Genomic DNA, 115343 nt, shown 5'->3' on the forward strand with positions numbered 1-115343 from the left:
CATGCAAGGGGCCCTGAAGCTGATTCGCAAAAACAAGATTTCTGCGAAGATGGCGTTGATCGGGGAGCCCAGTGATCTGCGAGTGATCAATGCGGCGAAAGGTTTTGCCAGTGTTGAAATTCACGTGCCGTTCTCGGATGAAGAGATGCGCTATCGGGAAGAACACAACCTGCGCGAAAGCACCTCGACGCAGTCTAAGATTTTCCGCGGTAAAGCGGCGCACTCTTCCACGCCGCATCTGGGGGAAAGTGCGATAGCCAAGATGTTTGAATATCTCATGATGCTGCCGGATTCGGTGAACGTCATGGAGATGGATGGCGGAATCAATTTCAACACTGTTCCCAGCCATGCATTCTTGGAAATCGATATGGTGAACCAGATCCCTGAGCCCATTTCACGTAAGATTGCCAATATCTATCGTGCGGTGAAAGCTCTGGAGCTGGAGTTTTTGGATCATAAAGATGACGATTTTTATCCGACCACGCCGACATTGAACATTGGACTGATCCGCACCAATGAAGGCGACATTCAGATTTCCGGTTCGTGCCGGATTCCTCCGGTGATCACGCATGAAATCTATGAAGGCTGGATGGATCGTCTGCGCCAGGTGTGCGAAGCCAATGGCGCCACCTTCCGCGTGAATGACTATAAAAAGCCCTTCCGCACCGAAGTGACTTCGATTCTTGCAAAAGGGTGTCTGGATGAATTGCGGGCGATGGGACTTGATGACAAGCCAATCACCCAGGCCTCAACAAATGAAGCCAGCATCTTCACCCGCGTGGGTATTGAGTGTGTGTGTTTTGGTCCCGGTAAAAGGGAAGGAAACGTGCACACCCCTCAGGAGCACGTCTCTATAGAGGATCTGCACAAGGCTATTGAGTTTTATAAAAGGATCATCGAAAGGTTTTGTTTATGAGTTTCATAATACGTCCGGTACATCACGATGATTTGAATCAACTGGTGGACCTTGCCAAGCAGTTCAATCTTTTGAACCTGCCTGGCGATAAAAAAGTGATCGGTGAAAAGATCGATCGCAGCGAACAGTCGTTTGCGGGTAAACTTTCTAAAACCCAGTCCGAATATCTTTTCGTTCTGGAAGACGTTGAGGAAAAATACGTCGTGGGAAGTTCTCTGGTTCTGGCCAAACACGGTAACGACGAAGTTCCCCACAGTTATTTCAAAATTTTTAAACGCGACCATTTTTCCCAGGATCTGGGTGTCGGCTTTATTCATCAAGTTTTGCGCTTTCAGCTGGATTTTGACGGTCCAACAGAAATCGGAGGACTTCTTGTTGATAAATCCTATCGCCGTCGTCCGGAAAAGCTGGGAAAACAAATCAGTCTTTCCCGTTTCCTGTACATGGGTCTTTACCCGGAACGCTTTGAAGACCGTGTGCTGTGTGAACTGACGCCGCCACTGACAGATGAGGGCCGCAGTGAATTCTGGGAGGCGCTGGGCCGCCGATTCACGGGGTTGCCGTATCAGGAAGCCGATCTTCTTTCCCAGTCCCACAAGGAATTTATCGAAAGTCTGTTCCCGCAAGATGATATTTACCTGTGCCTGCTGGACGCCAAAGCGCGTCTGGTTTTGGGACGTGTGGGTGAAGCCACGAAGCCTGCCCAGCATCTTTTGGAAAGCATCGGCTTTAGTTATCTGGATGAAGTCGATCCTTTTGATGGGGGTCCTCACTATGGCGCCAATGTGTCCCAGATTCTGCCGATCACTCAAGGACGTCGTCTGCGTGTGACGGAGTTTAAAGATGCCGCCTACAAAGAGCAGGGCCTTGTGGCCACCACGGGCGAGGATTTCAAAGCGTCTCTGGCGTCTGCAGATGTGCGTGGCAATGATGTGGCCCTGGCGCCGAAGGTGCGTCAGCTTCTAAATATTGAAGTCGGCGAAGAAATTTATATGTCTCCATTTAATTACAATAGAGGAAAATAAGAAATGAGCACCACCATCTTCCCAATCAAATACAAAGGTGACTTTATCAACGGACGTTTTGTTCCGGTCAGCAAAGGGGACGGCGAGTTTAAGGACATCAGCCCGGCCGATTTGTCGGACCTGGTTATGACGGTGCCATTTAAAAACGACCACATCGATGAGGCCTGTGTCGCAGCGAAAAAAGCCTATATGGGCTGGGCGATGCTGTCCGTGGACGAGCGCCGTGGTTATCTGATGCGTTTGAAAGAACTTTTTGATTCCCATGCTGAACAAATGGCGCAGGTGATTTCCCGCGACACTGGAAAACCAACTTGGGAAGCTCTGACCGAAGCCAAAGCTTTGGGCGCAAAGATCGACATCACTTTGAACCAGTCTTTGAATCTGGTGGCGGAAGAAAGAATTCCCAACGCCCTTCCACAAGTGGAGGGTGTGATTCGTTATCGTTCCCGCGGGGTGATGGCCGTGGTGGGTCCGTTCAACTTCCCGGCACATTTGCCAAATGGTCACATCATTCCGGCGTTGATTGCGGGTAACACGGTGGTGTTCAAACCGTCCGAGCAGACTCCGGCGGTGGGGCAGTTCATGGCAGAAATCTATGAAAAAGCCCAGTTCCCTCCAGGCGTCTTCAATCTGGTTCAGGGTGCCGGCGCTGCGGGTGGACGTTTGGTTGCCAATGAACATGTGGACGGGATTCTGTTCACGGGTTCTTACGAAGTCGGTTTGAAAATCAAACAAGAGACTTTGAATCACTACTGGAAAATCCTGGCTCTTGAAATGGGCGGTAAGAATGCCACGGTTGTCTGGGATGATGCGGACATGGATAAGGCGATCTATGAAAGCCTTGTGGGTTCTTATATGACCGCGGGTCAGCGCTGCTCCTGCACCAGTCGTATTATTTTGCACCCGAAAATCGCTGACGAGTTCACGGAAAGATTCTATCAGGCGGCGAAAAAGCTTTCGATCGGTCACTGGACAGAAAACACCTTCATGGGACCATTGATCAACGAGGCGGCGGTGGAAAAGTACATCCGCTTCCAGGAAATCGCCAATCGCGAAAACTGTGAAAGCCTGATGCGCGGCAAAGCTTTGGATTTGAAACACAAAGGTTACTATGTGACGCCGTCGATCCATCTGGTGAACAAGTTTGATCCGAACAGCGTTTATCAGAAAAGCGAAATCTTCGGCCCGAACGTGGCGATCTATCAGTCAGATAACTTCGACGAAGCGATGAACATCGTGAACTCTTCCGGATACGGCCTGGTGATGGCATTGTTCTCCAAGAACAAGGAACTTTACGAGCAGGCTTTGTTGAAGGCGCGCGTGGGTCTTTTGAACTGGAATCGCACGACGAACGGATCCAGCTCCCGTCTGCCGTTTGGTGGCATGGGCAAATCCGGCAATGACCGCCCTTCCGCGCACTTTGCAATTCAGTATTGTACTGTGCCGGTGGCGAGCCTTGAAGATGCGACTCCTTTTGACCCGACAAAAATTCTGCCGGGCATGAACTTGGATATGAAGTAATGAAGAAAACGATTTTGGTTCTGATTCTTGCGGTGGTGATCCTTTTGGCCTCTGTCGGTGGCGGCGTGGCCTATCTGGCGTATCAGTTTACCAACTCCCGCCCCAGCGATGTGGCTCAGGATGTGGTTTACGAAGTCACTCCAGGAAAAGGTTTTGCCACGATTGCCAAAGAGCTTGAAGAAAAGGGTCTGGTGAAAAACGCCACGTTCTTTAATCTTTTTGCCCGCTTTAAAGGGGATCGTTCCAAAATCAAAGTCGGTGAATACCTTCTTCGCACCAATATGATCCCGACTGAAGTTCTTGAGGCCATCACTTCAGGTAAAAGTATTGCCCGAAGTTTTACGGTCAGCGAAGGTCTTAGCACCTACGAAATTGCCGAACTTTATGAAAAGCAGGGCTTCGGCACAGCCGAAAGCTTTATGGCTTTGGTGCGGGATCCAGCGCTGATTCAAAGTCTGCTGGGCGAAAAAGCCGACAGTCTGGAAGGTTATCTGTTTCCGGAAACCTACATGTTGACCAAGTACACGGACACCAAAACGCTGATCTCAAACATGGTGAAGCGTTTTTTGTACGTTTACAACGAAGTGATGGCACAGGCTGAAATCAGATCCATGACCCGCAATCAAGTGGTGACGTTGGCAAGTATCATCGAAAAAGAAACCGGCGCTCCAGAGGAAAGACCGCTGATTTCTTCGGTCTTCCACAATCGCCTGGCGAAGAAAATGCGCCTGCAAACCGATCCAACGGTGATTTACGGAAAAGCCGAAGCCCTGGGTAAGATCGTGATCAATATCACGCGCGCGGATTTGCAAACACCCACTCGTTACAACACCTATGTGATTTACGGATTGCCTCCGGGCCCGATTGCGAACCCAGGTCGTGAAGCGATCTTGGCGGCCGTGAAGCCTCAAGAGTCCCAGTATTTGTTCTTTGTCAGCCAGAATGACGGGACCCATGTGTTTTCTGAAGACTACAAGGGCCATCAGCGTGCGGTTCAAAAATTCCAGTTGGATCGTAAAGCGCGTGAAGGAAAATCCTGGAGAGACCTGCAAAAACGCCCGTCCACTCCGGATAAAAACTAGGGCTCAAAGCCCTCTGGAGCAGTGGCCCGGTCGAAGGATTTCGTATTCGGGTTGTAGCGGAAGATATTCAATCGAGGCACCATCTGCTCATCATAAGTTGGTGCCACAATCTCAAAAGTCCCATCCTTGTCCACATCGGTCAGTGCCAGATTCGTGGCATTTCCCTGAACCAGTACAAACCCGTCGCGGTTTTCATATAATGGTAATCTTGCCAGCAATGTCAGGCCCTCAGCGGAAGCATCATAAACTTCTAAACTCAGGCTGTTGCGACTTTGGATTTTAAGCACCACCACTTTGGGGCCGTCCGGACCCAGTGTGCCGTCCACTTTGGCGACGATCTTGCGCTCTGAACTTAAAAAAGCATCTTTAACTTTCCCGCGCAGGGAAGGGACCACGGCCACCACGGTCAAAGCCATGGCAATCAAGGAAAGGGCTCCCATAAGGATGATTTCTTTTTTCTTGAATGTCGTTTCAGAGGTGGTCGCGTTCATAGGGAAAGTCTGCCATAAAAGTCGTTGAATGAAAAAGCATAACCGCATTAGGATATTCCCTGGCCCAAGGGCCAAGGAGTGCATGTGGCAAAACTGGTAGTTTCTAAATTTGGCGGCACCTCCATGGGAGATGCAGACTGTATGCTTCGCAGTGCGGAAGTCAGCTTCCGCCAGGGTTCGGGTCTGGTGGTTGTTTCTGCCACCTCCGGCACCACCAACGATCTGATTGCTCTTGGCAAAACCGCCGAATCCCAAGCTTGGTCGGAATCTGAAAAAATCCTTTCCAAGATTCAGGACAAACACAATAAGATCGCCCAGGATCTGAAACTGCCAGCCGATGCCAAAGCCAAACTGGAAACTTTGTTTGAAGAAATGAGTTCATTGGCAAAAGGTATGCACCTTCTGAAAGACTGCTCGGTCAAAGCCATGGACACCCTGATGAGTCTGGGGGAAAGAATGTCCTCCGTTCTTTTCACCGAAGCGATGTCTCAGGTTCTAAAAAAGCACGGCTCTGCAAAATCCGCTGAACTTTTGGACGTGCGCACAGTTTTGCGCACGGATGATCAGTTCGGTAAAGCCAAACCACTCACCAATGATGTGGCTAACCTGTGCCAGAAGAACCTGTCTTTCCTGCGTGAGGGAAAGAAAGTCATGTGCACGCAAGGTTACATTGGCATGACTGAAGAAGGCATCACAACCACTTTAGGGCGCGGGGGCAGTGACTATTCCGCCGCGATTTTGGCCGAAGGTGTGTCTGCGGATGTGCTGGAGATCTGGACAGATGTGGCGGGGATTGCAACGACGGATCCGCGTCTGTGCCCGAAGGCACAACCTATCAGCGAAATTTCCTTCAAAGAAGCTTCCGAACTTGCCACTTTTGGTGCGAAAGTTCTGCATCCGGCGACATTGCTTCCAGCCATTCGCAAGAACATTCCTGTCTTTGTGGGTTCCAGTTTTGATGTTGAAGCCCGCGGCACCTGGGTGCGCATGGATGTGGAAGATCATCCGCTGATTCGTGCGATGGCGCTTCGAAAAAAACAGGTGCTTGTGACCCTTTCCACTCCGGAAATGCTTTACGCGCATGGCTTTTTGTTCCAGATCTTCAAAATCTTCAACGATCACAAAGTCAGTATCGACGCGATCACCACCTCTGAAATTTCAGTCAGTGTGACCCTGGATGACTCAACTTTATTGAATAAAAATCTGATCAAGGATCTTTCTCAGATCGCGGATGTGCAGGTGGAAGAAAACCTGGCACTGATTTCTTTGATCGGAAACAACATCAACCACACGCCGGGCTTGGGAAAAAGAATCTTCGAGACCATTCCGGACATCAATGTGCGCATGATCTGTCTGGGTGCCAGCAAACACAACTTCTGTTTCCTGGTGGCCGATGAACAGGGCCCCGAGGTCATCAAACGCCTGCACGCCTGCTTCATCGAAGCCGGCATCGAAGAAATGGCCTAAAAGGTACCTGCTTACTTTTTCCGAAGCGTCGCGTAAGGAGATTTACAAATGGAAAAGAATGAATTTTACAAGTTGCTGGAATCCAGAAAGTCCATTCGTAAGTATAAGGCCGAGCCGGTTCCTAAAGACGTAATTGAGCGAGTATTGTCGGCGGGGATGCAGGCTCCATCCGGAAAGAACCGTCAGAACTGGCGCTTCTTTGTTGTGACGGGAAAAAAGCGCGACGAGTATTTGAAGTATTCGCAAAAATCCTGGCTGGGCATCAAAGACATTTTGTCGCAAAGACTGAAACCGTCGCTTTACGATTTCACCGAAAGATTCTTCTACACACTTGGTGATGCGCCGGTGATTGTGTTTGCGTATTCCCACAATGACTCTGAAGAGCGCTATCACACCAGCATCGGCTCGGTGTACATGGCGGTGGAAAACATGAATCTGGCGTGTCTGGTGGAAGGCCTTGGCAGCTGCACGATGGGGGCTCCACTAGAGATCAAAGAAGAGGTCGATCAGTTCCTGGGTGTGGATAAACTTCCGGAATACCAGCGAGGTGAACTGGAACTTTTGTGTGCGATGGTGATGGGATACCCGGATCACAATCCCCCGAAAGCCCCCCGTCAAATTGAGGGTCGCGTAACTTGGTTTGAATAAAACAAGTTAAGTGCATAAAATCACTTATTTTTGTGTAAACTAAAGGGTCCTTTCGGGCCCTTTTTCTTTGGCTTAAAACCACCTCAATCGAATAGAAGCACGCTTGGAGCGGACTTTTCCCGTAAAGCCTGTGGTCATCCGGCCTGAAAAACCTATAAGCTCTCGATTTCTTTTGTTTATTCGGTGGTTTTCCCTATCCATAGAATGGGGATTTTGATATATCGCTTCCCCTATGAATCCAGTTGAAGCCTTAAAGACAAATCCCTTTGTCCTTGCCCCTATGGCCGGGATCACGGATCACGCTTTTCGCACCTTTATCAAAAAACTAGATGCCAGTGTTGTCGTCACCGAACTTGTCAGTGCCAGCGGTATTGAATACAAGTCCGATCGCACTTTGAAGCTGATGAGCTTTGATGAATCTCAGCGCCCCATCGGCATCCAGCTTTTTGGTGAAGAGCCCGAGATCGTGGCGCGTGCCGCTCAGGTGGCCGAGGCCGATGGCTGTGACTTTGTGGATCTGAACTTTGGTTGTCCTGTTCCGAAAGTCGTGAAGAAGGGGGCGGGTTCCGCCATTCTGAAAGACCCGGCGGCCGTGCAAAAGATGGTTTCCACCGTCAAAGCGGCAATTAAAATTCCTCTGACAATCAAGATCCGCACGGGCTGGGATGCGAATTCCCGCAACGCCACTGAGATTTGTAATATTGCCTACAACGAAGGGGTTTCCTGGGTTGCGATCCATGGTCGTACCCGCGCTCAGTCCTATACCGGACTTGCGGACTGGGACTTCATCGCAGATGTAAAAGCCAATACCAAGATTCCCATTCTTGGAAACGGAGACATCCTCACTCCTCGTCAGGCCAACTTAAGACTGCAGCAGTCCGGTTGTGACGGGGTGATGATCGGCCGGGGATGCCTTAAAAACCCGTTTATCTTCATGGACGCCCTGTCCTTGTGGCGAGGCGAGCCGATTAAGGACGTGAAGAGGGATTATGTGAGTCTGTTCCAGGGTCTGCAAAAAGAGATCGTGGCGCATTGTGATGAGCACATCACCGGGATCCAGCTCAGAAAGTTTGCAGCTTGGTTCTCAACAGGGTATTCTGGAGCGGCTCAATTCCGTAAGAATCTATTCCAGTCCAAAAGCAATGACGAGATCATGGCCTTAGCGAATGAGTTTTTCGCAAGTATTGGAAATGTAGAACAAGAAGATACCAGTCAGGAAGATTTCTTAATGGGCGGTCACGGTTAACAAACCGTGAACTGCGGGGGCCTCTGATGGCGTTTTGACAAGAGCCTGACGAGCATTTGTTTTGATTTTAGTTTAAGTTTTAAGTGTTTTGTTTTTAGAGAGTTTCATAACGAAGGGTAAATATGATTCAAGATCCGAAGAAAATTAGAAATATCGCGATCATCGCGCACGTCGACCACGGTAAGACGACACTGGTTGACCACTTGATTAAACAAGCAGGTACTTTCCGTGACAATGAGCACGTTGAAGAGCGCCTGATGGACTCCATGGATCTTGAGAGAGAGCGTGGGATCACGATCGCGGCAAAGAACGCCTCCTTCATGTACAAAGATATCAAAGTTAACATCGTCGATACACCGGGGCACAGTGACTTCGGCGGCGAGGTTGAGCGTATTTTGAACATGGTTGATGGTTGTATCCTTCTTTGCGATGCTTCCGAAGGTCCATTGCCACAGACTCGTTTCGTTTTGAAAAAAGCTCTTGAGGGCGGCAAAAAAGTTATCGTTTGTATCAACAAAATTGACCGTTCTGATGCTCGTATTCAGGAGGTTCACAATGAGTTGTTCGATTTGTTCATCGATTTGGATGCAACTGAAGAACAATGTGATTTCCACACTGTTTACGCTATCGCGCGTGAAGGTATGGCGACTTTGGATCCAGCGGTTAACACCGGATCCCTGGAAGTTCTTTACGATGCAATCGTAAACCTGGTTCCGCCTCCAACAATTGAAGAAAACGCTCCACTTCAAGTTATGGTTTCCAACATCTCTTACAATGATTACGTAGGTCGTCTGGCGATCGGTCGTATGAGAGCTGGTACCATCAAAGTGGGTGACGAAGTTCTTTGTGTTCAGGCGAACGCTCAGAAGAAAGTTAAAGTATCCGCTTTGTTCCAGTACAAAGTGAACTCCCAGGTTCCTGCCCAGGAAGTTGGCGCGGGTGACATGGTTGTTATCGCGGGTATGGAAGATTTCACTATCGGTGACACCATCACTTCCGTTGTGGATCCTCGTCCACTTCCGCGTATCCGCGTTGAAGAGCCGACAGTGGGCATGGTCTTCTCCGTCAACAACGGTCCTTTCGCCGGTCTTGATGGTAAGAACGTAACTTCCCGTAAAATCATCGACCGTCTGGACAGAGAGTTGTTGTACAACGTGGCTATCCGCGTGGAAAAAACGGACTCTACAGACGCGTTCAAAGTTGTGGGTCGTGGTGAGCTTCAGTTGGGCGTTTTGATCGAACAAATGCGCCGTGAAAACTTCGAGCTTCTGGTTTCCAAACCGACTGTTGTCTTCAAAGAAGAAAACGGCAAGAAAATGGAACCAATGGAGATCGCGGTTATCGATATCGAAGACGCTTACGTTGGTGCCGTAACTGAAAAGTTGGGTAAACGTAAAGGTGTGATGACTAACATGGTTCAAAAAGGTTCCGGACGCACTCGTCTTGAGTTCCGTATTCCTTCCCGTGGTCTGATCGGTTACCGTTCTGAGTTCCTGACGGACACTCGTGGTACCGGTTTGTTGAACACCCAGTTTGACGGTTGGGATGACTACCGTGGTGAAATCGAACACCGTTTGAACGGTGCGATGATCTCTGACCGTAAAGGTACTGCGACATCCTATGCGATCTGGAATCTTCAAGAGCGCGGTGTCATGATGGTTGAACACGGTGATGAAGTGTACGAAGGCATGATCGTTGGTGAACACGCCAAGGAAAATGATCTAGAAGTGAACATCACTCGTGAAAAGAAATTGTCAAACGTACGTGCTTCGGGTTCTGATGAAGCTATCCGTCTGGTTCCGGTGAAAAAATTCACTCTGGAAAGAGCGATGGAATGGATCAAAGAATCTGAGCTGATCGAAGTGACGCCGAAGCACATCCGTCTTCGTTTGCGTGAACTTGATCCGCATAAACGTGCAAAAGCAGCGAAGGAATAATGAGTACGAACGTCGCCATTGAAATCAAGGATCTGACCAAAAAATACGACGATAAGATCGCCGTAGACGGAATCAATCTGGAGATTTACAAAGGCGAGTGTTTCGGGCTTCTTGGTCCAAACGGGGCTGGCAAATCTACAACCATGAAAATGATGTATTGCTCAGCCCTGGTTTCAAGCGGGGAACTTTATGTTCTCGGCCTGAATGTTAAGAAAAATTATCGCGAGATCAAATCTCGCATAGGGGTCGTCCCGCAAGAGGACGGCCTTGATCCTGACTTCACAGTCCTTGAAAACCTTCTCGTCTACGCAAGCTTTCATAATATCCCAGTTGCTGAGGCCGATCTTCGGGCCCAGGCCTTGTTGCGTCTGATGAAGCTGGAAGAATACCAGGACCGCTCGGTGGAAACACTTAGCGGGGGCATGAAGCGCCGTCTGGCGATTGCTCGTGGCCTGATTAATTCTCCGGAAGTGGTTTTCCTGGATGAACCGACCACAGGTCTTGATCCGCAGGCGCGAGTTTGGATCTGGGACTTCTTTAAGCATCTAAAATCTGAGAAAAGCACCTTGGTGCTGACCACCCACTATATGGAAGAAGCCGAGCAAATGTGTGATCGTGTGGCGATCATCGATGGCGGCCGCATTCTGACTGTCGGTAAGCCCCGCGATCTGATTCGCGAGCTGATCGGCAAGGAAGTGGTGGAGTTTGACACCAATCCGGTGGATCTGAATTACTACCTGGGCCGTTTGCGCGCCGAGGGGTTCTCTTATCAGGTGATCAAAGACACGGTGTCTGTTCTGGTGAAAGAAAATCAGGAAGGCCGGCGCGTGGTGGACCTGATTGCCAGTGACAAGATCTTTATCCGCAAGCCGACGTTGAACGACGTCTTTTTGAAGCTTGCGGGTCATCAACTGAGGGACGAATAATGAAGCTGAAAGACTGCTTTACCATTCCCACAGTGAACAGCGGCGCCATGAAAGTATGGTCCCGCAATTTCATGTATTTTAAAAAAACCTGGCTGGTGTCCCTGTTCTGGATTGTTCTGGAGCCAGTGATCTATCTGGGGGCCATTGGTTTTGGTCTTGGCGCCTTTGTGAACAACATGGGTGGCATGTCTTATATTGAATTCTTCTTCCCGGCGTTGTTGTCCACGACAGCGATGATGGTGGCTTTCTTTGAGGGCACGTATGGGAACTACACGAAGCTGACTCATCAGAAAACCTATGCGACGATCATGCTGACTCGTGTGGGGCCAGAGGAAATTGTGGCGGGCGAGCTTTTGTGGGCGACCAGCAAAGGTTTCTTCGGTGTGACGGGTGTCACGATCGTGGCGCTGTTCTTTGGGTTGATTGATTCTTACCGCATTTTGCTGGCGTTGCCGATTCTGTTCCTGATGAGTGCGCTGTTTTCGTGCATTGGAATGATTCTGACTTCTTACGCACGCAACTATGACTCCTTTATCTATTCGACTTCAGGTTTGATTGTTCCAATGAGTCTGCTCAGTGGAACGTACTTCCCGCTGGATCAGTTGCCCGCGGCACTTCGTTATGTGGCGTACTTGTTCCCGCTGACTCACGCGGTGGCAGCCGTGCGCGAAGTGCTTCATCAGGGACCGACATTGTGGGTTTTGATTCACGTGTTAATTCTGCTGGTGGCGACGTGGATCTGCATGAACATCGCCTTCTTCCGCATTCGTAAGAAACTGCTTAAATAATCAATCGACCGGGGTGACCTTGATGCCGTGTTTTTTCAAAAGCTCGGCAAAAACCCCGTCGCCGTCTTTCTGAGCGCCGGTGAAGGTGCCGTCATAGATCTTTCCGCATCCGCACATGGGGGACTTGGATTTCAACAGCGCCTCGGTGGCGCCGACAAGTTTCGCAATTCTCAGAGCTTCTTCCGCACCACGGGTGTATTGCTCGGTCACATCCACACCCTGATTGGTCAGGACTTGGTCGCCGATGCGTTCTGCCGGAGGACGGGGAGTTGAAAGACCACCCAACTGTTCCGGGCAGACGGGAATGGCTTCCCCGTTTTGCACCATCTCTTCAATCGGGGATCTTGTCTGGGCTTTGCAGTCATAGCGGCAGTGAACTCCGGAAAGGCAGGCAGATACGATCTTCATTCAACCTCCTCGCTGCTTTCAAGCTGCTCCTGGGACTCCAGGTTTTCCAGTTCTTCCAGGGTCGGAATTTCTTCGCCAGAAGTCATTTCCTCCGGTGGAGGTTCGGGTTGGAAGAAATAAGCGACTTGGGCACTGGCAATGTCGTATTCTTCCTGCGAAATCCGGTGATACTGAAAAAGATCATCAACAATACGGCCCAGGCGCTTGCGCGCAAAGGGAGTCAGCTCTTTGCGGTAATAGGACTGGGAGTACTTCACCGGATTCGGAAGAACCATCGCCAGGAAGGCTGACTCAACCACCGTCAATTCTGCCGGGGACTTCTTGAAATAGTATTTCGCCGCCGCCTTGACTCCATAGATGTCTTTGCCGAACTCCACCACGTTCAGATATCTTTCCAGGATTTCTTTTTTGGTCAGGGTGTGCTCGATCCGGTCGGTGATGATGGCTTCAAGACCCTTGCGGATGAAGGTGCGGTCCTTGTTCAGGAACATGTTTTTCGCCAGCTGCTGGGTGATGGTGGATCCGCCGCGCTTAAAGACACCGGTTTCCCAGCCCTCTTTGGCGTTCTTTTCAATCGCGTCCCAGTCAAAGCCCTTATGATTATAGAAATTGGAATCTTCAGTCAGAATGATGGTCTTTTGCAGGATGGGGGCGATCTGTTTCAGGGGGACATAGTTCTTGGAGCCAGGACACAGTTCCACCTGATACATCTTTGTGACCATACAGCCGCGAATGTCTTTGTCTGACGGCAGCCAGGCCCACAACGAACCTGCGGCCACACCCATCAAAGTCAGAACACCCAATAAAAAGAAAAATAACTTTTTGATCATGCGGGGACTACTTTGCCACCAGTCCGTGATCTTTCATCCATTGCACAGAATTGTGAATGGCTTCGCGGGCCGGTCTTGGTGTGAAGCCAAGTTCCTTTTGGGCTTTGGAAGAATCAAACCAATGATACATCGTGGCCGTGTAGGCATTCTCGCGGCTCAGTGGTCCTTTCATGCCGATCTTTTCCATGAAGTCACCGACAGCGCCGACGGCATGCAAAAGGCCGTCAGGCAGCTGGTGCTTCGGAGGTTTGACGCCGGCTTCGGCTGCAATCATCGCAAAGAGATCCTTGATCAGAATGTTTTCGCCGGAAAGAATATAGCGTTCGCCTTTGCGTCCGACCTTCCAGGCGCTCAGAATGCCGGCAACGACATCCTCCGCAGCGACTACATTCACGCCGCCAGAGGTGTAGAAATTCAATTTCCCTTGAGCAACTTTGACCTGCATCTTGCGGCTGCCCTTTTTGGCATCTCCTCGGCCATAGATTGTCGAGGGGTTCAGCATCACGGCGTCGATCTCATTTTTGTCGCAGGCGCTTTTTACCAGAGTTTCGGCTTGGTGTTTGGTTTCGAAGTATCCCAGATTCAGATCCGCGATGTTGTAAGGGGATTCTTCATTCAGAATCTGATCGGGGGTGTATCCGGCCCCGATGGCCACCACTGAGGACAAGTAAACCAAACGTCGCACGTTGTGCTCGCGGCAGACAGCAATGACGTTGGCCGTGCCTTCGACATTAACCTTGTCCATCAGGGCGCGTTGGGACTTTTTATAGGCAATCACTCCGGCCAGGTGAAAGACCGTGTCCATGCCTTTGGTGGCTTCCAGCAAGGAATGTACATCAGTGACATCGCCGTGAACGTATTTGCACTTCACGCCTTCCAGTTCAGAAAGGTCACTTTTAGGGCGAACCAGGGCATAGACATCGTGGCCCTCTTCCAGAAGGGCTTTGGTCAGCCAGCTGCCTAAAAAACCGTTTGCTCCGGTGACTAAAACTTTCTTCATGTGGTGACGGTCCCTTCATTTTTGATGCGATCAAGGATGAGCTTGCACAGGCGGGCGAATAAAAGGCCAAAGATCAATCCCAACAAGCCCCCGCAGATGACATCGGCCGGGAAGTGAACCCCGTTATACACACGGCTGTAGGCGACCACTGTCGCCAAAGTATACAGCGGCACCGCTGCCGGCGGGAAAATCGCGGAAGTGAAGCTCGCAAAGCTGAACATATTGGTGGCATGGTTGGAAACAAAACTGTAACCGCCAAAGGGGGCGCGTACTTGCACGTTAAGGCCTTCGGTGTGACCGGGCCTTGGGCGCTGCACGGTTTTTTTCAGAGCCCAGTTGCCAAATCCATCAGAAACAGAAACGGACAGAAGGGCAAAGACAAAGATGATCAGACCTTTTTTCAGCCCACGACGCCAGATAAACAGAGCCAGAATCACCGGGACCAGGACATATTTGAAAAACGGTGTTTTATGCAGATCTGTGATGAATGGGAAAAATTGATCAGCCCAAGCCGCAGTCCAATGTGAATTCACCAATACAAAAAGACTCTTATCCAGAGACAAAATAAAATCGAGCATCAGAGTGACTGTACCTTAATTTTTCGCTCGCAGAAAGTCTAGGTTCTGCACTGGTCCAAGTGTCACCAGCAAGGGCCTATGGCATCATTCTGTTTATGGACAAAGCAACATGGATTGGGATTCTGGTAGGGGTCGGTGGGATTCTGCTTGGCAACCTGCTGGAGGGCGGACACACAAGTTCGCTGATGCAATTGACGGCCTTTATTATCGTTTTAACGGGAACTATCGGAGCCGTGATGGTTTCCAGTTCTGAAAAAGACTTAAAGACCGGTCTGCAGCTGGCTAAAAAGGCCTTTCGTCATGAAGAAAGCCGCAGCAAGGTGCGCCTCAACGAAATCGTCGACTGTGCAAGGCTGGCCAAAAAAGAAAACATCCTGGCTTTAGAGCCGCGTCTAAACCGTATCGAGGATCCCCTGTTAAAAGGAGTTCTCAGAAATGTGGTCGACGGTGTCGACATAACCACAATCCGCGATATCTTCGAAACACAAATCCACACCGAAGAAGAAGAGCTTCTGGGCGGAGCCAAAATTTGGACAGACGCCGGTGGTTTTGCACCCACCATTGGTATTATCGGAGCCGTCCTGGGGCTGATTCATGTCATGGGAAATCTGACTGACACAAGTAAATTGGGCGCGGGGATCGCGGTGGCCTTTGTGGCGACTGTGTACGGAGTCAGCTCGGCCAATTTGTTGTTCCTGCCTCTTGGAAACAAACTGAAACGCCGTGTTCAGGCCTTAACCCGCGAAAAAATGATGGTCCTTGAAGGGGGCCTTCTGATCGCCAGCGGAATGAATCCTGTGGTGCTGGAACAGAAGCTTTACGCCTATCTCGACAGCGATCAAAAATAGGTCGGAAAGAATTCATGGCAAAAAAACACCGCAAACACGAAGAACATGAGAACCATGAGAGATGGCTGGTCTCTTATGCGGATTTCATCACTCTGCTGTTTGCCTTTTTTGTTGTCATGTACGCCACTTCGACTTCCAACGAAGAAAAACAAAAAGAGTTTGAAGACTCCGTGAAGTTGAGCTTGCATCTGGTGGGCCGGGGCGGGTCCGATGCAGATTCCAATTCGATTGGCAGTATTATCGGTGAGTTGGAAATGCCGGTCGGGAATTTCCCTAAAAAGGGCGGTCCCGGCGAGGTCGAAGACTATGTGGAAAGGTCTCTGGATAAGTCCATGGACAGTGCGCAGAAAAAGCTGGCCATTCAGGATGTTTATCATGATGCCGTGGGGGTGAGGATTGCTCTTGCCGCTTCGACATTCTTCCAAGAGGGCTCCGCAAAACTAAAACCTGAAGCCCTTAAGAGCCTTGATAAGGTTGCAGATGTTCTAAAGACCCATAAAAAAAGAATTATTATCGAAGGTCATACCGATGATCTGCCGATTGCGGGCACACTCTTCCCAAGCAACTGGGAGTTGGCCGGGGGGCGTGCTTCCGCGGTCGTGCGCTATCTGGTGAAGGTGCACCAGATGGATCCAAAACGTTTTGTTTCATTATCTTACGGTGATCAGAAGCCGGTGGTGCCCAACGATAGTGATGAGCACCGGGCGATGAACCGCCGGATCGAGATTTTCATCGTCACCGACAGTTCCAAGGTTGAAATTTAGTTACTCTGACAAAAGCCCGTCGGGAATCTGGCCATTGGCGATCGCGGAGGCGATCTTCAGGTGTTCCGGACTGCCGATGATCTTGATTGCTTCTTCCAATGGCAGCGGGTCAGGATTCTGAATCTTTACTTTTTTAAAGTCCATGATGCGATGATAGCTGGCTTCAAGATCCTCTTTCTTCAGGGACCCTTGCGCCAATGCACCCAGAATGGCGTCGTAAGCCTGCGGCGGAACTTCTGGATCGTTACAATAAAGCAGCAGATCCACACCGGCCTTCAGGGCCCGCACGGGAACCTCTTCAATGCCATAGTGTTTGGTCATGGCTTTCATACCCAGATCATCGGTGATGATCAGGCCACGATAGCGCATCTCTTCACGAATCATTTTTCTTACGAATGTCTCGGACAAAGTCACCGGCCATTCAGGATCAATTTTCGGAAACTTGATGTGCGAGGTCATGACCATGTCCACGCGGGATTTGAAGGTCTTTTTAAACGGAATCAGCTCGCAGGACTCCAGGCGCTCCAGATCAGTGTTTTCAACCGGCAGGTCTTCGTGGCTGTCGACGATGGTGTTTCCATGTCCTGGGAAGTGCTTCGCACAAGTGATGACATCGGATTTGATGTATCCGCGAACCAGGGCAGAAGCGTGTTTTGCCACCATCTCGGGATCAGAACTGATGGAACGGTCGCCAATGACGGTGTTGCCGGGATTGGTGAAGATATCCACACAAGGGGCAAAATCCAGATTGATGCCCACGGCTTTCATTTCAAGACCCATGCGGTTGGCAAAGTGGAAGGACACGGTCGGAGCATCCAGGTCGCCCAGTTTTCTGAGAGGTGGCCACACGGTGAACGGGGCCTTCAGGCGGTGAACACGGCCCCCTTCCATGTCGATACCAATAAACAGCGGAGCCTTGTCGACTTGTTTGTGGCGCAGGGACTGGATCTCGGCGCACAGCTCGCGCACTTGTTTGGGTTCAGCGACGTTCCGGCCAAACAGGCACACACCACCAATATTATTTTCTACAATGAACTTCTTTTCGTCAGCGGTGAGGGCGTGACCTGATACGCCGATGAACATGTGCTGACCGATGATATGACTGATACTCATGAACTAGTTCCCTTTTTTCTCTGTTTCCGGTTGAGCTTTGATGATGATTCCCTGTCCCTGTGGGACGCCCATTTGCTTGCTCGGAGCTGGGGCGTTGGCTTCCGCTGCTTTCAGCTTGGCATTGCGGGAGACGACATTGGCGTCGCCGGCAGGAACCTTGCCGAATAAAGTTTTTAGCAGAGAGGCGCTATAAGGGATGTTTCCAATGGCTTCGGACGGATTTGCCACAAGTTCTGTGACGATGCCCTGGCCCATGGCGTTTGTGCCCAGGACTTCGCCACGTTCATTGACGTAGCTTAGGAATTTGATGTCTTTGAAGGTGTTCAGAATCTTGAAGGACTTAAAGCCGTTAAAGATCTCTTCTTTTCCGACCAGGGCTTGACCCTTGTAGATGGCGCCGTCTTCTTCCGCGATGGCCTGATATTCATAGTTGGTTTCTGATTTCAGGCCTTCTTTGGATTTCAACATCAGATACACCAGGAACGTTGAAAGGAAGGTTCCTTTAGGGATCTTCTTTTCGATGCGGGAAACTTTGTTGCCGTTTTTAATCACGCCCGTCAGGGTGCCACCTTTGAACTTGGCGTCGATGATCTTGGATTCTTTGCCGGCCAAAGAGGTGTATTCATAGGAAATCGGTGTCAGGTCGGCATCCGCATAGGCCTTCAGGCTTTCGGTGGTTTCGCTGGGACCTTTTCCGGTTTTCAGGAAGTAGGTGGAGATGAACTGCTTCTTTTTGGCGTCGAATTCATAACGGCTGATCACATATCCAATGTGTTCTTCACCGGAAAGGACCTTGGCGTAGCCTTCAAACAGCACGTCCGCCTGCGCAGGCAGTGTGAAAGCAAGTGACAGCAAAATTGTCAGACAAACTCGTTGGACCATCGTCGAGTTCTCCCTTCCGAGGCATGGATAAAAGTCTGTCATCTCACTATAGAACAAGTCAAAGTTTTAGAGGTCGAGTTGTTGCTTCATGAGACAACCTACGAGACAATGCTGGGATACAGATGTTGAACTCACGAAGCACTTTTATTCAGAATCTTAACAACAAGCGGGGGCAAATCGCCCTGTTCGTGGCGTTGATCTTTCAGATTCTTTTCCTGTTCTTTGCGATGGTCATCAACGTCGGTCTTTTGGTTCACCATAAAATCAATCTGCAAAACTCCGTCGATCTGGCCGCCTATTACGGCGCGATGAAACAGGCCGAGGGCATGAACGTGATTGCGCACACGAACTATCAGATTCGTCAGAGCTGGAAACTGCTTGCCTGGCGGTATCGCATGCTGGGGACTGCCGGGGATTTCGAGGAGCATCCCTTCGATAAGGTGGGTGGTGGACGTATTCGTACAACCGATGACGACAGTATCAATCCTGGAGCACAGAATTTTTACGACTCCCCATCCTTCTGTATCACTTATATTCCATTTAAGCCGATGCCAGATGGAGAAAATACCTGCAAAGCTTTGTCTTCGCATACAGGAATTAATGTATTTAAAATTCCGCCTGTGTTGATCGATTTGCCGAGTGTTTCGGGAAGAACTCGAAGTCTTGCCTTGAATCTTCGTGCTAGTTTGATTGAGCGTTGTAAAGATTTTGGATCTTTTAACTATCTCATGCTGGGTGGATTCGTTGTTGCCTTCAATATCGATCAAGGCAATCGGGCGCTTTTGATTTCCTATCTGTCCAAGGCTATGAGTCCTAGTTCCCCTGATGCGGATTTCTTTGATATTGACGGCAAGAGCGTCAAGTTGGGTATGGAAAATACCCTTAAAAACAATCTGACTGCTGCTAACAATACGTCCGATTTAAAAATGAGTATCTATAATTCATTGGGGCACTCGGCCTGCAATGGGTCTCAAGGTGCCAAGGGCGAGCCTGCTCGCTGGTTAAAGCAAATCAAGACTTATCCTGGATTCAGCTACATTGATACGATCTGTACTGAAACAAGTATTACACCTAAGCCGAAGATGCTTTCAAACGTTGAATCAGATCTTCCAAATGCGACAGTCGCAGATGGAAGATTCAGGACTGAAGTTGATGAACTGAAGAACTATATCGGCATCCGTGAGCCTATCAGCGATATCTATAACTACTCCATTGGGGTGGAAAAGAATCCGTGGTGTATGGCCTATGTAGGAGTTTCTGCATCGGCTCGCCCAAAGATTCCGTTTTCGCCCTTTGGTTCCTTGGAGATTAAAGCTCGAGCATTCTATAAGCCCTTCGGTGGTCGCATTGGTCCGTGGTATTACAACAAGTATCCGTCGGGCTCTGCTTCTTATAACGGATCACAAGGCAGTCCCAATGACAAAACGGATCCGAATCTGCCACCTCGTTTGATGGACCAAGCGCATGTTGGTGTGCCGGGGGATCCGACACGAATTGCAAATTACAGTCGTTATGTCGGCGATAAAGTCGGTTTGAAAAGTCGCCGGGTTCTTTATCATTATGGCAGAGCTATTTATAAGTTAGACCCTAACTGGGTAATTGGCTCGGACGGGAACGTTGAGCCGGGCAGTGCTCCGGTTAACTATGGAGATACGGCGCCTAACTTCGAGCATTGGAAGCACCTGCCATTTAATTTCTATCAACGTGGCGGGAATCAGGATTTGCTCGCTTGGGATCATGCTAATGATCAGCCATCGCGCATGCGTATGCTTGAGCTTTCGGCGATTCTTCCGGATCCATTCGATTTGACCTACTATTCAATTGAACCTGATTTCTATCACAACTATTACACACGCCTGCGTGATGGATTCCTGAAGACTATTGGTTCCGCTTACTATACCGAGAATAAAGAGTTCTTGGGTGATATTGGAACTCACAAAGGTTCCAATAAAGAGGGTATCAACTGGGATAAATTCAGCGTCATCGATCAGTACAAAGCTGTTTCCGGAAATACATTTATGAAGACGTTCGTGGATATCGCAGGGAAACTGACTTATATCTCCACAAAATGGCAGGATGTTCTGACGTCCTGGGCGCCGGTGAGCCTTGTGGATTACAGTTTGGATCCAGCCAAGTTCGGCAAATGCACGATCACACCGAGAGGTGCTGATTCCGGTGAGCCTGAAGTGCCAAACCCAGGAAACTGCGTTTCGGGCGGAACAACGGGCTACTCTGTGAAGATGGTTTCGTCGGACTATCTTCGTCGTACTGATCTTGAGTTGGGCGGCACAGGGGTGCGTGGAGCACTGCTGAATCCTCCTCCTGAAGACAGCGAGTTCTAAACAGATTTCATCTGAGCGTCTCATTCTAATACAAGACCTAAAAACTTAAGAAACTCTGACTTTTGTCCGAAAAGGATATGGTAGGGGAAATTTTATGCGTAGTTTGAAGACAAGTCTTCTTTCAGGCCTAATTGCATTGTCGTTCACTGCTTCGCTCGCTCATGCAGAAGGGGCTGGTGGGAGTACCACTCCCGCTGCCGCCTCTGGGGCGGCAAAAGATGCGCGTACCGAGGTATCCGATGAAGGTTATACTGAAAAGCCTGGTGAGTTTAAGGCCGAAATTACTAAGTTGGAAACGGCATTAAATGCCGCCGAATCATTGGGTGGTGCTCCCGGCGTAGCAGCTTTTAAGGATCTGAGCCAGGCTACGTCATTTTACTCTAATCTGCATGGGACCTGTGTAAAGACTCAATCTACAGCATCTTGGTTGTGTCGAGAAAAGACGAGTCCTGAGCTTCAAAAGACACTAAACAATATTAATACCGTAGCGAGTATGATTACCGGAGTTGCCGTGCAAGATGCTTGTAGCAATCTCGCAAAGATCGCACGCCTAGCTCAAGGTGGTTTGACTGCATATACCGCAGCCTGTTCTTCTGCTCGTGCAGCTTGTGAGGCATCTTGTTCAACGGTTGCAACAAATCTTGAGCGAATTGTGAAGACAGATTTAAATGCCATTGCTTGTAAAACTAGAACCCTGGAAAATACGACTGCTTGTAATAGTCTGGATACTCAGTTGAATGCTGTTTCTGCGAAGATTAAGGATCTCGCGGCTACAGATAACTCAAAAGCAGATAATAAATCCATTGCGAAAAAGAATGTCGCTTGTACTTATGAATACGCGAACATGATCGTATCTGCCGGTGCGGGTATTGCTTCCATGATTTCTTCCTTCAAACAAGGTCAGCAGTGTGACGAGGAGTCTAACGGTACTGGCACTGACACTACGACAACCGCTGCTGTTGACAAGTGTGCTGATGCGACTGTCGCGGCCAATGATCCAGAGTGTATCTGTAAAGCAAATCCAAGAACTCCGGGTTGCTCCAATTCCTATCAAAAAGCCAATGACGGGACGACGTCTCGCCTGGCTTCCCAAGGCGCAGAGCTAGGCACAGCAAATGGCAAAGGTGACGCAAGCACCCTTCCAGGCATTGAAAGTGATCCGTTTGCAGCTTTGCGTGACCTTGCCTCCACCAATGCGGGTGGCGGTGATTCCTCTGGTGCCGGTGCGCCTATGGGCGGTGGCAGTGGCTTGAGTGGCTTTGGTGGTGGCAGCGGCGGTGGAGCCGGCGCCCAGGGCGAAGCTGCGAAAAAAGGTCTGAACACTGATATTCTCGGCGGCGCCGGTGGCGGCGGTGGTGGGGGTGGTTTCGGAGGCTTTAAAGGCTCTGACTCCAAACTGCGCCAGTACCTGCCAGGTGGAGCGAAAGATCCATCTCAAGGATTGGCAGGTCAGCAGGCTTGGAAAAATGAAGTAACCGGCCAGGGTGGTAAATCCAACTGGGAAAAGATCAAAGAACGCTACCGCGACAACAAGAACACTCTTTTGAATAACTAGGGGAAGCTATGACAAATTTAACAATCAGGTTCGTTTGTATATTGTCGTTGATATGGTCTCCAGTTATGGCGGGCGCAGTCACTGTCAGTGGCGGCAGCACTTCCACAACGACACCTAAGACTACGCCTGACAAAGGGGTTGAGTCCACTCCGGGTAAAACCGCTCAGCCATCGGTGAAAGACTCTGCTGATAAGTCTGGAAGTTCAAATAAAGGCGCTCAGGCGACTCAGTTCCTTACTGGGGCATTGATGTTTACTATGGCGGCTGAAAAGTGGGGCGAATGCTCCAGTCAAAACTATGGCGCATGTGCGATGGCTGCGATCTTCACGGGATTTGGCGTTCTCTCCATGGCTCAGGGTAAGGAGCACGGAAAGGCAGCGGGATCTTCAGGACTAACATCCTTTCAATCAGACGGTTTGGGCAATGCATATGATTACGGGAATATCGATCTGACTGATCCAAATAATCCACTATCAAAAGATCCGAATGTGAAGGCTTTGGGAACGAATACCGGAAAGCTGACCACTGGCGGATTGCTTGATCCCAAAACAGGAATCATCAAAACTCCGGACGGCAAAACTTACAAGGCTTCTGACTTTTCATCGGCTGCTTCCATGGCTGCTGCTGGGATCCCTCAAGGTGCGATCCTGGCTGCACAAGATGCCTACGCTCAGGTTTCCAAAAAATCCGCAGATAAAGTTGAGAAGCTAAAACTGGGTTCCATGACAGCAACCAACGGCTTCAGTGAAGGCGGTGGCGGTGGTGGTGGTGGCTGGGGCCCGGCTTCTCCAACTGATGATGGTTCCGGCAGTGACTATGCTGGCACAGGCGGTTCTGGTTCCAGTGGCGTTAGCCTGGAGCGTGACCCTTCAAGTCTTGCAGGCATGCAAAAGAACTATAACGGTGAGCCGATCGGTGTTGCCGCTGACAGTATCTTCCTGATGATGACCCGCAGATACAAAGTCAAAGAAAGCCAAGAGTCTTTCTATACTGATGCTGAACTGGCTTTGCAGAAGTAAAAGCCAGATATCAGAATTAAAAAAGGGTGCTGTTGCCAGCACCCTTTTTGTTTTTAATAAAGCAGGTATTTCTTTCTTTCCTTCACCCAGGGTTTTTCATCCTTGGCCAATGCCGCATCCAGATCTTTTGGAGTGGCCTTTGGATTTTCGATCCAGTTCTTCAGCGCTGGTCCGCCGTTAATCACATCAAATGCCAAGCGGTCCTTCACATACTCATAGGCAAAATCGCGATAAATCGGGTACTTCGGATGCATCTCGCGGATCACCTTCAGCATCAGCGCAGTCAAACGGAATGGTTTGAACTGATCGTGCTTGTAGCTGACACCGTCCGTGTGGAACTGGAAGCCATGGCAAAGCTTGCCCACATGCTTGTGGAAAGTTGGCTCAAAGAAGCATTCACGCAAGGTCACACCCTTAAACCACTGAGGTGCTTTCTTTTTCATGCGAACCAGAACTTCCGCATAATCAATATCCGAAGCGCCGATGATCTCAAGGGCGCGAGTGGTTCCGCGTGCTTCCGAAAGGGTGGTGCCTTCAATCAACACGGTTCCAGAATAAGCGCGCGCCATGTTCAAAGAGGCCGCGTTCGGCGACGGATTCACCCAAGGGCGTTTCAAGTCCCAGCCAAAGCCCGGCCCCTTGTCAGGATTGTAGCCTTTCATCTTCACGATTTGCAGATCCAGATCCATTTTGTAGTAGTCAGCAAAATACAAAGCCAGCTCACCCACGGTCAGACCGTGGCGCATAGGGATCGGGGCTGCACCCACAAAGGATTCCCAGCCTGGAAGCATCTTGAATCCTTCCACCGGTCGGCCCGCAGGGTTGGGACGATCCAAAACGATGACGGTCTTTCCAAGTTTTGCGGACTCTTCCATAATGTACAAAAGCGTGGTGATGAAGGTGTAAATGCGGCAGCCCAGATCCTGAAGATCAAACAACACCACATCGAAGTGGGACATCATCTCTGCCGTTGGACGGCGAACTTCGCCATACAGACTGAACACCGGAATCTTGTGCACAGGATCCACAAAGTCCGGGCTTTCGATCATGTTGTCTTGTTTGTCGCCACGGACGCCGTGCTGGGGGCCGAACGCGCAAGAAAGTTTAATCTTTTTGGAAAGCAAATCCATGCTGTGCTGAAGATTTTCATCCACGCTGGCCGGGTGACAGACTAGGCCCACACGTTTGCCCTTAAGGCTTTTTAGCATCTTTGGATTTGCGAGAAGTACTTCCAGACCGAGTTTCATAAATATCCTTATTTACAGAAAGAGAGTGTCTTTGGCTTGAGTGCCAGCAGGGACCCGGGCATTTGTTCCGACGATGACATTGGTCAGTTCGCAGCCGTTTTCCACAATAGCTCCGGGGCCGGCGCAGAAAGTTCCGTGAATTCGGGAATGACCCAAAAACGCAGATTTTGAAATCAGGCTGTAGCCGCCATCTGTGGAGGCCAATACGGTTTCTTCTTTGGAGTATCTTTTTAAAGTGCCTTCCAGGATGGCCTTCTGATAAGTCGCCGGGCCCGCCAGATAGTGCAGGCATTTTTCAGAAGCCTCCAGAAAGTCCGTTGGATTTCCGGTTTCAAACCACGTGCACTCAAACGGATAGGCTTCGACAGAAAGACCTTTTTTGATCGCCGCAGTCAAAGCATCATAAAGAATATTCGATTCACCTTTGGCTGGGATGAAATCAAACACTTTGTCAGAAAGAATCTGCACGCCCACAAAGTGCCAGGCTTTCACGGCCCCGGCGATCGGGGTCTTGCCAAAGCCCAGCACGCGGTTGTGAGCATCTGTCCAGACACCGCCAAACTTGGTTCCCACATCCGGGTGATCCATCACCATCAAAGTGGCGACATTGCGCTGATGGCGGTGATGCAGGATCGCTTTTTTCATAACATCAGACTCTTTGGGAAGAATGATTTCATCGGCATTCATCATGACGAACGAATCATCGCCCATAAAGTGATCGCGGGCTTTCCCCAGGCCGCCGCCGCTGCCAAGAATCTGTCCAACTTCATCAGAAAAATGCAAAGACTTCGCGTGATGGCGCAGGCTGTGGAAAAGGTGGTGGATTTCGCCAGGCAAGTGATAGGTGTTCACCACCAGCTTGTTGATGGCAAGATTTCCCAGAAAGCTCAGGGAGTGTCCGGCCAAAGGAACCGTGACAAACGGAATGGCTGGCTTTGGAAGTGTCAGCGTGTAGGGGCGAAGTCTTGTGCCTTCACCCGCCGCCAGCAACATCACGTTCATAAAGATTCGTACTTTCTTTCCAGAGCACCGGAATCAATCAGGACATCAGCAAAGACTTTGTATTCCGGGAACTCGTTGATGGCTTTCATCACACGACGAAGAGTTCCGGAAAGGTACTTCAGATAACGACGGTCTTGGCGCAGGTGATAGAAGCTGGCAAAGCTTCCACAGGCTTTAAAACAGCGCTGGATGGATTGCAGTTCATAGATACGGTCAAACTGCTCACGCGAGAAATCTTTTGGCAAATAGGCTTTGGATCTTTCCAGATAGTAGTCAATCAGTGTGCGTGCCATGGAATCATTCATGTCCACGTATGAGTCCCGCATCAGGCTGACCAGGTCATACTGAATCGGACCCAGTCGGGCATCCTGGAAGTCAATCACGCTCATCTGATCCAGTTTGATCATCAGGTTGCGGGAATGATAATCACGGTGAGCGATGCGTTTTGGTTCCTTGTCCAGACGGCTGGAGATATCCACAAAGATATCCGTGATTTCTTTGTTTAAAGATTCGCCGAAGGGGAATTTCAAAACACCGGAAAGCAGATTGTCCTTGCCGTAGTTCATCTCCCACAGGAATTTTTCGGTGTTGAATTCGATCTTGAAAGCGGTGCAGTCAGATTTGTCCAAAGTAGCCGGATGGTGGATCTTTACGATCTCGTCCACGGCCATCTGGTAGAACTCCAAAGAAGCTTCCTGGCTTTGGCTTTCCCAGAATTTTCTTTCCAGGGTCAGGTCACCCAGGTCTTCCAGCAGCATCAGTCCTTCTTGCGGGGACTGAGCCACGACTGTGGGTACATGCACACCATTTTTGGCAAAATGATTCAGCACGCTCAGGAAGGGGTAGTTGTTGGGATCATAGGGCTCCCAGCGCATCAGCACCCAGGACTGATTGTCCTGCACCACGCGATAGTAACGGCGGTTGGAGGCGTCTCCGGCCAAGGAAAAGACCTTGTAGTTGTCGGAGCTCAAAGCTTTTGTCAAAAATGGAACTAGGAATTCATCGTGAGTGACCATAAGAAAAATTCTCACAGACACTCACGGCATTATCAAGGATAAATCAGACGGGAAAATTAAGCGTCGATCGGACCATCTTTCATGAAGAACAGTTCCAGAACTTCCTTCAGTCCCTGCGGCGTCATTGGAGCGCGGTCGACTTCAAAGCAGTTCACGGAAATCTCATCCACGAATTTTGAATCCAGCGTGCTTTCACCCAGTTCTTCCAGACTTCTCAGGGAGCTGGTAATGATCAGCGGCTCGTCGTCCAGATGCTCTTCGCTGATATAATCCATCAGCAGCTCTTGTTCAGCGGCATTCAGGTTTTCCACGTTTTCCACAAAGATTGTCATTCCACCCATGCGGGCAATATCCATAGAGGAATGCAGCTGACCTTTGATGTCATTGAATGGAACAAATGCCCAGCGACCGGTCAGCTCATGCAGCTGCAAAGCGACTTTCTTGTTGTTGTTCTCGGATCGGCCCTCAAGGTGAATCAGGTGCGAAATCAGTTCGGCAGCTGGACCTTCGTTGGGGACGATGGAATCGTCAGCCAGAAGTTCATCAATTGTCGGCATCGGTTCTTCGCCAAACAGACGGACGTTGTCCAGATTGGGTTGAACTTTGCTGAGTTCTTCAAGGTTGGCTTCTTTCTGGTCCAGATACCATTTGTACATGGCCGGTTCCAGAACCATTCTTACCAACTGAGCCACTCCAGAGCGCTTCTCACTATTCAGATCATCTGCGGATGGCACCACAGCTGTTCCCAAGAAGTTCCCATTCACTCGAATGGGGATATGAAGGTCACGCCCCCGCGTGAACATTTCTTCCGCGCCTGAAACTTCTGACAGGTCCATCAACTGACGGATCTGTAAACCCTTCCCATAGCGGTTGGCCAGAATCTGCTTTAGTCTTTCTACAAAAGAGCTATCCAATGTTGTCTGCATAAAACCACGTACCCCTTACACAATACCTAGCTGGAACTTCACTACTACAAGAGCAATGCCAAGTCCGAAGGGGGTTTAAATTATTGAGTATATTCAGAAGGATAGCCCGTTTTTGGCAAAAAAAGTGGGCTTTAAGATTTGCTCTTAAAGCCCACTAAGTTTCGATCATTTAGGTAATTCTTTTAGGGTCGGTGCCCTTTTTAGCGCGCCAGTTTACGCTTATCCAGGCCGTACTTTTCGACCTTCATGATAAGACCCGCGCGGCTGATACCCAGTTCTTTTGCAAGCTTGGATTTGTTCCAACCTGTGCGGCGCAGACCCTCACGGATCATTTCGCGCTCAAGGTCTTCCAACGCATCTTTCAGCTTACCCTGCAAACGGGAACCCTGAACTTTGTTCTTTTCGCCAGCTTCCAAAACTTTCGGGGAAAGAAGTTCCGCCATCAGTTTTGTTTCGTCGCCGGAAAGAACACAAAGTCTTTCGATCTCATTCTGCAGCTCACGCACGTTGCCCGGCCATGGATAGTCATAAAGCTTTTCCAAAGCACGTTTGGTGATCTGGCGTTTTGGTCCGCCTTGCTGATCGTGAATTTTGTTAAGGAAGAAATCCACCAGGAACGGGATGTCTTCTTTTCTTTCACGCATCGGAGGAACACGGATGTTGATAACATTCAGGCGATAGTACAAGTCCTCACGGAAGGTGCCTTGTTCTACCATTTCTTTCAGGTTTCTGTTTGTTGCCGCCACGATACGCACATCCACTTTACGGGATTCAGTCGCACCCACTGGCATGAACGTACCTTCCTGAAGAACACGCAGCAGTTTTACCTGCATCTGCGGGGAGGTGTCCCCGATCTCATCCAGGAAGAAAGTTCCTTTGTCGGCCATTTCGAAAAGACCTTTTTTGTCTTTCAAAGCACCTGTGAAGGAGCCTTTTACGTGACCGAACAATTCAGATTCCAAAAGGTTGTCATTGAACGCGGAACAGTTCTGAATGATGAAAGGCTTGTCTTTACGGTGAGAGTTGTAGTGAATTGATTTTGCGATCAATTCCTTACCCGTACCGTTTTCACCCTGCACCAATACTGTGGAATCTGCACCTTTGATCTTATCAAGCAAAGCATACAGGGACTGCATTGGTTTGGACTTACCGATCATGTTGTCATACTTGAAGCGGTTGCCCAGTTCTTTGTTCAATTCTTTGATGCGGTCTTCACGGGAAGAGATTTCCAGGTGAAGGGTCACGATCTCCTGTGCCACCAGTTCGCACAGCTCGTTGAAGTGAGCGCGCTCCTGATCATCCAGGAACTTCAGTTTGCCCAGACATTTTTCAATCACTTCGCCGGACATACCGAAGGCTGCAAGGCGCTCGCGGATCTCTGTCAGACGGGAAGTGAAGTTGGAGTCACGGAAGAAGCCCATAGCCACAACCGTACCCACACAGTCATTTTCGATCATGATCGGGAATACACCCACATCAAAACCAACCATGTCCCACTTGCGCAGGGAGAATCTGTTTTGGGAAGTGCGAAGATCATCCAAAGACTTGGTCACAAGTTCTGCGATGCTTTGCTGACCGGCTTCTTTTCTTACCAGAGCTGTGATTGCCGGGTTGCTGAAGGTGACTTTATCAGAGTCATAACCTTTAAGCATTCCGCGCTCGTCTGTGAAAACAACGTCAATGTTCCACCACGCGCTGAGAATCTGTTTGAGCTTGTTGATGACATGTATATGTTCAAACTCATCCCAATTAATCATAAGTATCGTCCTTTCAGTGACTGTCAAAAGTATCGATACTTTTATCGTCAAGAAAGTAGACGAACTTTAGCGGGACTGTCTAAAGAGCGTGCAAAGCTGGACCAAGGACTGGGGCGCATGTCTCATTCTAGGACTTATATTCTGACGGAATGTGCATTCCTTCGCCATCGCGAAGCGCATGGTAGGTTGGTGACATGATTTCAACCTGGGCTTCGTTAAATAAATCCTGAATATTTTTATATAGTTCGGAATACACATCGTCAAAGTTGTTTGCAAGACGGGTGTAGGCATTCAGTTCATATTCCACATACGAGTTATCCAGGGCTGTCTGAAGTATAAAGGGCTTGGGGTCTTTCAAGACCCCTTCGGTGCGGGCGGCGGCGCCCAGCAACAGCTCATGCACTTTTCTCCAGTTCACGTCATATCCAATGGTGATGCGTGGATTTAGAATCAAACCTTTGGTGTCAGCCACGGCGCTGTAGTTGATAATGTGGCTGTTAAGCACGTTTGAATTGGGAATAGTCACATCAACGTTCTTGATGGTTCGGATGCGCGTGACCAGCAGATTCTTTTCAACAACATCCCCTACGGTGGTGCTGAGCTTCACCCGGTCACCGACTTGGAACGGACGCATGTAGGTGATCACCAGACCTGCCACCATGTTTGAAATTGCAGAGCTGGATCCCAATGAAATCAAAAGACCCAGAAACACCGAGACACCCTGGAAGGCCGGGGAGCTGGATCCCGGCAAATGCGGGAAGATGATAATCAGTGTGAAGGCAAAAACCAGAATGCGCACCAGATTGTAGGTCGGCTGCGCCCATTCTGCATGAAAACCTTCCAGCTTAAGATAGCCGGCTTCGATGCGCAGGAAGAACAGTCGGATGACTTTCAGAATGTAGCGCATCACCAAGCAGATCACGATGACATAAATGGCTTTGGGAATATAGTCGACGATGGTCTTCAGTACTTCCTTCAGTGGATCCAGAATGTAATGAAGCATGTTGTCCGAGATGTGCTGAGTTTCGGGGAAGAAGCCCAGAACCAGAGAGAAATAGAAATAAAGCCCCAGGACGTTGATAACCAGTCGCAGGGCTTTCAGCAGGCTGCAGATGCCGGCTGTCAGAGACTGGGCCGTGATGATTTCAAAGTTATGAATCTTTAATGCCGGAAGCTGGCTGTGGGGCAGGGATTGGATCTTCTTCTGCAGCCATGGAAAAAACCAGCTTAACAAGGACATGGCCACGATGAGAATCACGGTGGCGATACCGGTATTGATAACAGCGCTGCTCAATTCAGATCCAAATAAAGTAGACATACTTTATTTAGAACATAGAACTAAGTGTGTTGCAAACTGTGGAAGCGGAAGTACTCGCCCTCTTTTGACATGAGGTCTTTGTGAGTGCCGATCTCGGCGATCTCTCCTGACTTCATGACGACAATCTTGTCGGCTTTTTGAATTGTCGACAGTCGGTGGGCAATCACCAGAGCCGTGCGGCCCTCCATCAGATGATCAATCCCCTTTTGAACTTCGATTTCGCTGGCAGTGTCCAAGGCGCTTGTCGCTTCATCCAAAATCAGAACTGGAGCATCTTTAAACATCGCACGAGCAATGCTGATGCGCTGCTTTTCGCCGCCGGAAAGAAGATTTCCGCGGTCGCCCACGCGGCTTTGATAGCCATGCGGTGTTTTCATGATGAAGTCATGGGCGTTCGCCAGCTTTGCCATGGCCGGGATGTCTTCACGGGTGCGGTTGTAGTCACCAGCCCAGATGTTCTTTTCGATGGTATCGCTGAACAAGAACACATCCTGAGTCACCAGGGCGACATTGCGACGCAGATCCTTCAGGCCGATATCATGAATGTTCACGCCATCAATCAGAATTTCGCCGGAGGTGGGGTCAAAGAATCTTTCCAGCAGGTTCACGATGGTGGATTTACCACTGCCGCTGGCGCCGACCAAAGCAACCACTTCGCCGCGGTTGATTTCTAGGTTCAGATTCTTCAGAATCATTTCTTTGCCATAGCTGAAGCTCACGTTTTTATAAGTGATCTTCTTCCAGTCTTTTGGAAATGGAACTGGATTGGCAACTTGAGGAACTTCCGATTCATTTTCAATGATCTCAAAGATTCGACGCAGGGAAATGGTCACTTCCTGAATGCGAACGTAAGCTTCTTGAACACGCTTGATAGGCTGATTGATCATCAACAAGGAAGCCACAAAGCCCACGAAAGTTCCCGGAGTGCTGCGACCAGCGGCGATTTCATAGCTCACATACATGAACACACAAAGAACAATGGCAGTTGCGAGGAATTCGGTGACAGGACCGCTGGCTTCCTGGCGTTTGTAGATGGTCTTGCGGATGCCAAGGTACTTGTCGGATTCCTTAATCAGGCGCTCACCCATGTCTTTTTCAAGATTGAAGGACTGGATAATACGAACGCCGTCCAGACTTTCTTTGATGGTGGAGGTCATGTACTCCATCACGTCACGTTCTTGAGGAATATACTTGCGCATGCTGCGGGCGATGTTTTTCAGAATAACCGCAATCACCGGTGCAATCAGGAAAGTGGCCAATGTCAGCTTCCAATCGATGCGGATCAAATTGATCAGCAAACCTACCAGCATCAGCGGATACAGGAAAATGTCGGCCACCACACGCAGGCCATCCTGGATGATGCGAATGTCATTCAGGATGCGGCTGATCAAGCCACCGGAGCCTGCGGCATAGTTGTTATGGAAGGACAGATTCAGGCGCATGAACTTCTGCTGAAGTTTTTGGCGCAGTCCCTGAACCACGCGCTCGGCGGTGTAGTTCATCAGATAAATGTGGAAGTAACGAGAAGTCGCTTGAACCAGCGCCAAACCCAAGGCCATCGGCACCAGGGTGGCCATGGCCTGCTGCTGATTTGCAGACAGTCCATCGAACAGCCCTTTGATCATATAAGCCAGCTGTGTGGTTGCCAGCGCGTTCAGAATCCCTGTGGCGGCGACGATGTAAAGGGTGCTTTTGTACTGTTTAAGTTCGCCCAGGAGCTTCTTGATTTCAGGTGACATCATTTGTTTCCAGATTACGAGGTTTGGTGGCTCTCGATATAACGCTTGAGATATTGCCCCGTCAGACTTTTCTTCACTTTCATGATATCGTCCGGGGTGCCTGTCGCCACAATGTTTCCGCCCTTTTTACCTGCTTCAGGACCGAGGTCAATCACATAATCTGAGCCACGGATCACATCGAGATTGTGCTCCACGACGACGACGCTGCCGCCAGTCTCAATCAGCTTGTTCAGAACCTTCATCAATAGCTCCACCTCACGGAAGTGCAGGCCGGTGGTCGGTTCGTCCAGAATGTACAGGGTGGACTTCTGTTGGACCTGAGACAGCTCTTTGGCGATTTTTAAGCGCTGGGATTCCCCGCCGCTTAAAGAGTTGGCCGGTTGCCCCAGCTGCAGGTAATCCAGTCCGACCTCTTTTAGCACGCTCAGGGGCTTGCGGATGTTCGGGTGGGCCACGAAGAAATTCATGGCTTCATTCACGGTCATTGAAAGAATTTCGTGAATGTTTTTGTTCTTATATTGAATTTCGAGGATCTCGGGTCGGTACTTTTTTCCGTCACAGACGTCACATGGGATAACCACGTTATCCATGAACATCATGTCGATTTCCTCATAACCCGTGCCTTTGCAGGCCGGGCAGCGACCACCATCTACATTCAAACTGAAGGTTCCGGCCGTGTAACCACGGGACTGAGATTCAGGTGTTGTGGACATGATCATGCGAATGGCATCAAACGCCTTCAGGTAAGTGATTGGCGAGCTTCGTGCGGATTTACCAATCGGGGACTGGTCAATCAGCAGCACGTTTTTGATATGCTCCACACCGTCCAAGCCTGAATAGTCCTGGGCTGGCATATATTCAATATCCAGTGCACGAGCCAAAGCCGGATACAGAGTTTTTGAAATCAGAGTCGATTTACCAGAACCACTGACCCCCGTCACAGTCACCAGGCGGTTTAGCGGGAAGGTCACATCTAGATTCTTCAGGTTGTGTCCTTTGGCGCCTTTTAATTCAATTTTGACTTTGTAGTTATCCACATCCACCGGACGAATCGTGCGTAAAGCCTGCCAGTTTTTGGAAGGCTTCAGGAACGGAACCGTGTTGGACTTTTCATAGTCATAGAACTTCTCGGTTGTGCCCGAGTAAACAACTTCACCGCCCAGATAGCCTGAGCCAGGACCCATTTCGATGATGTGTTCGCTGGCTTTGATCACGTCGTGATCGTGCTCCACAATCACCAGAGTGTTTCCAAGGTCTTTCAGATCCTTCAGGATGGAAATCAAACGATCGTTGTCGCGCGGGTGAAGACCCACCGTGGGTTCGTCCAAAACATACAAAGCTTGAGAAAGCCCCATGCCCAGCTGGTTTGCAAGAATCAAACGCTGATATTCCCCGCCAGACAGTGTGCGGGTTTCACGTCCCAGGGACAGATAATGAACCCCCACGCGCATCAGAAATTCCAGACGTGAGCGGATTTGTTTTAACACTTCACCCGCTACTTCCTGCTGGAAAGGGGTGACTTCCAGTTTTTGGAAGAAAGTATTCAGATCTTCAATCGTCAAATTGGAAAGATCATTGATATTTGAATTTGCAATAAGCACGTGATTGGCTTCCGTGCGCAGGCGCGCGCCTTTGCAGGTCGGGCACTGGAACGGACTGCGGAAACGGGAGATGAACACCCGCACGTGCATTTTGTATTTGATCTGATCAAGGTACTCAAACAGACCACGCACGCCGAAGAAATCTTTGTTTCCATTCCAGATCACATCACGTTCAGCCTTGGGAAGGTCCTTCCAAGGGGTGTGAGTGTCGATCTTGGTCTTTTTGCAGTAGGCAAGCAGCTGCTTTTTTTCATGGGCAGCACTGGGCATCCAGAAGGGGCTTAAGGCCCCTTGAGCCAGGCTCAAATTCGGATTTGGAATCACTTTTTCTTCGTCGATATCCAGGATGTTTCCGAAGCCCTTGCACGTCGGGCAGGCCCCGATCGGGGAATTGAAGCTGAAAAGTTTCGAGCTCAGTGGCGGCGGAGTATAACCACACACCGGGCAGGACGCTTCTTCACTGACTTGCAGGCGCTCTCCATCTGTAGAAAGAATGGTCGCTCTGCGAGTGATCAGATGCGTGTTGTATTTGATGCTGGCTTCATAGGCTTGAGTCAGTGAATCTGCCAGGCGGCCGCGTTCATCCTCGTTGAAGGACATACGGTCGATCACCAGATAGAAGGTCTCTTTAGGCAGACCTTTTTTGATTGCGGCTGCTTCGCCGATTTCGACGACGGTGCCCATTTCTTCATTGGTCAGGCCACCAGGATGAGTCGCTACAATTTCAGGAGTTTCGACTTTTTTGGAGGCTTTCTTGCCGGAAGCTTTGGTTTTTTTGCCAGCTGCTTTTGCTGCCGGCTTTTTAACTTCCGTCACTTTCGGAATATAGATGCGCAGATAACCATCTTGCAGCAGCAGGGAATGAAGTTTTTTGCCTTCAGCCACGCGGCCTTCAGAATTGATTTCGACCAGAAGATAACCGCGCTTTCCGGCAAAGTTCTTCAGAACCTTGTCGGTGGCTTCGGTCACACTTTCTTTTTCGGTGGGGCAATGGTGAGTCGGGCAGTAGGATTTCCCGATTTTTTCGTAAAGCAGGCGAAGATAGTCGATGATTTCAGTCGTGGTCCCCACCGTCGAGCGGGAACTTTTAACCGTGTTTTTCTGCTCAATCGAAATAGCTGGGGGAATATTGTTGATGCCTTCGATGTCCGGCTTCGGAGCCTTGTTCAGAAACTGACGGGCATAGTTGGACATGCTTTCGATAAAACGACGCTGACCTTCGGCAAACAATGTTTCGAAGGCCAGGGAAGATTTCCCGGAACCACTGGGGCCGCAGATCACAGTCATGGAACCAACCGGGATCTTGACCTCAATGTTCTTAAGATTGTTTTGTTTCACCCCCCAGAGGTGAATATCCTTCATTCCGATAAATCCTGTTTGTAGAAGTCAGTTGCCTCTTCGGCTTTGTTCGAGGCGGCTGTAGGTTCAGTCCCTTCAACGAAAGCCTGGCGAATGATCTTCTTGGTTGAGGCCGAAGCCAGTTTTCCGGTTTCGCTGTCGATATTAGCAAACACAATACCGTCCGGCACGGGGAAAGTCATCTGCGGAAGACCTTCGTGAGCCGCTTTCATGTAGTCGACCCAAATCGGCAAAGCAGAGCGTCCGCCGACCTCGCCTTTACCCAGGCTCTTTTCTTTGTCAAAGCCCACCCACACACCAGTGGAAATCTGCGGGCTGTAACCGATAAACCACGCGTCAAAGTAGTTGTTCGTGGATCCAGTCTTACCAGCGACCTCACGGCCCACGGCGCGGGCGCGACCACCAGTACCACCAGCATCTTCCACAACACCTTTCAACAGTGTTGTCATCACATAGGCTGTAGAAGGGCGAATCAGCTGATCAGCATCCTGGAAGAAGATGCTTGGATCAAGTTTGGCATTCTTGCCTTCCTTCTTTTTCATTTCTTCGACCTTGGCTGGATCATTCATGGCTTCCAGGAAGGCTTTGCGACGCTCTTCGAAGCCGTCATTGATAGTTTTGATCTCTTTGTCAAAACGGGCATCCAAAGAAACGGTTTTGAGAATATTCTTGCCGTTGGCATCATCCACCTTGTGGATCAGCAGCGGGGAAAGTCGTTTGCCAAGACGACCAAATTCAGCAAAAGCTTTGGTCATCTCGTACAAAGTCACGCTGCTGGAGCCCAGGGCCAGCGTAAAGTCAGGATTCAAAGGGCTGTAGATTCCCAGGCGACGAGCGTATTCCATGGACCATGGCACACCCACATCTTCGATGATTTTCACGGTTGGGATATTCAAAGATTTCACCAAGGCATTGCGGAACAGGATGTCGCCACCGAAGCTTTTGGAGTGATTCGATGGCTTCCAAACCTTCATGTCACCCTGGCCTTCGGCATCATCCGCAGCACCACCTTCTTCATAGACAATCGGCGCGTCCATGATCGGAGTTGCCGGAGTGTAGCCCTTTTCCAGTGCGGAAGCATAGACAATGGCTTTAAAAGCAGAACCTGTCTGACGGGGAGCTTGAATGGCGCGGTTGAATTCGCTCTTTGCGAAGTTGGATCCACCGACCATTGCCAGGACATCCTGACTGTCCTGATCAAAGGAAATCAGTGCGCCTTCAACCAAAGGTTCCTGATCCAGTTCCAGACCCACAAATTTGCTCAAGTCCGGGGCTGCCGCCGTTGGAAGGCCCTTCTTTTTGCTGGCAAGGCGGGTGGAGCTGAATTGATCTGCCACCACCTTCACCAGAATCACATCGCCTTTTTTGAGGGCTTCAGAAGGCTTTTTGATCGCCGCCAGATCATAGCGGGCTTCAGAGTCGGGCTTGCGGGCCCAAGTCATGGTTTCAATGTCGATCACACCGCGGGTTTCAGGCAGTTTCACGTAAACCAGTCCCAGCGTGTCGTCGACTTTTTCCACCACACCATTCACAGTGTCTTTCAGCTTGATGTACGGAGGCAGCAACGGATGCAGCTTTTCATCCTGCGCCGACTTCACTGGCACGATGTCGGCGAACTTTCCGTCAGGCAGAATGGTTCTTTCCGGAGTGAAGTCTGAGATCAGTTTTTTCTGATTTTCTTTCAGGAACTCTTCAATGGCGTCTTCATCAGAAAGATTTTTGGATGGACCACGGTAACCCTGGCGCTTATCCAAGGACTTCAGGCCTTCTTTTACGGAATCCTGAGCGGCCATCTGTTTGGTTAGATCAAGGCTTGTGTAGATTTTAAGGCCTTTGTCCAAAACCATGTCTTCACCCAGTTGGTTGACCAGCAGCTGACGAACGGTTTCCAGATAGAAAGGTGCATATTCTTCGTAGTTTTCACGAACGTAAACCTTCACCGGCTCTTGGATGGCCGCTTCGGATTCTTCTTTGCTGACATAGCCAACATCGGCCATGCGGCGCAGAACATAGATCTGACGTTCTTTGGCACGCAGCGGATTTGAAACCGGGCTGTAGCGGGAAGGAGCCTGGGGAAGACCCGCCAGGATCGCCATTTCAGACAGTGTCAGCTTGGAAACCGGCTTGCGATAGTAAGTCTGAGCCGCCTGCTCGACACCATACGCCCCTTGGCCGAAGTAAATCTGATTCAAGTAAAGGAAAAGGATGTCCTCTTTGCTCAGATTCTTTTCCATTTCAATCGCCAGAAGGATATCGCGCAATTTACGGGTTAGAGTTTTTTCAGAGGATAGCAGCAGCGTTTTTGCCACCTGCTGAGTGATCGTCGAGCCCCCTTGAACGGAACGACCGGCACGCAAGTTGGCTAAAGCCGCACGGAAGATGGCTTGCGGGTTGATCCCTTTGTGAGAGAAGAACTGATCATCTTCGGCTGCCAGGAACGCATTGATAAGATTTTTTGGAATCTTGTCGTATGGAACCAAGGTGCGGCGTTCGCGGAAGAACTCGCCGATTTTTTTGTTGTTGCGATCATAGACCTGACTGACCAGCAGGGGCTGGTAGTCTTTTACGGTGATCAATTGAGGCAGTCCGGATTTGACAGACTGAACGATGAGATATACACCGAGGATGCCGACAAGACCGAGGGCGACGCAAAATAGCAGGATCTTTTTTAACACTGTGGGGGGCTCCTTTAACAAGCCCCCATTCTAACAGTGCAAATGGGTAGGGTCTAGGGACACTGGCCCGAAGGCTGGGTCCTACTTTCTGCCCGTTTTGGAGCCGGAGCTGCGGGAACGTTTCGAGGACCCTTTCGCAGCATCACCCAGGTGACACTGAGCCGCCAGTTCAGAGTTGGACTCAACTGTGGTCTTCACATCCTCAATAATCTCGGTTTGCGCGGAGATTTCACTGGAAGCTTCTTCTGAAGTGTACTCAGCACCACGTTTTGGCGCAGGACCCAAAGTCATCAAACCGTTGTTCGCCCGGTTCAAGGCCTCGGTGTAGCTTTGCTGTTTAGTGGCCAGGGCTTTGAGTTTGGTCTGCATGTTTTCCTGAGCGGCCTGCATCTTGTTCTGAGTCAGGGTCATCAGATCTGTGACCTTCTTTTCAGCCTGAGATTTTCTTTTTGTTGTGTCGGCTTTCATCTGATCCAGCTGATTCGATGCCAGATTCAGAGAATCATTCAGTTCATCTGTGCTGGCTTCAGCATTGCGGATCTGATCGTTGATGGATTCCATCTTTGCCGTGCTCTGTTCGTTCAAGGAAATACGCGCTTGTTGGAAGCGGTTCATACATTTATTAAAGGCATCAAGCGCCGCAGCCTTTTGTGCTTTGGCTTTGGAAATGTGATTACCACTGGAAGAAGCGTTCACCTTCCCGTAGGCTTCTGCCGCTTTGGTGTATTCCTGATTGCAGGCAAATTTAGAAGTTTCTGCTGTCAGCTCCAGCATTTTTGTCGCTTTCTCGCGAACGGCATTGGTCATCTCAGAGCGCAGGGAGATAATTTTAGAATTGTACTCACGCAGTTTTTCCTTGGCAGCTGTCTGGCTGGCTTGGAATTCTGAGATCTTTTCACGCTCTTGTTCGTCCAATGACGTTTTAGTCTCTTCCAGTTCCTGTTGGGCATCGGTCAGAGCCTGCTGCAGTTCCTGAATGGTCGTATTGAACGTTTCTTTGATTTCAGCCTCATCATCAGCCAGTTCGGCGATGTCCTTCTGGGTGTCTTTGATTTCCTGTTCAAGACGTTTCTTTTCGTCATAATAGTCACGACCATTCATCTGAGGGCAGGAACCACCGATGTTCGATCCTGCCGGAAGGCCCATCAATGTACCGATAGCGTCGGTCGTGTCAAAGCTGTCGGTGCCCAAAGTTTCTGAACACGCCTGGGCTTTTTCAGCACAGCCAGAACCCATTCCCGCTTTGCGGCAGGCTTCAGCAATTTTATTCTTAGCTGCTGTGATCTCGCTTCGTGCCTGAGAACACTGCGACTGCAGGCGAGCCGCTTTACTTTCTGCGATCTCTTCTTGGGACTTGGTAAAGCTAAGTCCTTCAGCCAAGGAAACGGAAGGGGTTGCCAATGAAAGCACGCTCAGGATGTTGATAACTGTTTTGACAGATGCATTCTTTTTAGAGCTTGAAATCTTATTCATTTGATTTCCTCCCCGATGATAATGAGTGGTGCAATACCAGTACCAATTATCGGCAGACCTGCCCAAAAGGTTTACGTCTCAGAGTGAGATTTCGGTCAAAGCCAGTACAGGCGGGGAAAGAAAATAAAAAAGCCCGGCAGGGGCCGGGCTTTGAAGTGTCGTTGAATTTGAAGAGGTCTAGGAAGCAACCGCACTTCCGCAGTGAGCGCACTTACGTGCTTTCATCGGGATGCTTGAGCAGCACTCTGGACATTCTTTCGTGGTCACCGGGGCGGGCTCTTCGGCCCGCTTCAATTTGTTCGCGGCTTTAATGATCAGGAAAATTGAAAAGGCCACGATGACAAAGTCCAGAACCACGTTGAGAAAGGTTCCGTAGTTCAGTGTCGCAACACCGGCGGCCTTGGCGGCGTCCAGTGTCGGGTAGGAGTCCCCATTGAGAACAAAGAAAAGATTTGAGAAATCAACCTTGCCCATTCCCAGAGAAAGAACTGGCGTCAGAACATCTGTTACAAATGAAGTAACAATCTTGCCGAATGCTGCGCCGATGATGATACCCACAGCCATGTCCAGGACATTGCCGCGCATGATAAACGTTTTAAACTCCTTAAACATGGTTGCAATCCTTTCTTAGAATTTTGCCACGAGGTTCATTGTACTCGTGGTTGTTGTGTACTTGCCATCAGCTGGAATGGAATTTTGATATTGTAATAGATAGGCCAACTTCAAAGAGAAAACAGAGTTCAGCATCACATTCAAAGAAGCCTCTGTGTTGAACAGATAAGCATCGGTGTTAGTGAAGTTTGGCAGATACTCAGCCCAGTATTTGAATGACAAAGTTTTATCCAGAGCTTTGTTAAATTCGGTGAAAAGACGGCCCATGTTGTCATGAGTCGTTCCGCCCCCTGTGGGAAGTGTTTTTTGATAACGATAACCGACCTCGAAGAACCAGTTCATCTCGTCAGATTTGATCAGACTGTACTTTAAACCCAAGTCGGAAGAGTCCCTTTGGATATAGCCGTTGAAAACATCGCTCTCTGCCTTTTGACCGGCGAAAATGCCCAGATAGTCCGTCAGTTCGCGTTCGTAGCGAGCTCCGACTTCCCAGTTGCGGGCAGATTCAACGCCGTTGGAGTCCGTTTTCAAATAACGGCCGAATGCGGAGTAGACGTTTTTTTCCTGAGTGTAAGTGGTTTTTGCTTTTGCAGCATAACTTTCAGAATCACTGTTTCCGCTGACAACAACGGCACCTGCTTCTGCTTCACCGGTAAGTGGGGCAGCAACTGCAGAGAACGAACAAAGCAAAGTGAACACACTTGCGGCAATCAAGAACAGTTTCATACACAAATCTCCTTTTATTTATCCAGGATTTGACTCTAGTTTTAATTCGCTCTTCGTCCAAGAAAAAATTGATGAGAAACACAGTAAAATCTGCTAATTTTGCCGGGAGGTTTGTGCAGGTGCAAAAAGGTTTTAATTCAGATATTACAGTGCGCGGTCAGAAGTATCACATCCAGACAGAGGATTGGGGAACACAGAACCCTTACCTGGTCAGCAGAATCTTCTGCAATGGGGCTGTGATGAAGACCATTAAAACACCCTACGACACTGTTTTGAAACTGGGCTCGGTTCAGTCTGAAGAAGCGATTAAATTGGCTTTGCGTCGTCAACACACCACGATAATTGATACCCTGATGGCAGGGAGCCTTCCTTAAACCTCATTATTTTCGCAAAACCTCGACTTGTGGCGAGTATTCATCAGCAGGCATCTTTCATAAGATGAAGGGATGATTGAATTCTCTCACGTCTATAAGACCTATCCGGGCCCGGTGCATGCGCTGAAAAATGTCGATTTGCGCATCGACAAGGGTGAGTTTGTGTTTCTGACCGGTCCCAGCGGGGCGGGAAAAACCACTCTGTTCAAGATGATCTCGGCCTATGACATCGCCACTTCAGGCGATGTGAAGGTGGCGGGTCACGATCTTTTGACAATGCGAGATTCCCAGATTCCCTTCTTTCGCCGAAAAATCGGCGTGATCTTCCAGGATTTCAAACTTTTGAAGGATCGAACGATCTTTGAAAACGTCGCACTGCCGTTGCAGGTTCGCGGTGACAAAGCCCCGTCCATTCAGCGCCGTGTGTATGAGGTGCTGGAACAAGTGGGGTTGGCACACAAGCATGACCAGTACCCCGATTTTGTGTCCGGGGGTGAGCAGCAAAGAACTGCGATTGCCCGTGCGATCATTCATCAGCCGGGTGTTTTAATCGCCGATGAGCCGACCGGAAATCTGGATCCGCGCCTGAGTGAAGAAATCATGGATCTTTTGGAGCGTGTCTGTTCTCAAGGGACCACGGTTTTCGTGGCAACGCATGATCACGAAATGGTTCGTCGCCGCAAGAAACGCACATTGCAACTGCAGGACGGCATGATTGTGGGGGACACGAAGTGAGACCACATCATAAGAACTGGGCTTTGAAGGTTTCCACCCTGGTTGTCGTAACAGCATGTTTTGTGGTGATGGGTGCAGCCCTTCTTGTATCGCAGAACTTTCGAAACATCCTGACCCTGTGGGGCGAGGATGTGCAGATGACGGTTTATCTTTCTCAGGATCTGTCCGAGAAAGGCCGTCAGGACATTGAAAGCAAAATCAAAGAAAATGAGAATGTGGCCGCCGTGAAGTTCGTCACGCAAGAGCAGGCTTTGGGGGATTTTCGCACCCAGATGGCCAGTTATGCTCCGGATATCACTCAGGATGAGGAACTGCTGCGTCTGATCCCGGCCAGCCTCCTGGTTCAATTAAAATCCAATGTGGCTGCGGCCGAGCAGACCGCTGTTTTACAAAACATGGCCGGAAAGCTTCGTCAGCTCGAGGGCGTGGACGAAGTCAGTTATGGCCAGGACTGGGTTGAAAAGTATGCGGCATTGGTCAACGCCATTGAACTGACGTTGCGGGCTTTGTGCGTGGTGATTCTGATGGCGTCCCTTTTTGTGATGTCCAATGCGATCCGCGCTTCCGTAGCGGCAAGAAAAGATGAGATTGTGGTCCTGGAGATGATCGGGGCCACTCCGTCCATGATCCGTAAGCCCTTCCTTGTTGAAGGAGCGGTACTGGGGGTGGTTTCCTCCGTTTTATCATTGGGTCTTTGCTTTGCCGTTTATATCGGTATCAAAAATTTACTGACGACGAAACTGAGCTTTCTGCAACTGGGGGAGCACATTCAGTTCCTTGGCCCGTTGTTGCTGGTGACTTTCGTTGTCGCCGGCACAGGTCTGGGGGCCTTGGGTTCTTATCTGTGTGTGCGCCGTATGAATGACGGCTTTGCCGGAAGTCAGGGGTAGTTTTGAAGATTGCACAGATTCTTTTGGTATTGGGACTGTCACTGACGTTGGGGGCGAAGGCCGCAAATCCCACTGAAGTGGACAGTCTTGCCAAGGACTTTGAAGCGACCAAAAAAAAGCTGGAGGATGCCGAGCTGAAACAGCGGCAGGTCCTGTCTGCCCTTTATCAGTTGAATAAAAAAATCAAAAAGATTGTGACTGAAAAAGGGGAGATGTCCCAGCAGCGGGCGTTCCTGGAAGTGAACATCCGCAACCTCACCCAAAAAGTGGAGGACCTGGACCAGAAATCGCGCCAGCAGAGAACTCTTTTGGCGGAACGTCTGCGGGCCATGTACAAACTGGGCGGGCCTTCGATTGCGCGCTTCCTGTTTTCTTCCAGCAGTTCGGCTTCTTTGGAAAGAAATCTGAAAATTCTGGGCGTGGTTGCCGCCCGTGACCTTGAGCTGATCAAAAACTATTCCCGGGACCTGAAGGACCTGGAGGCCAAACGCAAGACTTTGGCGCAACGTCTGGACAGTATGAAGTCCGTAGAACAAAAAATCGCCTTGCAGGAAAAGGCCCTGCGTAAAGAGCAGGACCTTAAAGGCAAACTTCTGGACGGGATCCGCAAGAACAAGCTCTTTGCCATTAATAAAATCAATGGCCTTCGTGAAAAGTCCCTGCAGTACAATATCGACGATGCTGGACTTTTTGATCTGCTGTTTAAGCCCTCCTTTGCCGACCAAAAAGGTGAGCTTTCTGCACCTCTGGAAGGTGTGATCACCCGCAAATTTGGACTTATGAAAGGGCAGGATCACCCCTATACTTTAACTCACAAGGGAATCTTTATTTCAGCGGCCAGGGGTAGCAATATCAAAGCCGTGTTTGAAGGCAGGGTTTCTTATGTCGGAACGCTTCCGGGCTTTGGAACAACTCTGATTGTGGATCATGGAGATCACTACTACAGCGTCTATTCCCATGCACAAGAAGTGAAAGTGAACACCGGTGATGAGGTCACGGGATCTCAGGTGCTGGCGCAAGTGGGTGAAGCCCCGCAAGACGGCAGTTCCGGACTGTATTTTGAAATTAGACATTTTTCCGAACCCTACGACCCGCAACAGTGGATGAAAGGACTCTAACACTATGCAATCACTCAAACGCTACTGGAAAACCTATATTTTGGGCGGCGCCCTTCTGCTGGTTTTGTTCATCATGGCAGAAACAGGTTTCCAGGTTAGATCCTTTGCTCAGGAAAGGTATGCGGATCTGCAGAACTTCAGTAAAGTTCTTAATCTGATTCAGCAGTACTATGTTGAAGAAGTGAATACCAAGAAGCTGGTTTACGGGGCGATCAAAGGGATGCTGCGCGAACTGGATCCACACACGAACTTCATGCCACCGGAGATGTTCAAGGATTTTGAGACAGAAACCAGTGGTGAGTTCGGTGGGTTGGGTATTGAGATTTCCATTCAAAACGGCATTCTGACGATCATTTCCCCGATCGAGGATGCACCAGCCTGGGAAGCGGGCATCAAGGCTGGGGATAAAGTTGTATCTATCGACGGGACCACCACAAAAGGCATGAGTCTGGCCGAAGCTTCCGTGATGATGCGTGGAAAAAAAGGCAGCAAGATTGTTTTGCGAGTCGTGCGCGATAACGAGGAAAAACCTCGCGACATCACCGTTGTTCGTGGCAGTGTGAAAATCAAGTCAGTGAAGTACACGGATCTGGGGGATGGTTTTGCTTATGTGCGGATCACAAGCTTCATTGAAAACACATCCAAGGATCTGCAAAAGACTGTTGAAAATCATATCAAGAACAACAAAAATATGGCGGGCTTGTTGATTGATATGCGCAGAAATCCGGGTGGTTTGCTGGATCAGGCCATCAAGGTCAGTGATATGTTCCTGAAGGACGGGACGATTGTTTCCACTATCGGACGTAATAAAAACGAAAAAGAAGTGGCGACAGCCTCTAAAAAAGGTCAGTACACAAACTTCCCGATTGTGATTCTGGTGAATGAATACACCGCAAGTGCCAGTGAAATTGTGTCCGGTGCTTTGCAGGACAACAAACGTGCTTTGATCGTCGGTCAAAGAACATTTGGTAAAGGCTCCGTCCAGTCTGTGATCAAGCTGGGTGATGGCAGTGGTTTGAAATTGACCGTGGCTCGTTACTACACACCGAATGGTGTTTCGATCCAGGCAGAAGGTATTCATCCTGACATCGAAATTGAAGATGTGGATCCGGATGCTTTCTCTAAGGCGATTGTGAAGTCTGTCACAACTCGTGAAGGTGATATCGCAGGTCACTTGAAAGGTGATCGTGAGAAAGCGGCAGAGAAGCTGGATGTTAAAGAGGGCGCAGAAGAAGGCGCACTGGCTTGGTGGAAAGACGTGGGATCGAAAAAAGATGAAAAGCTGTCGCCGCGCGATAAGCTGTTCAAGTCTGATTATCAAGCATATCAAGCATTTAGCTATCTCAAAGCATGGGATACTTTGAAGGCTTTGACGCGCTAGTTATTGATTAAGAATTTTAGAGGCCCTACTCTAGCCGCACATCCAAGGCAGAGGGGGCCTTTCATGTTAAAACTTGTTATCTTCATCACGGCGTTGTGTTCTTTGGCTCACGCCCAGCACATCGGTTTCGAAAAAGGGAATTCCCTCACTGTCACTCCAATTCAAGGTCAAGTTCGTGTGCTCTGTGGCGGCTTTAACGGCAACGGAACGGCGCTGTATTCCTGTCGTGACATCGTTATGAAGCCCGCCGCCTACGATCATTTCGTGGGACCACGCGATGCGCGTGTTACTAAGGTGGAGCTGACGGCTTTTCATCAAGATGGTTCCAATCGTTCAAAAACAGAAGACTATCAGGGAGCTCGTGGAGCCAGTGCTGATGCTTTCAATCTTTGGATTTCAACTCTGTTTCAGAAGCCCCTGCTTGAAGTGGGCACGAACAACGTGAACTACCGTTTGGTCAGTGGAAGCACTGTTTATGCGGAAGGTTCGTTCCAGGCTGTGGTTACTAAGACGGCCATGCGTGAATGCCCGATGGCAACTTATCAGTCTACAGACGTCAACGACTGCAATTCGCAGTACTCCATCTGTCAGCGCTACTTCAAAGAATTTAACAACTGCCAGTAAAAATTAAAAAAGCCGGTCTCATTGCTGAGCCGGCTTTTCGGAGTAGAGATTTCTTTTATTCTTATACGCACTCTTTAAGTTTCTTCACAACTTCCATTGCTTTGGCTTTATCAACGCCTTTAACTTCCATGATCGCATCCACGAAAGCTTCTTCAGATGTGCCGCGTTTGCCGGATTCAACGATCTGGTCGTGGCGCTCGATGATTTGAGTGTAAGAGTCACGCTCTGCCTTGGAGAATCTGGTCAGGATGGCCTCTGGCAGAGTTTCCAGTTTGGACAACGCTGCTGTGGTTTCAGTCAACTCCGCGGCGTTCAGGTCTTTGGCTGTTTTGCGTGCGCCTGTCAAAGAGGAGTTTGCCATCAGTTTCGCAGAAGCCGTTGCTGCCGCATCGATGGATTGACCTTCGTTAGCGTCCTTTTTACTGATCTCAGCCGCCATCTTTTTGGCTGCAACGATAGTAGCCAGGCTGTCCAGACGTTGTGCGGACTTGGTTGGATCTGCTTTCAGAGCCATGGAAAGAGCATTGTTCTTACCAGAAGGAAGTGCCAGTTCATTGATGATGTTGTCCTGAGCGACTTTCAGTTTCTGGGCATCCAAACCTTTAGAGGTCATGCCTTTACCGAAAGCGGCGGCTTTAACCTGCTTGGTGTATTCCACCAAAGCTTCACGCGCTGGTTTTGCACCAGGGGCTGCGTGGACTGTCAAAGACAGGGACATAGTAGTCACCAGGGCGGCCATACCGAAAACAAATGCTTTTTTCATACTCTCTCTCCTTAGTACTTGTTAATTTTTTAAACAGGGCACTCCAATTTTTGGGACTCTCCAATCCCAGAAGCGCCTTGCTTAGTTTAATCGTTTCAACACTCTATATATCAAAGGCCGTACCAATTAGTTCTTGCCCGGCATTGCCATGCCTCTCATCTGAGCGATCTTGGCCTGAATCTCATTTTGGAACTGACCTTGTTCCGCATTGAGACGTTTGATATTGCGGATCTTGTCCCAGCTCACAGCATTTGCCATGGAGCCGTACATCATCACTTCCTGCGCCAGAGATTGAAGCTGTTCCAGCGCCTGAACCGCGATATCACGTTGTTGTTTGTTCAAGGTCACCACCGCACCCTCAGTCGCGTCACCCACACCCAACAGGGTGGAAACGCCCGCCAGAGCCGTTTGAATCTTGGTCACTTGCTCTTCCAGCTGGTAGTTTTCCAAAGGCGACTGAATCACTTCGCGGCCTTCAATATTTTTCACTTCGATTTTCTTCAGCAAATTGTTCAGAGCAAAGAACTCGCCTTCAACAGCCTTCAATGCCGCGTGGGTCGGAGCGTTCTTAAGAAGATTTTCAAATTTCAGATCAAACTTCGCAGAAGGCTGAAGCATTTCCTGCAGCAAAGCCAGGTACACACGCTCTTCCTGGAAGACAGCATTGATGATCCCGTTGGCCATCGGGCCACGGTTGAAGCTGCTTCTTTCGTTGTTGTACATTTTGCGAACCATCTTCACGACGATCTCGTCATAGCTCTTGGAGAATTCACCAAAGGCCTTTTGCATCTGGGATTCTGTTTTAGCTGTCCACCAAGCCGGGAATGCGGACTCTTCTTTAGAGCCAACCGCATTGTCACGGGCTTCGTGAACAAGGTATTCAACAAAACCTTTATAGTTCTTGCCGCTGGCTGCGCGCACCGGCCAGTTGTAGATTCTTTCAACCGGAGCATCGGCTTTGATGCCAAAGCACGGATCAAATTCATCATTCTGATTTGCCAAAGTCGGTGGCAGGAACACAGACGGGAAGCCCGTGTGAGCACCGGCAATTTTTGGAGTCTTCACAACTTTGCCATTGGCTTCCACATCCGGACCGCAGATCATCTGCATGACCAGGAAGTCGGTGATCTTCGGAGTTTTAAACAGACCCACCTGACGGTAGTAGCTTGTACCAGCCAATGCTTCCGCAGTGCTCGGCGCTTTTTCGTAAGCCTGGCCGAAACCACGACCCACTTCCAGAGAAGGATCCGGAGAGCCCATGTAGCTGCGGATCTCGTTCATCACACGGAAATAGTTTTGAGAGCTGGAAACATTCTGAGCAGCAATGCGCATGTTGTTGTTCAGCTCCAGCAACCCTTTGCCGATCTGGTCGCGGTCACCGGTGGAAAGCTTGGCGATGATGCCATTGATGGCTTTCTTTTCCGCCGGGTAAAGATATTTGGTCTTGTCGGATTTCATCAAAGCTTCGGCCTTGATCGCCGCTTCAGCCACGGTGTCCAGCTGCATGCCTTCGATAAACTGCGGGTGAGTCAGGTAAAGGTCCTCGCGGCCTTCAGCCATATCCAGCGGAGTCACGCCATTCAGCGGAGCCGTGCGCAGCAGTGGCTGAATCTGGGATTCGTTGAATCTTGCGTTGCGGATTTCATTCACAAAATCGTTATAGAAGGAATAGCTGCTGTTAAACATGCTCGTCAGGCTTTTCAAAGCTTCAGACCAGTTGTGGTGAGCTTCGTAGACCTCAGACATGTTGATCATGCGCCAGTCCATCATCTTCTGATGGAAGTGCTTCATTTCATGTTTCAAGTTGTCGGTAGAACCATTCCACTTCGCGGTTTTCAAAGTGTTCACATGGTTCACCATGTCGCGGTTCATGTCGTGGAAGTCAGCTCCGTCAAAGATGTTTTTCCAGGCAAAGGTCACATGACGGTTGAACCACATGTCCAAAGCCACGAATGCGGAGATCTGAAGGCCTTTAACAATCAAAAGGCGCAGACCTTTTACTTGCATCGTGCCCGGTGTCAGCCAGACAGCGATATCAACACCAGTCACACGCAAAACCACTTTCGTCAGCAGGGCCTGACCCAAAGCCGCCGCGCCAGAAGAAATCAGCATGGATGCGATCCCCGGAGCGTACTCCCAGATTTTCTTTTGAATGACCAGATATTCGTAAGCTTTACCACACGGATCTTCCTCAACGCCCGCAGCGGTGTCCTTCTGGGAAACTTTGCCGCCCATCATGACTTTCGCACACGCCTTCACGTTCGGATCCGAAGCGATGGAGGAAAGATAAGTTTGCAGGAAAGCGCCCACGGTCATGCCCAGATACGGGATCATGTGGTGGAACTTCGGATTTTTGATGTAAGTGGATAGCAGGTTGGAAGTCAGACCTTGGGAATACATGAAAGTGAAGAAGCCAAACACTCCCATCGGTGAAAGCTGGTGCTGGATATGCTGTTGCATTGCCACAGGATTTTGCGAATAGTTCGTGATCAGCTGGCCGGCCACAACCGCACCCATCGCGACGAAGAACATGGCAGATTCCGTCGGCAGGTTTCTTACAGTGTGGGACAGGGATGCTTTGGAGGCGTTTTTAATGCGCACCATTTCATCCAGCATCATCTTGTTGATGGATTTTGGCGAGAACTTGCGAAGTTGTTTTTCTTCCCCGAACGGGATTTCCATCGCCAGCTTTTTGGTTGTTTTATCAAAGACTTGGGCTTTCTTGGATTCCTTGTCGACATAAAGGGTGTAACCCATGGGCTCCAGGAAATCGCGGTACTGGGCAAGTTGAGCCTTCTCTTTTTCAGTCCAATTGGCTGCAGCCTGGGCCACAGGGGCCAGGATCATGTTAACAGCGGCAATGGCAGTCAGAATCTTAGAGAACCATTTCATAGCTTCACCTCAGTCTCTGAATGTATAGAAGCAAGCTTTGGGCCCCTCAAAAGCGATTAAATGGCACGGGACTTGTCTCATACCGCGACGAGGCCGCAAACGGGCACTGGGGTGTCTAAATCTTGTGATTGTCTCATTCTGGGATTTGGGATAAGCCTAGCGCCACAAAACAGGAGGCCCCATGGCTGTCGTAGAAATCACCAAGAACAACATTCAAGAGATCGTTGAAAGCAACAACATGATCATTCTGGATTTCTGGGCCACATGGTGTGCACCTTGCCGTCGTTTTGCCCCGATCTTTGAGTCTGTGGCTGCAAAACACCCCGACGTGATTTTCGGAAAGATCGACACCGAAGCGGAGGTGGAGTTGGCGGACAAGTTCCAGATCAAATCCATCCCGACTTTGATGATCATCAAAGAAAGCGACATTATCTTCAGCCAGCCAGGCGCCTTGCCGGAAGAGATCTTTGAGCAGATCGTGGTGAAGGCCAAAGAAATCGACATGGAAGAGGTTCGTCGTGAAAACTCTTAAGCCGTTGTTGCCACTTTTGGTGGTGCTGGCAGCATCCCAGTCCAAGGCGGTGTCCTGGAGAATCTTTGGCGCCTGCAAGAACTCTCCTGTGCATGAGGGAACCTATCAGGCGGACTTGACTAAATCAGTGGGCGCTCTGAGCCTTGAAATCTTTGATGCGAATAAGATCCCGTACGTGGGATCTGCGGAAGGCATCAATTCCATCATCAACAGCCCGATCGGTCTGGACAGCATTGAAGTTGTGTCCGACACCGAACTGCGCGCTTATGGCTGGTGTTACACTATCAACGGCAAGCAGCCGACAGAAATGCCGGACAAGATTCAATTCAAATCCCAGGACGACAAGTTGACGTGGTTCTATGCGTACTCCACCAATAAGAATAATGAGTGGACCGACTATTGTTCCCCGGCCTACTGGATCGCGGCCGATCAGTTCTGCAAATAAAAAAAGCCCGGTGTTTCCACCGGGCTTTTTAGTATTCAAATTTGAATTCGAAATTACTTCTGGATCGTTACGTGTTTGATCACGATTGGTTCAACCGGGCGATCCATAGCTCCTGTTTTGGAGTTCTCGATGGATTTAACCACGTCCATACCTTCAACAACTTCACCGAACACCGTGTGACGGCCATCCAACCAAGGAGTTGGAACAGTTGTTACGAAGAACTGGGAACCATTGGTGTTAGGACCCGCGTTCGCCATGGAAAGGATGCCTGGTTTGTCGTGTTTCGGAGCGCCAGCTGGGAACTCATCTTCGAAACGGAAGCCTGGGCCGCCAGTTCCAGTTCCAAGTGGGCAACCACCCTGAATCATGAAATCTTTGATCACGCGGTGGAAAGTCAGACCATCATAGAATGGCTTCTTCACTTTCTCGCCAGTTTTAGGATCAGTCCATTCTTTGGTGCCTTCGATCAGGCCCACGATGTTTTCTACTGTTTTCGGCGCTTTATCTGCGAAAAGTTTTACTTTGAAAGTGCCTTTAGATGTCTCAAATACTGCGATCATGTCTTTTCCCTTCTTCGTAGCCTTTGCCTTGGATTCGGTCTTTGCATCTGCGCGGAAGCTGAAAGCTGCCAATAGGAATGCAAAAAGGTAGATCCAAAATACCTTCTTAACATCGATATTCTTCGACATTGGGGTCTCCTGACTTTTGTCCAACCCCTTCACTATTAGTGAGGCAGCCGTCGAGGGTCAAGTTCCTTCAAAAGTGCAACGTTAGCCGAAAGCAGGCCTGTGACTTCATTCAGAAGCTCTTGCGGAGGCAGATGAAGCGCCAAGGCAAGCGCATGAAACGACTCATGATTTGGGCTCAGTTCCGTCAGCGACTCTGACGCAACCAGCTGAAGCATCTGCTCAATCTGGCGCAGTCGGTCATAGTTCTTGAGCAAAACACCTGATTTCTCCTCTAAAGCGCTGATCAAATCGGCGGTTCCTGTTGAGGAGGGTTTGAATTTCTTCTTTAAAACTGCGGTCTGCGCGGCCAGTTCCACATCCACAAGTCCGCCTTCGCTGTACTTCAAGTTGGGATGTGCTCCCTCAACCAGCAACTGAGTGCGGATGCGCTCAAGCTCATCCAGCTCAGCGGAAGAAAGCCCCAGATCCAAAAAGCCCAGATTATTGTGAGTGCTTTCGCCAATCCAGCGGGCTTTCAAATAAGCCTGACGTTCCCAGGCCGAACTTTGAGTTTGCAGATAGTCTTCCAGATCCTTTTGCACAATAACCAAGGGCCCGGCTTTTCCGGACGGGCGCAGGCGCATGTCGATGGAATAGATATTTCCACCACGATGACTTTCAGTCAGACGGGTGATGAAACGTTTGGCGAGCTTATAGTCTATTTCGACCGGTTCCTCCGGCACGACAAAGATGAAATCTAGGTCTGAGCGGAAACCCATTTCGCGGCCGCCCCATTTGCCCAACGCCAGAATGCGCAGCTTCGAGGGATATTCTTTTTTCAGAGCATCCAGCAACGTGGTCGCCACGGAATCCGCAGTGGAGGTCAGATTCGCGGTCAACTGCTGAAGGTTTTTATCTTCAAGATACTCGCTTCCGTTGATGACCTCAGAAAGAAGCTTCTTTTCAGCCAGTTCTTCCAGCAGGGTGCCCAGATCTTCCGAGTGTTTGTCCTGAGCGCGGTACACGAAACTGTCCAGCAGTTCAGGGCGGTTGCACAGAATGCGGGAAAGATACGGCGAATGACCGAACAACCACGCCAGTTCCTGCAGCAGTTCTTTTTCGCGCAATAGCAGCGCAAAGAAGCTGGCTTTGGCCCGCGTGCTGCCGATGAAATCTTTTAACAGCAACAAACCCCGGCGAATGTCGCCTTTTTGTTCCTGCAAGGTTTCTAGAAAAGCCCCCAAAAAGGCTTTGCGTGAAAGCTCATCGCGGCCTTTGTTGCGGGAAAGAACTTCCTGCCCCAGGATTTCCTGCCAAAGTTCCTGCAGATCCTGATCCGGCAAGCCGGTGCGTTTCAGTTCTTCTTCCAGCGAAATCTCTTTCGGGGCTTCCCCCAACAGACTTTTTACGATGGAATCACAGCGAAGCATGTCGAACTTCAGATTCGGCAAGGCCTGCATCACAAATTCAGGATGCGTTTCGTTCAGTACCAGTAAGTGAGTCTGTTCATCGTTCAGCGCCTGAACATAGTTTTCAAGCCGGCGCAGATTCCAATAGTGCTGGCGCAGGAACTTGGCTTCTTCAGGTGGCAGAAGCTCTTTCATTTCCAGCAGTAATAAAGCCTCCGTGGTTCCGCGCACCTGCAATGTCAGATCGCGGCCACCGTGAATGACCTGAAGGGCGTGGGTGAAAAGCTCGACATCGCGAATGCCCCCGATGCCCAGCTTTAAATCCACCACTTGATCCTGCGAGCGTTCCCAGTAATGCACCTGAATTTTAGAGCGCAGGGTCTTTAAGTCTTCGAGCAAAGTAAAATCCAGATGTTTGCGGAAAGAAAACTTCTGCGCAAACGCCAGCACTTCCTTCTGCACATCTTCATCACCGGCAATCGGGCGCAGACGAACAAAGGCCAGACGTTCCCAGGTTTCGCCATAGTTGCCATAGTAATCTTTGAATTGATCCAGGGTTGGAATCAGCGGCCCTTGTTTGCCGCCGGGGCGCAGGTCAAAGTCCACGCGAAAGACAAAGCCCGCCGCAGTTCGTTCAGTCAGAATCTTTTGAAACTTGCGCAAAGCCGAAAGGCCTTGGGCAGAGTCCTCCTGACTGACCAATAGAACATCCACATCCGAGCTTAAATTCAGTTCTGAAGACCCCAGCTTGCCCAGGGCGAAAAGTGCGATTTTTTGATTGGAAAAGCAGTGATCAAAAGCGTGGCGTAAAAGAAGATCCGCGGCCCCACTCCATTGCTGGCAGATTTGATCGGGGGCCATAGAGTCGGTCTTGGCGGCGTCAGCAAAGCGAGACCAGATCTCGCTGCGCTCTTGCCGTAACTGATCCTCGATGGATAAGTTAGTCAATGTTGTTGGACCATTTTGGCTTGTAGTAATTGTTGTTGTCGTTGGTCACACGACGCTCTTCAGTTCCGTCCACGGTGGAAATATAGATCTGATTTTTCCCCGTGCGGTTGGACGTGTACATCACGAATCTTCCATCCGGAGAGAATGAAGGGTCTTCGTTACTTGCCATGCGACCGTTTGGTTTCTTCGCGGAAGTCAGACGGATCATTCCAGTGCCGTCCGCGTTCATCACAAAGATATCAAAGTTGTTGTCGCTCTGGCCGGCAAAGGCGATTTTCTTGCCATCCGGAGACCAGGACGGGGACGAGTTAAACACACCTGCAAAAGTGATGCGTTTCACATTGTTCCCGGCAGCGTCCGCCGTGTAAATCATCGGGCGGCCCGCACGGTCTGAAGAGAAGCTCAGCAACCCTTGTGGGGATACTGTCGGCTCCACGTTCAATGCTCCGGCAGGTCCATTGGTGATTTTGCCAACCAGAGTTCCATCCAGTCCCATTTTGTAGATGTCCGGGCTGTTACCCTGGGAAATGGTCAGATAAATGTGTTTTCCGTCAGCCGAGAAGGACGCGCCTGAATTGATACCCTGGCGGTAAGAGATCAAAGATCTTTTCCCGGTCGTCAGATCCAACAGCAGCATGTCGGCGTTGCGGAACTTTGCACCCACACGTTTCACATAAGAAGTGTAGGCGATCTTTTTACCGTCCGGAGACCATGCTGGAGAAATCGAGATACTGCGATGATTCGAAACCTGTTCCATGTTCGCCCCATCCCAGTCCATCGTGAAGATTTCTTTGCTCTGGCCGCTGCCTTTGTCGCTGGAAACAACCACGCGGGACAGGAACGGACCTTCAACACCGGTCAGGGCTTTCATGACGTCGTTGGCGAAAGTGTGCGCGATACGACGGGCACTGCTGGTTGGGCCTTTATACTTTTTGCCCAGAACCAAGGCCGCACGGGGAACGTGGTAGGTGTAGGTTTCCAAAGTCACTTCGTTGCCGACAACCGAGTAACCCGCACGGATCAGGAAGTCAGCGCCGATGGAGGACCAGCTTTGGAATTTGAATCCGTTTGGCAGACCCGGAGCCGGCATCAAGCCGGTTTTGGAGGTGTCTTCCAGGAAAGCACTCTGGTTGATGAACTGGAAGTAAGAGGAAACGGTCAGATCGTTTGTGATCGTATTAAAGATCTCAACCCCGACACCCTGATTGCGGGAGGCTGTTGAAGGGGAGCCTGTGTATTGCAAAGGCGGGAACGCCATCAGGCTTTTTTTGGTGCGTGCTTCGCCCAACTTGATATAGATGCCATTGTTGTTTTGGGCATGGGAGAAAAGAGGGAATAGGCCGATAATCAGAGCAAGGGCCAGTATCTGTTTCATCATGATGTCCTCCTAGTTATTCCGGGAATCCGATCAGGATTCCGTCCACAGAGAATACGGCAATCAGTTTTTCCGGCGGAGCCGGGAATGGTGCCGAACGGTCAATGGTTGCTAATACTTCTTCATCGTAGCTGGGATTGCCACTGGATTTAACAATTTTTCTGCCCAGAATATTGCCGCGCGAATCCACGAACACACGCACCTGCGCTTTGTAATCGCGCTTCGCCAGCCATTCCGGGATTGTCCAATTTTGTTTGATGTGACGATCCAGATCGGAAATGTAGTTGTCGTTCTGAAGCTTGGCAATTCCCGTCAAAGATGTGCCAGGCGACAGGACGTTTCCTCTTACCGGCGTACTTCCGGTGGCGGCTTTGCCGGTTCCGGCAGCGGCCGCGGCTTTTTTCTTATCTTCGGCCACGTCCTCTTTGATTTTTTCCAATGCAGCCATGGCTTTGAGTTTGTCCAAAGCGTTTTGCTGCTGGGATTTCACTTTTTCCAGATTGATGCCCTCTTCCTTGGCTTTCGCCGGAGGAAGTTTCACAGGTTCTGGTTTTGGTGGGGTTTTCTTTTCCACCACTTTTTCCGGGGCCTTTTCGGGCGGTTTTTCTTTTACGGGTTCCTTGGCGACTTCTTTTTCAGGAAGGGCCGGTTTGGGATTTTCTTTTGCCGGGGGCGCCAGATCCTTGGGTTCCACCTTGTCCGGCAGGCCCACCATATCCACACGCACGGCTTGCGAGAAATCAATCGGTTCCGGATCAAAAAAGACCGTCTTCAAAGTAAAGATCGAGATAATAAGCGCGTGCAGGGCAAAGGAGATCCCTATGCCGCGGGTTACTTGCTCATCATTCTGCTGATCTTTTTCCTCTAAATAATTCACAGCTCAGGTCATTGATCTTTCGGCTGAGTGATCAGGCCGATGTTAAAGATGCCAGCGGCACGCACTTCGGCCATAGCTTCCGCGACGAAGCCATAGTCCACTTTGCGGTCTGCCTGAATGTACACCTGTTTGTTCTTTTTATTTTCGAAGATCGCTTTCAGTTTCGGGCGCAGTTCGTTCATGGCGATCTTTTGTTTGGCGATGGTCATTCTTTGATCTGAATTGATCACCAGTACAAAAGGCTCTTCATTGACTTCAACACCGGAAGAAGAGGTCTTGGGCAGATCCACTTCAATCCCCTGTTGCATCAAAGGAGTCGTCACCATGAACATGATCAGCAACACCAGCATCACGTCCACCAAAGGCGTGATGTTGATTTCGCTTAATGTCGCCCGGCTTTTTCCGCCGCCGCCACTCATTCCCATGATTAATTTCCTTGGAAGAAGTTACGTTTAACGATGTTCAGGAAGTCGGCGCCGAAGTTATTCAGAACGATCTCCTGTTTGCGAATTTTAGAGATAAAGTTGTTGTACAAAACAACCGCTGGAATCGCTGTTGCCAGACCGATTGCGGTGGCAATCAGGGCTTCCGAGATACCCGGCGCTACAACCGCCAAGCTGGCTGTTCCGGTCTGACCAATCTTGTGGAAGGAACCCATGATCCCCCAAACGGTACCGAAAAGACCGATGAAAGGACCGGTGGAGCCGGTTGTTGCCAGAACTGTCAGGCGGGATTCCAGTTTGGAAATTTCGCTTTCAGTGGCTTTGTTCAAAACGCGCTCCAGATTGTCGATGCCGGAAAGGATCGGTTTATCGCCTTCGGTTTTGGAAAGCAGCGGGGATTCAGAGATCTTTTTCATCTCCAGGTACACGGCTTTAAACACGCGGGCGACAGAAGAGTCTTTATATTGGTCGATGTCTTCAAACAACGTGTCTAAAGAATTTACCTTCCAGAATTTGGACAAGAACAGTTCATCGGACTGTTTCATGTTTTTGAACGTGACATATTTGGAGTAACCAATGGCCCAGCAGAAAACGGACATCACAATCAGCATCAACAAAGTCAGCTGAACAATGGGACTGGCTTGAGCGATAGCATCAATGGAGCTGGTGTTCACTGATACAGAGGGTGCAGCTTGGGCCGCGTTGACAAAAATAGGGGACATATCTAGACCTCCGTTAAGGTACGTCTTAAAAAGATATGCCCAAATGCATTTTGGATCAACCTATTGAGCAGGACCTTGGTTTAGAAGACGGAGCAATTCTGGCAAATTCGTCGTGATAAGGCCTTCTGCCTTATAGCGAGTTGCATCAGCAAGCTGAGCTTCATTCTCGATAGGACCCAGGAAGATTCTTTTGTTGCGACGACGCATCTCTGTGATGATCTCGTCGTTGAACGCCGGACGCTTCATCAATGTAAATGGAGCGATGAACACATCACCCTTAAATTGAGTCGATGGCAGAATCCACAACGAATCAAAGCTGAGCAATCTCATAATATCCGGATGGCTGGTGCCGTACACCCATTCTGGTTTCAGCTCTTTGATGGTTGTCATCACGATCAAAGCGTCGCTTTGAATCAGCGTGCGTTTGTTGGGTTTGAAAGCATCAATGGCGTTGACCACTGTGGAATGCACGTCGTGCACGTTATCCACGACATTCAGGACAAAGCGCGTTTCCGGGAACTGTTCGTAGTATTCTTTCAGTGCCGGAGTGGTCTTATAGAACTCGTTGATCTGCTCCCACGGATATTCCGACAGTTTTCCACCGGTCATGATCTTGGCCGTCGGATTGGCTTTTTGTTCAGCCATCTTCATATCGATGAATTCACGGTCGCGGTTGGCTGGCAAAATGAACGGCACTTTGTCCTGGGAAATGCGCACATCCGCCCAGATCACCGCATCGGGTTTGAGCTTCAGGGTCTCTTGAACCTTCTCCAGGGTGTCGGCTTTGACGATCACGATCGGAGCGGGGCCAGAAAAGAAGGCGTGTTCGTAGGCCGGGAAGGATTGCCCCAGACCCCATATACGGGCCATAAGCAGTAAAATACCAAGGATAAGGAAGCTGACAGCGGTAATGAAAAGGATTCTCATAGGACCTTCGTATAGCATCCTAAGACTTTGAAATCAGCACATTTTTTCAAAACAGAAGGAAAGATTCCTGTCATAACCTTAAATACGTTAAAATTAGGCGTATTTCGCCTTGTTTTTCAATTGGCTTTCTATTAGATAGAAGGCGACGCCGTGTCCGCAGAGGACCCTCTGAGGGCGCCGGTGAAGGGAACCTTACATGAATAAAATCAATCGCAAGCTTGAATACGCTCTGATGGCTCTCAAGTACATGAGTCAAAAGATCCCCGGGGAGCTCACAACTGCCAAAGAAGTGTCGGATTCATTCCACACACCTTTTGATGCGACTGCTCGTGTGATGCAGCAGATGGCCCAAAAGGGTGGGATTTTGCGCGCCGAATACGGAGCTAATGGCGGATATCAAATCACAAAAGACCTTGCGAAGGTTTCCATACACGACCTTGTTGAGGTGATTGAAGGACCAACTGCGTTGGTGAAATGCCTGCACAAGGAAGCGCCTTGTGAAATTCAAGGCACCTGCAACATCGTGTCTCCGATCACAGCTTTGAACGACAGACTTACAGACTTCTACAAAAGCCTGAGCCTGAAAGAACTATTGGTGGAAAGAATGGCAATGCCAGCGAAAAAATCCTCAGAGGCGGTGGCCCATGGATAATAACAAATCCTCCAGCAATCCGCTGGAAAGTTACGAATACAAATACGGTTTCACCACCGACATTGAAACAGATCAGGTTCAGCTGGGTCTGAACGAAGACATCATTCGTCTGATCTCTGCGAAAAAGAACGAGCCAGAGTGGATGCTTGAATACCGCTTGAAGGCGTTCCGTCACTGGCTGACGATGGTGGAGCCTGAATGGGCGCACGTGTCTTATCCGAAGATCGACTTCCAGGCGATCCGCTATTATTCCGCGCCGAAAAAAGCGACGGACGAAGCTGACAAACCAAAATCTCTGGATGATCTGGATCCGGAGCTGATCAAGACATTTGAGAAGCTGGGTATTCCGCTGACCGAACAAAAGCGCATCTCCGGTATTGCCGTGGATGTGGTGTTTGACTCTGTTTCTGTGGGCACGACTCACACCGAAGTGCTGGATAAAGCCGGTGTGATCTTCTGTTCTATTTCTGAGGCGATTCACAAACATCCGGATCTGGTGAAAAAGTACCTGGGCTCTGTTGTACCTCACACGGACAACTATTATGCCGCTTTGAATGCGGCGGTCTTCACTGACGGATCTTTCTGTTACATCCCGAAAGGCGTTCGTTGTCCGATTGATCTTTCCACTTACTTCCGTATTAACGCCAAAGACACCGGTCAGTTTGAAAGAACTTTGCTGGTGTGTGATGAAGGCGGTTACGTGAATTACCTTGAGGGCTGTACGGCGCCTCAACGTGATGAAAACCAGCTGCACGCCGCAGTGGTTGAGCTTGTGGCATTGGACAATGCCGAGATCAAGTATTCCACAGTTCAAAACTGGTACACAGGCGATAAAGAAGGCCGTGGTGGTATCTATAACTTTGTGACCAAGCGTGGAAAAGCTCTTGGGAAGTATTCCAAGATCTCCTGGACCCAAGTGGAATCCGGTTCTGCGATCACTTGGAAATATCCTTCCTGCATTTTGCAGGGTGAAGGCTCTGAAGGGGCGTTCTACTCTGTGGCTTTGACTCACGATCTGATGCAGGCGGATACCGGCACGAAGATGATTCATATTGGTAAAAACACCAAGAGCACGATCATCTCCAAAGGTATTTCCACGGACAAGTCCTCCAATGCTTACCGTGGTCAGGTGAAGATTCTGCCTTCGGCGGAAAATGCGCGCAACTACTCCCAGTGTGACTCCATGCTGGTGGGCGATCAAAGCAGTGCGCATACTTATCCTTATATTGAAGTGAAAAACAAAACTGCGACGATTGAACACGAAGCGACGACTTCACGTATCAGTGAAGATCAGATCTTCTATTTGCAGTCCCGCGGTCTGGATATGGAAAAAACAATTTCGATGCTGGTGAACGGCTTCTGTAAAGAGGTCTTTAAAGAGCTTCCTCTGGAATTCTCTGTCGAAGCCGTAAAACTGATCGAAATGAAACTTGAGAATAGTGTCGGCTAGGGCCGGCAGAGCGTAGCTGAAGCAGCTCAATAAAGGTGAAATATGAATTTACTAGAGATCAAAAACCTACATGCAAGAGTTGAAGAAAAAGAAATCCTGAAAGGTCTGAACCTGACAGTGAAACCGGGTGAAGTTCATGCCATCATGGGCCCGAACGGTTCCGGTAAATCCACACTTTCTAAAGTGCTTGCCGGTCACCCGGCGTATGAAGTCACTTCCGGTGAAGTGAAATACGAAGTGAACTTCAACATGACCAATTTGTTGGATCTTGAGCCGGATGAAAGAGCCAAAGAAGGCATCTTCCTGGCATTCCAGTATCCGATTGAGGTTCCGGGTGTTTCCAATTTCACGTTCCTGCATACGGCTTTCAACTCTGTATTGCAGCACCAGGGTTCTGAACCAATGCCGGAAGGTGAGTTCCGTGAATTCCTTTATCAGAAAATGAAACTGGTCAGCATGAAGCCTGAATACCTGGATCGCCCGGTGAACACAGGTTTTTCTGGTGGTGAGAAAAAGAAAAATGAAATTCTGCAGATGGCGGTTTTATCCCCGCGTCTGGCGCTTTTGGATGAAACAGATTCCGGTCTGGACATCGATGCTTTGCGTGTTGTTTCTGAAGGGGTGAACAAACTTCGCCGTAAAGACAACGCGATCATTCTGGTCACTCACTATCAGCGTCTGTTGGATTATATCAAACCGGACTTCGTTCACGTTTTGGCCAACGGCAAAATCATCGAGACTGGCGACAGCTCTTTGGCGCTGAAGCTGGAAGAAAAAGGCTACGACTGGCTGACGGTATAGGAAGTGACTATGAACCTGTTAACGAGCTATGAAAAATTCAGTCAATCCAACCCTGCAGATGGCGCATTGTCCGCTTTCCGCAAGGCCGGGTATGACTATGCTCTAAATAAAGGTCTTCCGACCCGCAAGGATGAAGACTGGCACTATACCAGCGTGAAGACTTTGAACGAAGGCACGTTCCTGCCAAGCGCAGTGAATCCGGTAGAGCCCAGCCACGAAACTCTGGTAGAGATCAAAAAAAATCTGAATCCGGAATTTGCCAACATCGTTTTCTTTAACGGTGTATTGAATAAGACCCTGTCGGCAGATTTGCCAGCGGGTGTGAGTCTAAAAGAACTTTCCCAGTATCCGGCTCAGTTTGATGACACCTTTGATGCCTTGAACGGCGCCTATATGGCAAAACCGTTTTTGGTGACTGTTGCCAAAGAAACGTCTGTGGAAAAACCTGTGAATTTCGTCTTCTTCACGTCTGCGGAAGGGGGCCCATCACTGATGGTAAATCCTCGCCTGAGTCTTGACGTGGGCGCGCGTTCTTCCGTGCGTGTGCTGGAAAGCCATTACGGCAAAGCTGGCACCACTTACTTTGCAAACTCTGTCAGTGATGTGCATGTTGGCGAAAGTGCCAAGCTTGTGTACGTGCGTGTTCAGGCTGAAAGCGAAAGTGCGGTGAATATCGGTCGCACGCGTCTGGTGGTTGAAAAAGACGCCAACGTGGAAAGCCTGGCTTTTGCAACGGGTGCCAGACTGTCCCGTCATTCTTTGGATGTGATTTTGAACGGCCCTGGTTCCAATACGGAAATTCTGGGTGTGTACGCGGTTCGTGGCAACCAGCACGTGGACAACACTTCCTTGATCAACCACAAGGTAGGCGAGTGCAATACCAATCAGCTTTATAAAGGTATTCTGGACGGGGAATCCCGTGCCGTGTTCTGCGGAACTGTTCGCATCGAAAAGGGTGCGCAGAAAGCCAACTCGGCCCAGTTGAATAATAATCTTCTTTTGAGCGGCAAAGCGGAAGCCGACAGCAAACCTTGTCTGCAGATTTATGCTGACGATGTGAAAGCGGCGCACGGATCCACAGTGGGTCAGTTGAACCGTGAAGAGCTGTTCTATCTGCAGTCCCGCGCCATTCCGAAAGAGAAAGCCATCCCGATGCTGAGCTACGGGTATCTTTCTGAAGTGATTTACAAAATTTCCGACGAGAACATCCAGAAATGGTTGTCTCGCCATCTGGACGAGGCGTTCAGCAGCCTTGCCCTGAATCGGTAAGTGATATGAGTAATCTAGACGACATATTTGCCTCTGTAAGATCCCAGTTTCCGGCTTTGACTCAGAAAGTTCATGGCAAGAACCTGGTTTATCTGGACAGTGGTGCGACAACTTTGAAGCCGCAGTCGGTGGTCGACCGTATTGCGCATTTTTATTCTTATGAAACTTCCAATGTTCATCGTGGCGCACACTATCTGGGTGACGTGGCGACCGGACATTTCGAAGCGGCCCGCCAGAAGGTGGCCGAATTCCTGGGTGCCCGTCAGTCCGAGGAAATCATCTTTGTTCGTGGCACCACCGAGGGCGTGAACCTGGTGGCAAATTCCTGGGGCCTTTCCAACTTGAAGGCCGGGGATGAGATCCTGATCACCGTGATGGAGCATCACGGAAACATCGTGCCGTGGCAGATGGTCGCAGAAAAAGTCGGCGCCAAAGTCGTGGCCGCGGATATTCTGGACAATGGCGAGCTGGATCTTGAAGACTTCAAAAAGAAATTGAACTCTCGCACGAAGATGGTGGCTTTCACCGCTTCTTCGAATGTTCTGGGCACGAACACAGACATGAAGCTTTTGACCAAGCTTGCTCATGAAGTGGGTGCGAAGGTTCTGGTGGATGGGGCGCAGATCGTGTCTCAGTTGCCGGTGGATGTTTCTGATATTGATTGCGACTTCTTTGTGTTTTCTGCACACAAGCTTTTCGGCCCGTTTGGGTTTGGGGCTGTGTACGGAAAAAAAGAGATTCTGGATCAGATGCCCCCTTATCAGGGTGGCGGCAGTATGATTTCCAAGGTGACGATCGAAAAAACCACGTTCAATGATGTGCCGACGCGCTTTGAGGCCGGAACTCCGCACGTGGAAGGCGCCGTGGGATTGCATGCGGCACTGACGTTCGTTGAGAACATCGGTCTGGATAAGATTCATAAATATGAGATGGATCTTTTGAACTACGCAACTGGCAGGCTTCTGGAGATCCCGGATGTAAAAATCTACGGAACCTCTCAGAATAAAGGGGCGATTTTGTCCTTTAATCTGAAAGGGGCTCACCACTCTGACATTGGTCAGATTCTGGACCAAGAAGGTGTGGCAGTCAGAGCAGGACACCATTGTACGCAGCCGCTGATGGCGCGTCTGGGAGTTCCCGGCACCGTCAGAGCATCCCTTTCAGTGTATAATAATCGTGAAGATATTGATTCTATGGTTAAAGCCGTGGTGAAAGCCCGGGAGATGTTGTTATGAGCACCCAAGATGTACTGATTCGTATTCAGGCAACTCCGAACCCCAATGCGTGGAAATTCGTTTTGGATCGCGCCGTCTTGAATGACGGCAAGGCGACCTATGCTGATGCCAAGGAAGCTGAGCAGAGCATTCTGGCGTCTTCCTTGTTCCAGGTGGAGGGTGTTCGTCAGGTTCACTTCTTCCAGAACGTGATCACGATCACGCATAATTTCGATGCGGATCCGGAAGAGATTCAACGCAACGTTTGTTCGGTGATTCAGACCCGCATGCCGGCGCATAATCCGGCGGTGACCCAGATGGATGAAAAGAAGCTTCGCCGTGCCAGCCTGCCGCCGGAAGTCCAGCAGATCGAAGAGATTCTGGACCAAACGGTCCGTCCCGGTTTGCAAGGTGACGGCGGGGACTTGGATGTGGTGAAATATGAAGACAACAAGCTCTATGTCTTTTATCAGGGAGCTTGTGGAACCTGCCCGAGTGCCACTTCAGGTACACTGATGGCCATCGAGGGAATTTTGCGGGATCAATTCAATCCAACAATTGAAGTTATCCCGATGTGAGGATGAATGCAGTCAGCGCAAGGTGCTCAGAAGCAAACTCCGGACAAGGTTGAAAGATTTCGTCTGTTGTGTGAGCGCCTCGCCCTGGTTCTGCAAAAAGAGGGTTTGTCCGTCAAACCCTACCGTGACCCCGCTTTGCCGCACTTTAATCAGCTGAACGAAAGCCAAAAAGACATCGCCCTTCACACCTTGAAGGACTATCTGGAAATCTGCCAGGAAGCCCACGCGGAAAGTTTCTCTTTAAAAGATTCCCCACGCTTTTGCTGGAAGGCTTTGCGCCGCTGGGGCTTGATCCCGGCCTCTGATTTTTTCGACAAATTAGAAGAATCTGATTCTGTGGAAGTGTACACCGATGAAGGCCTGCAGGTGTTTCGAAATCTGCGCTTCTTTGAGGTTTGCACGTACACGCTGGAAGAGCTTTATTCTTTGGAGTGGTGGAAGCTGTACGGCCGTGAAGAATCTGTGACCCGCAGCCTTTTTTCAATCTCTTTGGATTTGATCAACGGTCATATCCCAGGAACGATGAAGTTCGATACCGGCAAACACGAACTGTGGGAGCTGTCTTCTGAGGGGATGCGCCGTTTTGTGGTCGAGCCGCGGCATGCGTGTTCTCTCCGTCGTAACGGAGAGATTCGGGGATTCCTATTTACGACGACGGTGGACTGTCTCTGAACCCAGCTGTTCTTCAGCGGATCTTTTCATGCCCGGGGCTGTGGCTTCCATGGTGTCTTCGTTGCGGCTGACAATCACGGCAGAATTTCCCAGGACTTCTTCTTTGGCCAGGGCTTTGACTGCCAGCGAGATCGCTTTTTGCTTTTCTTTTGAGAAGCCCACCACAGTCAGTTTTAGTTCCACCACCTGACCCACTTTCACTCCGGACAAAGTGTCAGAGGTGATGCCGTCAACAACACTGACCCCTTCCGGCAGGGACCACGTGTACGCCAGGTCGCCTTGCAGGGTCTGATTCACAAGAACGCGGCCGACAAGAATCACTTCATCAGTGCCGGATTCAGGGATTTCATCCTCGGATTTTAGTTCAACATGGAACAGAGCCAGATGTTTACCCACAGGAGCAGGCCGCCACGTGGATTTGGCTGTGGAAGCGGGTTTGCGGTCTTCCGTTTTTGCCGTGAAGGAATAAACTGAAATGCCTGCAAGCAGGGACAGGATTGCGGTAAAGGCTATCTTTCGGTTCCGCATATGACTGTGCCTCCTTTTTTGATTCTGTAAGTTGCATTGGTGTTCATCTGGGATGCCGTTTTATTGTAAGCGTTGATTTTTACGTTCAGCAGGTAGTAGCCAGCAGACAGTCCACTGGTGCTGATGGACTCGGTGGCGCCCACGGTTTCAGAACGGCTCTGTTTGACGATATAGTCAGAGGAATATCCGCCATACCAATAGGCGTCTTCAAAGTACACATAGTCCTTTTTGTACAGAATAAGATCCAGATTCAGCTTTGTGCTTGAATACTCCAGCGACAGAGTGGTGCTGTTGCCATCGTGATAGTACAGATAGAAGTCGTTATTCACCTGCTGATCCGAGCGTTTGACGCTGTCTCTGGCCGTCATCAGTTGTTCTTCTTTTCCGACAGTGAAGGTGATATCAGAACAGGTGGTTTCGCCCAGATAGAAAGCATAGTCCTTGGTGGTCTTGCTTTGCTTTTCTTCAGCAAGGATCGCGTCCCATTTTGCTGTCGCACCAGCCACGTTGCGGGACAGTAGATTGTTAAACAGACCTACACTTGGAATGGGATAGACGGAGGTGTTGACCAGACTGGTGGTGACCGGATTGGATTTTTTGTGCCCGGCAGTGTCTTCCCCAGCGAAGGTCATCCACACTTTTGAGAAGTCCATGCCTCCGCCGAATTTGGTGCTTTCATACTCGGCCATGTCATCGCGAGTGGCTTTGTAAAGCGCGCGCGATACGGACACTTCACGGAAAGTCCCCGTGCCGGCAAGATCCGCTGAAGTGTTGTCATAGCTTGCCGCAGTTCCATCCTGCCACAGGTTGAAGGAAATACTGACCCCGGCCGTGTTTCCTGAGGCGCGGTAGCCATAGGTGTCCACATAGTAGTGATAACGGGGATCTGTCGGTGCTCGATTTTCATCAGCGTTGTTATAGGCGGCATCCGCTCCACTTAAGACGGCGGCCTGGAAATAGTTGGCCCAGCCTTCACTCCAGGAAAGTCTGGCATCGATGACGAAGTTCCCTGTGTGGGATCCTCCCGGAGATCCGGAATTGCCGTAGACGTCTTCCAGGAAGTGAGCGTATTCATGCAGGATCACGGAGTCATCAAAGTGGTCAGTGTCAGAAGACTTCACGTCGCCGTTCACGCCCCCCAGGATGTAGAGCTTGCGTTCCCCCGGGGAATAGAACGACAGGGGAGAGTTGGAGCCGAAGTAAGAGTATGGATTGAATCCGGCCTTCCAGAAGACGGTCACTTTTTCGGCCACCCACCAGAGGTTGGTGTTGGTGGAAGGAATACCGCCATTGTTTTTGCCAATGTTGCGGCGGATGTATTCGTTCGCCAGCAGGATGTTGTACATGATGTTGAAGGCGCCACCTTCGATGCGAGATGACGTGCTTTCGTTGGCCTCGGCGTAAACCGGGGAAGAAGTCAGATCCAGCGTGCCTGTGGTGATATCACCCGCCGTGATAGAGAATGATTTCGCCGCATAGTGAGGGGTGTTGGCATAAATGTCGGCCAGGATGCTGACTTTCAGATAGTCATTATAAGCCCGCGAGAAGACTTTGAAAGTGTAGGTGCCAGCGGTTTTTGGAATCTTAAAGGTCGCAATGCCATCGGTGTCGGTTTCACCCTGTTGGATGCGGGTGCCGGAGGTGTCATAGATATGGAACTCTGCAAAGGAGATTGGAACGGCATCGCCAGTTGCGACCACATTGGTCAGTCCGTTGGTAGAGCTGCCGGGAGTGAAGCTCAGGCCGCGATAAAGGAACTTTGTCGGAAGTGTGACAGTGACGGACTGGGCGGCATCCATTTCGGTGGGTTTGCCGTAATAGGTCGGCTCAGGAGAGGCGGGGGCATTGGATGAGAAGTCGCCGCCTTCAAGGCCGCCACCACCACAAGCTGTCAGAATGAGAGTCCACGCGCTGATAAAACCAGCCATCATCCGGTTCAAAGTCATGTAGATCTTATCGGATTTACGGGGGGTGGGCTGAACGCGGGAAAGCCCTATTTCTTAATCGAAATTATTGAGGAAATGACGAAGTTTTTTGCAGGACTGTCTCGGCTTGAGACAAATAAAAAAAGGCTCGAAGAAACTAAGTCACCTTTACCTTAATTTAAACTTTAAGAAAGGATTTAATCACTCTTATTACATTCAGATATTTCCCATTATTAACTTCAATTAATCGGGTAACTAACGAGTGTTGAGAGTCGCTGGTCATTCGCATAAATCTTGCTGTATTTATGTAGTCGTCATTGCTATTGAAACCATTAATTTCAAGGTATTTTTCCAACAAATTGTCCAGTTGCGCTTCATTTAAGATTGATGTTCTTGCAATATGCATGTGGTCTAAATATTGCCGAAGGAGTCCGCTTTCATTTTCAAGTATCTCGAAGTAATTTTGATCTAGAGATAGTACCTCCTCATATGAAAAGTTGGGAAGAGAAGCGAAGAGGTTTGCTTTGATAGTTTCGAATTCAACTGGATAATCTGGTTTGTATACGCGTTTAAAAAGGAGCATGGACATAATTGATACTTTTAGTTCACCTGTCCATGCAACCTTTGCGCGGGCGCTTAAATACCCATTTATCCAGCTCTTAAAAATTCCGGTGGAGGATATAGCTTCGCGAAGAGAATGATAGATCCATTCAGTGTTTCCATCCTTTTCATGACAGATCTTCTTCATTGTTAATGCAACAAATGATGGATGTAGACTCCTATCGATTGCCTGAACTATTCCGATGAAGTTTGAGCTTAGTTGATCTGCGGTTAGATAATTGAATGAATAGCTAGGTATTTCTTGATGGTGAGAGTATGGATTATCCTTAAGTCCATCAATGATCATTTTGAGACCTTCCCATGAAATTGCATTTGGGGGGGATTTGTCCATTTGATAGATTGGGGTATAAATGGGATTTATCATTTTAAATAGATGATGTCTATTTTCGCCGTTTGAAAGCTCGGAAACTAATGTGAATGCTGCATGTGTTTGGTTTCCATAGATGCTTTGATATAGAGCGACGAACTTATCTTCGTCGCCTGGCATAGGTTCAAACATGTCTAAATAAATTTTTGGGAACCGTGTCTTTAAAATTGTTATCTTTATGGCCTCTTGAAGGTGGATCTTGTGTGCTCCGAACTTGAGGAGTGAGTGCAGGGAGATGGCAAATTGCTTTAAGTCGCGATAATTATTCAGAAGATAGTAATATTCGCTTTCAAAATTGGTCTTGGAAATTTCAGTAAGGTAGTGTTCCATGCCTTCTTGCTCAAGCACTCTCATGATATACTGTTTTGCTTGATTGTTGGACTGATTGTAGTCCAGCGCATGTACATGAAGTTCGTAGTCTATGTATTTTGCAAAGAAAGAGCTATGTCCGTGAGAAGAATCATGCAATAAGCTCTCAATTCGAACTCTGTCGTATAAAACAATTTGCTTAATTTTTGGAACGCCAGCGATTTTTCCAATTAAACGTAATGCGACGACGACCTCTTCAGGTTTTAGCCTGTCGAGATCGTCATATATAATTACGTACATATCATCTGATGACTCTAGGTGATTTGATAAAAGTTTTTTTGTAGCAATCTGACTATCGGAGTTTGTTACTAGTTGTACAACTGAAGACAATATGTTTGGGGTTGATGAAAGCATCGACTCAAAGACAGCCTTTGTAAAAATATTTGGATTCTCGCCAAAGAATATCGACAAATATTTTTCTCTTAGTTCTTCGACAAGTGACTCGGAGCTGAAGTAGTTTGAAGAGTCAATGTGAGTGATTTTGTACCGGCGGTCCTTTTCTAAGGTGGAGACTAAAGAGTGGATTAGAGAAGTTTTCCCTATGCCCCACGGTCCAGATATTCCAATAGTTGAAAGTTTGTTGTTTTCGTGCACTACCTTCAAGAGAAAGTCTTCCTTTTCTCCCGCATCTTTACTTAGACCTTCGGTGATCTCGAAAGGCCGTAGGTCAAATATTGATTCAAGTCCGAAGTTTTCAATTTTTTGGGGTGCTTTTCCGCTCTTCCAGTTAATGGAGGCAATCATTCCTAATACTGTGGATACCATTCCAATTAGGTAGACAATTTCTTTATGTTGAGAGGGTGGGGACGTGTATAGGTCGACAACAAGCATTAAGTTGGAAAGAAAGTAGGTGAAGCCATTGGCTATAAGGGACTTGGTATTTTGAGAGAACGTAAATACCTGATATGTGAGGCAAAAGCACAGCACTGACCAACTCGATATACTTAAAAGTCTAAGCGCTAAGCTCAATTCCTTTGTTGCGTCTACGAACAGTGACAGGCCGTATAGTATTGCAAAGCTGGCCAGCAGGGACTTTAGTAAGGAGGTTGAGTGTTTTTGTAGAAATGGGACCATGCTAGGACTATCGGATATAAACTTAAACTAATTAAGTGCGAAGTTTTTTGCAGGACTGTCTCGGCTTGAGACAAATAAAAAAAGGCTCGAAGACCACTCTGAAAAAGTAAACCTGTTTTAGCTAAGGTGGGTAACCATGATAACAACTTTAGGCTTCTCAGTACGAGCTGAGCTTGCTCACCATTGTCAGGGACAGTCCCCAAAAATATGCTTGTAAGGTTTATTTTCGATAGAGCTTTACGCCGTCGAACCCTTCTAAAAACCATTCTATCATGTCTTTTTATATCGTCAATCGAACCGGACTCTTACTTTCCGGTAAAGCTCCGATAAATTGCTTATGACACCAGAAAAGCTCGATTTTATTTTTCCCTTCGTGGTTTTTTTCTATGGACTCCTGATGGTTGTTGTGTTGGAGAACCCTGTCCTGGCGCGCATCGGGCAGGAGCGCATGGGTCAGGCCTATGCCAATTTGGCCAAACACAAATCCCTGGGTTGGGTGTGTTTTTTCGTGGGCGGATTGTGGTCCGTTCAGAACGTTTGGCACTCCAGTCTATAGGTCGTTGACTCTCAATGTATTGACTCCACCCCGAGGGAGCATTAGCCTCTGCTCCCATGTCGGACTCTCCTAATCAGCCTCTTCGTAAAACAGATGTTTCAGCCCAAGCCAGTCTTGGAGCTGCGGACCTATTGACGAAGAACAACGAACCTTCCGTGCTTTCCGTCGAGCAGCTTAATATCTATGTGAAGCAGTTGCTGGAGGGTCAGATCGGGCAGGTGTGGGTGAAGGGTGAAATTTCAAACTTCAAGGCTCACACCTCCGGTCACTTTTATTTCAGCCTGAAAGATTCCCGTTCCCAGATCACGGCCGTGATGTTCCGTGGTAACAACGCCCGTTTGAAATTCAAACCTACCGATGGGATGGAAGTCATCGTTCGCGGCCGCATCACGGTGTATGAGCCGCGTGGTAACTATCAGCTGATGTGCGAGATGATGGAACCCGTCGGTGCCGGAGCTTTGCAAAAAGCTTTCGAGCAACTGAAAATGAAATTGAAAGCCGAGGGTTTGTTTGAATCAGCCCGCAAAAAGCCGATTCCGACTTTCCCAAGACATATTGCGATCGTGACGTCTCCGACCGGAGCGGCGATTCGTGATATTTTGAACGTTCTTTCCCGTCGCGCTAAAGCCATCCAGGTGACGGTGGTTCCAACCATCGTGCAGGGTGAGGCGGCAGCTCCACAAATTTGCGAGGCCTTTAAAAAAGCCACCGCCCTTCCGGGTGTGGATGTGGTGATTGTCGGGCGCGGTGGTGGATCCATTGAAGACATGTGGTGTTTCAATGATGAACGGCTTGCGCGTTTGATTGCGGCAAGCCCGGTCCCGGTGATTTCCGCCGTGGGGCACGAAATTGATTTTACTATCGCTGACTTTGTGGCGGACTTGCGTGCGCCGACACCTTCGGCCGCGGCAGAACTTGTGGCGAAAAGCTCAGGCGAACTGGCCAACAAGGTTGTGTCGCTGGAGCGCATGCTGCATCTGACTTTTGAAAAGAAGATGAAGTTCCTGCGTGAAAAGATGCTGGGTCTTTCCAAACGACTGGTGGATCCGAAGCGCCGTTTGCAGGATCTGGAGCTTCGCAACGATGATCTTTTGAACCGTCTGGAGTTCGCGATCAACCGCCGTCTGGCGGAGCGTCGCCACCGGGTGGAGCTGATGAGTCAGAAACTGGGAAGCCCCCAGGATCTGATTGATGAAAAGAAAAAGGATCTGGAATATCTGAAGGCACGTTCTGAAAAGGCGCTACATTTTTCGATTGAAAGAAAAAAGGCCCGCATGGGCAAGGTCATGGCTATGCTGGATAGTCTCAGTCCCCTGAAGGTGGTTGAGCGTGGCTATTCAATCGTGACCAAAAATTCTGAAGTTATTAAATCTGCGAGTCAGGTGAAAAAGGGAGACCTTTTGGATATCCGCCTGGCTCAGGGCTCAGTGACCGCCATCGTGGATGGCGTGAAGGAGGAATAGAATGGATTTTGAGAAGAAACTAGGCCGTCTTGAAGAGATCGTGCAAAAGATGGAAAAAGGCGATCTGGCTTTGGAAGAGTCTTTGAAGCTGTTCGAGGAAGGTGTGAAGCTTTCCCGCGAATGCCATCAGCGTCTGAATGAAGCTGAATCCAAAGTGAAACTGTTGATGTCTGTGGGAGCTGACGGCCAGCCGGTGACCACTGATTTCACTTCAGAGGAGAACTAAGCCTTGGATCTCGCAATTCAGATTGATCAGGAAATCGCCGCGCGCACCCAGGCTGTGAACCAGTTTGTGGAAAAATATCTGTCTGACATGGAGCTACCAGCAGGCAGCGCCATTTCTGAGTTGCGAAAGTCCATGCTTTATTCCGCCACCAATGGCGGGAAACGTTTCCGTCCGGTTCTGTCCTTGCTGGTCGGTGAGTTGTTCGGTGCTGGTAAAGAGCGCATCTTGCCTTTCGCCGCTGCCGTGGAAATGATTCATACGTACTCTTTGATTCATGATGATCTGCCATGCATGGATAACGATGACATGCGCCGCGGGAAGCCCACCAATCACAAAGTGTTCGGTGAAGACTTTGCGTTGCTGGCCGGGGACGCTCTTTTGACTGAAGCTTTCATGCTGATTGCGGAAAACTATGGGGATAACAGCTTCCTGGTGGGTCACCTGACAAGGCTGTTATCTTCGGCGGCAGGAATTCGAGGCATGGTCGGTGGTCAGGCGATTGACCTGCGTGCTGGTGACAAACAAATGTCACTGGAAGAACTGACCCATCTGCATCGTCTTAAAACCGGTGCGTTGATTCGTGTGGCGGTTGAGGGTGCGGCTGTGATTGCCGGGGCAAAGCCGACTGAAATTGAAAGTCTTAAAAAATTCGGCGAAGGCCTGGGCCTTGCTTTCCAAGTGGCCGACGATGTTCTGGATCACGGCGAAAAAGGTCAGGATCTTCGCAGCTTCACCGGTATCCTGGGTCTTGAGGGCACAAAGACCTATTTGAAGGATGTCAGTGCTTCGACTTTGGCGGAACTGCACAAGGTGTCTGCCGATGCTCCGCTTTTGGAGTATCTGATCAGCTTTAATCAAAACCGTCAGGTGTAATATGGGCGAAAAACTGCGTTTGGATCTTTATCTTGTCGAAAAGGGTCTGGCGCAGTCGCGCACTCATGCTCAGGAGCTGATCGAAGCCGGTCAGGTTTTTCTTTTTGAAAATTCGCAAAAGCGTATTCTGAAAAAGGCAAGCTTTGCTGTCTTGGACTCTCATCACGGAAAAATTGAAGTTGAAGCCGGTCCTGCGAATCGTTTTGTGTCCCGCGGGGGCTTGAAACTGGAAGGCGCTTTGGCGCAAGCCGGGGTTTTCGTGCAAGGCCTGAAAGTTCTGGACGTGGGTATTTCCACAGGGGGCTTTACCGATTGCCTTCTGCAAAAGGGCGCTGCCCAAGTGCTGGGTGTGGACGTGGGCCACGGCCAGGTTCACAGCAGTCTTCTTTCCAATCCGCGACTGACAGTTATTGAGGGCATCAATGCCCGCAATCTTTCCCGCGAAGAAGCGGTCAATCAGGCGACCCCAAAGGAAAAGTTTGATCTGGTCGTCATGGACGTTTCTTTTATTTCCATCTCTTTGATTGTTCCGGAATTAGCACATTTTCTTAAGACTGAAGGCTGTCTTTTAAGTCTGGTGAAGCCCCAATTCGAGGTCGGCGTTGACGGCCTTGCCAAGGGGGGTATAGTCAAAGATGTTTCACTGTATAAAGAAGTCGAGACGCGAATAAAGGAACTTTGTTCGCAAAATGGATTTAAGGTTCTCGACTACTTCCCATCTCCGATTCAGGGAAAGGACGGAAATAATGAGTTCTTTGTTTTTGCCAAAAAAATCTAGTTGGATTGTCTTGTTCCTGTTTCTGGCAAGCTGTCAGAACTTAAGAACCCGTGAAGACATCCGCAAAACTCCGCAGCCGACTCCCAGCCGTCCGGGGGTGACGCAACCGCGTCCTCCGGAAAATGTCGGCACTCCTCCGCCGATGGAATCAGATGAAGAAGACGTGGCTGAGACGCCACCGCCTCCTCCGGCGCCGGTGATCCCGACAATGCCCAAGATCGGCGTGATCCTGGGTGGCGGCGGGGCCAAGACCTACGCGCATATTGGGTTCTTGCATGAACTGCAAAGAGCCAAGGTTCCGGTTTACGCTATTGGTGGAGTTGAGTTTGCAGCTCCGATGGCGGCCCTTTACGCCAACAAGGAACTGGCCAACGATGTAGAGTGGCAGATGTTCAAGCTGAAGGATGAAGAGGTTTTGAAAAAATCTCTTCTGGGTGGCGTGAACAAGAATAACGAAGTGACGGTGTTGAAGGACTTTGTCGGTGTGGCTTTCAACCGCACCAAGGTGGAAGACTTTAAGATTCCTTTTGCCTGTCCGTCCTACAACTTGAAAAAGAATCAGGTTTACCTGATGAACCGCGGTGGCATCGATCAGTTGATGTACCTGTGCATGGCGTATCCGCCGTTCTTCAAGCCCCACCAAAACAGTGTGGCGGGGGTTCGCGACATCACGGCTTTGGCCAATTACCTGCGCCAAAAAGGGGCTAACTATATCGTGATGGTCAATGTGTTGCAGGCTCCGGGGGGTTCAAAACCCTTCACGCTGGAGTCCAGTGCCACCGACAACGTCTTATGGAGTGAAATCGCGGGACTGTATAATAAGCCTTTGCCAGGAGTTGACACTGTCATCTCGCTTGATACATCCAGCTATGGTATTATGGATTTCGACAAGCGTCGTGAGATCATGAACAAGGGCGCAGACTCAGCTGCCCGTCAGTTGAAGGGTCTGACCCGCAAGTGGGGACTTTAGGAGAATTTATGAGCAGAAAACCCATCTATGACATGAACATCTTTTCCGAGAGAAGGAAAAAAGCCGGGGAGCAGATCCCAGGTGGTGCTTTGGTTGTGGCTTCTCACCCGGAATACATCCGTAATCACGACTGCCATTTCCCTTACCGTCAGGATTCCAATCTGTTTTACCTGACGGGCTGGGAAGAGCCTGAGTCTGTTTTGATTCATCGCCCGGGTCTGACTCCGGAAACAGTGATGTTCGTGCGCCGTCGTGACGTGGAAAGAGAAACCTGGGATGGTTTCCGCTATGGTCCGGAAGGCTGCGAGCGTGAATTTAAAATCGACAAAGCGTATCCGTTTGATGAACTGACCAAGGTGGCGCCTCAGCTTTTGAAAGAAGTCGACCGCGTTTATTACAGCCAGTACAAAAACCAGGAGATGGATCACAAGATGCAGGAGATTCTGCAAACGGTGAAAGCTCTTCAGGGGCGCATGGGGAATGGCCTGTTGGCGATTCACGATGCGGATATTCTGCTGGGCGAGCTTCGTCTGGTGAAATCTGAATACGAACTGACTCAGCTGCGTGAGGCGTGCGAGATTTCCGCTCAGGCCCACTTGGCAGCTATGCGTTTCACCCGTCCGGGTGTGACGGAACGCCAGGTTCAAGGGGTGCTTGCGCACAACTTCTATATGAGAGGTTCTGCCCGTGAAGGTTACAACTATATCGTGGCTTCCGGAAATGCCGCGACGACCTTGCACTATAACTTCAATGACCAGGTCTGCAAAGACGGGGACCTGTTGCTGATTGATGCGGGTGCCGAGTTCAACTACTACACAGGTGATATCACCCGCACTTATCCGGTGAATGGCAAGTTCACGGACGAGCAGGCGCGTGTGTACGAAGGTGTTTTGAAAGTTCAAAAGCAGATCTGTGACTATGTAAAGCCGGGGATTTTCTTTAAAGACCTGCACGACATGGGAACGTCTTTATTGACGGATCTGATGTTGGATCTGGGTTTGTTGTCCGGTCGCAAGGATGATTTGATTCAGGCTTTGGCGCAGAAAAAGTATTATCCACACGGTATCGGCCACTGGCTGGGTATGGATGTGCATGATGCGGGTCTGTACTTCAAAAAGAACGAACCGCGTCCGATCGAAGCCAATATGTGCTTCACGATCGAACCGGGTCTTTACATCCCGGCTGACGATGCATCAGCTCCTCAGAAATACCGTGGTATCGGTATTCGTATCGAGGACAATCTGCGTGTGACGTCTTCAGGATCCGAGAACATGACTTCGTCTGTTCCCAAAGAGATTGCTGACATTGAAAAGGTTGTCGGCAAAGCTTAAGCATTTGGAACCGAAAAAGGCTCACCGCAAGGTGGGCCTTTTTTATGTCAGCATGCTGTTGTCAACATGGCGAAGGTTCTGCGAAATCACGGAAAGGTGATTTTTAAGCTCGCTGGACCGCACCAGTCCCCATTGGCTTTCGTTTTCGATAGAGCGCAGGGTCTTTTTAAAGCTGGCAGTCAGATTCTCCATATCCGCCAGCAAGGACTCCAGGGCGCTGGAAAACTCTTTCACCCGGGCCATTTCAATTTTTCCCACCACACAGATCACATCCATGCCCGCGGTGACCTTGGACAGCATATTGATAGAGCGGCTCAGGGACTTGTTTTCCTTGATCAGCTTCTTGGCAGTTTCTTCCACATCTGCAAAGTTGGCCGAAATCAGACTTTTTAAAAGATGGCAGTTCTGCAGAAGAAACGCCTCCTGCTCGGGACTTTGTGTTTCATCAATCAGATGGTTCATCATTTCAATCTGCAGACGTGACGTGGCCATGGAAAAATACATGCGTGAGGCTGCGACACTGAAGTTGGCGAAGATTTCGTCAAATTCACGGGAGCTTTCATCAATTTCCAGCGCGAGCCTTTCGAGGTTCTTGGAAACAACACTCAAGGTTTTTCCGGCCTCGCCAAGTTTGGCGGCAGAGATTGTCAGATTGGTCGTGACCATCTGCACTTCACGGCAAATGTCGCTGATATTTTGCGCCTGATTGTTGCGGCTGAATCGCTGGCTGAGTGAATCGGCCAGATCAAAAGCGGTCCGCGCAGCTTTGGTGCACTTGCTGGAGGCCTCCTGAATTTCTTCGACGCGTTCGGAGCGGTCGAAAGTCAAAGGGGCCTTTTTTTTAAAGTGCAGCAACAACTGGTCCCGGGACTTCATTTCCTCCAGAAGGGCGCGGGTCATGAAGGCGTCATAGCTGGCAAAACCAAGTTTATGAAGTTCTGAAAGAAGAAGTCCTTCACTTTGTTCTATGCCCAGGCCGGCGTTTTCCTGGGATACCAGTCCTTCATAGATCCTTTGCACTTCGCCGAGAAAGACAGAGGAGGGCTTTATCCGAATGGACAAGTATCCGTCAGTCATCGGAAAGGCCATGGCAAATACCCAGTAGTACTTTCCGGTTTTGGATTTGTTTTTCACATAAGCCGCAATCGGCCGGTGGCTTTGCAGATATCCCCAGAACAGTTTAAAAACGCTGCGGGGCATGTCCTGATGGCGAATGATGTTATGAGGACGGCCCAGGATCTCGTCATTGGAGTATTCACTGACTCTGACAAAGACCTGATTGCCTGACTCAATTCGTCCTTTAAAATCAGTTTTGGAAAAAAACAGCTCGTTCAGTGCAAAGTCGGCTTCCAGAGTCATCCCGTCTCCTCGTGCAAGTTCCGCTTTATACTCGACAGAAAATTCGCATCAACAAGTATGAGATTACCAAGGGAATATTCCACCGCCTCGGTGGAGATGTTCCTTTTGTGGTTTGGATGAAACGTTCGCTGAGGTTCCGGGCGCTCTTTGTTGCTGTGGGAGCGGATTTGCGGCGGTTACCATTGAATGGCTGTAATAAGCCGCGGTTGGATGGACCCTCTGATGATCTGGTACGGAACACTTGCCTGGCACAGTCATTGATCTTCAGGTCTTTGCAAACTTAAACAGGAGATAACAATGAAAAAGAAATCAGTGAACTGGAACACGATCGGCTTGATGAGTCTTTTGATCGCCGCAGGTCCCGCGGGCGCCGCTGACAAAACGATCCATTGGGATCCAAATGCTTACTGGAGAGGCGGCGATCATTCCTATGAATGTTATGACCGGGGTGGGATATACCACGAAGGCATTTGTCTGGAGGGTTCCGCTTCTGCTCAGGTGGCAGCGGTCATTAACAATGATCTGCGCCGGGAGGGTGGCAACGAGACATCCATGGGCGACATGGTCACTGAAGTGGAAGGAAAGATTTCCAAGACTTTCGGAAATCGTCATTTCAAGCAGATCTTTATCTCGATCAGCGCCATTCCGAAAAATCAGGTTCTGAACTACAACGAAGAAAATGAGCAGAACTTCCACAATTCGGACCGTCTGCGCGCCGATGGTTATGTCGACCGCCCTTGGTTTCTGGCGAATATCGGAGCGAATATTGCGATGACGGATTCCCAGGATGTGACGGTTCTGGCGGGAGCATTCCCAGTCAGTGGTTTGAGTCCTCTGCAGGGTAAGCCCAGCCGGTACTATGTCACGGCTCCATACGGTTTGATGGTTCGTTATGACAAAGGGATTCAGATGAACTACCAGCTGAAAGAAGAGCTCGACCGGGTGCTGCTGGCCTCGTTCAGTGTAGTGGATGGCGATACCATCAAGGGTGAATCCAGCCTGGATCCGGCGGATTCCCGCGCCAATTCCTATCCGGCCTACGCGGGCACGGTTGAATTGCGTGTGGCCAATGCACTTCGCAAGGTTTTCGACAAGTCAGCGCCTTACTTGAAGAATCATGATTTCTATATTGGTGTGACCGGGGCCCATGGGGATGTCGGAAGTTTCCCGGGTGAAAAAAGGTCCCAGGATGATATGACCACTTACCTGGGATACATGTTCACGTCCAAGTACGGTGAGGCTGAGGTGCGGGTCTTCCGCGCAGACTTCACCCGCAACAAACAAGGTGACGGAAACGGACGTCGTCCACATGCACAGCATGTGAATTCAAAGGCCCACGGCGTGGAAGTGGCGATGCGTGGCGTGGAAGCGGGGCCCTGCGCCTGGGACTTCTATTATAATCAGCATGTGTTCAATACTGATGCCGAGTTTGCAGATGGTGAATTCACTTTTGAGAAAGTGCGCGGGGTGCGCGGCTGGGCGGCCGGAACCACCTGTCGCAATCTTTTGGGTCTGAAGAATCTGGATATCGGCTTTGAATATGGCAGCACCCAGCTGGATCGCAAGGGTGCCAAAGAAAATCTGAAATATCCAAACAAGGCCAATCAGTTCAATCTGACATTGAGCTATCGCTTTAACATGAACAAACTTGTTCGTTAGATAAAGCGATGGGACAGCCAGGAGAACTTTTCAGCGTTCTCCTGCAGCTCCTTTTCGGTTTTGAAAAGTTTGTCATCACGGGAGGCGGCGCTGACGGCCAGACTCAGATGCGTCGCTGACTGCAGCAGATTGTAATCACCCATGGTGTTTCCTGAGGCGAAGAACGGCTTTTTTCCGCCGGTGGCTTGCAGAAGGGCTTCCACCTTGCCCTCGCGATAGGTGATCGTGCCTTTTTGGCGGTCGCTGATCACGCCGTTATCCACATGCGTTTCCACACCCAGAACGTCATCTTTAGTCAGTCCCATCATTTCTGCGCCGGGTTCCACCGCCCATTTTACCGAAGCGGTGATGATGTAAACTTTCACACCCCTGGAAACAAACAGATCAATTAATTTTTTCTGTTCCAGAAAAACAGGAACCGGGAAGTGACCTTTGACCGCATCGATGGCCCACTGGTGCACCTGCTCAAGTTTTTGCCCCTGGCAGATTTGGGCTAGCCAAAGGTAGGCTTTGCGCGGATCCGCAGCTTTCATGTTTTCGTAGTGTTCCCACGGCTGTGGCGGAAGAGTCACAAGTTTGTTGTCAATCTGGTGATGGAAGAAAGTTTCCCCAAGATCGGTATCCCACAAAGTACCATCCGCATCAAAGGCGGCCACAGGTGCAGAATCCTGTTTTAAAACTTGGTCCAGTGTCGTATTTATGCGGTTCCAAATGTCGGTGGAATAGTCTTTGTATTTCATAGTGTCTTAGTATGAAATATGAAAAGTAAAATGACAAGGAGACCTGAGGGCATGAGCCTGTATTGCCGCGTGATTCAGCCGGAAGATTTGCAACAGATTTTGGATCTGGAAAATAAAAAGCTCGCAGAAACCTATCCGGATGAAATGGAACGAATGATTGCCACATGGAATTCCAAGTTCCGCGTTGAGGCTCTGAACCATTACATTGCCCTGGGCTGGAGCTTTCTGGCCTTGGAGCAGGAGACCAACAAACTGATGGGCTATTTCATCGCTCAGCCGCTGTTGTTCCTGGATGGGCAGACTCAGACCTTGTGGGTGGAGCATGTGCAATACAGCTCCCTGCAGGCCCGGGATGAACTTTGTGAGCTGGCCTACAAACTGGGCCGCGAAAAGCATCTGCAGCGGGTTTACTTCCCCAATGACAACGGAGTGCCGAACTCCGTAAAAGCTTTCAAGGCCGAAAGCTGGCAGCCGGGGACTCTTTCAGTCAAGACGACAAAAGGATAAGCCATGAAGAATTTCTCCTTCGCAAACAGAATTCAAAATATCAACAAGATGAAATCCCAGGATTTTGATCTCGTGATAATCGGGGGAGGAATCAACGGGGCGGGTGTGGCGCGGGATGCTTCGGCACGCGGTATGCGAGTGGCTTTGATCGAAGCCCGTGACTTTGCCTCTGGCACGTCGTCGAAATCCTCAAAGCTTATTCACGGTGGCATTCGTTATCTGGAAAACATGGAATTCAAACTTGTTTTCGAGGCCCTGAATGAACGAGGCCGCCTGTTTGAAATGGCCCCGCATCTGGTGCATCCACTGCGTTTTATGATTCCGCTTTATCAGGAAAGCCGCGTGGGCATGGGGAAGATGGGTCTTGGCATGTGGCTTTATGATGCGCTGTCATTGTTCCAGGCTCCAGAGATGCATGAGCGACTGGATGCCCAAGCCTCGATGGAACGCATGCCGGCGATTCGTCCCAATAATTTGCTGGGTTCCTACATTTATTCCGACGCCTACATGGACGATGATCGTCTGGTTCATGAAACCATGAGATCGGCCAATGAAAACGGTGCGCTTTGTGTGAACTATGTGAAAGCCACCGGGGTGACTTTCGGTCCGGATGGAAAAATTCAGGCCGTGAAGTGTGAAGATCAGCACTCTAAAGAAAAATTCACGATCAAAGCCCGTCACGTGATCAGCAGTGTGGGTCCGTGGACCGATGAATTGGGTGAAAACATTTTTAAGGACTGGAAGAAAATTCTTCGTCCGACCAAAGGCATTCACCTGACATTGCCCAAGCACCGTCTGCCATTGACCAGCGCGGTGGTGATGGGCGCGGAAAAAAGTGATCGCATCGTGTTCGGGATTCCCCGTCATGAGATGATCATAATTGGAACCACTGACACCGACTTTAAGGAATCTCCGGAAAACGTGACAACCACGCCGGAGGATGTGAAGTATCTGCTTTCTATCACAGATCACTATTTCCCGGGCGCCAACCTGACCGCTCACGATATCATCGCCAGCTATGCGGGTGTTCGCCCCTTGGTGGCGGATGGCTCCAGCAGCGAAGGCAAAACCAGCCGCGAGCACACGATTTTGTCCGACGACCGCGGAATCACTTTTGTTGCCGGCGGAAAGTACACCACCTATCGCCTGATGTGCGAACAAACCGTGAAGGCAGCGTTGAAATTCTTTACGTTTGAAGAGCGTGTGACCTGGGGCAAATCCGATACCGTCAAGCCATTGAATCCGTACACCAGCATCGACGCCTTCCAACAGGCCAAGGTTCAGGCGGATCTATGGGCTCGTGAAACGGGACACTCTGTGGAGGACATGCGTTTGCTGGCTGAGCGTTATGGCATGGAAGGCGAAGAGATCCTGAACAAGTATTCCGCTGACATGACCTACTGGCAGCTGGAGGCGGCTCAGGCCATTGATTCAACGATGTGTCTGCATATGCGTGACTTCTTTGCGCGCCGGGTTCCTTTATTCCTGGCCGATCGCAATCACGGTGTGAAACACATGGAGGAAATCGGCAAGGTCTTCCAGGAAAAGCTGGGATGGAACGAAGCCCGTCTGAAGGAAGAAATGCACATGCTGACCGAGTACATGGCCCGTGAAGTGGAATGGAAGAAACACTTCTAAGGCAGGAAGTATTCTGAGACGGCCGGCAACCCGTTTTGCATGGCCATAAAGACCAGACGTTTTGGTTTTGGTCCGGAAGCGGCTTTGATCAGAATGCGGCGGCCCTGACATGTTATCGAGTCCGTCGGCATCGGAAGCTCGGTGACGGTAAAGTGAGTCCCTGAAGCCAATGGCCAGACGGCGGTATTTCCCAGGTCCCCGGCATTGTGTATCGCAACCTTATATAGTTTCTTATCAACATTTCCACAGTAGTAAATCGCAGATCCCGCGGAATCATATGCATAAGCGTTTGGTATCTGTGGCAAAGTCAGCAGGGTTTTAACATTGCCTGAATACAGCACATGCATCTTTGCCGTCAGGATCGAAACATTAACAGGCGGAGTGTACATCCAGCCGCTGAGCTGATCAAAATAAACGGGCGCAGCCACCCGGTGAACCCCGGCAACACCCAAAGAGCAGTCTGTGGAAAGTCCATCGGGACAGTCGTCGGAATCAGAATCCACGCTAGTACGGCCCCCCACGTGATGAGTGGTGGTCGGGGTGATTAGACGGAAGGTGGCATTATGGTGGGCCGTTCCGTTCCAGTAAAGATTGTTCATCAAAAGATCGCCGGCTTTGTAGGCCACGATCTCGGGTGAATATCCGGCCAGCAGCAGGTCACCGTGGTTGATCGAAGTTTGAGTGTAGCTTGGTGTGGCGCCTTCGCCATTCAGTATCTGCTCCCACATCCCGGTGGCGCGATTCAGACGGCAGATGCTGTGATAAACTGTGTAAGTGCTTGGAGGAGTGGTCAGCACTCTGTTGTTGGCGCAGTTCATGTAGACATCGCCATTGGCAGGATTGGTGGCGAACTGGTTGGGGTCCCACCAGTTCCCCAAAAGAATGGACTGCAGATTGGCGGCGATGCCGAAATTGACTCCATTGTTAGCTCCGTCGCCGGCCACAAGTCGGACTTCCGGAGAAGAGCCCGGGAACACCTCTCGCAGTTTGTTCTGCTGGTGATCCAGCAACATCACACCATCACCCACGCTGTGATCAATGTAAGTGACCGACGCCAGACGCATGTCAAATCCAGAGCCGCCGTCGCCAGCGTCTTTGCGCTGACCGAACAGGGTATAGACTTTTCCGTTCACAACGGTCTTGATAATTCCGCGAGCCGAGAAGAACATGCGCCCATAACGATCCACAAACACATCATCCAGCGCCACCGCACACGAGGTCGCATCCGTGCCATCGGCGCATTCGCCCTGAGCGCCGGTTCCCAGAACCCGCACCCAGGTTCCGTCATCCTGAAGCTGGGATACGCTGTTTTCGGTGGCGCGGTTGGCGCGGTACACGCGGCCGTCCATGCCCTGAACTTCGTAATAGGTCAGTGAAGAGTTTCCAAACGGATGATTCGGGAACACGCCATTGCCAACGAGGGTGACCGGATCCAGCTCTGTCATGGGTCCATAGGAGTTGCCCGGCACACTGTAGACCGCCTGAACGTAGGCTTTCTGAATCGCACTGGTCGCAGGGTCAAATCTTAAGCTGAAGAATGAGTAAGGCATTGTGTTCAAGTCCCACGCAGGCTGACCCAAAACACCCGCCCCAGAGAACCGCACGCTTTCCACGCGAGGCACGGCCAGGGAGCCCTTGTAAAGTCGTATGCGTCCGCCATTGTCCTTGGCAGTGCCGGGCTTTTCAGAAATAAAGTACAGGTCCCCATTGGGCATAGGGATAAATGGGGAGCGGCGGCGAATCGACCAGGTTTCGTCGACAGACGCGGTTTTTATAATATTGATTTTCAAATCGCGTGGATCGGCGACAGTGTCAGCCGCGTCGGTTCCAAGATTTCCTGCCGGGTCCGCCCCAATCAGGGTCTCAATTGTCATCGGGGTGACATTGGTGTCGATCCGACGGATCATCTCGCGGTCATAGACCAGAATGCGGTTCTGATAATCCAGCGCTGTACGCAAGATCGCTTTGGCGCGGGCTTGCTCCACCGGGATGCCATCACCAAAAGCAGTTTCATTTTCTTTTGCCAGACGCAAAAGAACCTTCGAGTTGTTGGTGGTCGGATCGATATAAATGATGCCGTACGAGGAATCATTGAAGAAGATTTTTCCATCGGTAGTGACCAGCACCGTCCCCGGAGCTGTGTCCGTGTTCACGTTGGTGTTAAACACGGTGCTCTTGGCATTGCCGTCATGCCCCGGGTCCTGATTCCCGGCGATCAGATTGTAGGCTCCGCTGTTCAGCGGGGGGCTGGTGACTTGAGAGGTTTGCCCGTTGTTGTCAGTCACGCGAATCTGCAACTTAAAGAAAGTGTCATTGGGGACAGTCGAGTTCCACAGATAACAACCTGTGCGCGGAGCTGAATAACCACACGCCGTCGAGTTGCTGGAGTTGTTCGCCAGCGTATCTGAGATTAAAGTGAACGGCTGGCCGTCGAGGGCATAAAACAGTTCGACTTTCGCGATCGTGCCATTGTCACTGGCTTGCCAGCTGATGTGAGCGGCGGCGCCGTTGGCAAAGTTCATATCAAAAGTATTCGGCGGATTGTTCGGGGTGGCTGAATTCACTGTCAGGAAGTTTGCCACCACCGGCGGCGGGTCGTTGACGTAATTGATGGTGTTATAATCTTTTTCTAGAGTGGCAGAATTGGTACTGATGTTCCCACCAACATCCATGACCCAGGCGTAAACGTTATAGATGCCAAAATTGATTCCCAGGAAAAAGTCGAAATCAACCAGCGTCAAAGCAGGCAGTTCGGCAAGACCTGGTTTTGGGGCTTTCACACTGACCCAGCAGGTGTCAGCTGCATTGGGCGCACTGTTGGCCGTCTTGAGGCAGAATTTGGTGATCGCCGTTTCGGCATCGGTGGCTTTCAGGCTGACCGTCACATAGGAGCGAACCGTGTCATCCGGATCCAGCTGTCCGTTGATCTTCATCTCGCCCGCAGTGATCACCGGCTTGATGGTGTCCAGAATCACATCAAAAGCATTACTGACGCCGGTCCCGGTCAGCCCATGGCTGTCGGTCAGGCGGGCGCGAACCTGGACATCGGTGTTATAGGCATTTGGTGTCCAGTCGACAGTGAAGGACTTGTTGTTCATCGGGCCCGCAAGACCCAAAGCGCGGCTGGTGGCCACATTCCACGTGGTGCCACCATCGGTAGAGTAATCAAGGTGAAGGGTCGCGGCGGCAGTGACAGTGGCTTCGGTGACATACACCACAAATGGATAGCTGACATTGATAGCCAGAGTCGGCACGGGGTCCAAAGTCAGAATCGGGGCTTTGCTGTCGTAAGTGATTGTAAAGACCGTGGCCGTTGAAACATTCCCCGCTTCATCGCGGGCATAGAAACGCACGTTACGAAGGCCCTGTTGGTCACCATTGGCGCTCAGATCAAAAGAATAATTCTGTGCCACAGTCGAGCAGGCAATCCAGCCCGAGTCCCCCAGGGCCGGCGGTGCATTGACTTCTTTCATGAGAATGAAAGTCGCATCACTGCAATCGTTCACAGTGAACTTGGCTTCTGGATTGTTGGTTACGGTGGCGGTGTTTAAAGTCACGGATGGAGCCACGATCGCATTATCACGAATTAAAGAATATGCGTTGTGGTTGGTGGTGTTGCCAGCTCCATCAGTGGAGGACAGGGTGAAGTTCTTCAAGCCATCAGTCGCTGTCAGCGTGATGTTAAAGCTGAAGGTTCCACCAACGCTGCAGGTTGCAGCGGATGGGGACGTGGAGTAGTCACCAGAAAGATTCAGAGACGCCCCGGCCTCACAAGTGCCAGACACGGTGACGGCGGATTTGTGTTTGCTGCCGGCAAGCGGGCTTGTGATATTCAGCGCAGGTCCGACAGTGTCGATGATGACAGAACCCGACTCGATGATCGCAGTGTCCGGCTGCCAGTTGTCGGCTTGGTCCCCGGCAATGAAACAAAGGCGATATTCACCATCACCAGCAAAACTGAAAGTCGCCGGAGTCCCCGCGGGAACCGGAGTGGTGGCCATCAATGCCGCCCACTGGTTGCTGCAGTCGGTGTCCTTCACGATCACATAGTGATACTGAGTGGCATCGGCAGGCACCGTCACCGTGACAGAGCGATCCGCATCGTTGTTGGAAAGGGCGTTGCCTAAAGAGCCGAAAGTCACCGGCTGCAGTGGCGCCAAAGAGTCCTTGTTAAAAGTAGTGCTATTTGCAGTGCCAGTGTTTCCGGCACTGTCCGTTTGTGAAACCTGCAAAATGGTTGCGCCATCGTTGAGTGCACCTACAATCACCGGACCACTGAAAGTGCCGTTGCTGCAGGTGAAAGTCGCAAGCGTCACGCCCTGGGAAAGAATTGTCACGGGTCCATCAGCGCTTTCGCAGGTGCCATCCACCGGCAGGGCGACAATCAGCGCATTGCCAACCTCAGCCGGGAGCGGTGAAGAGAAACCCACGTTCGGTGCGATGATGTCTTTCGTGACAGCGGTTTCGTTGGAGGATTTAACCCCGGCAAGGGAAGTGACTTCCAGCTTCACCGTGTATTCCGCATCCGGCCAGCCTTGAGTGTTTACATCCAGACTGAAGGATCCGTCCTGGCAGACAGTGCTGAAGGTTTTTGGCTCCATCGTCGACAGGCTGTTTAAGCTGGGTTGGATGATGACGTCAATTTTCTGATTCGGGTAATAGCATTCCCCGCGCAAATTGTAGTGTGAAAGGCTGTCAGATGAATTGATGATCAGAGATTCAATTTTGCTTCCGTTACTGTCTGTCAGAACCGGCGGCGTCAGGGAATTATAGTCCGTAAGATTGCCCACGAGGGTGCAACCCGAGACCAGACCCGTGATAAGGAGTATCGATAGTGCCGTTACGTTCATCTACTACACTTATCGGCTGATGTTTCGTCGTGTTTAGCCGAGGATCACTGGCATTTCGCGAAATCTGGCGGAAAAGTGTCTCAAATTGTCACACCTGTCAGGGAGTTGATCAGAATGAATCTCCGGGCGCCTAACAGTTGCATTACGGCGTTGGCAGGGTCTTTGAAGTAAAGGCGGTGTTGACCGTATGTGGAGGTATAGCATGCGCATTCATCTGCAACTTGCCCTGTCTGTTTTGGCTCTGTCTGTGGCAGCCTGCTCCAATGGCGGAGGAGGCGGCGGCGGTGCGGCCCCGGTCCCAGCCACAACAACGACGACCACTCCCACGCCGGTCGATGTTCAGGGTGAATTCACCTACGAATATAAATTCAATGGCTGCACGACAGGCCGTCAGAAGCTGACTTCTAAAAATGCTTATTGCGATGCTTTGTTGAACGATGCTTTGAATAACAATTGTGCCCGCGAAATGCGCGTGGAAACTTACAACCGCATGTGCACCACCAACACTCAAGTCAGCAGCCCGGGAACTTTGCCGGCGATGAGCACCGCTCGTTGCGTGGTGAATGGGATGGATTTGAAGGATCGTACGTTCCTGCAGAACATGAATCCGTTCAATCCGCAAAGACGTCAGATTTATCGCGATATGTTCTGGAGCGGGAAGAACGATCAGGGCTACGACATTCTGGGGAGTCTGGTTGATTCTTACGGGAAGGGTCGTCTGTTGTTGACGCCAGCTCAGGCGGGCCGCTCCGCTTTGGGTGAAATCCAGCTGCACCAGCAGCGCGGGGACAGCAAGTTTTCCGTGCGTTCGGGCCTGGGCTCACAGATCAGCCTGAAGGTCACCAATCTGGAAATTCAAAAAGAAGTGGAAGCGGTTTGTCTGTCGGACAAGTCTTTCAAGCGCACCAAAGCTGATTTGCGCCGTGTGAAGTGCTCCCTGACTCACTCTGAGTCCGGCCGAAAGGAAACCCGCCGTGATGAAGAGATCGTGTGGGATGTCGCCAATAAGGTGGAGCGTGAGATCTTCCGCGGTCGTTCAACGGAAAGAATCACCCTGCGTCTGAAACCCGCTGCTGGCGGGCAAGACGAGCGCATTGCCGTTGAGGCGGTGGATCTGGATATCGACAAAACCATGGTGGCTGAAACAACCTTGAATGAAGGTTTGGAGGTCCGCTTCCGTGGTCAGTTGACGGGCACCGACCTTACGATCCAGTGTGCACCTGCGTCAAAATAAACTCAAAAAAGGCCTAAATATCAGTATTGACTCCGGTTTTTATAGAACCTAGACTTGAACTGTTTAAAGCCCGATGAATATTACACTGAAGTGAGATTCAGCATGAGTTTTTTTGACAAAGTTCAAGATTATTTTTCTAACGACATCGCCATTGACCTTGGCACCGCCAACACACTTGTTTACGTAAAAGGCCGCGGAATCATCCTTGATGAACCTTCCGTGGTTGCGGTCCAAAAGAATTATCGTGGGATGCAAAACCGCGTTCTTGCCGTAGGTAAAGAAGCCAAAGACATGTTGGGACGTACACCTGGCAGCATCGTGGCGATCCGCCCGATCAAAGATGGTGTTATCGCTGACTTCGAAGTCACCCAGTCCATGCTGAAGTACTTCATCGGCAAATCCCTTGGCGAGAAAAAATCCTTCATCCGTCCTCGTATCATCATCTGCGTTCCTTACGGAATCACTCAGGTTGAAAAACGTGCGGTGAAAGAGGCGGCTCAATCCGCAGGGGCTCGTGAGGTTTATCTGATCGAGGAACCAATGGCAGCGGCGATCGGTGCCGGCCTTCCGATCACTGAACCATCCGGCAACATGGTTGTCGACATGGGCGGTGGTACTACGGGTGTGGCGGTGATTTCTTTGGGTGGTATTGTTTACTGCAAATCCATCAAAGTTGCCGGTGACAAGTTTGACGAGGCGATCGTGAACTATGTTCGTCGTCAGTTCAACCTTCTGATCGGTGAAAGAACCGCAGAAAACATCAAAATCCAAATCGGTAACGCTTATCCGTTTGAAGAAGAAAAATCCATGGAGATCAAAGGCCGTGACCTTGTGGCCGGTGCTCCAAAAACCATCGAAATCACTTCTTCTCAAGTGAACGATGCTTTGATGGATCCTTTGTCTGAAGTGGTGGATGCAGTTCGTACCGCTCTGGAAAAAACTCCACCGGAACTGGCTTCTGATATCGTGGACAACGGGATCGTTCTGACGGGCGGGGGCGCTTTGCTGGCGAACCTGGACGTGCTTCTGAGAGAAAGAACTGGACTGCCGGTTTCTATCGCGGAAGACCCACTTTCCTGCGTGGTGATGGGTTCCGGTAAAGTTCTCGACCAGCTTGACCTTCTCAGACAGCTTACAGTCGATTAGTATAGTAAGGGCATCCACAAACGGATGCCCTCGAACGCACGAATGGACTTAAAGGTGCTATGACCGAAGCTGACGTACAATCTATCGCTTTGTTTTTCTATTTTGCCCTGCTTGATGATCAAAAAGCGATAGAGGCTTCATCCCAAGCGCTGGCCCTTTGTCGGGCTCGCAAGGCGCGAAATCCTGATTTAAAAAATTCTGTCGCCATTGTTGCCGCGACCAAAACGGTCTGGGACAAGTTTAAAGTGCGTGTTTCCCGCGGGCGTCCCAACACCACGGTGGAATCCGGCTGGCTGATCCCGGATGCCGTCGATCTGGGCCCATGGCGTGAATTTCAAAAATCCGCCTCAGAAGACGAGCTATTGACTGTTATTTGGTCTAAAATCCTGAAGATAAGTGACGATGATATTTCGGCCGGTTTGGGCATCACCGAAGGCACCATTCGATATCGATTGGGCCGGGCTTTGCGCAAACTGGGAAGCATGACCCAAGGTGTGAGTAAACTAAAGCATGGCTCAGCAGGAAAATAAAGTTCAGCTCTCCAAAAAAAACAAAAGAGAGATTTCTCCGTTCATCGGGCATGAGCTGCTTTATGACTATTTGACGGGGACTCTGGATCCCGAACGCCGTTCTGCAGTTGAAGATCATGTTAAATTTTCGCGTGATGCCCAGTTGGATCTGGGAAAAATCGAAAATGGCCAGAAGTACGCCGAGTTGCTGGCGGACACGCGTGTGTCTGAACCGATTATTTCGCAAATCAATGCCCCTTCCAGCTATCTCACAGTCCTGATGCAAAAATCCAACTTCGACAAATGGCCTCAAGGTCTTAAATGGGGCCTCGAAGCCCTGGTTGTTGTCGGGGTGATTGTGACTTTGCTGTCCGTGACTCCATGGCAGAAAGTCATGCAGTTGGGCAGTCTGACTGGATCCAAAGAAGTGATTCTGGCGGAGGTTTCCAAAACTGAAACCGCCACGGTGGTGCAGGAAACTCCGGAATTCGTGGATGAAGGGGCTAAAGAGACGGCTCCAGCTGTGACAGCGAAGACTCCGGATACACCTGCGGCAGCCACTCCGGCTCCGGTGGCTTCAGCGACACCGACACCAGCGGCACCGGCTGCGGTGGCAGTAAAGCCGGATAAACCCGCAGAAACCGCACCTGCGGCGGCCTCCGGTGGGTTCCTTTATCGTGGTGAAATCTCTGCGACTAACATTGAAAGCATTGGCCCTAAGATCAATGACAAGATCCTTGAACTGGGTGGTCGTAAGGCCGGTTCCGTGGAGCTGGGTTGGAAGAAAACTCCGACATCCATGTATTATCACCTTACAATTCCTGAAGCGAAGTATCAGGACCTGATGAACTATCTGGGCACTTATGGGAAGACCAAATTTTCCAAAGAAAAACACCCTCGTGTGATGCCAGACGGAATCATTCGTCTGATCTTCACTTTGGATGAATCCAAAAAGTGAAAACACTCCGGAAGAAACCCAAACGATCCCTGCGCACGATCCTGATCATCTGGTTCGTCCTGTTTTCAGTCGTGCCACTGGCGTTCGTTACCGGTTATTCCATGATCAAATACGAAAAAGCCATCGATCATGAGCTGTCCCAGCGCTTGAGCGGCAATGCCCGGGAAGTGGAGCTGATCCTGGCGGATCTTCTGACCAGCATTCAGCAAAAACGCGACCGCTATGTGCGCGATCCAAGCCTTGTGTATCACATGGCGGAAGGGGACAGTGGCACCATCCGCAATATCTCCTCCCAATGGATCAAGGCTGACAATATTTCCAGTCTGACTTTCTTTAATCGCGAAGGCCGCATGCTGGCCTCGGTTTTCAAAGACGAAAAAGAGAACGTGCGCAGCTTTGTTCCCGTGCAGGATGCGGTTTTTCTGTCTGCGAAATATATGGCGCAGGTTAAAGATCAGCGTGAAATCTCTTTGGCTGAATTCGGTGACAAACAAAAAGTAAATCTGATCCTGATCTCCAAAATCACCGGGGCCGGTGGCCGCGTTGTGGGTTACATGGAACAGGTGATGGACCTGAACAAAGCCTTTGTGTCCAAGATCAAAAGCCGCCTGAAGCTGGAGCTGATCTTTTTCTCGGACAACGGGCAGGCGATCGTTGCCAGTCATCCGGATTTCTATCTCTATAAAAAAGACTTTTTCCGTCCTTACTTCCGCCCGGGGGCGGAACCCTTCTTTGATCTGAATGTGCGCAGCACTCCCTATGGTTTTTTGATCTATCCGCTGAATTGGGGCATCACAAAGTTCTATGTGGCGCTAGGTGCTTCCAAGAGCGAAGCCAAGGCCGTTCTTAAGAACGTCAACTATGCCTTTATCAGCGTCGTCGGTGCGGTTATTGTCCTGTTGATTCTGACAATTCTGGTGACCTCAAGCTGGGTTCTGAAACCACTTTACGAACTGGTCGATGCCCTGCAGTCCTTTGAATCCCAGGAACAGGCTGTCACCATCCCGGTGAAAAATGACACCGAGATCGGTCTTTTGACAGAGTCCTTCAATGAAATGAGCAAAAAAATCTGGGTGGCCCGTTCGGATCTTCGCAAGAAGATCACGGAACTTGAAGCGGCCAACAAAGAGCTGAAAGACACTCAGACTAAGCTTGTTCACTCTGCCAAAATGGTCAGTCTGGGGCAGTTGGTGGCGGGTGTGGCGCACGAGCTGAATAATCCGATTGGGTTTATCTACAGCAACATGACCCATCTGAAGGAATATTCTGAAAAACTGATCGAGCTTGCCAAGGTTGCCGAGAAAGATCCGCCGAAACTTCCGGCCCTGAAAGAAGAGTACGAATTTGACTATATCGTGAAGGATCTGCCGAAACTGGTGGCGTCTTGTCAGGATGGGGCTCGTCGTACGCGTGACATCGTTCTGGGTCTGCGCAATTTCTCTCGTCTGGAAGAGGCAAAGCTTCAGGAAATCGACGTTCATCAAAGCCTGGATACAACTTTGAATCTGTTGCAGGGTGAAATCAAAAACCGCATCGAGATTCATCGTCAGTATGAACCTACTCCTTTGATCCACTGTTATGCCAGCCAGGTGAATCAGGTGTTCATGAACATTCTGTCCAATGCGGTTCAGGCGATTGAAGGCAGCGGTCACATCTGGATTTCCACTTCGGCCTTGAAGGACTACAAGGGCTCCAAGGACAAACGGGGCTGGGTGCAAGTCTCAATTCAAGACAGCGGTAAAGGCATGTCCGCCGATGTTCTGGAAAAGATCTTCGACCCGTTCTTCACCACCAAGGGGGTCGGTCAGGGGACGGGACTGGGTTTGAGCATCTCTTATGGTATTGTTCAGAACCACGGGGGCGAAATTCAGGCCCGCTCGGAAGTGGGCGTAGGCACAGAGTTTATCGTGATCATCCCGGTTTATCCGCCGATTCAGGAAAAGAACCCTCAACCAACGTCCTAAATCCAAAGCGCCTCCGAGTAGCAGACTATTTTGCAGTATGCACGCGGATCAGTACCCTCAAGCTGTCTCAACTTGAGACAGGGCTAAACTTGAGAAATGGAACATATTGGCCGATAAGGGCCTTATGACATCGCAGAAGCCACAAAAGGAAAACTCTATGCTTTTGGCTTTGCTGCTCTTTGTGGGGGCGGCAGTGATGATCTTTGTCTATCTGGGGTCTGAAGATCCTCCGAAGAAAGTGGCCTCGGCTCCTGTGGCTGCAAAATCCGAAAAGTTTGAAAAATCGGTGAACCGCCATCTGATGTTGACCAACGAAAAGATGGAGATGGCCCGCCAGCGTATGCAAGTGGAAAACGCGCGACTGATGAACACTGATTTTAATTCCACCACTGCTCAAAGTGCTTATCACAATGAAAACCGTCTGGATCTGACTTCAGACACTCGGGCTCAGGAATTGGCGGAAGAACTGGGGCGTGGGGCACGCAAAGAGGAAAGTCTTTCCCCGCACGACATCGTCCAGAAAGAACTGTTCAACGCCGAACAACAGGCCGAATATTCTCAAGCCTATAAAGAAGAGTACGCCCGCCAGTTCGTTGAAAACGCGCGCCGTGGTGGATACCGTGTGATCTTAAGTGAGGATCTGTCCCGAGTTCTGTCGGTGACTCCGATCAAAAATCCGACTGGCTCGGGCATGAATGTGTTCGACTACAGTTCTGAGGCTATACAGTAAGACTGCGCACAGTCCGCGTCTTTCGCCACTTCTTAAAATACCCATGATCAGCCATACTAAAATAATTGTTTTCACAGACGACGAGATGATCGTTCAGCGGGATTTCAAACATCTGCGCCAGTTGATGAATTCGCCGGGTCAGGATCAGATCCTGTTCCGAGGGCAGAACGTTTTGGCTGGGGTGATTGTGCGCCAGAATAAATGAACTGGCATTGGCCTGCACCAGGCAGCGGAAGATGTCGCGCGGGTGAATCATACAAAAATCCACCGTCCCCCGAAACAGCATTTCTTTGAGGACCAGATTCATTTGCGAGTCCAGGGCGATGACCCACAGCTCTTCGGCATGGGGGTTGATTTCGTTGCGCAGGATTTCATAGGCTTGCAGGCTTGTGGACACTTCTCTCATATTTGTCCTTTGTTGCAAAATTACGGGGTTTTTAATGGAAAACTGGCCTGATTTAGCGGACGGATTTAGGACAGCCGTCCTGAAACGGGGGGGCATGACTTGCGCCCCGAAATACCCCAGCATAGACTTTGGAAGTGTCCGAAATGGACAGGAAGGTATTATGAAAAAGAATCTGACTTTTGCAGCCGTGGCTCTTTCTTTCTTGGCAATGACCAGTTGTGGTCCGAAAGCTTTTGTGAAAGGCCAGTACGACGACGTGAACCGTGAAAATCTTCTGAATGATCAGTGGTCTGAAACTGACATGCAGAAAGCAGTTCAGGATCTGGTGGCAAGTTTGATGACTTCTCCATCCATCAATGGCGCGAAAAAAATGCCAGTGGTTATGGTGACCGGCCTTCAGAATAAAACCAGCGAACACATCGACACTCAAAGCATCATGGACATGGTTCGTGTAGAGCTTATGAAATCCGGCAAAGTGGGTTTCATCGATAAAGAAGCCCGTCAGGATATCGCAGATGAATACAACTATCAGAATTCCGGTATGGTTGAAGAAGGCACCAAAAAAGGCCCAGGCGGTCAGATTGGCGCAGACTTCATCATCAACGGTCGTCTGGATTCCATCGTTCAGGAAGTGGGCAAAGACAAGTCCGTTTACTACAAACTGACTTTGAATCTGACCAACCTGAAATCCAGCATGATCACCTGGTCTGATCAGAAGCAGATCCGTAAAACATTCAAAAAGAAATCCATTGGTCTATAATTGATGAATCGTTTTGCTCAAAGACTCACGCATGCCGTGGGTCTTTTTTTAGTTTTGCCCCTGATGGGTTGCGCCACTTACCAAAGTAAAGTGCAACCCGCCCGCGAGGCATTGGCTCGTCATGATTTCACCAAGGCTCTGGCGGACTTGAAGCCCCTGGCCGACAAGGAAAATGACGATCAGCTGGCGTACCTGATGGACTACGGTGTAGCCCTGCAGGTGGCCGGACAACTGAAAGAGAGCAATCAGATTCTGATGAAAGCCGATCGCCTGGCTGAACTGGTCGATTATCAGTCGGTTTCCCGCATCGCCGGATCCTTGGCGCTGAATGAGGAAATGGTTCAGTACAAGGGCGACACTTTTGAAAAGATTTTCATCAACGCCTATCTGGCAATGAATTTCCTGGAGATGGATCAGCTGGATGATGCTCTGGTTGAAGCCCGTCGTATCAATGAAAAATATCTGAAATACCGTGCCGATGAAAAACAGGCGTTTGAGCTGAACTCGTTCAGTAAATATCTGTCGGCCGTGATCTGGGAAGCCAGCCGCAGTTATGATGATGCTTACATCGCTTACGCGGAAGCCTACAAAATTGACCCGTCCATTTCCACGATCCGCGAGGACCTGATTCGTTCGGCAAAACTGGCCCGTCGCATGGACAGCTACAAGGACTGGAAAAAGAAATTCCCTGATGTTGTGGAATCTGACTCTTGGTATGACCGCTCCAATGGAGAGCTGGTGATCATTTATCAACAGGGTTGGGGGCCGCGAAAATCCGCGGGTAAAAACAACGGACACACTTTGCCGACGCTGGTGCCGGTGCGCAGTCAGACTCAAAGGGCACGGTTGTATCTATCAAGCCAAACCGAGCCGCTGTTAAGCCGCGAGGTTTATGATGTGCAGTCCGCCGCCATGAAAACCCTGGAAGAGGACTATGGAATCCTTTTCGCCAAACGGATGGCTGGCATTGCCACCAAAGCCGTTTTGTCAGATCAGATCCGCCAGCAGAATCAGGCTTTGGGGGATTTGGCTTACATCGCGTTGTTGGTGGCCGATCGCGCGGATGTGCGACAGTGGTCTTTCCTGCCACAGACTATTCAAATCATCCGTGTGCCGTTGCGCGCGGGAACCTACAAGTTCCGCCTGGAAGGCGTGGACTACAGCAATACATCCACAGGGGAAGGTCTTGATTCCCGTGACGTGGAAATCAAAGCCGGTCAGAAGAAATTCGTGATCTGGCGATCACTGAAATAGCTGATCCCGAATCAAATTGCGGCTTTCAATTGTGGCTTAGACAATCGCCACATCATGAGATGAAAATAAACAAACAAATGAACTGGCCCGCTCTTGGCAATCCTTCTTGGCGATGTCGGCCCGTGACTCGGGTTGATTGAGTTTTTAGTTCAAAACCAAGGAGTTTATATGAAATGTCTTTTGATGAGTCTAGTGATGTTGGCTTCCGCACCAGCTTTTGCGGATTTTGGTGGCACACCTGAAAGCAAGGATTCTGCCTCCGTGATGGTGGGAAGCGGGGATATGTCGGATCGCGTGGAAAAGGCGAACTGCCGTGTTAATTATAAAGTCGGACAGGGATTTATTGAAGTCTATGGAATCTATGACGAGGATCGCAGACAGTCCGTGGGTCTGGGGGCCGGTATTGCGGTGAACAGCAGCGGTGTGACGCGAACAAAGCATTTCTGCACCAGCATGGGTTTAAAGTTCAGCTATCATCTGGATGATAATGCCATCAATCTGTTCTGTAATTCTGCTGACGGGAACGTGGCTCAAAAGGTCGAGATCATTCTGGATAAATCCGGCAAGCTGGCTAGCTACAGCACACGAAGCACTGTTTACGGTAGAACACAGTCTTTCAGCTGTTCTCGTTAATTCCGTTAAGAAAAATAAAAAAGGCCCCGCTTTGCGGAGCCTTTTTTGAAACCCTTGCTGAAAGGTCTTCTTAGTTGTTCAACAAAGAAGTGCCTGGCAGGTTTGGAGTTTCGTCGTCTTGCTGAAGACCTGGAAGTACAGTCGCTTTTTCAGCAGCTACTTTAGCAGTAGTGTCTGTGTTGTAGCGAGTCGCTGCAGTTGCAACGCGGTTTTCCAAGTTTTGTTTAACGCTGTCAGTAGAAGCGTTTTCAACAACTGTGTTCACTTGTTGCTTGGTCATGTAGTCCTGAGGGAACGCGCCAAGTTTAGCCAAGTAACCAGAGATGCTGCCGTTACCGTTCTGGATGATCTCACGCAGTGTGAAAAGAGGAGCGTACTGAGATGCTTTCTTTTCAGCTTCGAAGATGATCTGAGTCAGAGTCGCAGCTGTGATGTCATTTTTAGACTTGTTGTCGATAACCATCACTTCTTCGTTAGTGCGGATCATCTTAGCGATATCGTCCAAAGTCACATAGCAGCTTTGTTGAGTGTCGTAGAGTTTGCGGTTCTGATAGCGCTTGATGATTTTAACTTTAGAATTTGGCTTCGATGTCATTGTTTCGTTTTGGTTGATCAAAAGTGCCTCCCAATTTGAAATTTCCCCAAAGTCCCAAGGGGTTAACGGTGCCTTATGATTCGGCGTCCCCTTGCAGATGGGCGCAACCTATCCCTGCCGCCACCCCTTGTCAAGGGGTCCTAAAATCAAAAGAAAAGACTCTAGGCGTCATTTATTCTGCAAATAGCCATTCGTTTTTTCGAATTTTACAGACCTTTGTCTAAAGTTTTTTCCAAAGCCCGCCGAAATGTTAAGGAACGACCTTCAATCTTTGGCGGAAAATTAATGAAAAACGAGCAAAAACAAGAGTTTAAGTCCTCTGGTGTCTTGGCCCTGCTGGGCCTTGTAGGATTCTCTACAGCCATCATTGCGACGCCTTGGAATCGCCAGATTCAGGACTCTAAAAGTGAGACAGCTCGCCAAAAAGCAGAGGTCGTAGGCTACCAAGTTGTACAAATTTACCGCGAGGCATCAAAAAATACAGTGTCGGAAGACAAGGCCGGAGGCAGGCTGCCAGCTTCGGTTTCAGAGGATAAGTCCTCTTTGACTGCTGAAAACCTGCGCAGCACAGGCACCATGGGGACCGATCCCTGGGGGCAGCCGTACCGTTATCGCATTTTGTCCGGGGCAGATACCACTGGAAAGATCAAAATCCTGGTGTGGTCGTCCGGTCCAAACCAGAAAGTCGAAACGGCGTCCCTCGACGACGAGGGCAAATCCCTGGACTCTCAGCCTCTTTATGAAGGGGATGATTTGGGAGTCCTTCTGAGTGTGTCTCATAACTAGGCACTTTCTCATCCGCGTCCTTGGTCGCGTTTCCTCAATGGGCGCTTAAGCCGCATCAAGCAATTCTCATAAGAAGCCGATCAGCCTAGTGACTAAGGAGATTTCATGTTTCCATACACTAGGACCGCAATCATCGTTCCTTTCCTGATGACCCTCACGGCTTGCGCGACCTTCACGTCAAATGAGTCTGACGACAAAGCCCCTTACTACGAGGCATCATTCAACGATAGAAATCGCGCTCCTGCTTCCTTTGCTCCGGCGGTGGTCTCTCCGGAAGACAACGGTGCGGCCTCTTTGGATCCACTCTACATGCGCACTCAGGCGGATTATTACTTCGCGATGGGTGAGGCTTACGCTCTGGAAGGCAACTCCCAGAAAGCGGTGGAAGCTTTCAAAATGGTTCTTATTTACGATACCAATTCCCCGGCCGTGAACATGCGTCTGGCGGCAGAATTTCTGAAGCAGGGCATGATCACCGAATCTTTGGCGCAGGCTGAAGAAGCGGTGGCGAAAGACCCTAAGAACGTCGATAGCCACTTGTTGCTGGGTGGTTTGTATTCCTCCCTGAAGCTTTATCCAAAAGCGATGGAACAATACAACACCGTGATGAAGCTGCAGCCAGACAACACCGAAGCGCCCCTTTACATTGGTGCTTTGTACTCGGAACAGAAACAGTCTGACAAAGCGGTGAAGTACTTTGAGTCCCTGCTGAAAAACCCTGAATACAACACTCCGTACCTGGCTCACTACTATATCGGACGCGTGCGTCTGGAGCAGCCTGAAGCCAAATACCAAAAAGCGGCAGAAGCTTCCTTCAAGAAAGCTCTGGAGCTGAAGCCGGATTTCGCGGATGCGGTTCTGACTTTGGGTGTTCTTTATTCCAAGCAGAAAACGGAAGACAAAGCCGTGTCCTTGTACCGTGCTTTCCAGAAGGAAAACTCTCCAAGCCCACGTGTGGCGGAAGTCCTGGCGCAGATCTATATCGAGCGCGGTGATTATGAAAATGCGTATGAGCAGCTGGAAGTGATGGAAAATGATTCCGACGAGCCGCTGAATGTTCGCATGAAGATGGCTTTGATCCTGATTGAACAGAAACGTTACGACACTGCGGTGGCAAAACTGGAAGAGATCCTGAAAGATGCTCCAGAGTCTGACAAAGTTCGTTTCTATCTGGCCGCGGTTTATGAAGAAACCCGCCAGCATGAAAAAGCCGTGAAAGAGTACACGAAGATCCCTTCCACCAGCACTTACTATGGTGAAGCCGTGGTTCACGCTGCTTACCTGCTAAAAGGGTTGGGCCGTTTGAATGAAGGTTTGGAAGTGGCGGCCGCTGGTTTGAAAGCACGCCAGGATCAGCCTCAGATCTTTGCGATGTATGCTTCCTTGCTGGATGAAAAGGGCGACTATAAAAATGCCTCTGCGACATTGGAGCAGGGTCTGAAAAAGTTCCCGGAAAATGCTCAGCTTCGTTTCTATTACGGTACGATCAACGACCGTATGGGCAACAAAGATGTGGTCGTAACAGAAATGCAAAAGGTGCTGGAGTTGGATCCAAACCATGTGCAGGGCCTGAACTATCTGGCTTTCACCTGGGCTGAAATGGGCGTGAAACTGCCGGAAGCCGAAAAGCTGGCGCGTCGTGCGCTGGAGCTTGAGCCGACGGATGGTTATGTTCTGGATACTCTGGGCTGGATCTTGTACAAACAAAACAAGTTCGCTGAATCCATCAAGTTCCTGGAGGCCGCTTACAAACATCAGTCCACGGTGAGCATCATTGCTGAGCACCTGGGTGATGCATACTACAAGCATTCCATGGTGGATAAAGCCAAGAAGATGTACAAGAAAGCCGCGGATCTGGAAACCGAACCTAAAAAGGTTCAGGAAATCCGCAGCAAAATCACGGCGATTGAAAAGCAGGAGCTGAACGGCACACCTCGTCTGCCAGCTTCCGTTGAAAAGCCGGTGGCAGAACACGCTTCTGAAAAATAGATTTGAAATTTACAATTAAAACTAAAAAGCCCGCGCACTGCGGGCTTTTTCTTTTTAAGCTTAGGAAGCTGGTTCGGTTCTCTTTTCCTGAAGCAGGCCGCGCTCTTTCGTCGCCAGGAAAGAGTAATGGGCGGCATAAAAGATCACAGGTAAAGTCACGATGAACCCCGCGCCCCACAAAATTCCCGAGATCAGAACCGCCAGCGCCATATAAAAAGCGATGATGAAATATTCGCGGAAGTTCTTCAGCGATGCCAAGGCGGCAATATCCACAGCTTTCGCCAGTGCTGTGCCATTTTCAATGGTCATGCGCAGAGCATGAGCGAGCACCAGATAAAAATACACCGCCAGAATCAAAAGGCCCCACGACATCGGAATGGTGTGCAGGAAATCCTGAGGACTCTCCAGAACGCCAATGGCGGAGCCCAGCAGAGTGCTGGTCGGTAAAAGAATCAAAGAGGTGATAAGAAATGTCAGCGCATTTTCCTTCAGGAAGGTCAAATCCCGGGGCCAGGCTTTAAAAGTCAGATAACGATTGGTCACTTCCTGTAAAAACAGCAGGCCGAAGGAAATCAGCAGGGCGCTTACATAAGGAGTAAAACGCACCGCCAGAACGAACAGGGTGGCCGTACAGCCCAGAAAAAGGCTGTTTTTCCAGTCCGCTTTTAATTGAATCAAGGCTTGTTTAAGGGAATTCATTTCTCTATGCTAAGGCAATGATGAACAGGTTCAATTATTTTTTCATGTTCGTACTAACCCTTTTCCTTTCCGGGTGTGTCACTAAGACAGTGAAAGAGGGTGCGTTTCAAAAAGCGCAGTGGGAAACCAAGGCCCTGATCAAAAATCAGAAGGAAAATAAGACCCAGTCATTAAGTATAGATATTTTTGCGATCAAAAACGAAAGAGCGCGCTTTGAAATCACGGCTTTGCTGGGTTTTCAGGTGGCCAGTGTCGTGATGAGCCCGACAGAGATCTCTTATGCTGTTTATCCTCAAAAGACGTTCTTCTATGGGCGCAATACCGAACGTGCGTTCGCCAATGTGATTGGCATGCCACTGCATCCGATGAATCTGGCCAATATCGCTTTTGACGAACCTGTCAGAGGCCCTGGTTGGAAGTGTGGATTGGATCCCGCAGGGTTGATTTATCAATGTGAGAATATCGCCAAACAAACGCGCGTCGAGTGGTTGGATCGAAAAGAAGGGCAAAAGAAAGTCGTTATTACGGCCCCGCAATTTGAAATGCAGTGGCTCTTCGAAGCACCCAAGACTGAAGTCCAGTTTAAATCAGAGTTGTTCACCTTGAGACAACCGCAAGGGTTCAAAGCAATACAACTAAATTAAAAAACTCGTTAACCGTCTAGTAATGAGGCATACTCTAACAGAGTAGGTGTGTCACCAATCACCTTGGGGAGAGAATATGGCCTCTAAGTTTGATCTGCATTCACTGGTCGCCAACTGGCAAAACTCAAGCACTCATGCCAAAGAGCATTGGAGTGGCACCTTCGAGGAATATCTCGACCTGGTAAAACAAAATCCGAAAATCACGCGAAACGCCTATCAGCGCATGTATGACATGATCGTTGAAGAAGGCACTGAAACGTACATTGATTTCAAAAAAGAAGTCATTCGCTACAAGTTCTTCGACGACGTTCATAACAATGGCAAAGACGCGGTCTTCGGCCTGGATGTGCAGTTGATGAAATTGGTGAATGTTCTGAAAGCGGCGGCCCTGGGTTACGGAACCGAGAAACGTGTGATCCTGCTGCACGGCCCGGTGGGAAGTGCGAAATCCACCATCTGCCGCATGCTGAAAAAGGGTCTTGAGCGCTACTCGCACACCAAGCAGGGTGCGGTGTACACCTTTGAATGGATCGATGAAAAACTCGAACTTGATGGTTTGCTGGGTAAAGGTGTGAAGGTCTTCCATTCCCCAATGAATGAAGAACCTTTGCTGCTGATTCCGGAAGAGCTTCGTTCCACGGTTTATGACTCTATCAACAAAGGCCAGGAAGGCAGCTTCCGTGTGCACGTGGATGGCGAATTAAGCCCGCCTTCTCGTTTTATCTTTAAAGCCCTGATGGAAAAATACGACGGCAACCTGATGCAGGTTCTGTCGCACGTGCGTGTGAAAAGATTGTTCATCTCTGAAGCGGACCGTGTGGGTATTGGTACCTTCCAGCCGAAAGATGAAAAGAATCAGGACTCCACCGAGCTTACGGGTGATATCAACTATCGTAAAATTGCCGAATACGGATCTGATTCTGATCCGCGCGCCTTTAACTTTGACGGGGAGTTCAACGTCGCCAATCGTGGGATGATTGAATTCGTCGAGGTTCTGAAGCTGGATGTGGCCTTCTTGTACGATCTGTTGGGGGCTTCGCAAGAACACCGTGTGAAACCTAAAAAGTTCGCACAGACCCATATCGATGAAGTGATCATCGGTCACACGAATGAACCGGAATACCGTCGTTTGCAAGACAACGAATTCATGGAAGCTCTTCGTGACCGTACCGTGAAGATCGACATTCCTTACATCACGCGCTGGAGAGATGAAATCAACATTTACAAACGCGACTTCAATTCCCAGAAAGTGCGTGGAATCAGTATTGCCCCGCACACGGTTGAAATGGCCGCAATGTGGGCGATTCTGACCCGTCTGGAAAAACCGAAGAAAGCCAATTTGACCCGTTTGCAGAAACTGAAACTGTATAACGGTAAAACGCTGCCGAACTATACTGAAGACAACGTTCGCGAGCTTCGTAAAGAAACTGTGCGTGAGGGGCTTGAGGGTATTTCAGCCCGTTATATCCAGGATAAACTTTCCAACGCCCTGGTGGCGGCTCAGCAGTCCAACAAAGGATCTGTGAATCCGTTCATGGTGTTTAAAGAGCTTGAATCCGGTTTGAAAAGTCACTCGTTGATCGCCAACGAAGAGCTGAAGACCGAGTTTAAGGAACTTCTGGGTGTGGTCATGCAGGAGTACGAGGAAATCATCAAAGCTGAGGTGCAAAGAGCCATCAGTGCCGATGAAAGTGCCATGCAGCGACTGTGTGCCAACTATATTGATAACGTCAAAGCCTATACGCAAAGAGAACGAGTTCGCAATCAGTTCACCGGCAACGACGAGGAGCCGGATGAGCGTCTGATGCGATCTATCGAAGAGAAGATCGAGATCCCTGAGTCCCGCAAGGATGATTTCCGTCGCGAGATCATGAACTACATCGGGGCCCTGGCTTTGGAAGGCAAGAAGTTCAACTACAAGATGAACGAACGCCTGCATAAAGCCATCGAGTTGAAACTCTTCGAGGATCAGAAAGACAGCATCAAGCTGACCACTTTGGTAAGCAACGTTGCTGACAAAGACACTCAAGAGAAGATTGATATTGTAAAAACCCGTCTCATCAAGGACTTCGGTTACGATGAAATCTCTGCTACGGATGTATTGCATTACGTGGCAAGTATCTTCGCCCGAGGGGACGTAAAGAATAAATAATGTCGATACGCGAAGACCATAACAGATTCAGAGAGATCGTTAAAGGCAAGGTCAAAGAGGATCTGCGCAAGTACGTCTCTCAGGGCGAAATGATCGGGAAGCGTGAAGATGAATTCGTGAAGATTCCGCTTCCGCGCATCGATATTCCCAACTTCCGGTACGGTCCCAAACAACAGGGCGGGGTCGGTCAGGGGGAAGGGCAGCCGGGTCAGGATGTTGGTGATCCGGGTGAAGGCGGACAGGGTCAGGCCGGCGAGGCTCCGGGCGAACACCTTGTCGAAGTCGAAATGTCGATGGACGAGCTGGCGGACATTCTGGGTGAAAAACTGGAATTGCCGCTGATTCAGCCCAAAGGCGCCAAAAACATTGATTCCCTGAAGACAAAATTCACAGGCCTTGCGCCGGTGGGGCCAGAGGGCTTGCGCCACTTCAAATCATCTTACAAACGTGCCTTGAAGCGCATGGTGGGTTCCGGAACTTATAATTCCGAAGACCCGCTGGTGCTGCCGATCCGCCGGGATATGCAGTACAAGTCCTTTAAGAAAGTGCAGCAACCACAAACCCAGGCCGTGGTCATCTATATGATGGACGTGTCGGGTTCCATGGGTGAAGAGCAGAAGGAAATCGTCCGTCTGGAAAGTTTCTGGATTAACACCTGGCTGCGCAAACACTATAAGGGCCTTGAAACCAGATTTATCATTCACGACGCCTCGGCCAAAGAGGTGGACGAAGACACGTTCTTCCGCACCAGTGAGTCGGGTGGAACCCTGATCAGCTCGGCTTATAAGCTGTGCCAGGAAATCATTCAGACGGATTATCCCACGAATGAATGGAACATTTATCCGTTCCATTTTTCAGATGGCGATAACTGGTCGGGCGAGGATACGCGTCTATGTGTTAAGATGCTGCAGGAATTCTTCCTGCCGAACTGTAACGTTTTCAGTTATGGCCAGGTGGAAAGCAAATACGGCAGCGGGCAGTTCCTGAAGGACCTGCAAAAGGAATTTGGCGAGGATGAAAGACTGACACTCAGTCAGATCGAAAACCGCGACAAGATCCTGGATTCAATCAAAGACTTCCTAGGAAAAGGAAAGTAGGGCGGAGCTCGTATGGCTAATCTGACACCCGAACTTGAAGCCGAAAGAAAAAGAATCTGCCAGATCGCGAAAGACGCGGGCCTTGATTTCTTTGAGACGATCTTTGAGCTGATCACCTACGATCAGATCAATCAGTTCGCCGCTTACGGTGGATTCCCGGTGCGCTATCCGCACTGGAAGTTCGGGATGGAGTATGAGCACCTTTCCAAGAGCTATGAATACGGCCTTTCCAAAATCTATGAAATGGTGATCAACACCGATCCGTGCTACGCGTACCTGATGGAAGGCAACGCCATGATGGACCAGAAACTGGTCATGGCCCACGTTTACGGTCACTGTGATTTCTTTAAGAACAATATCTGGTTTTCCAAAACCAACCGCAAGATGATGGATCAAATGGCGAATCACGCCACACGCATCCGCCGCTACATGGACCGTCACGGTCAGGATGTGGTGGAAAACTTCATCGACGTGTGTTTGTCCCTGGAAAACCTGATTGATCGCTACAGTCCGTATGTGGAAAAGTCTGTGGTAAAGCCGCAGAATCCGCCACCGGCGCAGGAACCAAACTATCTGCTGCGGGTGGATCGTTCCTATATGCGCGACTATATCAATCCGCCTTCTTTTGTTGAAGAGCAGCGCCGCAAGGCCGATGCCGAAGCGCAGGCCAGAGCTCAGCGTTTCCCGGCGGAACCGGAAAAAGATGTTCTTAATTTCTTCATTCACTATGCCCCGCTGACGGACTGGCAGCAGGATGTGCTGTCGATCATCCGTGATGAGGCCTATTATTTCTCGCCTCAAGGGATGACCAAGACCATGAATGAAGGTTGGGCGTCTTACTGGCATTCCAAGCTGATGACGACCAAGATTTTGAATGACTCTGAAATCATCGACTTTGCCGATCACCATGCCGGCACGATGGCAATGGCTCCGAACGGATACAATCCCTACAAAGTCGGCATCGAACTGATGCGCGATATCGAGGACCGTTGGAACAAAGGGCAGTTCGGTCGCGAATGGGAAGAGTGCGATGACGTGCGCGAGCGCAAGCACTGGGATAAGAAATTGGGCCTGGGCCGTGACAAGATCTTCGAAGTCAGAAAAGTCTGCAATGACGTGACGTTCATTGATCAGTTCCTGACCGAGGACTTCTGTGTGCGCAACAAAATGTTTGTGTACAAGTTCAATAAAAAGACCCAGAAGTTCGAGGTCGATACCAAGGACTTTAAGGCGATCAAAGCCCAATTGCTGTTCCATATGACAAACTTTGGCCAGCCGATCATTCGCATTGAGGACGCCAATTTTGAAAACCGCGGGGAGCTGCTTTTGACTCATCTGCATGAAGGCATCGACATGCAACCGGATTTCATGAGCGAAACCCTGAAAAACGTCTTCAAACTTTGGAAGCGCCCGGTGAATATCGCGACCGTGATGGATGAAACTCCGCAGCTTTTTAGATTCGATGGAAAAGAGTATACTCAGCACAAGTTGGGTGAAGAGCCCAGCCCTAATCCATCCAATCAAGAGAGCTCAGGTTCGTGAAAAATACTCGCTTAGTTTTTAGTACTGATCCCCGTGACAACGTGACATGTCCCAACTGTAAGGAATTGAAGTCCGAATGCCGCTGTCGTCCTGAGGACACGGTGCAAGAAGGTCAGTTCACAGTAGTGTTCCGCCTGGAAAAAGGGGGGCGGGGTGGAAAAACTGTCACGGTTCTTGATGGATTCCCTCGTAATGAAGAGTACTTAAAGACTTTGGCCAAAGAATTCAAAGCCAAATGCGGCGTCGGTGGAACCCATATCCTGGGCGACAAAGCCGGGATGATCGAAATCCAGGGTGACAAAAGAGACCAATTGAAGAAGATTCTGGAAGCGAAGAAGATCAAATTTAAAGGCATGTAAAACTGGACCCTGTGCAACTTGCACTTTACATTTGTAGGGCTCATGCTTTTAAATATGAATATGTTTACGACTTCCACTCCTTTAAGGGGAACGGACTTGGCTGCAAAAAAAATCGTGATTGTAGATGACTATGAAGAAAGCTGTAAGCTCCTGGCGGAGATTCTCAGCTCCACGTATGAGTGTTCTTACACTTCTGACAGCACTTCTGCGTTCCGCTTGATCAATGAAAAACGCCCGGATCTGATTCTGCTGGATTATAAAATGCCAGGGGTGATGGGTGTGGATGTGTGTCGTATGGTTCGCGAAAGTGATTCCACGAAAAACACGCCGATCATCTTCGTTTCCGGTGCGGCGACGATTGATGAAAGAATCAAAGCGTTTGAAACCGGTGCTGATGACTTCATCTCAAAGCCTTTCCACGTGAAAGAGCTGATTCTAAGAATCAAAGCCCGTCTTTCAGAAAAAGAGCCGGAAGCGGCATCTGAGCTGAATGCGGCGAATATGAAGATGAACCTTCTTTCCCGCCAGGTGTTTGTGGATGGTGAAGAAGTGAACCTGACGCCAAAACAGTTCGATATTCTGAAGCTTCTGGTGGCCGGAAAGAACAATCTGGTCACTCGGGAAAAATGTCTTTCAGAAATCTGGGGCGATACGGAAGTGACGTCCCGAAATGTGGATTCACAGATCAATTATCTGAAACGTAAAATCCATAAATTCAACGGCCGCATCGTTGCGGTTCCGTCCTTGGGCTATCGCCTGGAAGCTCAGGAATAGTTCCCCAAAATATCACAAAGAGGCTTGCCCCAGGGGTTTTATGGGTCCACACTTAATGTATGGACGCAGCAAAACCCTTGCTGATTGGTCTTTCTCCCCGTCTGCTTTATAAAACTCCAGACGGCTTTGAGATCAAAAGCAAATCAATCCAGTACCTAGAGCAGAACTTGGCCCACTTGATCGCCAAACACGGCGGCTTGGTGTTTATGGTTCCTTCATTGGAATCATCCGGCTTGCTTGAAAAAGATGATCTAAATGTTCATCAGTATGCCGAAATTCTGGATGGTTTGGTCCTACAGGGCGGTGTGGACATCTGTCCGACCTTGTATGGTGAAGAGCCCATTGACGTCATGGTTAATCACAAGACGGATCCGATTCGTGATCGTTATGAGCTGAAACTGCTGAAAGCCTTTGCGACCCGGAACAAACCTGTTCTGGGGATCTGCCGCGGCTTTCAGCTGATGAATGTGTTTAAGGGCGGTACGCTTTTCCAGGATCTGCCGACCCAACTTCCCAGCAATCTGGCGCACTTTAAATCAGAGCTTTATGAAAAGCTCACGCATCGGGTGGAGATCACTCCGGGCGGAATGCTTCAAAAGATGTATACCGAAGGCGGAGAGATTGTTTCGATCCACCATCAGGGTGTGAAGAAGCTGGGGAGCGGTTTGCGAGTCGAAGCGACTTCCGAAGACGGTCTGGTGGAGGCGTTTAGCTCCACTCAGGACGGCTTCTTTGTGGGGGTGCAGTGGCACCCGGAATTTCATATCGATGAAGAGGAAAGATTCCTGTCATCAGAACCCTTGGTGAAAAAGTTCCTGGAGGCCTGCAAAGGCCCCCGAGTCCAACCGTCAGAAAAAATTCTGGGTCTGTAATCTATTGCTGAAACTTAGTCCTTGTTGCGCAGACGGCTCCAGAAGCTGCGCTTCTTGGGAGCGTGCTCACTTTTGCCAGCAGACTTGCCTTCACTTTTGTGAGCAGGTTTGTGAGCCGGTTTTGCGTGCGCAGGTTTGCTGTGAGTTTTGTGGGAAGCGGCACCTTCAGATTTGTGCTCGGATTTAGTATGAGTCTTGCCACCATGATCAGGCTTATTGCCGCCCTGAGGTTTGCCTCCCGCTTTCTTTCCGCCATGACCGCCTTGAGGGGCGCCACCGCCTTGACGTCTTGGCCCGCCACCGCGATTTTTAGCCTTATTCTGCAGGCGCTGGCCTTCCAGAATCGCTTTGGCTTTACCCACGGTCATCACCGGAGCGTTGGCAATTTCGGTGGAATGGAACGGATGATCTTCGACCACAGTGACTTTCGTGCGTGTGGTTTTTTCAATCGCAAACAGGAAGGATCTTTCTTCAGCAGTGCAGAAGGAAATAGAAATACCGGTAGCGCCTGCGCGCGCGGTTCTTCCGATACGGTGAACGTAGGATTCCGGAATGTGCGGAAGCTCCAGGTTGATCACGTGAGTAATGCCGTCGATATCAATACCACGGGCGGCGATGTCAGTCGCTACCAACACACGCACATCGCCGTTTTTGAATTCTTCCAGCGCACGCTGACGCTGGTTCTGGGATTTGTCGCCGTGAATGCCGGCGGCCGCAACGCCCGCCTTCGTCAGTCGGTCAACGACGCGGTTGGCGCCGTATTTCATCTGCACAAATACCAGCACTTTGGACAAAGATTCGTCTTTCAGAATGTGCAGCAATAGATCCAGCTTCTGAGGTTTGTCTACGAACATCACACGCTGTTCAACTTTTTCAGCCGTTGAAGAAACCGGAGTCACTTCCACTTTTTTCGGATTCACCAGAATCCTGTTGGCCAAAGTCTGAATCTCGTGTGGCATGGTTGCAGAGAAGAACAGGTTGTGACGTTTTTGCGGAAGCAGGGGCAGGATCTTTTTAATATCCTGCATGAAGCCCATGTCCAGCATGCGGTCGGCTTCATCCAGTACAAAGATTTCCACGCGATCCAGCTTCAGGTGCTTTTGTCCGTGCAGGTCCATCAGGCGGCCCGGAGTCGCAATCAGAATGTCCACGCCACCTTGCAGGGCGCGCACTTGGGGATTTTGTCCCACGCCGCCGAAGATCACAGCGTGTTTCATGTTCAGGTGTTTGCTGTAAGCCTCGATGTTTTCGTGAATCTGAATCGCCAGCTCGCGGGTCGGAGTCAAAATCAGGCAACGCGGGGATTTCGGTTCGATCTTGCGTGTGTGTTTGGAAAGGTTTTGCAGGATCGGCAAAGAAAACGCCGCAGTTTTCCCGGTGCCGGTCTGGGCGATGCCCAATAGGTCGTGCCCTTCAAGAATAACAGGGATCGCTGCCAACTGAATCGGGGTTGGAGTTTCGTATCCTGCTTCTTTAAGTGAAAATTGAAGAGGGGCAATCAAAGGAAGGTCGGTAAATTTAGTCGTCGTCATGTGACGGAACTTCTACAGGTCAGGGGGAGGTCTGTAAACCTCTATCTTTCCTAAGGTTTTTTGGCAGATCTGGCTGCATGCTTTTGAGCGGTTTTGAGTAGTTTTTGCACGGCCCAGAGGATGTCTTTGTTGTAGCCAAACACTTTGGCGGCGTCTTTGGCTGGCAGCCAGTCCACGCCCTTGTGATAAGAGGCATCTTCAATTTTGCCCGCCGGAATCCATTTTTGATCCAGAACACCGACATAAAACACCGTACGGCAGGCGTGAACTTTGCCATCCCAAGGAAAATCATAAACACGTTCAAAGGCGGAATCCTCTAAGATCCGGACCTTGTAGCCGGTTTCTTCCAGGCATTCACGGGCGGCGGTGGTTGCGGGGGATTCACCTTTTTCAACGGCTCCGCCCGGCAGGAAGAAATAAGGCACTTGCGCCCTGGGATCCACGGCGTGGAACCCCAGCACTTTTCCTTCGTGCAGAACCACAACGCTGGCGCGGTCGCGGAAGACCTTCTGTGCTTTTTCGGATTTCTTTTCGTCGCGACGGCCTTTGAAAAAGTCCTGCAAAAGTTCACTGCAGTCGTCTTCAAGAATGCCGGAGCTGACCTCCACCTGATGATTCAGGCGGGGGTCTTTCAGGATATGATAAAGACTTTCAACCGCACCGGCTTTGACGTCTTTTGCGCCATAAACCACTCGTGCAATGCGCGACTGCTGAATGGCGCCCGCACACATCACACAAGGCTCTAAAGTCACATACAAAGTACAATCACTTAAGCGCCAGCTGCCGCGCTTTTGCGAAGCTTTATGCAAAGCCAAAAGCTCGGCGTGTCCCAAGGGGGATTGCTGACGTTCGCGGGTGTTGATCGCGTAAGAGATCATCCCTTCCGGTCCCACAACGATGGCGGCCACAGGCACCTCTTCACGCTCGGCCGCTTTGCGGGCCAGCGCCAGTGCTTTGCGCATCCATTTTTCGTCGTGGGCAGGGGTGTTCACTATTTTGTTTCCTCAGCGATTCTTTCACGCAGTTTCACTGGCTCAGAAGGCTTCTTGCGGCGCATGCGAATGTTCAGCATTTCCACGCCGACAGAGAACGCCATCGCGAAGTAAACATAACCTTTCGGGATGTGAACTTCCAAAGCTTCCACGATCAGGGTGAAGCCGATCATCAGAAGGAAACTCAACGCCAGAATCTTAAGTGACGGGTGCGAATCCACGAAGCTGCTGATGGATTTCGCTGACACGATCATCACGATGGCAGAAAGCACCACGGCCGCGATCATCACAGAGATTTCGCTTACCATGCCGACAGCGGTGATGACGGAATCCAGAGAGAAAACGATGTCCAAAAGCAGGATCTGCACGATCACCGCATTAAAGGAGTGTGCCACCGGACTGGACTGGGAGCCCTCCACGCCTTCCAGCTTGTGGTTGATTTCCATGGTGGATTTCACAATCAGGAACAGACCGCCCAGAAGCAGAATCAAATCGCGGCCGGAGATTTCCTGGCCGAAGACTTCAAACATGGGTGCTGTCAGACCGATAATCCAGGATAAAGAGAACAGCAGGATCACTCGTGTGACCACCGCCAAGCCCAAGCCCATCACGCGGGCTTTGTCCTGTTGTTCTTTGGGAAGTTTCCCGGCAAGAATTGAGATAAAGATAACGTTGTCGATGCCCAGAACCAGTTCAAGGGCAAACAAAGTGAAGAACGCGATCCAGATTTGCGGATTCGCTAGCATTTCCATCATAAAGGGGAACTCCTGTTGTTGTTCCCCCAATTTATAAACTATTTCAAAGGTGTTGGGTATTTCAGATCGCGGTTCAGGAAGTCCTGCATCCAGATTTTTTTCATCCCCAGGCCGTCCCATTTCTTTTTAAGGTCATAGGTCGCAAACGGGGTTTGAATCTGATACTCAAAGTCCGCATGTTCGGCCATCACATGGAACGTCAAACTTTCGGCAAAGTCTTCCCAGGGGCTGACTGCCGCATAGGTGGTAATAAAGTCAGTAGGTGCCAATTGGTGATAGAAGTCTTCCATGTCGGCCACACCCAGCTGTTCTTTGCAGTCATAAAAGCAGAGCTTTGACCACAGTGGAAACATTTGATCGGCCTTGGGTTTTTCTGCGGTTTCCCAGCTTAAAGCCGTCCATGATCCGGGCTCGGGGCTATTGGCGCGATTGGCGAAATCCAAAATGTGGCCCAGCTCATGTACGATCACATAATGAAGTGCTGACAGCGATGACGGCAGAACAATGCTGGTGCGGGGCCCCTCTGGTAAATGCACAAATGGCGGAGCCTTCAGGCCGAAGGCCTTTTGTTCTTTCCATCCCAGCACGGAGGTGGCGTCGTAGTTTTGTTCCACCAAAGTGCGGCGAATGCCCATGAACGAACCTTGTGGTTCACGGTTGGCATCCCAGGTCAGCACGCCGGCATAACCCAGAACCTCGGTGTCGTTTTCGATAAAGAGCACGGTCATGCTGCAGAAGGTTTGTTGCAGTTTTGCCGGCAGCACATCATAGATGCGTTCAATTGCCGGGGCCATGGATTCACTGCCAGGCTGGCAGCTGCGGGACTCCTTTGGATCCTGAATCGGGTTCACAATGCAGGTGATTTCCTTCAGGCGGGCACGGCAATCGGTGGGTGCGGCCTGCTGAGATTGGATGCCTGCTGCCTTGGAAAAGCGCAGTTCATTGGGCTTAAGGACATAGAACGCTTCCCAAGCATAGGCTTGGCTGGTTCCGACGAACAACAGTAATATCAGATAGATAAGTGCTTTCATGGGGTCCCCTCTGTTGCATTTGTCCCATCCGATTTCGGCCTGTTCAATAAAAAAGCACCGGCCCGAGAATAATATACCGCGTCAGGACCCCAGAACTTGCCCCTTTTGTGCCGCTTTGTTATACACTCTTTCTCTCAAATTCATAATTCCACTCAGAAGGGAAGGTGATTGTCGTGGCAATGGTTAAGATCAAAGACGGTGAGTCTTTTGAATCTGCGTTCAGAAAATTCAAAAAGTCTTGCGAAAAAGCAGGTATTCTTTCTGAAGTTAAAAAACGCGAAAACTTTGAAAAACCTTCTGTAAGACTTAAAAAGAAGTCTATCGCCGCTCGTAAGCGCGCTGTAAAAAAATCCAGAAAAGGTTGGAACGACTAGTTCCCTTTTTGAAAGTTTGTTTTTTCAAGAGGCGACCACTGGTCGCCTCTGTTTTATGACCGAATCCTCTCTTAAGTCCTTTTGGAGGCACTATGGAAATCAGAGACAAAATCTCCGCTGACGTTAAAGCTGCCATGATCGCAAAAGAATCCGCTAAATTGGGAGCTCTTCGTATGCTCCAGGCTGCGATCAAAAACCGTGAAATCGACATGAGACCGGATCCCATCACTGCTGATGAAGTGATGAACGTGATCAAAAAGCTAGTAAAACAGCGCAAAGAATCCATCGAACAATTCCAGACAGCCGGTCGTACAGATCTTGTTGATCAGGAAACCGCGGAACTGAAAGTGCTGGAAGTTTATCTGCCAGCGCAAATGGGCCGTGATCAAATTGAAGCTCTTGTTACCGAAGTAATTGCAGCATTGGGTGCTAAAACCGTGAAGGACATGGGTCCTGTGATGAAAGAAGTCATCGCGAAATCCGGCGGCGCCGCAGACAACAAAGTAGTGAGCGAAGTTATTAAATCCAAGCTTTCCTAATTTGTTGGAGATACATGCGATTTTCACAAGACTTTATCGAGAAGGTGCAAGAGGCCAACAACCTCGTTGACATCATCTCTCAGTACACTCAGTTGAAACCTAGTGGTAGCGGCCTTATGGGCCGCTGTCCGTTTCCTGATCACGCTGAAAAAACGGCGTCTTTCTCCGTTTCTGAAACCAAACAGGTCTATCACTGTTTCGGTTGTCACAAGAGTGGCAACCTGTTTTCGTTTTTGCGCGACTATCAGGGTATGAGTTTCCCTGAGGCGGTGGAATATCTTGCCGGAAGAGCCAGCATCCCGATGCCAGCTCCGGACAAGGAAGATGCTCAGCGCGACCAGGCCAGCGACAAAAAGAAGTTGTTGTTAAAAGTAAACAAGCTCGCTGCTGATTATTTTTCAGAGCAACTTAAGCGTGCTCCTCACGATCATCCGGTGAAGAAGTATATCGCCAGCCGGGGGCTGTCCCAGGAAGTGATCGAAACTTTCGGCGTGGGTTATGCCCTGCCGGAATGGGACGGGCTGGAGCAATACCTGCTAAGCAAAAATGTGCCGATGGCGCTGGCCGAAGAAGCCCGCCTGGTGAAGGCCCGCAACAACAAGTCCGGACACTTTGATATTTTCCGTGACCGCTTGATGTTCCCGATTCTTTCCGCGATGGGTGAACCCATTGCCTTCGGGGGCCGTTATTTAGAGAAAAAAGAAAACGAACCCAAATACCTGAACTCTCCAGAGACCCCGGTCTTTGTGAAAGGGAAGGTGTTGTACGGACTGTCGCAGACAGCCCGCTACATCCGCAGCGAGGATCTGGCCCTTATAGTAGAAGGGTATATGGATCTGGTGTCCCTGTATCAAGCCGGCATTCGCAATGTCGTGGCGACGATGGGAACCGCGCTGACGCCGGACCACGGGAAAATGCTGAAGCGCATGACCAAGAACGTGGTGGCCCTGTTTGACGGGGACAATGCCGGGATGGAAGCGGCCGAGCGCAGTTTGCCGATCCTGCTGGCGGCGGATCTTTATCCAAAGGGGCTGACGCTGCCGAATGGAATGGATCCCGATGATTATGTGAAGAAATACGGATCTGAGGCCCTGAAAGTCGAGCTGGAACGCGCTCCGGACCTGTTTGTGATGATTTTGGCCCGTTGGATGGAAGGTTATCGCGGTGACGCCTCTGAAAAGGTGAAGCTCGCGGATAAGTTGAAGCCTCTGTTTGAGTCCATCCCGGATCTGCGTTTAAGGGACCTGTATTTGGCCGAGGCGGCCCAGAAAATGAACGTAGGCCTTCCTTGGTTGCGTCAGGCTGTGGGAATACAGGGCAGTGGTCCTGTAAATTCACAAAATCGCCCCGCAATGACTAGGACGGTGCAGCCAAACCCGAACATGGGCTCGGCTAACCAGAAACCCCCGCAAGAAGTGTCCTCTAGTGTAGAGGGCGGCAAAATCAGTCTGCAGGGGGCCTCTAAAGCGGAGCTGATGCTGTTGGGATTGGTACTCAAAAGTCGTGCCAATTTCGATCAATTTGTGAATGAAAATCTGCTCGAGAGTGTGGCCCACGAAGGTGTGAAAAAGATCCTCGAAAAAGCCACGGATGTGTATAGACAAGATCTCAGTAAGTTTGATAAATTGACCAGTCTGCTTGTCTCTTACGTCGATCAGCCTGAATATTTATTCCAAGTGAGCCCAGCGAATGAGGGCGATCCAGGGTACGACGAAGAGGCAGAAACGAAACTCCTGCGCGATTGCTTTAAGCGCGTAAAAGAAAATTTCCTGCGCGATCAAGCAAAGCGCTTAGCACGTGATCTTAAAAACGAACCTAGTTCGGATAAGTTGGAACAGATTATGAATATTCAGAGAAACCGAATCTCTCTGAATAAAGGGTAAAAGGCGGGGTATTGATGAAACCGAACCTACCAAATAAACAAGAGAAAGAGCCTGTGAAGGTTCTTTCTTTGCAGGAACAGGAAACTCTGATTAAAGAAGAAATCCAGAGATTCCTGAAGCTTGCAAAGGAGAAGGGTGCACTGACCATTGAGGAAATCAATGAGCTCCTTCCCCCTGAAATTGTCGCTCCATCTGTGCTGGACTCGTTCATGCAGGGCCTTGAGGCCGGTGGTGTAGTAATTTCAGACTTGTCTGAAAGTTCGAAAGAGGAAGAGGGCGAAGGCGCCTTCCTGGAAAACGTCGATTCTGAAGACGAAGAAATTGATGATGAAGAAAAAGCGGAAAGTGAAGACGTTAAGGGTAACGACCCTGTACGCCTTTACCTGCGCAAAATGGGAAGCGTTTCCCTGCTGACCCGTGAAGGGGAAGTGGAAATTGCCCGTCGTATTGAAAAAGGGGAGCGCGAGATCGTTCGTGCGATCCTTTTGTCCCCTCTGGGTACCTACGAGATCATCCAGCTTGGTAAGCGCCTTGATGAAGGCCGTATCAAAGTTAAATCGATCTTCCGCGGTCTTGAGGACGAGGACACCCAGTACGATGAAAAGGAATACATCGATAAGATCCATGAGCTTATCGGTCGTGTGACTGAGTACCAGAAAGCGGCGGAAAAACTGTTTATGACTCTTCGTAAAGAAGAGACAAAC

The 115343-nt window shown here is 49.9% G+C and carries 103 protein-coding genes and 1 other RNA gene (2 of these 104 running past the window's edge); 62 read left to right on the plus strand and 42 right to left on the minus strand.

Features of this window, described 5'->3' with window-relative positions; genetic code table 11:
- The 4 genes in view from BD_RS00600 to mltG are tightly spaced (at most 3 nt apart) and all read left to right on the plus strand, a layout consistent with a single transcriptional unit that may run on beyond the window.
- A protein-coding gene (locus BD_RS00600) for a M20/M25/M40 family metallo-hydrolase (RefSeq protein ID WP_011162741.1) crosses the window boundary here: on the plus strand, nucleotides 1–916 show its 3' portion. Its footprint begins 431 nt before the window's first position; only the last 916 of its 1347 coding nucleotides appear in the window; the start codon falls outside the window, past its left edge; the stop codon is at nucleotides 914–916.
- Nucleotides 913–1941: an arginine N-succinyltransferase gene (locus BD_RS00605; protein WP_011162742.1), complete on the plus strand. Its 1029-nt coding sequence runs from the start codon at nucleotides 913–915 to the stop codon at nucleotides 1939–1941. Before BD_RS00600 ends, BD_RS00605 begins: the two co-directional genes overlap by 4 nt.
- Before the next feature lie 3 nt (nucleotides 1942–1944).
- On the plus strand, nucleotides 1945–3462 hold the full coding sequence (locus tag BD_RS00610; protein ID WP_011162743.1) for a succinylglutamate-semialdehyde dehydrogenase: 1518 nt from the start codon (nucleotides 1945–1947) through the stop codon (nucleotides 3460–3462).
- Nucleotides 3462–4544, plus strand: a complete 1083-nt coding sequence (mltG, locus tag BD_RS00615) for an endolytic transglycosylase MltG (protein ID WP_011162744.1) — start codon at nucleotides 3462–3464, stop codon at nucleotides 4542–4544. Before BD_RS00610 ends, mltG begins: the two co-directional genes overlap by 1 nt.
- On the opposite strand, the gene BD_RS00620 is transcribed toward mltG, so the two are convergent.
- The gene (locus BD_RS00620; RefSeq protein ID WP_038450495.1) at nucleotides 4541–5035 is read right to left on the minus strand and encodes a hypothetical protein; all 495 of its coding nucleotides are present in this window, start codon (nucleotides 5033–5035) and stop codon (nucleotides 4541–4543) included. The two genes, mltG and BD_RS00620, sit on opposite strands and share 4 nt — an antisense overlap.
- Before the next feature lie 84 nt (nucleotides 5036–5119).
- Here BD_RS00620 and lysC point away from each other — a divergent pair, with 84 nt between their 5' ends.
- From lysC to BD_RS00650, 6 genes are all read left to right on the plus strand, one after another.
- Nucleotides 5120–6502: a lysine-sensitive aspartokinase 3 gene (gene lysC, locus BD_RS00625; RefSeq protein WP_011162746.1), complete on the plus strand. Its 1383-nt coding sequence runs from the start codon at nucleotides 5120–5122 to the stop codon at nucleotides 6500–6502.
- Nucleotides 6503–6550: 48 nt separating this feature from the next.
- Entirely contained in the window at nucleotides 6551–7150 is a 600-nt protein-coding gene (locus BD_RS00630; protein ID WP_011162747.1) for a nitroreductase family protein, read from the plus strand.
- 232 nt (nucleotides 7151–7382) lie between these two features.
- A complete protein-coding gene (gene dusB / locus BD_RS00635) occupies nucleotides 7383–8396 on the plus strand; it encodes a tRNA dihydrouridine synthase DusB (protein ID WP_011162748.1) in 1014 nt (337 codons plus the stop codon).
- Between the two features lie 122 nt (nucleotides 8397–8518).
- Complete coding sequence (gene typA / locus BD_RS00640; protein ID WP_011162749.1) at nucleotides 8519–10333, plus strand: translational GTPase TypA; 1815 nt, start codon at nucleotides 8519–8521, stop codon at nucleotides 10331–10333.
- The gene (locus tag BD_RS00645; protein WP_011162750.1) at nucleotides 10333–11259 is read left to right on the plus strand and encodes an ABC transporter ATP-binding protein; all 927 of its coding nucleotides are present in this window, start codon (nucleotides 10333–10335) and stop codon (nucleotides 11257–11259) included. Before typA ends, BD_RS00645 begins: the two co-directional genes overlap by 1 nt.
- Nucleotides 11259–12047, plus strand: a complete 789-nt coding sequence (locus BD_RS00650) for an ABC transporter permease (RefSeq protein WP_011162751.1) — start codon at nucleotides 11259–11261, stop codon at nucleotides 12045–12047. The genes BD_RS00645 and BD_RS00650 overlap by 1 nt, the downstream gene beginning before the upstream one ends.
- Here the strand turns inward: BD_RS00650 and BD_RS00655 are convergent, their stop codons facing one another.
- From BD_RS00655 to BD_RS00670, 4 genes are read right to left on the minus strand one after another with little or no spacing between them, the layout of a single operon-like run.
- A complete protein-coding gene (locus BD_RS00655) occupies nucleotides 12048–12455 on the minus strand; it encodes a DUF523 domain-containing protein (protein WP_011162752.1) in 408 nt (135 codons plus the stop codon).
- Nucleotides 12452–13285 carry a monofunctional biosynthetic peptidoglycan transglycosylase gene (gene mtgA / locus BD_RS00660; RefSeq protein ID WP_011162753.1) on the minus strand — a complete coding sequence of 278 codons (834 nt, stop codon included), beginning with the start codon at nucleotides 13283–13285 and terminating at the stop codon, nucleotides 12452–12454. The genes BD_RS00655 and mtgA overlap by 4 nt, the downstream gene beginning before the upstream one ends.
- 7 nt (nucleotides 13286–13292) lie before the next feature.
- Nucleotides 13293–14285, minus strand: coding sequence for an SDR family oxidoreductase (locus tag BD_RS00665; RefSeq protein ID WP_011162754.1), 993 nt, complete (start codon nucleotides 14283–14285; stop codon nucleotides 13293–13295).
- Nucleotides 14282–14863: a phosphatase PAP2 family protein gene (locus BD_RS00670; protein ID WP_011162755.1), complete on the minus strand. Its 582-nt coding sequence runs from the start codon at nucleotides 14861–14863 to the stop codon at nucleotides 14282–14284. Before BD_RS00670 ends, BD_RS00665 begins: the two co-directional genes overlap by 4 nt.
- A 95-nt stretch (nucleotides 14864–14958) precedes the next feature.
- Here BD_RS00670 and BD_RS00675 point away from each other — a divergent pair, with 95 nt between their 5' ends.
- Both BD_RS00675 and BD_RS00680 read left to right on the plus strand, forming a co-directional pair.
- Nucleotides 14959–15711: a flagellar motor protein gene (locus BD_RS00675; RefSeq protein WP_038450500.1), complete on the plus strand. Its 753-nt coding sequence runs from the start codon at nucleotides 14959–14961 to the stop codon at nucleotides 15709–15711.
- A 14-nt stretch (nucleotides 15712–15725) separates the two neighbouring features.
- Nucleotides 15726–16475, plus strand: coding sequence for an OmpA family protein (locus tag BD_RS00680; RefSeq protein WP_011162757.1), 750 nt, complete (start codon nucleotides 15726–15728; stop codon nucleotides 16473–16475).
- Here BD_RS00680 and nagZ read toward each other — a convergent pair whose 3' ends face one another.
- A complete protein-coding gene (gene nagZ, locus BD_RS00685; RefSeq protein ID WP_011162758.1) occupies nucleotides 16476–17588 on the minus strand; it encodes a beta-N-acetylhexosaminidase in 1113 nt (370 codons plus the stop codon). It lies immediately after the preceding gene.
- Nucleotides 17589–17591: 3 nt separating this feature from the next.
- Nucleotides 17592–18470, minus strand: coding sequence for a hypothetical protein (locus tag BD_RS00690; RefSeq protein WP_048349675.1), 879 nt, complete (start codon nucleotides 18468–18470; stop codon nucleotides 17592–17594).
- Between the two features lie 122 nt (nucleotides 18471–18592).
- On the opposite strand from BD_RS00690, the gene BD_RS00695 reads away from it, so the two are divergent.
- The 3 genes from BD_RS00695 to BD_RS00705 all read left to right on the plus strand — a co-directional run bounded on the left by BD_RS00695 (nucleotide 18593) and on the right by BD_RS00705 (nucleotide 23386).
- Nucleotides 18593–20812: a Tad domain-containing protein gene (locus BD_RS00695; protein ID WP_011162760.1), complete on the plus strand. Its 2220-nt coding sequence runs from the start codon at nucleotides 18593–18595 to the stop codon at nucleotides 20810–20812.
- A 652-nt stretch (nucleotides 20813–21464) separates the two neighbouring features.
- The gene (locus BD_RS18295) at nucleotides 21465–22367 is read left to right on the plus strand and encodes a hypothetical protein (protein WP_157865622.1); all 903 of its coding nucleotides are present in this window, start codon (nucleotides 21465–21467) and stop codon (nucleotides 22365–22367) included.
- A 65-nt stretch (nucleotides 22368–22432) separates the two neighbouring features.
- Nucleotides 22433–23386 (plus strand): hypothetical protein, encoded by a 954-nt coding sequence (locus BD_RS00705; RefSeq protein WP_157865749.1) that lies wholly within the window; start codon nucleotides 22433–22435, stop codon nucleotides 23384–23386.
- A gap of 53 nt (nucleotides 23387–23439) precedes the next feature.
- Here the strand turns inward: BD_RS00705 and BD_RS00710 are convergent, their stop codons facing one another.
- From BD_RS00710 to BD_RS00765, 12 genes are all read right to left on the minus strand, one after another.
- Complete coding sequence (locus BD_RS00710; protein WP_011162763.1) at nucleotides 23440–24633, minus strand: exo-beta-N-acetylmuramidase NamZ family protein; 1194 nt, start codon at nucleotides 24631–24633, stop codon at nucleotides 23440–23442.
- 12 nt (nucleotides 24634–24645) lie between these two features.
- Complete coding sequence (locus BD_RS00715; protein WP_011162764.1) at nucleotides 24646–25635, minus strand: sugar phosphate nucleotidyltransferase; 990 nt, start codon at nucleotides 25633–25635, stop codon at nucleotides 24646–24648.
- Nucleotides 25632–26651 carry an aminoglycoside phosphotransferase family protein gene (locus BD_RS00720; protein WP_038450512.1) on the minus strand — a complete coding sequence of 340 codons (1020 nt, stop codon included), beginning with the start codon at nucleotides 26649–26651 and terminating at the stop codon, nucleotides 25632–25634. The genes BD_RS00715 and BD_RS00720 overlap by 4 nt, the downstream gene beginning before the upstream one ends.
- Before the next feature lie 56 nt (nucleotides 26652–26707).
- The gene (locus BD_RS00725; protein ID WP_011162766.1) at nucleotides 26708–27577 is read right to left on the minus strand and encodes a hypothetical protein; all 870 of its coding nucleotides are present in this window, start codon (nucleotides 27575–27577) and stop codon (nucleotides 26708–26710) included.
- Nucleotides 27578–27777: 200 nt separating this feature from the next.
- Nucleotides 27778–29334: a sigma 54-interacting transcriptional regulator gene (locus BD_RS00730; protein ID WP_050792885.1), complete on the minus strand. Its 1557-nt coding sequence runs from the start codon at nucleotides 29332–29334 to the stop codon at nucleotides 27778–27780.
- 127 nt (nucleotides 29335–29461) lie between these two features.
- On the minus strand, nucleotides 29462–30652 hold the full coding sequence (locus BD_RS00735) for a mechanosensitive ion channel family protein (RefSeq protein ID WP_011162768.1): 1191 nt from the start codon (nucleotides 30650–30652) through the stop codon (nucleotides 29462–29464).
- 20 nt (nucleotides 30653–30672) lie between these two features.
- Nucleotides 30673–32394, minus strand: coding sequence for an ABC transporter ATP-binding protein (locus BD_RS00740; RefSeq protein ID WP_011162769.1), 1722 nt, complete (start codon nucleotides 32392–32394; stop codon nucleotides 30673–30675).
- A gap of 11 nt (nucleotides 32395–32405) precedes the next feature.
- Nucleotides 32406–35354 (minus strand): excinuclease ABC subunit UvrA, encoded by a 2949-nt coding sequence (gene uvrA, locus BD_RS00745; protein ID WP_011162770.1) that lies wholly within the window; start codon nucleotides 35352–35354, stop codon nucleotides 32406–32408.
- Nucleotides 35351–38026 carry a penicillin-binding protein 1A gene (locus tag BD_RS00750; protein ID WP_038450516.1) on the minus strand — a complete coding sequence of 892 codons (2676 nt, stop codon included), beginning with the start codon at nucleotides 38024–38026 and terminating at the stop codon, nucleotides 35351–35353. Before BD_RS00750 ends, uvrA begins: the two co-directional genes overlap by 4 nt.
- Nucleotides 38027–38107: 81 nt before the next feature.
- Nucleotides 38108–39499 (minus strand): coiled-coil domain-containing protein, encoded by a 1392-nt coding sequence (locus BD_RS00755; protein WP_157865623.1) that lies wholly within the window; start codon nucleotides 39497–39499, stop codon nucleotides 38108–38110.
- Nucleotides 39500–39676: 177 nt separating this feature from the next.
- Entirely contained in the window at nucleotides 39677–40111 is a 435-nt protein-coding gene (mscL, locus tag BD_RS00760; RefSeq protein WP_011162773.1) for a large conductance mechanosensitive channel protein MscL, read from the minus strand.
- A gap of 15 nt (nucleotides 40112–40126) precedes the next feature.
- Nucleotides 40127–40837 carry a DUF481 domain-containing protein gene (locus tag BD_RS00765; RefSeq protein WP_038450518.1) on the minus strand — a complete coding sequence of 237 codons (711 nt, stop codon included), beginning with the start codon at nucleotides 40835–40837 and terminating at the stop codon, nucleotides 40127–40129.
- 71 nt (nucleotides 40838–40908) lie between these two features.
- Here BD_RS00765 and BD_RS00770 point away from each other — a divergent pair, with 71 nt between their 5' ends.
- From BD_RS00770 to BD_RS00795, 6 genes are all read left to right on the plus strand, one after another.
- Nucleotides 40909–41211 carry a hypothetical protein gene (locus BD_RS00770; protein ID WP_226987879.1) on the plus strand — a complete coding sequence of 101 codons (303 nt, stop codon included), beginning with the start codon at nucleotides 40909–40911 and terminating at the stop codon, nucleotides 41209–41211.
- Between the two features lie 72 nt (nucleotides 41212–41283).
- Nucleotides 41284–41946: a cell division ATP-binding protein FtsE gene (gene ftsE, locus BD_RS00775; protein ID WP_011162776.1), complete on the plus strand. Its 663-nt coding sequence runs from the start codon at nucleotides 41284–41286 to the stop codon at nucleotides 41944–41946.
- A complete protein-coding gene (locus tag BD_RS00780; RefSeq protein ID WP_038450519.1) occupies nucleotides 41943–42836 on the plus strand; it encodes a cell division protein FtsX in 894 nt (297 codons plus the stop codon). Before ftsE ends, BD_RS00780 begins: the two co-directional genes overlap by 4 nt.
- A 2-nt stretch (nucleotides 42837–42838) precedes the next feature.
- Entirely contained in the window at nucleotides 42839–43954 is a 1116-nt protein-coding gene (locus tag BD_RS00785) for a murein hydrolase activator EnvC family protein (RefSeq protein ID WP_011162778.1), read from the plus strand.
- A gap of 4 nt (nucleotides 43955–43958) precedes the next feature.
- Nucleotides 43959–45335 (plus strand): S41 family peptidase, encoded by a 1377-nt coding sequence (locus BD_RS00790; protein ID WP_011162779.1) that lies wholly within the window; start codon nucleotides 43959–43961, stop codon nucleotides 45333–45335.
- Between the two features lie 63 nt (nucleotides 45336–45398).
- The gene (locus tag BD_RS00795) at nucleotides 45399–45959 is read left to right on the plus strand and encodes a hypothetical protein (RefSeq protein ID WP_011162780.1); all 561 of its coding nucleotides are present in this window, start codon (nucleotides 45399–45401) and stop codon (nucleotides 45957–45959) included.
- A 61-nt stretch (nucleotides 45960–46020) separates the two neighbouring features.
- Here the strand turns inward: BD_RS00795 and BD_RS00800 are convergent, their stop codons facing one another.
- Both BD_RS00800 and BD_RS00805 read right to left on the minus strand, forming a co-directional pair.
- The gene (locus BD_RS00800; RefSeq protein WP_011162781.1) at nucleotides 46021–46722 is read right to left on the minus strand and encodes a hypothetical protein; all 702 of its coding nucleotides are present in this window, start codon (nucleotides 46720–46722) and stop codon (nucleotides 46021–46023) included.
- A 126-nt stretch (nucleotides 46723–46848) separates the two neighbouring features.
- The gene (locus BD_RS00805) at nucleotides 46849–49614 is read right to left on the minus strand and encodes a hypothetical protein (protein ID WP_011162782.1); all 2766 of its coding nucleotides are present in this window, start codon (nucleotides 49612–49614) and stop codon (nucleotides 46849–46851) included.
- Between the two features lie 181 nt (nucleotides 49615–49795).
- Here BD_RS00805 and BD_RS00810 point away from each other — a divergent pair, with 181 nt between their 5' ends.
- Both BD_RS00810 and BD_RS00815 read left to right on the plus strand, forming a co-directional pair.
- Nucleotides 49796–50146 (plus strand): thioredoxin family protein, encoded by a 351-nt coding sequence (locus BD_RS00810; RefSeq protein ID WP_011162783.1) that lies wholly within the window; start codon nucleotides 49796–49798, stop codon nucleotides 50144–50146.
- Nucleotides 50133–50591 (plus strand): DUF4430 domain-containing protein, encoded by a 459-nt coding sequence (locus BD_RS00815; protein ID WP_041583428.1) that lies wholly within the window; start codon nucleotides 50133–50135, stop codon nucleotides 50589–50591. The genes BD_RS00810 and BD_RS00815 overlap by 14 nt, the downstream gene beginning before the upstream one ends.
- Before the next feature lie 53 nt (nucleotides 50592–50644).
- Here BD_RS00815 and BD_RS00820 read toward each other — a convergent pair whose 3' ends face one another.
- The 7 genes from BD_RS00820 to BD_RS00850 are packed head-to-tail and all read right to left on the minus strand — an operon-like array spanning nucleotide 50645 to nucleotide 57960.
- Nucleotides 50645–51280 (minus strand): peptidylprolyl isomerase, encoded by a 636-nt coding sequence (locus BD_RS00820; protein ID WP_011162785.1) that lies wholly within the window; start codon nucleotides 51278–51280, stop codon nucleotides 50645–50647.
- 35 nt (nucleotides 51281–51315) lie between these two features.
- On the minus strand, nucleotides 51316–53616 hold the full coding sequence (locus BD_RS00825; protein ID WP_011162786.1) for a [protein-PII] uridylyltransferase family protein: 2301 nt from the start codon (nucleotides 53614–53616) through the stop codon (nucleotides 51316–51318).
- Nucleotides 53609–54994 carry a protein TolB gene (locus BD_RS00830; RefSeq protein ID WP_011162787.1) on the minus strand — a complete coding sequence of 462 codons (1386 nt, stop codon included), beginning with the start codon at nucleotides 54992–54994 and terminating at the stop codon, nucleotides 53609–53611. The genes BD_RS00825 and BD_RS00830 overlap by 8 nt, the downstream gene beginning before the upstream one ends.
- Before the next feature lie 13 nt (nucleotides 54995–55007).
- On the minus strand, nucleotides 55008–55868 hold the full coding sequence (locus BD_RS00835; RefSeq protein ID WP_011162788.1) for a TonB family protein: 861 nt from the start codon (nucleotides 55866–55868) through the stop codon (nucleotides 55008–55010).
- An 8-nt stretch (nucleotides 55869–55876) separates the two neighbouring features.
- Entirely contained in the window at nucleotides 55877–56293 is a 417-nt protein-coding gene (locus BD_RS00840; RefSeq protein ID WP_011162789.1) for an ExbD/TolR family protein, read from the minus strand.
- Nucleotides 56294–56295: 2 nt separating this feature from the next.
- Nucleotides 56296–57033, minus strand: coding sequence for a protein TolQ (gene tolQ, locus BD_RS00845; protein WP_011162790.1), 738 nt, complete (start codon nucleotides 57031–57033; stop codon nucleotides 56296–56298).
- 60 nt (nucleotides 57034–57093) lie between these two features.
- Nucleotides 57094–57960 (minus strand): type 1 periplasmic-binding domain-containing protein, encoded by an 867-nt coding sequence (locus tag BD_RS00850; protein WP_231839231.1) that lies wholly within the window; start codon nucleotides 57958–57960, stop codon nucleotides 57094–57096.
- Between the two features lie 196 nt (nucleotides 57961–58156).
- Here BD_RS00850 and BD_RS00855 point away from each other — a divergent pair, with 196 nt between their 5' ends.
- Genes BD_RS00855 through BD_RS00885 form a run of 7 tightly spaced genes read left to right on the plus strand, consistent with a single transcriptional unit; the run spans nucleotide 58157 to nucleotide 64596 of the window.
- Entirely contained in the window at nucleotides 58157–58612 is a 456-nt protein-coding gene (locus tag BD_RS00855) for an RrF2 family transcriptional regulator (protein ID WP_011162792.1), read from the plus strand.
- Nucleotides 58605–60062 (plus strand): Fe-S cluster assembly protein SufB, encoded by a 1458-nt coding sequence (gene sufB / locus BD_RS00860; protein WP_011162793.1) that lies wholly within the window; start codon nucleotides 58605–58607, stop codon nucleotides 60060–60062. Before BD_RS00855 ends, sufB begins: the two co-directional genes overlap by 8 nt.
- 42 nt (nucleotides 60063–60104) lie before the next feature.
- Nucleotides 60105–60863, plus strand: a complete 759-nt coding sequence (gene sufC, locus BD_RS00865; RefSeq protein ID WP_011162794.1) for a Fe-S cluster assembly ATPase SufC — start codon at nucleotides 60105–60107, stop codon at nucleotides 60861–60863.
- A gap of 9 nt (nucleotides 60864–60872) precedes the next feature.
- The gene (gene sufD / locus BD_RS00870; RefSeq protein ID WP_011162795.1) at nucleotides 60873–62132 is read left to right on the plus strand and encodes a Fe-S cluster assembly protein SufD; all 1260 of its coding nucleotides are present in this window, start codon (nucleotides 60873–60875) and stop codon (nucleotides 62130–62132) included.
- A gap of 5 nt (nucleotides 62133–62137) precedes the next feature.
- A complete protein-coding gene (locus BD_RS00875; protein ID WP_011162796.1) occupies nucleotides 62138–63367 on the plus strand; it encodes an aminotransferase class V-fold PLP-dependent enzyme in 1230 nt (409 codons plus the stop codon).
- Nucleotides 63364–63924 carry a NifU family protein gene (locus BD_RS00880; protein ID WP_011162797.1) on the plus strand — a complete coding sequence of 187 codons (561 nt, stop codon included), beginning with the start codon at nucleotides 63364–63366 and terminating at the stop codon, nucleotides 63922–63924. The genes BD_RS00875 and BD_RS00880 overlap by 4 nt, the downstream gene beginning before the upstream one ends.
- A 6-nt stretch (nucleotides 63925–63930) precedes the next feature.
- A complete protein-coding gene (locus BD_RS00885; RefSeq protein ID WP_011162798.1) occupies nucleotides 63931–64596 on the plus strand; it encodes a hypothetical protein in 666 nt (221 codons plus the stop codon).
- Here the strand turns inward: BD_RS00885 and BD_RS00890 are convergent.
- The 4 genes from BD_RS00890 to ssrS form a co-directional block, all read right to left on the minus strand.
- A complete protein-coding gene (locus BD_RS00890; protein WP_011162799.1) occupies nucleotides 64567–65124 on the minus strand; it encodes a hypothetical protein in 558 nt (185 codons plus the stop codon). The genes BD_RS00885 and BD_RS00890 overlap by 30 nt on opposite strands.
- Entirely contained in the window at nucleotides 65106–67070 is a 1965-nt protein-coding gene (locus BD_RS00895; protein ID WP_011162800.1) for a hypothetical protein, read from the minus strand. Before BD_RS00895 ends, BD_RS00890 begins: the two co-directional genes overlap by 19 nt.
- Before the next feature lie 157 nt (nucleotides 67071–67227).
- Entirely contained in the window at nucleotides 67228–69480 is a 2253-nt protein-coding gene (locus BD_RS00900) for a P-loop NTPase fold protein (protein WP_011162801.1), read from the minus strand.
- Nucleotides 69481–69557: 77 nt separating this feature from the next.
- Nucleotides 69558–69737, minus strand: a non-coding RNA gene (gene ssrS / locus BD_RS18020) — 6S RNA.
- A 140-nt stretch (nucleotides 69738–69877) separates the two neighbouring features.
- Here ssrS and BD_RS00905 point away from each other — a divergent pair.
- The 7 genes from BD_RS00905 to BD_RS00935 are packed head-to-tail and all read left to right on the plus strand — an operon-like array spanning nucleotide 69878 to nucleotide 75677.
- Nucleotides 69878–70036, plus strand: coding sequence for a hypothetical protein (locus BD_RS00905; RefSeq protein WP_157865624.1), 159 nt, complete (start codon nucleotides 69878–69880; stop codon nucleotides 70034–70036).
- A 56-nt stretch (nucleotides 70037–70092) separates the two neighbouring features.
- On the plus strand, nucleotides 70093–71499 hold the full coding sequence (gene xseA / locus BD_RS00910) for an exodeoxyribonuclease VII large subunit (RefSeq protein WP_011162802.1): 1407 nt from the start codon (nucleotides 70093–70095) through the stop codon (nucleotides 71497–71499).
- Between the two features lies 1 nt (nucleotide 71500).
- Nucleotides 71501–71725: an exodeoxyribonuclease VII small subunit gene (locus BD_RS00915; RefSeq protein WP_011162803.1), complete on the plus strand. Its 225-nt coding sequence runs from the start codon at nucleotides 71501–71503 to the stop codon at nucleotides 71723–71725.
- A gap of 3 nt (nucleotides 71726–71728) precedes the next feature.
- Nucleotides 71729–72598, plus strand: a complete 870-nt coding sequence (locus tag BD_RS00920) for a polyprenyl synthetase family protein (RefSeq protein ID WP_011162804.1) — start codon at nucleotides 71729–71731, stop codon at nucleotides 72596–72598.
- Between the two features lies 1 nt (nucleotide 72599).
- Nucleotides 72600–73376 carry a TlyA family RNA methyltransferase gene (locus BD_RS00925; RefSeq protein ID WP_011162805.1) on the plus strand — a complete coding sequence of 259 codons (777 nt, stop codon included), beginning with the start codon at nucleotides 72600–72602 and terminating at the stop codon, nucleotides 73374–73376.
- Entirely contained in the window at nucleotides 73345–74346 is a 1002-nt protein-coding gene (locus tag BD_RS00930; protein ID WP_226987881.1) for a patatin-like phospholipase family protein, read from the plus strand. Before BD_RS00925 ends, BD_RS00930 begins: the two co-directional genes overlap by 32 nt.
- Nucleotides 74347–74354: 8 nt before the next feature.
- A complete protein-coding gene (locus BD_RS00935; protein ID WP_011162807.1) occupies nucleotides 74355–75677 on the plus strand; it encodes an aminopeptidase P family protein in 1323 nt (440 codons plus the stop codon).
- A 42-nt stretch (nucleotides 75678–75719) separates the two neighbouring features.
- Here the strand turns inward: BD_RS00935 and BD_RS00940 are convergent, their stop codons facing one another.
- Nucleotides 75720–77036: a PAS domain-containing protein gene (locus BD_RS00940; RefSeq protein WP_011162808.1), complete on the minus strand. Its 1317-nt coding sequence runs from the start codon at nucleotides 77034–77036 to the stop codon at nucleotides 75720–75722.
- A 297-nt stretch (nucleotides 77037–77333) separates the two neighbouring features.
- On the opposite strand from BD_RS00940, the gene BD_RS00945 reads away from it, so the two are divergent.
- The gene (locus BD_RS00945) at nucleotides 77334–78695 is read left to right on the plus strand and encodes a hypothetical protein (RefSeq protein WP_011162809.1); all 1362 of its coding nucleotides are present in this window, start codon (nucleotides 77334–77336) and stop codon (nucleotides 78693–78695) included.
- Here BD_RS00945 and BD_RS00950 read toward each other — a convergent pair.
- Complete coding sequence (locus BD_RS00950; protein ID WP_011162810.1) at nucleotides 78692–79435, minus strand: HAD family hydrolase; 744 nt, start codon at nucleotides 79433–79435, stop codon at nucleotides 78692–78694. The genes BD_RS00945 and BD_RS00950 overlap by 4 nt on opposite strands.
- Before the next feature lie 51 nt (nucleotides 79436–79486).
- On the opposite strand from BD_RS00950, the gene BD_RS00955 reads away from it, so the two are divergent.
- Nucleotides 79487–79942, plus strand: a complete 456-nt coding sequence (locus tag BD_RS00955; protein ID WP_011162811.1) for a hypothetical protein — start codon at nucleotides 79487–79489, stop codon at nucleotides 79940–79942.
- Nucleotides 79943–79945: 3 nt separating this feature from the next.
- Nucleotides 79946–81580: a glycerol-3-phosphate dehydrogenase/oxidase gene (locus BD_RS00960; RefSeq protein ID WP_011162812.1), complete on the plus strand. Its 1635-nt coding sequence runs from the start codon at nucleotides 79946–79948 to the stop codon at nucleotides 81578–81580.
- On the opposite strand, the gene BD_RS00965 is transcribed toward BD_RS00960, so the two are convergent.
- On the minus strand, nucleotides 81577–86430 hold the full coding sequence (locus BD_RS00965) for a hemagglutinin/hemolysin-related protein (protein WP_011162813.1): 4854 nt from the start codon (nucleotides 86428–86430) through the stop codon (nucleotides 81577–81579). The genes BD_RS00960 and BD_RS00965 overlap by 4 nt on opposite strands.
- A 202-nt stretch (nucleotides 86431–86632) precedes the next feature.
- Between BD_RS00965 and BD_RS00970 the strand changes: the two genes are divergently transcribed.
- The 6 genes from BD_RS00970 (at nucleotide 86633) to BD_RS00995 (ending at nucleotide 92971) form a co-directional block, all read left to right on the plus strand.
- Complete coding sequence (locus tag BD_RS00970) at nucleotides 86633–87664, plus strand: hypothetical protein (protein WP_144313891.1); 1032 nt, start codon at nucleotides 86633–86635, stop codon at nucleotides 87662–87664.
- Nucleotides 87665–87766: 102 nt separating this feature from the next.
- Entirely contained in the window at nucleotides 87767–88810 is a 1044-nt protein-coding gene (locus BD_RS00975) for a rod shape-determining protein (protein ID WP_015089392.1), read from the plus strand.
- 59 nt (nucleotides 88811–88869) lie between these two features.
- The gene (locus tag BD_RS00980) at nucleotides 88870–89340 is read left to right on the plus strand and encodes a helix-turn-helix domain-containing protein (RefSeq protein WP_011162816.1); all 471 of its coding nucleotides are present in this window, start codon (nucleotides 88870–88872) and stop codon (nucleotides 89338–89340) included.
- Nucleotides 89321–90277 carry a zf-HC2 domain-containing protein gene (locus BD_RS00985; RefSeq protein WP_080558970.1) on the plus strand — a complete coding sequence of 319 codons (957 nt, stop codon included), beginning with the start codon at nucleotides 89321–89323 and terminating at the stop codon, nucleotides 90275–90277. Before BD_RS00980 ends, BD_RS00985 begins: the two co-directional genes overlap by 20 nt.
- Nucleotides 90274–92241, plus strand: coding sequence for a HAMP domain-containing sensor histidine kinase (locus tag BD_RS00990; RefSeq protein WP_011162818.1), 1968 nt, complete (start codon nucleotides 90274–90276; stop codon nucleotides 92239–92241). The genes BD_RS00985 and BD_RS00990 overlap by 4 nt, the downstream gene beginning before the upstream one ends.
- A 124-nt stretch (nucleotides 92242–92365) precedes the next feature.
- Nucleotides 92366–92971 (plus strand): hypothetical protein, encoded by a 606-nt coding sequence (locus BD_RS00995; RefSeq protein WP_231839232.1) that lies wholly within the window; start codon nucleotides 92366–92368, stop codon nucleotides 92969–92971.
- Here BD_RS00995 and BD_RS01000 read toward each other — a convergent pair.
- A complete protein-coding gene (locus BD_RS01000; RefSeq protein WP_231839233.1) occupies nucleotides 92961–93377 on the minus strand; it encodes a JAB domain-containing protein in 417 nt (138 codons plus the stop codon). The two genes, BD_RS00995 and BD_RS01000, sit on opposite strands and share 11 nt — an antisense overlap.
- A gap of 160 nt (nucleotides 93378–93537) precedes the next feature.
- Here BD_RS01000 and lpoB point away from each other — a divergent pair, with 160 nt between their 5' ends.
- From lpoB to BD_RS01015, 3 genes are all read left to right on the plus strand, one after another.
- On the plus strand, nucleotides 93538–94137 hold the full coding sequence (gene lpoB / locus BD_RS01005; protein WP_038450554.1) for a penicillin-binding protein activator LpoB: 600 nt from the start codon (nucleotides 93538–93540) through the stop codon (nucleotides 94135–94137).
- Between the two features lie 3 nt (nucleotides 94138–94140).
- Nucleotides 94141–95391: a COG3014 family protein gene (locus BD_RS01010; RefSeq protein ID WP_038450556.1), complete on the plus strand. Its 1251-nt coding sequence runs from the start codon at nucleotides 94141–94143 to the stop codon at nucleotides 95389–95391.
- A gap of 168 nt (nucleotides 95392–95559) precedes the next feature.
- Nucleotides 95560–96024, plus strand: coding sequence for a hypothetical protein (locus BD_RS01015; protein ID WP_011162823.1), 465 nt, complete (start codon nucleotides 95560–95562; stop codon nucleotides 96022–96024).
- A gap of 70 nt (nucleotides 96025–96094) precedes the next feature.
- On the opposite strand, the gene BD_RS01020 is transcribed toward BD_RS01015, so the two are convergent.
- Nucleotides 96095–96619, minus strand: a complete 525-nt coding sequence (locus BD_RS01020; protein WP_231839234.1) for a polyhydroxyalkanoate synthesis regulator DNA-binding domain-containing protein — start codon at nucleotides 96617–96619, stop codon at nucleotides 96095–96097.
- 285 nt (nucleotides 96620–96904) lie between these two features.
- Between BD_RS01020 and BD_RS01025 the strand changes: the two genes are divergently transcribed.
- Complete coding sequence (locus tag BD_RS01025) at nucleotides 96905–97405, plus strand: hypothetical protein (protein ID WP_157865625.1); 501 nt, start codon at nucleotides 96905–96907, stop codon at nucleotides 97403–97405.
- Nucleotides 97406–97510: 105 nt separating this feature from the next.
- The gene (locus BD_RS01030; RefSeq protein ID WP_011162826.1) at nucleotides 97511–99394 is read left to right on the plus strand and encodes a tetratricopeptide repeat protein; all 1884 of its coding nucleotides are present in this window, start codon (nucleotides 97511–97513) and stop codon (nucleotides 99392–99394) included.
- 60 nt (nucleotides 99395–99454) lie between these two features.
- On the opposite strand, the gene BD_RS01035 is transcribed toward BD_RS01030, so the two are convergent.
- On the minus strand, nucleotides 99455–100093 hold the full coding sequence (locus tag BD_RS01035) for a hypothetical protein (RefSeq protein WP_011162827.1): 639 nt from the start codon (nucleotides 100091–100093) through the stop codon (nucleotides 99455–99457).
- Between the two features lie 44 nt (nucleotides 100094–100137).
- Between BD_RS01035 and BD_RS01040 the strand changes: the two genes are divergently transcribed.
- The 7 genes from BD_RS01040 (at nucleotide 100138) to BD_RS01070 (ending at nucleotide 107533) form a co-directional block, all read left to right on the plus strand.
- Nucleotides 100138–100737: a hypothetical protein gene (locus BD_RS01040; protein ID WP_144313892.1), complete on the plus strand. Its 600-nt coding sequence runs from the start codon at nucleotides 100138–100140 to the stop codon at nucleotides 100735–100737.
- A 76-nt stretch (nucleotides 100738–100813) separates the two neighbouring features.
- Nucleotides 100814–102889, plus strand: a complete 2076-nt coding sequence (locus BD_RS01045; protein WP_011162829.1) for a PrkA family serine protein kinase — start codon at nucleotides 100814–100816, stop codon at nucleotides 102887–102889.
- Nucleotides 102889–103986, plus strand: coding sequence for a DUF444 family protein (locus BD_RS01050; protein ID WP_011162830.1), 1098 nt, complete (start codon nucleotides 102889–102891; stop codon nucleotides 103984–103986). The genes BD_RS01045 and BD_RS01050 overlap by 1 nt, the downstream gene beginning before the upstream one ends.
- A 12-nt stretch (nucleotides 103987–103998) precedes the next feature.
- Nucleotides 103999–105528, plus strand: a complete 1530-nt coding sequence (locus tag BD_RS01055; protein WP_011162831.1) for a SpoVR family protein — start codon at nucleotides 103999–104001, stop codon at nucleotides 105526–105528.
- Nucleotides 105529–105593: 65 nt separating this feature from the next.
- Nucleotides 105594–105887 (plus strand): translation initiation factor, encoded by a 294-nt coding sequence (locus tag BD_RS01060; protein ID WP_050792887.1) that lies wholly within the window; start codon nucleotides 105594–105596, stop codon nucleotides 105885–105887.
- A 96-nt stretch (nucleotides 105888–105983) separates the two neighbouring features.
- The gene (locus tag BD_RS01065) at nucleotides 105984–106661 is read left to right on the plus strand and encodes a response regulator transcription factor (protein ID WP_226987885.1); all 678 of its coding nucleotides are present in this window, start codon (nucleotides 105984–105986) and stop codon (nucleotides 106659–106661) included.
- A 59-nt stretch (nucleotides 106662–106720) separates the two neighbouring features.
- Nucleotides 106721–107533 carry a gamma-glutamyl-gamma-aminobutyrate hydrolase family protein gene (locus BD_RS01070; RefSeq protein WP_011162834.1) on the plus strand — a complete coding sequence of 271 codons (813 nt, stop codon included), beginning with the start codon at nucleotides 106721–106723 and terminating at the stop codon, nucleotides 107531–107533.
- A 14-nt stretch (nucleotides 107534–107547) separates the two neighbouring features.
- On the opposite strand, the gene BD_RS01075 is transcribed toward BD_RS01070, so the two are convergent.
- Genes BD_RS01075 through BD_RS01090 form a run of 4 tightly spaced genes read right to left on the minus strand, consistent with a single transcriptional unit; the run spans nucleotide 107548 to nucleotide 111843 of the window.
- Nucleotides 107548–109065 (minus strand): DEAD/DEAH box helicase, encoded by a 1518-nt coding sequence (locus tag BD_RS01075; protein WP_011162835.1) that lies wholly within the window; start codon nucleotides 109063–109065, stop codon nucleotides 107548–107550.
- 50 nt (nucleotides 109066–109115) lie between these two features.
- A complete protein-coding gene (tadA, locus tag BD_RS01080) occupies nucleotides 109116–110057 on the minus strand; it encodes a tRNA adenosine(34) deaminase TadA (RefSeq protein WP_011162836.1) in 942 nt (313 codons plus the stop codon).
- Complete coding sequence (locus BD_RS01085; protein ID WP_038452060.1) at nucleotides 110057–110809, minus strand: TerC family protein; 753 nt, start codon at nucleotides 110807–110809, stop codon at nucleotides 110057–110059. Before BD_RS01085 ends, tadA begins: the two co-directional genes overlap by 1 nt.
- Nucleotides 110810–110850: 41 nt before the next feature.
- Nucleotides 110851–111843 carry a hypothetical protein gene (locus BD_RS01090; protein WP_011162838.1) on the minus strand — a complete coding sequence of 331 codons (993 nt, stop codon included), beginning with the start codon at nucleotides 111841–111843 and terminating at the stop codon, nucleotides 110851–110853.
- 179 nt (nucleotides 111844–112022) lie between these two features.
- On the opposite strand from BD_RS01090, the gene rpsU reads away from it, so the two are divergent.
- From rpsU to rpoD, 4 genes are all read left to right on the plus strand, one after another.
- Complete coding sequence (rpsU, locus tag BD_RS01095; RefSeq protein ID WP_038452062.1) at nucleotides 112023–112217, plus strand: 30S ribosomal protein S21; 195 nt, start codon at nucleotides 112023–112025, stop codon at nucleotides 112215–112217.
- 92 nt (nucleotides 112218–112309) lie between these two features.
- On the plus strand, nucleotides 112310–112756 hold the full coding sequence (locus tag BD_RS01100; protein WP_011162840.1) for a GatB/YqeY domain-containing protein: 447 nt from the start codon (nucleotides 112310–112312) through the stop codon (nucleotides 112754–112756).
- A 14-nt stretch (nucleotides 112757–112770) separates the two neighbouring features.
- Nucleotides 112771–114639 carry a DNA primase gene (dnaG, locus tag BD_RS01105; RefSeq protein WP_011162841.1) on the plus strand — a complete coding sequence of 623 codons (1869 nt, stop codon included), beginning with the start codon at nucleotides 112771–112773 and terminating at the stop codon, nucleotides 114637–114639.
- Nucleotides 114640–114653: 14 nt separating this feature from the next.
- Nucleotides 114654–115343: the 5' end (the start) of an RNA polymerase sigma factor RpoD gene (rpoD, locus tag BD_RS01110; RefSeq protein ID WP_011162842.1), read on the plus strand. Its footprint extends 1140 nt past the window's final position; only the first 690 of its 1830 coding nucleotides appear in the window; the start codon lies at nucleotides 114654–114656; its stop codon lies off the right edge, out of view.

Origin of the sequence: Bdellovibrio bacteriovorus HD100, assembly GCF_000196175.1 — a bacterium.
Lineage (GTDB): Bacteria > Bdellovibrionota > Bdellovibrionia > Bdellovibrionales > Bdellovibrionaceae > Bdellovibrio > Bdellovibrio bacteriovorus.

Bases quoted from the DNA above. Each gene is read 5' to 3' on its own strand.
- BD_RS00695 (WP_011162760.1), top strand. From the start codon at position 18,593: ATGTTGAACTCACGAAGCACTTTTATTCAGAATCTTAACAACAAGCGG.
- BD_RS00895 (WP_011162800.1), bottom strand. From the start codon at position 67,070: ATGACTTTGAACCGGATGATGGCTGGTTTTATCAGCGCGTGGACTCTC.
- BD_RS00690 (WP_048349675.1), bottom strand. From the start codon at position 18,470: ATGGTCCAACGAGTTTGTCTGACAATTTTGCTGTCACTTGCTTTCACA.
- BD_RS00925 (WP_011162805.1), top strand. From the start codon at position 72,600: ATGGGCGAAAAACTGCGTTTGGATCTTTATCTTGTCGAAAAGGGTCTG.
- BD_RS00975 (WP_015089392.1), top strand. From the start codon at position 87,767: ATGAGTTTTTTTGACAAAGTTCAAGATTATTTTTCTAACGACATCGCC.
- BD_RS00840 (WP_011162789.1), bottom strand. From the start codon at position 56,293: ATGGGAATGAGTGGCGGCGGCGGAAAAAGCCGGGCGACATTAAGCGAA.
- BD_RS00875 (WP_011162796.1), top strand. From the start codon at position 62,138: ATGAGTAATCTAGACGACATATTTGCCTCTGTAAGATCCCAGTTTCCG.
- BD_RS00675 (WP_038450500.1), top strand. From the start codon at position 14,959: ATGGACAAAGCAACATGGATTGGGATTCTGGTAGGGGTCGGTGGGATT.
- BD_RS00890 (WP_011162799.1), bottom strand. From the start codon at position 65,124: ATGCGGAACCGAAAGATAGCCTTTACCGCAATCCTGTCCCTGCTTGCA.
- ftsE (WP_011162776.1), top strand. From the start codon at position 41,284: ATGATTGAATTCTCTCACGTCTATAAGACCTATCCGGGCCCGGTGCAT.
- BD_RS01045 (WP_011162829.1), top strand. From the start codon at position 100,814: ATGGCCTCTAAGTTTGATCTGCATTCACTGGTCGCCAACTGGCAAAAC.
- BD_RS00935 (WP_011162807.1), top strand. From the start codon at position 74,355: ATGAGCAGAAAACCCATCTATGACATGAACATCTTTTCCGAGAGAAGG.
- BD_RS00810 (WP_011162783.1), top strand. From the start codon at position 49,796: ATGGCTGTCGTAGAAATCACCAAGAACAACATTCAAGAGATCGTTGAA.
- BD_RS00930 (WP_226987881.1), top strand. From the start codon at position 73,345: ATGAGTTCTTTGTTTTTGCCAAAAAAATCTAGTTGGATTGTCTTGTTC.
- BD_RS00610 (WP_011162743.1), top strand. From the start codon at position 1,945: ATGAGCACCACCATCTTCCCAATCAAATACAAAGGTGACTTTATCAAC.
- BD_RS00755 (WP_157865623.1), bottom strand. From the start codon at position 39,499: ATGAATAAGATTTCAAGCTCTAAAAAGAATGCATCTGTCAAAACAGTT.
- xseA (WP_011162802.1), top strand. From the start codon at position 70,093: ATGTCGGACTCTCCTAATCAGCCTCTTCGTAAAACAGATGTTTCAGCC.
- BD_RS00800 (WP_011162781.1), bottom strand. From the start codon at position 46,722: ATGAAAAAAGCATTTGTTTTCGGTATGGCCGCCCTGGTGACTACTATG.
- BD_RS00900 (WP_011162801.1), bottom strand. From the start codon at position 69,480: ATGGTCCCATTTCTACAAAAACACTCAACCTCCTTACTAAAGTCCCTG.
- BD_RS00995 (WP_231839232.1), top strand. From the start codon at position 92,366: ATGACATCGCAGAAGCCACAAAAGGAAAACTCTATGCTTTTGGCTTTG.
- BD_RS00665 (WP_011162754.1), bottom strand. From the start codon at position 14,285: ATGAAGAAAGTTTTAGTCACCGGAGCAAACGGTTTTTTAGGCAGCTGG.
- BD_RS00880 (WP_011162797.1), top strand. From the start codon at position 63,364: ATGAGCACCCAAGATGTACTGATTCGTATTCAGGCAACTCCGAACCCC.
- BD_RS00965 (WP_011162813.1), bottom strand. From the start codon at position 86,430: ATGAACGTAACGGCACTATCGATACTCCTTATCACGGGTCTGGTCTCG.
- BD_RS00770 (WP_226987879.1), top strand. From the start codon at position 40,909: ATGAGAAACACAGTAAAATCTGCTAATTTTGCCGGGAGGTTTGTGCAG.
- BD_RS00705 (WP_157865749.1), top strand. From the start codon at position 22,433: ATGGCGGGCGCAGTCACTGTCAGTGGCGGCAGCACTTCCACAACGACA.
- BD_RS00960 (WP_011162812.1), top strand. From the start codon at position 79,946: ATGAAGAATTTCTCCTTCGCAAACAGAATTCAAAATATCAACAAGATG.
- sufB (WP_011162793.1), top strand. From the start codon at position 58,605: ATGGATAATAACAAATCCTCCAGCAATCCGCTGGAAAGTTACGAATAC.
- BD_RS00955 (WP_011162811.1), top strand. From the start codon at position 79,487: ATGAGCCTGTATTGCCGCGTGATTCAGCCGGAAGATTTGCAACAGATT.
- BD_RS00765 (WP_038450518.1), bottom strand. From the start codon at position 40,837: ATGAAACTGTTCTTGATTGCCGCAAGTGTGTTCACTTTGCTTTGTTCG.
- uvrA (WP_011162770.1), bottom strand. From the start codon at position 35,354: ATGAAGGATATTCACCTCTGGGGGGTGAAACAAAACAATCTTAAGAAC.
- mscL (WP_011162773.1), bottom strand. From the start codon at position 40,111: ATGTTTAAGGAGTTTAAAACGTTTATCATGCGCGGCAATGTCCTGGAC.
- tolQ (WP_011162790.1), bottom strand. From the start codon at position 57,033: ATGTCCCCTATTTTTGTCAACGCGGCCCAAGCTGCACCCTCTGTATCA.
- sufD (WP_011162795.1), top strand. From the start codon at position 60,873: ATGAACCTGTTAACGAGCTATGAAAAATTCAGTCAATCCAACCCTGCA.
- BD_RS01030 (WP_011162826.1), top strand. From the start codon at position 97,511: ATGTTTCCATACACTAGGACCGCAATCATCGTTCCTTTCCTGATGACC.
- rpsU (WP_038452062.1), top strand. From the start codon at position 112,023: ATGGTTAAGATCAAAGACGGTGAGTCTTTTGAATCTGCGTTCAGAAAA.
- BD_RS00650 (WP_011162751.1), top strand. From the start codon at position 11,259: ATGAAGCTGAAAGACTGCTTTACCATTCCCACAGTGAACAGCGGCGCC.
- BD_RS01000 (WP_231839233.1), bottom strand. From the start codon at position 93,377: ATGAGAGAAGTGTCCACAAGCCTGCAAGCCTATGAAATCCTGCGCAAC.
- typA (WP_011162749.1), top strand. From the start codon at position 8,519: ATGATTCAAGATCCGAAGAAAATTAGAAATATCGCGATCATCGCGCAC.
- BD_RS00740 (WP_011162769.1), bottom strand. From the start codon at position 32,394: ATGATGTCACCTGAAATCAAGAAGCTCCTGGGCGAACTTAAACAGTAC.
- BD_RS00855 (WP_011162792.1), top strand. From the start codon at position 58,157: ATGAATAAAATCAATCGCAAGCTTGAATACGCTCTGATGGCTCTCAAG.
- BD_RS00820 (WP_011162785.1), bottom strand. From the start codon at position 51,280: ATGTCGAAGAATATCGATGTTAAGAAGGTATTTTGGATCTACCTTTTT.
- BD_RS00830 (WP_011162787.1), bottom strand. From the start codon at position 54,994: ATGATGAAACAGATACTGGCCCTTGCTCTGATTATCGGCCTATTCCCT.
- BD_RS00940 (WP_011162808.1), bottom strand. From the start codon at position 77,036: ATGACTCTGGAAGCCGACTTTGCACTGAACGAGCTGTTTTTTTCCAAA.
- BD_RS00795 (WP_011162780.1), top strand. From the start codon at position 45,399: ATGTTAAAACTTGTTATCTTCATCACGGCGTTGTGTTCTTTGGCTCAC.
- lpoB (WP_038450554.1), top strand. From the start codon at position 93,538: ATGAAAAAGAATCTGACTTTTGCAGCCGTGGCTCTTTCTTTCTTGGCA.
- BD_RS01090 (WP_011162838.1), bottom strand. From the start codon at position 111,843: ATGAAAGCACTTATCTATCTGATATTACTGTTGTTCGTCGGAACCAGC.
- BD_RS00630 (WP_011162747.1), top strand. From the start codon at position 6,551: ATGGAAAAGAATGAATTTTACAAGTTGCTGGAATCCAGAAAGTCCATT.
- BD_RS01035 (WP_011162827.1), bottom strand. From the start codon at position 100,093: ATGAATTCCCTTAAACAAGCCTTGATTCAATTAAAAGCGGACTGGAAA.
- BD_RS00945 (WP_011162809.1), top strand. From the start codon at position 77,334: ATGAAAAAGAAATCAGTGAACTGGAACACGATCGGCTTGATGAGTCTT.
- BD_RS00725 (WP_011162766.1), bottom strand. From the start codon at position 27,577: ATGCAGACAACATTGGATAGCTCTTTTGTAGAAAGACTAAAGCAGATT.
- BD_RS00730 (WP_050792885.1), bottom strand. From the start codon at position 29,334: ATGATTAATTGGGATGAGTTTGAACATATACATGTCATCAACAAGCTC.
- mltG (WP_011162744.1), top strand. From the start codon at position 3,462: ATGAAGAAAACGATTTTGGTTCTGATTCTTGCGGTGGTGATCCTTTTG.
- BD_RS00715 (WP_011162764.1), bottom strand. From the start codon at position 25,635: ATGAACGTGATGTTGCTGGCGGCGGGTGAAGGCACAAGACTTCGCCCC.
- dnaG (WP_011162841.1), top strand. From the start codon at position 112,771: ATGCGATTTTCACAAGACTTTATCGAGAAGGTGCAAGAGGCCAACAAC.
- BD_RS00970 (WP_144313891.1), top strand. From the start codon at position 86,633: ATGCGCATTCATCTGCAACTTGCCCTGTCTGTTTTGGCTCTGTCTGTG.
- BD_RS00710 (WP_011162763.1), bottom strand. From the start codon at position 24,633: ATGAAACTCGGTCTGGAAGTACTTCTCGCAAATCCAAAGATGCTAAAA.
- BD_RS00670 (WP_011162755.1), bottom strand. From the start codon at position 14,863: ATGCTCGATTTTATTTTGTCTCTGGATAAGAGTCTTTTTGTATTGGTG.
- BD_RS01010 (WP_038450556.1), top strand. From the start codon at position 94,141: ATGAATCGTTTTGCTCAAAGACTCACGCATGCCGTGGGTCTTTTTTTA.
- BD_RS00720 (WP_038450512.1), bottom strand. From the start codon at position 26,651: ATGGTCACTCACGATGAATTCCTAGTTCCATTTTTGACAAAAGCTTTG.
- BD_RS01015 (WP_011162823.1), top strand. From the start codon at position 95,560: ATGAAATGTCTTTTGATGAGTCTAGTGATGTTGGCTTCCGCACCAGCT.
- BD_RS00950 (WP_011162810.1), bottom strand. From the start codon at position 79,435: ATGAAATACAAAGACTATTCCACCGACATTTGGAACCGCATAAATACG.
- BD_RS00915 (WP_011162803.1), top strand. From the start codon at position 71,501: ATGGATTTTGAGAAGAAACTAGGCCGTCTTGAAGAGATCGTGCAAAAG.
- BD_RS01100 (WP_011162840.1), top strand. From the start codon at position 112,310: ATGGAAATCAGAGACAAAATCTCCGCTGACGTTAAAGCTGCCATGATC.
- BD_RS00645 (WP_011162750.1), top strand. From the start codon at position 10,333: ATGAGTACGAACGTCGCCATTGAAATCAAGGATCTGACCAAAAAATAC.
- BD_RS00850 (WP_231839231.1), bottom strand. From the start codon at position 57,960: ATGAGAATCCTTTTCATTACCGCTGTCAGCTTCCTTATCCTTGGTATT.
- dusB (WP_011162748.1), top strand. From the start codon at position 7,383: ATGAATCCAGTTGAAGCCTTAAAGACAAATCCCTTTGTCCTTGCCCCT.
- BD_RS01070 (WP_011162834.1), top strand. From the start codon at position 106,721: ATGGACGCAGCAAAACCCTTGCTGATTGGTCTTTCTCCCCGTCTGCTT.
- BD_RS01075 (WP_011162835.1), bottom strand. From the start codon at position 109,065: ATGACGACGACTAAATTTACCGACCTTCCTTTGATTGCCCCTCTTCAA.
- BD_RS01055 (WP_011162831.1), top strand. From the start codon at position 103,999: ATGGCTAATCTGACACCCGAACTTGAAGCCGAAAGAAAAAGAATCTGC.
- BD_RS01040 (WP_144313892.1), top strand. From the start codon at position 100,138: ATGTTCGTACTAACCCTTTTCCTTTCCGGGTGTGTCACTAAGACAGTG.
- BD_RS01020 (WP_231839234.1), bottom strand. From the start codon at position 96,619: ATGACATCGAAGCCAAATTCTAAAGTTAAAATCATCAAGCGCTATCAG.
- BD_RS00605 (WP_011162742.1), top strand. From the start codon at position 913: ATGAGTTTCATAATACGTCCGGTACATCACGATGATTTGAATCAACTG.
- BD_RS01025 (WP_157865625.1), top strand. From the start codon at position 96,905: ATGAAAAACGAGCAAAAACAAGAGTTTAAGTCCTCTGGTGTCTTGGCC.
- mtgA (WP_011162753.1), bottom strand. From the start codon at position 13,285: ATGATCAAAAAGTTATTTTTCTTTTTATTGGGTGTTCTGACTTTGATG.
- BD_RS00620 (WP_038450495.1), bottom strand. From the start codon at position 5,035: ATGAACGCGACCACCTCTGAAACGACATTCAAGAAAAAAGAAATCATC.
- BD_RS00985 (WP_080558970.1), top strand. From the start codon at position 89,321: ATGGCTCAGCAGGAAAATAAAGTTCAGCTCTCCAAAAAAAACAAAAGA.
- BD_RS00735 (WP_011162768.1), bottom strand. From the start codon at position 30,652: ATGTCTACTTTATTTGGATCTGAATTGAGCAGCGCTGTTATCAATACC.
- sufC (WP_011162794.1), top strand. From the start codon at position 60,105: ATGAATTTACTAGAGATCAAAAACCTACATGCAAGAGTTGAAGAAAAA.
- BD_RS00655 (WP_011162752.1), bottom strand. From the start codon at position 12,455: ATGAAGATCGTATCTGCCTGCCTTTCCGGAGTTCACTGCCGCTATGAC.
- BD_RS00980 (WP_011162816.1), top strand. From the start codon at position 88,870: ATGACCGAAGCTGACGTACAATCTATCGCTTTGTTTTTCTATTTTGCC.
- BD_RS00905 (WP_157865624.1), top strand. From the start codon at position 69,878: ATGGTTGTTGTGTTGGAGAACCCTGTCCTGGCGCGCATCGGGCAGGAG.
- nagZ (WP_011162758.1), bottom strand. From the start codon at position 17,588: ATGAGTATCAGTCATATCATCGGTCAGCACATGTTCATCGGCGTATCA.
- BD_RS00680 (WP_011162757.1), top strand. From the start codon at position 15,726: ATGGCAAAAAAACACCGCAAACACGAAGAACATGAGAACCATGAGAGA.
- BD_RS00885 (WP_011162798.1), top strand. From the start codon at position 63,931: ATGCAGTCAGCGCAAGGTGCTCAGAAGCAAACTCCGGACAAGGTTGAA.
- BD_RS01085 (WP_038452060.1), bottom strand. From the start codon at position 110,809: ATGGAAATGCTAGCGAATCCGCAAATCTGGATCGCGTTCTTCACTTTG.
- BD_RS00805 (WP_011162782.1), bottom strand. From the start codon at position 49,614: ATGAAATGGTTCTCTAAGATTCTGACTGCCATTGCCGCTGTTAACATG.
- BD_RS01050 (WP_011162830.1), top strand. From the start codon at position 102,889: ATGTCGATACGCGAAGACCATAACAGATTCAGAGAGATCGTTAAAGGC.
- BD_RS00790 (WP_011162779.1), top strand. From the start codon at position 43,959: ATGCAATCACTCAAACGCTACTGGAAAACCTATATTTTGGGCGGCGCC.